Source organism: Streptomyces sp. NPDC048018 (assembly GCF_043202995.1).
Taxonomy (GTDB): domain Bacteria; phylum Actinomycetota; class Actinomycetes; order Streptomycetales; family Streptomycetaceae; genus Streptomyces.
This window is the reverse complement of sequence record NZ_JBIDBK010000009.1, coordinates 1-113422: the sequence shown is the minus strand read 5'-3', so window position 1 is coordinate 113422 and position 113422 is coordinate 1. Positions and strand designations below refer to the sequence as shown.

98 protein-coding genes, 2 tRNA genes and 1 riboswitch (1 of these 101 cut by a window edge) are annotated in these 113422 nt (G+C 72.7%); of the genes, 61 read left to right on the top strand and 39 right to left on the bottom strand.

What is annotated here, in order from left to right; all coding sequences use genetic code 11:
- The 8 genes from ACGF1Z_RS29355 to ACGF1Z_RS29320 form a co-directional block, all read left to right on the top strand.
- Positions 1-198, top strand: partial view of an ABC-F family ATP-binding cassette domain-containing protein gene (locus ACGF1Z_RS29355; RefSeq protein WP_393009035.1) — the 3' end only. Its footprint begins 1599 nt before the window's first position; the window shows 198 of its 1797 coding nt (coding positions 1600-1797); its start codon lies beyond the left edge, outside the window; it ends in the stop codon at positions 196-198.
- A 134-nt stretch (positions 199-332) separates the two neighbouring features.
- Positions 333-2177: a PQQ-binding-like beta-propeller repeat protein gene (locus ACGF1Z_RS29350; RefSeq protein WP_393009034.1), complete on the top strand. Its 1845-nt coding sequence runs from the start codon at positions 333-335 to the stop codon at positions 2175-2177.
- A 49-nt stretch (positions 2178-2226) separates the two neighbouring features.
- A complete protein-coding gene (locus ACGF1Z_RS29345; RefSeq protein ID WP_393009033.1) occupies positions 2227-4056 on the top strand; it encodes a PQQ-binding-like beta-propeller repeat protein in 1830 nt (609 codons plus the stop codon).
- 185 nt (positions 4057-4241) lie between these two features.
- The gene (locus tag ACGF1Z_RS29340) at positions 4242-4916 is read left to right on the top strand and encodes a LuxR C-terminal-related transcriptional regulator (protein ID WP_393009032.1); all 675 of its coding nucleotides are present in this window, start codon (positions 4242-4244) and stop codon (positions 4914-4916) included.
- Positions 4917-5192: 276 nt separating this feature from the next.
- Complete coding sequence (gene galT, locus ACGF1Z_RS29335) at positions 5193-6233, top strand: galactose-1-phosphate uridylyltransferase (protein WP_393009180.1); 1041 nt, start codon at positions 5193-5195, stop codon at positions 6231-6233.
- Positions 6230-7198 carry a UDP-glucose 4-epimerase GalE gene (gene galE, locus ACGF1Z_RS29330; protein WP_393009031.1) on the top strand — a complete coding sequence of 323 codons (969 nt, stop codon included), beginning with the start codon at positions 6230-6232 and terminating at the stop codon, positions 7196-7198. The genes galT and galE overlap by 4 nt, the downstream gene beginning before the upstream one ends.
- Complete coding sequence (gene galK / locus ACGF1Z_RS29325; RefSeq protein ID WP_393009030.1) at positions 7195-8352, top strand: galactokinase; 1158 nt, start codon at positions 7195-7197, stop codon at positions 8350-8352. The genes galE and galK overlap by 4 nt, the downstream gene beginning before the upstream one ends.
- A 227-nt stretch (positions 8353-8579) precedes the next feature.
- On the top strand, positions 8580-9305 hold the full coding sequence (locus ACGF1Z_RS29320) for a LuxR C-terminal-related transcriptional regulator (protein ID WP_393009029.1): 726 nt from the start codon (positions 8580-8582) through the stop codon (positions 9303-9305).
- Here ACGF1Z_RS29320 and ACGF1Z_RS29315 read toward each other — a convergent pair.
- Positions 9264-9761, bottom strand: coding sequence for a MarR family winged helix-turn-helix transcriptional regulator (locus tag ACGF1Z_RS29315; protein WP_393009028.1), 498 nt, complete (start codon positions 9759-9761; stop codon positions 9264-9266). The two genes, ACGF1Z_RS29320 and ACGF1Z_RS29315, sit on opposite strands and share 42 nt — an antisense overlap.
- 163 nt (positions 9762-9924) lie before the next feature.
- Here ACGF1Z_RS29315 and ACGF1Z_RS29310 point away from each other — a divergent pair, with 163 nt between their 5' ends.
- Both ACGF1Z_RS29310 and ACGF1Z_RS29305 read left to right on the top strand, forming a co-directional pair.
- Entirely contained in the window at positions 9925-10758 is an 834-nt protein-coding gene (locus ACGF1Z_RS29310; protein WP_393009027.1) for a trans-aconitate 2-methyltransferase, read from the top strand.
- Positions 10758-11102, top strand: a complete 345-nt coding sequence (locus ACGF1Z_RS29305) for a glyoxalase (protein WP_393009026.1) — start codon at positions 10758-10760, stop codon at positions 11100-11102. Before ACGF1Z_RS29310 ends, ACGF1Z_RS29305 begins: the two co-directional genes overlap by 1 nt.
- 45 nt (positions 11103-11147) lie before the next feature.
- Here the strand turns inward: ACGF1Z_RS29305 and ACGF1Z_RS29300 are convergent, their stop codons facing one another.
- Together ACGF1Z_RS29300 and ACGF1Z_RS29295 are read right to left on the bottom strand one after the other, a co-directional pair.
- Positions 11148-11825 (bottom strand): TetR/AcrR family transcriptional regulator, encoded by a 678-nt coding sequence (locus ACGF1Z_RS29300; RefSeq protein WP_393009179.1) that lies wholly within the window; start codon positions 11823-11825, stop codon positions 11148-11150.
- Positions 11825-12808: an acyl-CoA desaturase gene (locus ACGF1Z_RS29295; protein ID WP_393009025.1), complete on the bottom strand. Its 984-nt coding sequence runs from the start codon at positions 12806-12808 to the stop codon at positions 11825-11827. The genes ACGF1Z_RS29300 and ACGF1Z_RS29295 overlap by 1 nt, the downstream gene beginning before the upstream one ends.
- 236 nt (positions 12809-13044) lie before the next feature.
- On the opposite strand from ACGF1Z_RS29295, the gene ppc reads away from it, so the two are divergent.
- Entirely contained in the window at positions 13045-15774 is a 2730-nt protein-coding gene (gene ppc / locus ACGF1Z_RS29290) for a phosphoenolpyruvate carboxylase (RefSeq protein WP_393009024.1), read from the top strand.
- 99 nt (positions 15775-15873) lie between these two features.
- Here the strand turns inward: ppc and ACGF1Z_RS29285 are convergent, their stop codons facing one another.
- The 8 genes from ACGF1Z_RS29285 to ACGF1Z_RS29250 all read right to left on the bottom strand — a co-directional run bounded on the left by ACGF1Z_RS29285 (position 15874) and on the right by ACGF1Z_RS29250 (position 22553).
- Positions 15874-16629 (bottom strand): LPXTG cell wall anchor domain-containing protein, encoded by a 756-nt coding sequence (locus tag ACGF1Z_RS29285; protein ID WP_393009023.1) that lies wholly within the window; start codon positions 16627-16629, stop codon positions 15874-15876.
- A gap of 128 nt (positions 16630-16757) precedes the next feature.
- Positions 16758-17201: a hypothetical protein gene (locus tag ACGF1Z_RS29280; protein ID WP_393009022.1), complete on the bottom strand. Its 444-nt coding sequence runs from the start codon at positions 17199-17201 to the stop codon at positions 16758-16760.
- A 45-nt stretch (positions 17202-17246) separates the two neighbouring features.
- Complete coding sequence (gene pth, locus ACGF1Z_RS29275) at positions 17247-17843, bottom strand: aminoacyl-tRNA hydrolase (RefSeq protein ID WP_393009021.1); 597 nt, start codon at positions 17841-17843, stop codon at positions 17247-17249.
- Positions 17844-17945: 102 nt separating this feature from the next.
- On the bottom strand, positions 17946-18542 hold the full coding sequence (locus ACGF1Z_RS29270; protein ID WP_393009020.1) for a 50S ribosomal protein L25/general stress protein Ctc: 597 nt from the start codon (positions 18540-18542) through the stop codon (positions 17946-17948).
- A gap of 391 nt (positions 18543-18933) precedes the next feature.
- Positions 18934-19908, bottom strand: coding sequence for a ribose-phosphate diphosphokinase (locus ACGF1Z_RS29265; RefSeq protein ID WP_393009019.1), 975 nt, complete (start codon positions 19906-19908; stop codon positions 18934-18936).
- A 120-nt stretch (positions 19909-20028) separates the two neighbouring features.
- On the bottom strand, positions 20029-21474 hold the full coding sequence (gene glmU, locus ACGF1Z_RS29260; RefSeq protein ID WP_393009018.1) for a bifunctional UDP-N-acetylglucosamine diphosphorylase/glucosamine-1-phosphate N-acetyltransferase GlmU: 1446 nt from the start codon (positions 21472-21474) through the stop codon (positions 20029-20031).
- 110 nt (positions 21475-21584) lie between these two features.
- Positions 21585-21656, bottom strand: a tRNA-Gln gene (locus ACGF1Z_RS29255).
- Positions 21657-21680: 24 nt separating this feature from the next.
- On the bottom strand, positions 21681-22553 hold the full coding sequence (locus tag ACGF1Z_RS29250) for a hypothetical protein (protein WP_393009017.1): 873 nt from the start codon (positions 22551-22553) through the stop codon (positions 21681-21683).
- 152 nt (positions 22554-22705) lie between these two features.
- Between ACGF1Z_RS29250 and ACGF1Z_RS29245 the strand changes: the two genes are divergently transcribed.
- Positions 22706-24067, top strand: a complete 1362-nt coding sequence (locus ACGF1Z_RS29245) for a sensor histidine kinase (protein WP_393009016.1) — start codon at positions 22706-22708, stop codon at positions 24065-24067.
- Between the two features lie 12 nt (positions 24068-24079).
- Here the strand turns inward: ACGF1Z_RS29245 and ACGF1Z_RS29240 are convergent, their stop codons facing one another.
- Positions 24080-24580: an SUKH-3 domain-containing protein gene (locus ACGF1Z_RS29240; protein ID WP_393009015.1), complete on the bottom strand. Its 501-nt coding sequence runs from the start codon at positions 24578-24580 to the stop codon at positions 24080-24082.
- A gap of 7 nt (positions 24581-24587) precedes the next feature.
- A complete protein-coding gene (locus tag ACGF1Z_RS29235) occupies positions 24588-25112 on the bottom strand; it encodes a YwqJ-related putative deaminase (protein ID WP_393009014.1) in 525 nt (174 codons plus the stop codon).
- 281 nt (positions 25113-25393) lie between these two features.
- On the opposite strand from ACGF1Z_RS29235, the gene ACGF1Z_RS29230 reads away from it, so the two are divergent.
- The 3 genes from ACGF1Z_RS29230 to ACGF1Z_RS29220 all read left to right on the top strand — a co-directional run bounded on the left by ACGF1Z_RS29230 (position 25394) and on the right by ACGF1Z_RS29220 (position 30290).
- Positions 25394-26395: an SMI1/KNR4 family protein gene (locus ACGF1Z_RS29230; protein ID WP_393009013.1), complete on the top strand. Its 1002-nt coding sequence runs from the start codon at positions 25394-25396 to the stop codon at positions 26393-26395.
- Positions 26396-26402: 7 nt separating this feature from the next.
- A complete protein-coding gene (locus tag ACGF1Z_RS29225) occupies positions 26403-29165 on the top strand; it encodes an SUKH-4 family immunity protein (protein ID WP_393009012.1) in 2763 nt (920 codons plus the stop codon).
- Between the two features lie 132 nt (positions 29166-29297).
- On the top strand, positions 29298-30290 hold the full coding sequence (locus ACGF1Z_RS29220) for a cellulose-binding protein (protein ID WP_393009011.1): 993 nt from the start codon (positions 29298-29300) through the stop codon (positions 30288-30290).
- A gap of 264 nt (positions 30291-30554) precedes the next feature.
- On the opposite strand, the gene ACGF1Z_RS29215 is transcribed toward ACGF1Z_RS29220, so the two are convergent.
- On the bottom strand, positions 30555-32210 hold the full coding sequence (locus tag ACGF1Z_RS29215) for an MFS transporter (protein WP_393009178.1): 1656 nt from the start codon (positions 32208-32210) through the stop codon (positions 30555-30557).
- A gap of 399 nt (positions 32211-32609) precedes the next feature.
- Between ACGF1Z_RS29215 and ACGF1Z_RS29210 the strand changes: the two genes are divergently transcribed.
- From ACGF1Z_RS29210 to mfd, 3 genes are all read left to right on the top strand, one after another.
- Positions 32610-33398: an ABC transporter ATP-binding protein gene (locus ACGF1Z_RS29210; protein ID WP_393009010.1), complete on the top strand. Its 789-nt coding sequence runs from the start codon at positions 32610-32612 to the stop codon at positions 33396-33398.
- On the top strand, positions 33395-35968 hold the full coding sequence (locus ACGF1Z_RS29205; protein ID WP_393009009.1) for an ABC transporter permease: 2574 nt from the start codon (positions 33395-33397) through the stop codon (positions 35966-35968). Before ACGF1Z_RS29210 ends, ACGF1Z_RS29205 begins: the two co-directional genes overlap by 4 nt.
- Before the next feature lie 486 nt (positions 35969-36454).
- Positions 36455-40009: a transcription-repair coupling factor gene (gene mfd, locus ACGF1Z_RS29200; RefSeq protein WP_393009177.1), complete on the top strand. Its 3555-nt coding sequence runs from the start codon at positions 36455-36457 to the stop codon at positions 40007-40009.
- A gap of 496 nt (positions 40010-40505) precedes the next feature.
- On the opposite strand, the gene ACGF1Z_RS29195 is transcribed toward mfd, so the two are convergent.
- Positions 40506-41792: an SGNH/GDSL hydrolase family protein gene (locus ACGF1Z_RS29195; protein WP_393009008.1), complete on the bottom strand. Its 1287-nt coding sequence runs from the start codon at positions 41790-41792 to the stop codon at positions 40506-40508.
- Positions 41793-41905: 113 nt separating this feature from the next.
- A complete protein-coding gene (locus ACGF1Z_RS29190; protein WP_393009007.1) occupies positions 41906-42469 on the bottom strand; it encodes a TetR/AcrR family transcriptional regulator in 564 nt (187 codons plus the stop codon).
- A 137-nt stretch (positions 42470-42606) separates the two neighbouring features.
- On the opposite strand from ACGF1Z_RS29190, the gene ACGF1Z_RS29185 reads away from it, so the two are divergent.
- Both ACGF1Z_RS29185 and ACGF1Z_RS29180 read left to right on the top strand, forming a co-directional pair.
- On the top strand, positions 42607-43491 hold the full coding sequence (locus tag ACGF1Z_RS29185; protein ID WP_393009006.1) for a hypothetical protein: 885 nt from the start codon (positions 42607-42609) through the stop codon (positions 43489-43491).
- Positions 43492-43628: 137 nt separating this feature from the next.
- Positions 43629-44393, top strand: coding sequence for an N-acetyltransferase (locus ACGF1Z_RS29180; protein ID WP_393009005.1), 765 nt, complete (start codon positions 43629-43631; stop codon positions 44391-44393).
- Between the two features lie 127 nt (positions 44394-44520).
- Here ACGF1Z_RS29180 and ACGF1Z_RS29175 read toward each other — a convergent pair whose 3' ends face one another.
- Positions 44521-45288, bottom strand: a complete 768-nt coding sequence (locus tag ACGF1Z_RS29175) for a hypothetical protein (RefSeq protein ID WP_393009004.1) — start codon at positions 45286-45288, stop codon at positions 44521-44523.
- A 318-nt stretch (positions 45289-45606) separates the two neighbouring features.
- Here ACGF1Z_RS29175 and ACGF1Z_RS29170 point away from each other — a divergent pair, with 318 nt between their 5' ends.
- The 6 genes from ACGF1Z_RS29170 (at position 45607) to ACGF1Z_RS29145 (ending at position 52692) form a co-directional block, all read left to right on the top strand.
- A complete protein-coding gene (locus tag ACGF1Z_RS29170; RefSeq protein WP_393009003.1) occupies positions 45607-47715 on the top strand; it encodes an N-6 DNA methylase in 2109 nt (702 codons plus the stop codon).
- A 94-nt stretch (positions 47716-47809) separates the two neighbouring features.
- Positions 47810-48379, top strand: coding sequence for a hypothetical protein (locus tag ACGF1Z_RS29165; protein WP_393009002.1), 570 nt, complete (start codon positions 47810-47812; stop codon positions 48377-48379).
- Entirely contained in the window at positions 48376-49917 is a 1542-nt protein-coding gene (locus tag ACGF1Z_RS29160) for a protein kinase (protein ID WP_393009001.1), read from the top strand. Before ACGF1Z_RS29165 ends, ACGF1Z_RS29160 begins: the two co-directional genes overlap by 4 nt.
- A 123-nt stretch (positions 49918-50040) precedes the next feature.
- Positions 50041-50469, top strand: a complete 429-nt coding sequence (locus ACGF1Z_RS29155) for a hypothetical protein (RefSeq protein WP_393009000.1) — start codon at positions 50041-50043, stop codon at positions 50467-50469.
- 157 nt (positions 50470-50626) lie between these two features.
- Positions 50627-51154: a hypothetical protein gene (locus tag ACGF1Z_RS29150; RefSeq protein WP_393008999.1), complete on the top strand. Its 528-nt coding sequence runs from the start codon at positions 50627-50629 to the stop codon at positions 51152-51154.
- Positions 51155-51624: 470 nt separating this feature from the next.
- A complete protein-coding gene (locus tag ACGF1Z_RS29145; RefSeq protein WP_393008998.1) occupies positions 51625-52692 on the top strand; it encodes a helix-turn-helix domain-containing protein in 1068 nt (355 codons plus the stop codon).
- Between the two features lie 337 nt (positions 52693-53029).
- On the opposite strand, the gene ACGF1Z_RS29140 is transcribed toward ACGF1Z_RS29145, so the two are convergent.
- The 4 genes from ACGF1Z_RS29140 to ACGF1Z_RS29125 all read right to left on the bottom strand — a co-directional run bounded on the left by ACGF1Z_RS29140 (position 53030) and on the right by ACGF1Z_RS29125 (position 57876).
- Positions 53030-53608 (bottom strand): hypothetical protein, encoded by a 579-nt coding sequence (locus ACGF1Z_RS29140; protein ID WP_393008997.1) that lies wholly within the window; start codon positions 53606-53608, stop codon positions 53030-53032.
- A 389-nt stretch (positions 53609-53997) separates the two neighbouring features.
- On the bottom strand, positions 53998-54480 hold the full coding sequence (locus ACGF1Z_RS29135) for a carboxymuconolactone decarboxylase family protein (RefSeq protein ID WP_393008996.1): 483 nt from the start codon (positions 54478-54480) through the stop codon (positions 53998-54000).
- Positions 54481-54630: 150 nt separating this feature from the next.
- Complete coding sequence (locus tag ACGF1Z_RS29130) at positions 54631-55296, bottom strand: DUF4097 family beta strand repeat-containing protein (protein WP_393008995.1); 666 nt, start codon at positions 55294-55296, stop codon at positions 54631-54633.
- Positions 55297-55512: 216 nt separating this feature from the next.
- Positions 55513-57876 carry a YfhO family protein gene (locus tag ACGF1Z_RS29125; RefSeq protein WP_393008994.1) on the bottom strand — a complete coding sequence of 788 codons (2364 nt, stop codon included), beginning with the start codon at positions 57874-57876 and terminating at the stop codon, positions 55513-55515.
- A gap of 125 nt (positions 57877-58001) precedes the next feature.
- Between ACGF1Z_RS29125 and ACGF1Z_RS29120 the strand changes: the two genes are divergently transcribed.
- From ACGF1Z_RS29120 to ACGF1Z_RS29105, 4 genes are all read left to right on the top strand, one after another.
- Positions 58002-58976 carry a glycosyltransferase family 2 protein gene (locus tag ACGF1Z_RS29120; RefSeq protein WP_393008993.1) on the top strand — a complete coding sequence of 325 codons (975 nt, stop codon included), beginning with the start codon at positions 58002-58004 and terminating at the stop codon, positions 58974-58976.
- Positions 58973-59398, top strand: a complete 426-nt coding sequence (locus ACGF1Z_RS29115) for a GtrA family protein (RefSeq protein WP_393008992.1) — start codon at positions 58973-58975, stop codon at positions 59396-59398. Before ACGF1Z_RS29120 ends, ACGF1Z_RS29115 begins: the two co-directional genes overlap by 4 nt.
- A gap of 81 nt (positions 59399-59479) precedes the next feature.
- Positions 59480-60118, top strand: coding sequence for a SurA N-terminal domain-containing protein (locus tag ACGF1Z_RS29110; RefSeq protein WP_393008991.1), 639 nt, complete (start codon positions 59480-59482; stop codon positions 60116-60118).
- Positions 60119-60150: 32 nt separating this feature from the next.
- Positions 60151-61158 (top strand): nucleoside triphosphate pyrophosphohydrolase, encoded by a 1008-nt coding sequence (locus tag ACGF1Z_RS29105; RefSeq protein ID WP_393008990.1) that lies wholly within the window; start codon positions 60151-60153, stop codon positions 61156-61158.
- A gap of 88 nt (positions 61159-61246) precedes the next feature.
- On the opposite strand, the gene ACGF1Z_RS29100 is transcribed toward ACGF1Z_RS29105, so the two are convergent.
- The gene (locus tag ACGF1Z_RS29100) at positions 61247-62449 is read right to left on the bottom strand and encodes a globin domain-containing protein (RefSeq protein ID WP_393008989.1); all 1203 of its coding nucleotides are present in this window, start codon (positions 62447-62449) and stop codon (positions 61247-61249) included.
- 195 nt (positions 62450-62644) lie between these two features.
- Here ACGF1Z_RS29100 and ACGF1Z_RS29095 point away from each other — a divergent pair, with 195 nt between their 5' ends.
- The 10 genes from ACGF1Z_RS29095 (at position 62645) to ACGF1Z_RS29050 (ending at position 74376) form a co-directional block, all read left to right on the top strand.
- A complete protein-coding gene (locus tag ACGF1Z_RS29095; protein ID WP_393008988.1) occupies positions 62645-63913 on the top strand; it encodes a cytochrome P450 in 1269 nt (422 codons plus the stop codon).
- A gap of 115 nt (positions 63914-64028) precedes the next feature.
- Entirely contained in the window at positions 64029-65045 is a 1017-nt protein-coding gene (locus ACGF1Z_RS29090) for a transglycosylase family protein (protein WP_393008987.1), read from the top strand.
- A gap of 256 nt (positions 65046-65301) precedes the next feature.
- Positions 65302-65475: riboswitch (cyclic di-AMP (ydaO/yuaA leader) on the top strand.
- Positions 65476-65479: 4 nt separating this feature from the next.
- Positions 65480-66166 carry a transglycosylase family protein gene (locus ACGF1Z_RS29085; protein ID WP_393008986.1) on the top strand — a complete coding sequence of 229 codons (687 nt, stop codon included), beginning with the start codon at positions 65480-65482 and terminating at the stop codon, positions 66164-66166.
- A gap of 265 nt (positions 66167-66431) precedes the next feature.
- Positions 66432-67718 (top strand): phosphopyruvate hydratase, encoded by a 1287-nt coding sequence (gene eno, locus ACGF1Z_RS29080; protein ID WP_393008985.1) that lies wholly within the window; start codon positions 66432-66434, stop codon positions 67716-67718.
- 153 nt (positions 67719-67871) lie between these two features.
- A complete protein-coding gene (locus tag ACGF1Z_RS29075; RefSeq protein WP_393008984.1) occupies positions 67872-68342 on the top strand; it encodes a septum formation initiator family protein in 471 nt (156 codons plus the stop codon).
- Positions 68343-68379: 37 nt separating this feature from the next.
- Positions 68380-68919 (top strand): DUF501 domain-containing protein, encoded by a 540-nt coding sequence (locus ACGF1Z_RS29070; protein ID WP_393008983.1) that lies wholly within the window; start codon positions 68380-68382, stop codon positions 68917-68919.
- Positions 68916-69830: an exopolyphosphatase gene (locus ACGF1Z_RS29065; RefSeq protein WP_393008982.1), complete on the top strand. Its 915-nt coding sequence runs from the start codon at positions 68916-68918 to the stop codon at positions 69828-69830. Before ACGF1Z_RS29070 ends, ACGF1Z_RS29065 begins: the two co-directional genes overlap by 4 nt.
- A gap of 369 nt (positions 69831-70199) precedes the next feature.
- Entirely contained in the window at positions 70200-71579 is a 1380-nt protein-coding gene (locus ACGF1Z_RS29060; RefSeq protein ID WP_389753916.1) for an NAD(P)/FAD-dependent oxidoreductase, read from the top strand.
- A gap of 167 nt (positions 71580-71746) precedes the next feature.
- Positions 71747-73060 (top strand): class I SAM-dependent methyltransferase, encoded by a 1314-nt coding sequence (locus ACGF1Z_RS29055; protein WP_393008981.1) that lies wholly within the window; start codon positions 71747-71749, stop codon positions 73058-73060.
- 116 nt (positions 73061-73176) lie between these two features.
- Entirely contained in the window at positions 73177-74376 is a 1200-nt protein-coding gene (locus ACGF1Z_RS29050) for a phospholipase D-like domain-containing protein (protein WP_393008980.1), read from the top strand.
- Positions 74377-74443: 67 nt separating this feature from the next.
- Here ACGF1Z_RS29050 and ACGF1Z_RS29045 read toward each other — a convergent pair whose 3' ends face one another.
- Positions 74444-76972 carry an ABC transporter permease gene (locus tag ACGF1Z_RS29045; RefSeq protein WP_393008979.1) on the bottom strand — a complete coding sequence of 843 codons (2529 nt, stop codon included), beginning with the start codon at positions 76970-76972 and terminating at the stop codon, positions 74444-74446.
- A gap of 58 nt (positions 76973-77030) precedes the next feature.
- Positions 77031-77801 carry an ABC transporter ATP-binding protein gene (locus tag ACGF1Z_RS29040; protein WP_393008978.1) on the bottom strand — a complete coding sequence of 257 codons (771 nt, stop codon included), beginning with the start codon at positions 77799-77801 and terminating at the stop codon, positions 77031-77033.
- 432 nt (positions 77802-78233) lie between these two features.
- Here ACGF1Z_RS29040 and ACGF1Z_RS29035 point away from each other — a divergent pair.
- Positions 78234-78315: transfer RNA gene (locus ACGF1Z_RS29035), tRNA-Leu, on the top strand.
- 123 nt (positions 78316-78438) lie between these two features.
- Positions 78439-79338 carry a Bax inhibitor-1/YccA family protein gene (locus ACGF1Z_RS29030; protein ID WP_393008977.1) on the top strand — a complete coding sequence of 300 codons (900 nt, stop codon included), beginning with the start codon at positions 78439-78441 and terminating at the stop codon, positions 79336-79338.
- A gap of 70 nt (positions 79339-79408) precedes the next feature.
- On the opposite strand, the gene ACGF1Z_RS29025 is transcribed toward ACGF1Z_RS29030, so the two are convergent.
- Positions 79409-79969, bottom strand: a complete 561-nt coding sequence (locus ACGF1Z_RS29025; RefSeq protein WP_393008976.1) for a TetR/AcrR family transcriptional regulator — start codon at positions 79967-79969, stop codon at positions 79409-79411.
- Between the two features lie 92 nt (positions 79970-80061).
- Positions 80062-80292 (bottom strand): DUF4287 domain-containing protein, encoded by a 231-nt coding sequence (locus ACGF1Z_RS29020; protein ID WP_393008975.1) that lies wholly within the window; start codon positions 80290-80292, stop codon positions 80062-80064.
- A gap of 100 nt (positions 80293-80392) precedes the next feature.
- Here ACGF1Z_RS29020 and ACGF1Z_RS29015 point away from each other — a divergent pair, with 100 nt between their 5' ends.
- Positions 80393-80719 carry a hypothetical protein gene (locus ACGF1Z_RS29015; protein WP_393008974.1) on the top strand — a complete coding sequence of 109 codons (327 nt, stop codon included), beginning with the start codon at positions 80393-80395 and terminating at the stop codon, positions 80717-80719.
- A 25-nt stretch (positions 80720-80744) separates the two neighbouring features.
- On the opposite strand, the gene ACGF1Z_RS29010 is transcribed toward ACGF1Z_RS29015, so the two are convergent.
- The 3 genes from ACGF1Z_RS29010 to ACGF1Z_RS29000 all read right to left on the bottom strand — a co-directional run bounded on the left by ACGF1Z_RS29010 (position 80745) and on the right by ACGF1Z_RS29000 (position 84667).
- Positions 80745-81623, bottom strand: coding sequence for a hypothetical protein (locus tag ACGF1Z_RS29010; protein ID WP_393008973.1), 879 nt, complete (start codon positions 81621-81623; stop codon positions 80745-80747).
- A 321-nt stretch (positions 81624-81944) separates the two neighbouring features.
- Positions 81945-83165 carry an acetyl-CoA C-acetyltransferase gene (locus ACGF1Z_RS29005; RefSeq protein WP_393008972.1) on the bottom strand — a complete coding sequence of 407 codons (1221 nt, stop codon included), beginning with the start codon at positions 83163-83165 and terminating at the stop codon, positions 81945-81947.
- A gap of 473 nt (positions 83166-83638) precedes the next feature.
- On the bottom strand, positions 83639-84667 hold the full coding sequence (locus ACGF1Z_RS29000) for an SGNH/GDSL hydrolase family protein (protein WP_393008971.1): 1029 nt from the start codon (positions 84665-84667) through the stop codon (positions 83639-83641).
- A gap of 114 nt (positions 84668-84781) precedes the next feature.
- Between ACGF1Z_RS29000 and ACGF1Z_RS28995 the strand changes: the two genes are divergently transcribed.
- Positions 84782-86176 carry a cystathionine beta-synthase gene (locus tag ACGF1Z_RS28995; RefSeq protein ID WP_393008970.1) on the top strand — a complete coding sequence of 465 codons (1395 nt, stop codon included), beginning with the start codon at positions 84782-84784 and terminating at the stop codon, positions 86174-86176.
- Between the two features lie 350 nt (positions 86177-86526).
- Entirely contained in the window at positions 86527-87360 is an 834-nt protein-coding gene (locus ACGF1Z_RS28990) for a MurR/RpiR family transcriptional regulator (protein WP_393008969.1), read from the top strand.
- A 105-nt stretch (positions 87361-87465) separates the two neighbouring features.
- On the opposite strand, the gene ACGF1Z_RS28985 is transcribed toward ACGF1Z_RS28990, so the two are convergent.
- From ACGF1Z_RS28985 to ACGF1Z_RS28960, 6 genes are all read right to left on the bottom strand, one after another.
- Positions 87466-87837, bottom strand: a complete 372-nt coding sequence (locus ACGF1Z_RS28985) for a hypothetical protein (RefSeq protein WP_393008968.1) — start codon at positions 87835-87837, stop codon at positions 87466-87468.
- 37 nt (positions 87838-87874) lie between these two features.
- Complete coding sequence (locus ACGF1Z_RS28980) at positions 87875-88267, bottom strand: roadblock/LC7 domain-containing protein (RefSeq protein WP_376638462.1); 393 nt, start codon at positions 88265-88267, stop codon at positions 87875-87877.
- A gap of 41 nt (positions 88268-88308) precedes the next feature.
- A complete protein-coding gene (locus ACGF1Z_RS28975; protein ID WP_393008967.1) occupies positions 88309-89091 on the bottom strand; it encodes a transcriptional regulator in 783 nt (260 codons plus the stop codon).
- A complete protein-coding gene (locus tag ACGF1Z_RS28970; protein WP_393008966.1) occupies positions 89088-89498 on the bottom strand; it encodes a hypothetical protein in 411 nt (136 codons plus the stop codon). The genes ACGF1Z_RS28975 and ACGF1Z_RS28970 overlap by 4 nt, the downstream gene beginning before the upstream one ends.
- Positions 89499-89670: 172 nt before the next feature.
- Positions 89671-90150, bottom strand: a complete 480-nt coding sequence (locus ACGF1Z_RS28965; RefSeq protein ID WP_393008965.1) for an SRPBCC family protein — start codon at positions 90148-90150, stop codon at positions 89671-89673.
- Positions 90147-91529, bottom strand: coding sequence for a diaminopimelate decarboxylase (locus tag ACGF1Z_RS28960; RefSeq protein ID WP_393008964.1), 1383 nt, complete (start codon positions 91527-91529; stop codon positions 90147-90149). The genes ACGF1Z_RS28965 and ACGF1Z_RS28960 overlap by 4 nt, the downstream gene beginning before the upstream one ends.
- A gap of 111 nt (positions 91530-91640) precedes the next feature.
- Between ACGF1Z_RS28960 and hutU the strand changes: the two genes are divergently transcribed.
- From hutU to ACGF1Z_RS28935, 5 genes are read left to right on the top strand one after another with little or no spacing between them, the layout of a single operon-like run.
- Positions 91641-93317: a urocanate hydratase gene (hutU, locus tag ACGF1Z_RS28955; protein ID WP_393008963.1), complete on the top strand. Its 1677-nt coding sequence runs from the start codon at positions 91641-91643 to the stop codon at positions 93315-93317.
- Between the two features lie 17 nt (positions 93318-93334).
- The gene (locus ACGF1Z_RS28950) at positions 93335-94537 is read left to right on the top strand and encodes an allantoate amidohydrolase (RefSeq protein ID WP_393009176.1); all 1203 of its coding nucleotides are present in this window, start codon (positions 93335-93337) and stop codon (positions 94535-94537) included.
- Positions 94528-95865, top strand: a complete 1338-nt coding sequence (locus tag ACGF1Z_RS28945) for a formimidoylglutamate deiminase (protein ID WP_393008962.1) — start codon at positions 94528-94530, stop codon at positions 95863-95865. The genes ACGF1Z_RS28950 and ACGF1Z_RS28945 overlap by 10 nt, the downstream gene beginning before the upstream one ends.
- A 17-nt stretch (positions 95866-95882) precedes the next feature.
- Positions 95883-97130 carry an imidazolonepropionase gene (gene hutI / locus ACGF1Z_RS28940; RefSeq protein ID WP_393008961.1) on the top strand — a complete coding sequence of 416 codons (1248 nt, stop codon included), beginning with the start codon at positions 95883-95885 and terminating at the stop codon, positions 97128-97130.
- Between the two features lie 55 nt (positions 97131-97185).
- Positions 97186-97839: a hypothetical protein gene (locus ACGF1Z_RS28935; RefSeq protein WP_393008960.1), complete on the top strand. Its 654-nt coding sequence runs from the start codon at positions 97186-97188 to the stop codon at positions 97837-97839.
- Positions 97840-98140: 301 nt separating this feature from the next.
- Here ACGF1Z_RS28935 and ACGF1Z_RS28930 read toward each other — a convergent pair whose 3' ends face one another.
- On the bottom strand, positions 98141-98989 hold the full coding sequence (locus ACGF1Z_RS28930; protein ID WP_393008959.1) for an RNA polymerase sigma factor SigF: 849 nt from the start codon (positions 98987-98989) through the stop codon (positions 98141-98143).
- A 180-nt stretch (positions 98990-99169) separates the two neighbouring features.
- On the opposite strand from ACGF1Z_RS28930, the gene ACGF1Z_RS28925 reads away from it, so the two are divergent.
- The 6 genes from ACGF1Z_RS28925 to ACGF1Z_RS28900 all read left to right on the top strand — a co-directional run bounded on the left by ACGF1Z_RS28925 (position 99170) and on the right by ACGF1Z_RS28900 (position 104087).
- On the top strand, positions 99170-99535 hold the full coding sequence (locus ACGF1Z_RS28925) for an STAS domain-containing protein (RefSeq protein ID WP_393008958.1): 366 nt from the start codon (positions 99170-99172) through the stop codon (positions 99533-99535).
- Positions 99536-99622: 87 nt separating this feature from the next.
- On the top strand, positions 99623-100054 hold the full coding sequence (locus ACGF1Z_RS28920; RefSeq protein ID WP_393008957.1) for an ATP-binding protein: 432 nt from the start codon (positions 99623-99625) through the stop codon (positions 100052-100054).
- Positions 100055-100154: 100 nt separating this feature from the next.
- On the top strand, positions 100155-100865 hold the full coding sequence (locus tag ACGF1Z_RS28915) for a peptidase (RefSeq protein WP_393009175.1): 711 nt from the start codon (positions 100155-100157) through the stop codon (positions 100863-100865).
- 5 nt (positions 100866-100870) lie between these two features.
- Positions 100871-101686 (top strand): hypothetical protein, encoded by an 816-nt coding sequence (locus ACGF1Z_RS28910; protein WP_393008956.1) that lies wholly within the window; start codon positions 100871-100873, stop codon positions 101684-101686.
- The gene (locus ACGF1Z_RS28905; RefSeq protein ID WP_393008955.1) at positions 101683-102726 is read left to right on the top strand and encodes a hypothetical protein; all 1044 of its coding nucleotides are present in this window, start codon (positions 101683-101685) and stop codon (positions 102724-102726) included. The genes ACGF1Z_RS28910 and ACGF1Z_RS28905 overlap by 4 nt, the downstream gene beginning before the upstream one ends.
- Before the next feature lie 23 nt (positions 102727-102749).
- The gene (locus ACGF1Z_RS28900) at positions 102750-104087 is read left to right on the top strand and encodes a hypothetical protein (RefSeq protein ID WP_393009174.1); all 1338 of its coding nucleotides are present in this window, start codon (positions 102750-102752) and stop codon (positions 104085-104087) included.
- Positions 104088-104165: 78 nt separating this feature from the next.
- Here the strand turns inward: ACGF1Z_RS28900 and ACGF1Z_RS28895 are convergent, their stop codons facing one another.
- Positions 104166-105686: a peptide MFS transporter gene (locus tag ACGF1Z_RS28895; protein WP_393008954.1), complete on the bottom strand. Its 1521-nt coding sequence runs from the start codon at positions 105684-105686 to the stop codon at positions 104166-104168.
- 425 nt (positions 105687-106111) lie between these two features.
- Here ACGF1Z_RS28895 and ACGF1Z_RS28890 point away from each other — a divergent pair, with 425 nt between their 5' ends.
- Both ACGF1Z_RS28890 and ACGF1Z_RS28885 read left to right on the top strand, forming a co-directional pair.
- Positions 106112-106789: a response regulator transcription factor gene (locus tag ACGF1Z_RS28890; protein ID WP_393008953.1), complete on the top strand. Its 678-nt coding sequence runs from the start codon at positions 106112-106114 to the stop codon at positions 106787-106789.
- Between the two features lie 9 nt (positions 106790-106798).
- On the top strand, positions 106799-108070 hold the full coding sequence (locus ACGF1Z_RS28885; protein ID WP_393008952.1) for an ATP-binding protein: 1272 nt from the start codon (positions 106799-106801) through the stop codon (positions 108068-108070).
- 32 nt (positions 108071-108102) lie between these two features.
- Here ACGF1Z_RS28885 and ACGF1Z_RS28880 read toward each other — a convergent pair whose 3' ends face one another.
- The gene (locus ACGF1Z_RS28880) at positions 108103-108618 is read right to left on the bottom strand and encodes a GtrA family protein (RefSeq protein ID WP_393008951.1); all 516 of its coding nucleotides are present in this window, start codon (positions 108616-108618) and stop codon (positions 108103-108105) included.
- 186 nt (positions 108619-108804) lie between these two features.
- Here ACGF1Z_RS28880 and ACGF1Z_RS28875 point away from each other — a divergent pair, with 186 nt between their 5' ends.
- Genes ACGF1Z_RS28875 through ACGF1Z_RS28865 form a run of 3 tightly spaced genes read left to right on the top strand, consistent with a single transcriptional unit; the run spans position 108805 to position 111687 of the window.
- A complete protein-coding gene (locus ACGF1Z_RS28875) occupies positions 108805-109944 on the top strand; it encodes a 5-(carboxyamino)imidazole ribonucleotide synthase (protein ID WP_393008950.1) in 1140 nt (379 codons plus the stop codon).
- Between the two features lie 34 nt (positions 109945-109978).
- A complete protein-coding gene (gene purE / locus ACGF1Z_RS28870) occupies positions 109979-110476 on the top strand; it encodes a 5-(carboxyamino)imidazole ribonucleotide mutase (RefSeq protein ID WP_393009173.1) in 498 nt (165 codons plus the stop codon).
- A complete protein-coding gene (locus ACGF1Z_RS28865) occupies positions 110473-111687 on the top strand; it encodes a dipeptidase (protein WP_393008949.1) in 1215 nt (404 codons plus the stop codon). The genes purE and ACGF1Z_RS28865 overlap by 4 nt, the downstream gene beginning before the upstream one ends.
- A gap of 153 nt (positions 111688-111840) precedes the next feature.
- Here ACGF1Z_RS28865 and ACGF1Z_RS28860 read toward each other — a convergent pair whose 3' ends face one another.
- Entirely contained in the window at positions 111841-113178 is a 1338-nt protein-coding gene (locus ACGF1Z_RS28860) for a UDP-glucose dehydrogenase family protein (RefSeq protein ID WP_393008948.1), read from the bottom strand.
- Positions 113179-113422 lie beyond the last annotated feature (244 nt).

Here is a 113422-nt window from a genome sequence, read left to right as displayed (position 1 = left end):
GCCGCGAAGAAGGAACTGCAGAAGGTCGAGCGACAGCTCGACAAGCTCTCCGAGAAGGAGGCCAGGCTGCACGCCCAGATCGCCGACAACGCCACGGACTTCGAGAAGGTCGCGAAGCTGGACGCGGAGCTCAGGGGACTCGCCGGTGAACGCGAGGAGTTGGAGATGCGGTGGCTGGAACTGGCCGAGGACGCGTAGAGATGTCGTAGAGGACGCATAACGAGGGCATCACGGGCCGGTTCTCCCTTGGGTACAAGGGAGGGACCGGTCGCTTTTTCGCCATGCCGTGGGTGGTAGAAAGAAAACCCGCTCACATCAAGGGGGAAGCGCTGATGACCCAGCCGCCCAGCAACCAGCCGCCGGGGGGCTTCGGTGCTCCGGACCCGAACCCGAACGCGGGTCAGAACGTCCCGCCGGTGCCGCCGCAGGCCCCGCCCGTGCCGCCCCAGGCCCCTCCGGTCCCGCCCCAGGCGCCGCCGCAGGCCGCCCCGCAGCAGCCGCCGCAGGCCGCCCCGCCGGCCCAGCCCGGTCCCTACGGCTATCCGCAGCAGGCCCCGCAGCAGCCGGGCCCGTACGGCTATCCGCAGCAGGCGCCCGGCCCGTACGCCCAGCAGCCCGGACCCTACGGCCAGCAGCCGGGGCAGTACGGCCAGCAGCCCGGTCCGTACGGTCAGCAGAACCCTTACGGCGGTTACCCGACGGCGATGCAGCCGCCGCCCCCCACGGGCGGCGGCAAGAACCCCTTCAAGGGCAAGCCCGGCCTCGTCGTCGCCGCGGTCGCCGCCGCGCTGCTCGTGATCGGCGGCGGCACCTGGGCCGTCCTCGGCAGCGGTGACGAGAAGGACCCGGTCGCCCAGCCGACCAGCTCCGCCCCCACCGGTCCGAAGCCGACCGAGTCCGTCGACAAGGGCGACGGCAAGGGCGACGGCGACGAGGGCGGTCCCGAGGACCTCAACGCCGGCCGCAAGAGCGGCGAGGCGAAGATCAACTGGCTGCTCGCCAACAACACCGACCTGCCCAGGAACGGCGCCGACGTGTACGGCCCGTGGATCGTCGGCGACACGGTCGTCAAGGCCATGTACAAGGGCATCGACGGCTACAGCCTCGCCGACGGCTCCGCCAAGTGGCACATCGACGTTCCCTACGAGCTGTGCGCCGCCCCGCCGGCCCCGAACGCGGACGGCCTCATGGTCTTCGCCTACAAGGACACCGCGGGCGACAAGGCCAAGTGCCTGGAGATGCAGCAGGTCGACCTCAAGACCGGCAAGGCGGGCTGGAAGAAGTCCATCCCCAAGCCGACCGGCCTCTTCGCCTTCTCCGACAACACGCTCGCCATCAGCGGCAACACGGTGACGGCGTCCGGCTCCAGCTCCGCGTACGGCTTCTCGGTGGCCGACGGCAGGCAGCTCTTCACCTCGCCCACCAGCGGCTGCAAGCCCTACGCCTACGCGGGCGGCAGCAAGCTGATCGCCGCCTCCAAGTGCCCCTCGGGCGACGTGAGCAAGGAGTCGCACGCGGTCAGCGAGGTCGACCCGAACACCGGCAAGCCCAAGTGGACCTTCAAGCTGCAGACCAACTGGGAGGTGGACCGGATCTACTCGGTCGACCCGCTGGTCGTCTCCGCGACGCAGCGCGAGGAGAAGAAGTGGGCGATCTTCTCGCTCACGGCCGCCGGCAAGGAGCGCTCGCAGATCCAGGGCGGCAAGGACAAGTTCGCCCCGCGCTGCGGCGGCTCCTTCGTCGTCTTCGGCAAGAACCTCCAGGGCTGCACCGGGGTCGCCGCCGACCAGAACACCTTCTACATGGCGACCGACACCCAGTACGGCACGCCCAACGAGGTCGTCGCCTTCGACCTCAACACCGGCAAGGCCAAGTGGCGTTCCAAGGCGCCCGGTGAGCAGCAGATGAAGCCGCTGCGCATGGAGGGCTCCGAGGTGCTGGTCTACATCGAGCCCCGCTACGACACGGGCGGCGCGGTCGCGACCATCGCCCCCGCGGGCGGCGCCCCGAAGGTGCTCCTGCAGCACCAGGCGGCGGTCACCGACCTGGAGAGCTCCTTCTACAGCGCCGGTTACGCCTACTCCAACGGCACGTTCGTGATCGCGGCCGGCCGGGTCTCCGCCTCCAACGACAAGGCGGAGAAGGAGACCAAGACGATGATGGCCTACGGCAAGTGACGCCCCGCCCGTCCCGTCCGTCCACCGAACCCCCCGAGGAACCCACGTCATGACGCAGCCGCCACCGCCCAACCAGCCCCCGGGGCCGCCCCCGGGCGGTTTCGGCGCGCCGCAGGACCCCCCGCCGGGCGGGTTCGGCGCGCCGACGCCCCCGCCGCAGCAGCCGCCGGCCCAGCCGCCGTACGGCTATCCGCAGCAGCCCCAGCAGCAGCCGTACGGATACCCGCAGCAGGAGCAGCCGCCGGCCCAGCCGCCCTACGGCTACCCGACGCAGCCGCAGCAGGAGCAGCCCCCGCAGTACGGCTACCCGACGCAGCCGCAGCAGCCGGTCCAGCCGCCGTACGGCTACCCGACGCAGCCGCAGTACCCGCAGGTGCCGCAGCAGCCCGGGCCCGGTGCACCCGGCGGCAGGAAGCTGTCCGCCCAGCTGCAGATCGTCATCGCGGCGGCCGTGGCCGTCGTGCTGCTCGTCGGCGGCGGCCTCTGGTACGCCAACTCGGGCGGCGGTGACGAGGAGCCGAACGCGAAGGGCAGCTCCGGCGCCACCAGCGGCGGCAAGGACGGCGGTGCGGGCGGTCTCGGCGGGGGCGGCAAGGAGAAGGTTCCGGCCGACACCAACGCCAAGGCGGCCTTCCAGCTGCCGCTGCCGACCGTGCCGGACGTCACCGACGTATCCGGTTCGTGGATCACCGACAAGGCGTACGTGAAGACGGGCGTCAACTCGGTGGTCGGCTACGACCTGGACAAGGGCTCGCCCCTGTGGACCCTGCCGCTGACCGGCCAGGTCTGCGGCGCCTCGCGCCACATGACGGCCGACTTCAAGGTGCCGATCCTCTTCGAGGCCACCAAGCGGGTCGCGCCGCGCTTCTTCCAGCCGTGCACCGAGGTCGGCCTGCTCGACCTCGGCACCGGCAAGCTGGTGTGGCAGACCTCGATCACCGGCGGCACCGCCGGCGACAAGAAGGTGTCCTTCTCGGAGGTCACCCTGCACGGCCAGACCGTCGCGGCCGGCGGCCTCGACGGCGGCGCGGCCTTCGACCTGGCCAACGGCAACCCGCGCTGGAAGCCGCAGGCCAACGCCGGGGACTGCGAGGACCTGGGGTACGGCGGCGGCGAGGGCGGCCTCGTCGCGGTCCGCAAGTGCGGCTCGTACGACGACCCGACGGTCACCGTCCAGACCCTGAACCCGCTGAGCGGTCAGCCGGTCTCGCAGTACAGGATGCCCAAGGGCGTCGACTTCGCGGCGGTCGTGTCCACCAAGCCGCTGGTCGTGGCGGCGGACGTCAACGACGCCGCCGACGACGGCAGCGGCGTCTCGGACTTCTTCTCCATCGACGAGAAGACCGGGAAGCTGAAGGCGAAGATCACGGCGGACTCCAAGCGCTACGCGCCGCGCTGCCGCTCCACCAGGGTCGAGGGCTGCACCCAGGTCCTCGTCGGCAACGGACGGCTCTACCTGCCGACCGAGGAGCACGAGGGCAGCACCGGCGAGTACGGCGACGAGACCAACGAGATCGTCGCCTTCGACCTCGCCGACGGGCGGATGGTGCCGGAGAAGACGGACGCGGGCGACCGCTACACCCTGCTCCCGCTGCGCATGGACGGCGGCAACCTCATCGCGTACAAGTGGCCGCCCTACGACAAGGGCGGGCAGGTCGTCTCCATCGACGGCGGCACGATGAAGCCGACGCTGCTCATGGAGAACCCGTCGGACAAGGCGACCCGGACCGCCGAGACGAGCTTCAGCTCGATCGGCGCCGAGTTCCGCTACGGCGGCGGGCGCCTGTTCATCGCGGACACGCTCATCAGCAAGACCAAGGCCAGCACCTCCCTGTACGACAAGAAGTACCTGGCCGTGGCCTTCTCGACGGCCGGCTGACGTCGCGGCCGGCTCCCCGAGAGCCCTGGAAGGGGCCCCTCCGCTCACGGAGGGGCCCCTTCCGTGTGTTCCGGACGGGACCGGTCGCCGCGATTGGGGCAAAGCGGGGCGGGGGAGTGTGTAGCTTGCCGGGCAGCAGGGTGGCCGGGGACGGCCGGCCCGCGCAAGGGGATGGGGGAGGATCGATGGGCGTTCGGCTCATGGTGGTCGACGACCACCGACTGCACGCGGAGGCGCTGGCCTCGGCGCTGAAGCTGCGCGGGCACCGGGTGCTCGCCGCGGCCGCGCCGGTGGCCGGGGCCGCGGAGCTGGTGGTGAGCCGCGCACCGGAGGTCTGTCTGCTCGGTACCTCGGCGCCCGCCGAGCCGGGCACCTTCGACCCGGTCGTGCGGATCAAGCGGGAGCGGCCGCAGGTGGCGGTCGTGGTGCTGGGGCCGGTGCCCTCGCCGCGCGGTATCGCGGCGGCCTTCGCGGCCGGTGCCTCCGGGTACGTCCGGCACGACGAGCGGATCGAGGGGGTGGAGCGCGCGCTCGTGAAGGCGCGGGCGGGCGAGGCGGCGGTCGCGCCGCAGCTCATCCAGAGCGCCTTCGCCGAACTGCTGAACCCGGCGGCCCAGCCGGACGACGAGGCGCAGCGGCTGCTGCGGCTGCTGACGCCGCGGGAGGCGGAGGTCCTGGTCCGGGTGGCGGAGGGGGAGGGCACCCGGCTGATCGCCGCGGGGATGGCGATCGCGCCGAGCACGGCGCGCACGCACGTGCAGCGGGTGCTGATGAAGCTGGGGGTCGGCTCGCGCCTGGAGGCGGCGGCGCTGGCGGCCCGTACGGGACTTCTCGACCGCGTGCCCGTCCAGCGGGCGTAGAGGGGGCGGGTTGCGCCGGTCCGGGGCTCGTACGGGGTGGCCGTCCGTGGTGCCGGTTCCCCCGTGCCGGCCGGGCGGTCCCGCGCGGCGGCGGCCGCCGGGTGGTCTCCGCGCGGCGGCGGCCCGGGGCGGACCGGCGTGCCCGGGCGGGGCGGGGCGGGCCGGTGTGGTTCTTACGGGGGCGTGGCCGGGACAAGTGTTGCCATGGATGTTTGATTGTGCTTTTTTATGAGTGGTTATGTTTGATGGAGGCTGCTGGAGGCTGCCCGCGTGAACGTGAAGAAGACCGTCACCCGCCTCGCCGACGGGCGTGAGCTCCTCTACTTCGACGCGCACCCGGACCGTGTCCGCGACGCCGTCGACCGACGGTCCCTCGAACCCGTCACCGCCGCCTCCGAGATCCGCCACGACCCCCTCCTCGGCGAGGACGTCGCCATCGCCTCGCACCGGCAGGGGCGCACCTTCCACCCGCCGGCCGACACCTGCCCGCTGTGTCCCTCCGGCGAGACCTGGCAGAGCGAGATCCCAGCCGACGCCTACGAGGTCGTCGTCTTCGAGAACCGCTTCCCCTCGCTGTCCGGCGCCAACGGGCGCTGCGAGGTCGTCTGCTTCACCTCCGACCACCAGGCGTCCTTCGCCGACCTGGGAGAGGAGCGGGCCGCCCTGGTCCTCGCCGCCTGGACCGACCGCACCGCCGAACTCTCCGCCCGCCCCGGCGTCGAGCAGGTCTACTGCTTCGAGAACCGGGGCGCCGAGATCGGCGTCACCCTCGGCCACCCCCACGGGCAGATCTACGCCTTCCCCTTCACCACGCCCCGCACCGCCACCATGCTGCGCAACGCCGCCGCGCACCGCGCCCGCACCGGCCGCAACCTCTTCGACGACGTCCTGGAGCGGGAGCGGGGCGCCGAGCGGGTGGTGATCGCCGGGGAGCACTGGACCGCGTTCGTGCCCTTCGCCGCCCGCTGGCCGTACGAGGTGCACCTCTACCCGAACCGGCGCACGACGGCGCTCACCGGGCTCGACGCGGCCGCGCGCGACGAGTTCCCGCGCGTCTACCTGGAGCTCCTGCGCCGCTTCGACCGCCTCTTCGGGACCGGCCTGCCGCCCACGCCGTACATCGCCGCCTGGCACCAGGCGCCGGTCGCCCACCCCGCGCGCGAGGAGTTCGCGCTGCACCTGGAGCTTTTCACCGTCCGCCGGGCCTCTGGCAAGCTGAAGTACCTCGCGGGCACCGAATCCGGCATGGGCGCGTTCATGAACGACGTGTCGCCGGAGTCCGCGGCCGACAGACTCCGAGAGGTGGCAAGCAGTTGAGTAAGTACCTGGTGACGGGTGGGGCCGGCTATGTGGGCAGCACGGTCGCGGCCCACCTCCTGGAAGCGGGGCACGAGGTCACCGTCCTCGACGACCTCTCCACCGGATTCCGCGAGGGGGTCCCCGCCGGGGCCGCCTTCGTCGAGGGACGCATCCAGGACGCCGCGCGGTGGCTCGACGCCTCGTACGACGGTGTGCTGCACTTCGCCGCCTTCTCGCAGGTCGGCGAGTCCGTCGCCAAGCCCGAGAAGTACTGGGACAACAACGTCGGTGGCACCATGGCGCTCGTCGCGGCCATGCGCGAGGCCGGCGTGCGCAAGCTCGTCTTCTCGTCGACCGCCGCCACCTACGGCGAGCCGGAGAGCGTGCCGATCACCGAGTCCGCGCCGACCGCCCCGACCAACCCCTACGGCGCCACCAAGCTCGCGGTCGACCACATGATCTCCGGCGAGTGCGCCGCGCACGGCCTCGCCGCGGTCTCGCTGCGCTACTTCAACGTGGCCGGCGCCTACGGGGAGTGCGGCGAGCGACACGACCCCGAGTCGCACCTCATCCCGCTGGTGCTGCAGGTCGCGCTCGGCCGGCGCGACGCCATCAACGTCTACGGCGACGACTATCCGACGCCCGACGGCACCTGTGTGCGCGACTACATCCACGTCGCCGACCTCGCCGAGGCCCACCTGCGCGCGCTCGACGCGATGACCGCGGGCGAGCACCTGATCTGCAACCTGGGCAACGGCAACGGCTTCTCCGTGCGGGAGGTCGTCGAGACCGTCCGCAAGGTGACCGGCCACCCGGTGCCCGAGGTCATGGCCGCGCGCCGTGCCGGGGACCCGGCCGTGCTCGTCGCCTCCGCCGACGCCGCGCGCGAGCGGCTCGGCTGGACTCCGTCCCGCCCGGACCTGGCGGCCATCGTCGAGGACGCGTGGGCGTTCGCACGGAAGAAGGAGCGGGAAGAGGGATGACCGGTGTCGGGGCGGGCGTGGCGGACGGGTTCGGCGAACTGTACGGGGCGGCCCCCGAAGGGGCCTGGGCCGCTCCCGGGCGGGTCAACCTGATCGGTGAGTACACCGATTTCAACGAGGGTTTCGTGCTGCCGCTCGCCCTGCCCCACACGGCCGTGGCCGCCGTGTCCCGCCGGGACGACGGAGTGGTGCGGCTGCATTCCGCCGATGCCCGGGGCGGCGTCGTCCAGCTCGACGCCGCCGCCCTGGAGCCCGGCGCGGGGGGCGGCTGGGCCGCCTACCCGGCCGGGGTGGTGTGGGCGCTGCGGGCGGCCGGGCACGCGGTGACGGGCGCCGACGTGCACCTGGCGTCCACGGTGCCGACGGGGGCCGGGCTCTCGTCCTCCGCCGCCCTGGAGGTCGTCGTCGCCCTCGCCCTGAACGACCTGTTCGGGCTCGGGCTCTCCCGCTCCGAGCTCGCCCTGGTGGCCCAGCGGGCCGAGAACGCCTTCGTGGGGGTGCCGTGCGGGGTCATGGACCAGATGGCGTCCGCGTGCGCGGTCGAGGGGCACGCGCTCTTCCTGGACACGCGTGACCTCGCCTGCCGGCAGGTGCCGTTCGACCTCGCGGCCGAGGGCCTCTCCCTGCTCGTCGTCGACACCCGGGTCAAGCACGAGCTCGGCGACGGCGCGTACGCGGAGCGGCGCGCCGGGTGTGAGGCGGGTGCGCGGGCGCTCGGCGTGCGCGCGCTGCGCGACGTTCCGGCCGCGCAACTCGACGACGCCCTCGCGCGTTTGAGCGACGAAACGGTTCGTCGCTATGTGCGGCACGTCGTCTCCGACGACGACCGGGTGGAGCGGACCGTCGCGCTCCTCGACGCGGGGGACCCGCGCGCGGTCGGCGCCCTGCTGACCGAGGGGCACGCCTCGCTGCGGGACGATCTCCGGGTCTCCTGCGCGGAGTTGGACCTGGTCGTCGCGACCGCGGTGTCCGCCGGCGCCCTGGGGGCCCGGATGACCGGGGGCGGCTTCGGCGGCTCCGCCGTGGTGCTCGTCGAGGCGGACCGGGCCGGGGCGGTCACGGCGGCGGTGGAGAAGGCCTTCGCCGGCGCCGGGTTCGCCGCGCCGGCCGTCTTCCCGGCGGTGCCGTCGGCGGGGGCGCGCCGGCTGATCTGACGCCGCGCCCGGCGACTTCGGCGTTTTCGCCTCCCGGCTGTGGCGGCGCCCGTACTCTGGTGCGCAGCGCCGGTGGGGGCCGGTGCTGATTCAGGGGTATCGAGTGCCGTCGGGTACGGCGACCTGGGCGGGTGACTGTCATGGCACGGCGGCGGCCGTGCGGCCGACGGACCCGTCCCCGGCGTCGTGCCCGCACCGGCCCGTTCCTCGATCACTTGGGGGTGTCCGTGGCCCGCATCCGGGTTCTGGTGGTCGACGACCACCGTGTCTTCGCCGAGTCGCTCGCCGCTGCCCTGGCGGCGGAGCCCGACGTCGACGTGGCCGCCGCGGGAAGCGGTCCGGCCGCTCTGCGCTGTCTGGACCGGGCCGCGGCCGAGGGCCGCCGGTTCGACGTGATGCTGATCGACTCCGACCTGGGCGGCGCCGACGGCGTCGAGCTGGTGGGCGAGGTGCGCTCGGGGCGGCCCGGGGTGCGGGCCGTGGTGCTGGCGGAGAAGGACGACGCCCGCCGGGCGGCGCTCGCCCTGCAGGCCGGGGCCTGGGGGTGGGTGGCCAAGGACTGCTCGCTGCAGCGGCTGCTCGCGGTGGTGCGGGGCGTCCTGCGGGACGAGACGCATCTGCCGCCGGCCCTGCTGACGGGGGTCCTGCGGGAGCTGACCGAGGCGCGCCGGCACCGTACGGAGAGCGAGCAGCTCGTCGAGTCGCTGACGCCGCGCGAGCGGGAGGTGCTGCGCTGCATGGTGGCGGGCCTCGGCCGCAAGGCCGTCGCCGAGCGTCTGTTCCTGTCGCCGCACACCGTCCGCACGCACATGCAGAACGTCCTCGGGAAGCTCGGCGTGCACTCCACCCTGGCGGCGGTCGCGCTCGCGCGCCGGGCCGGGGTCGGGCCGGCCGACGAGCCCGGTCCCGCGCTAGCCGGGGATGTTGTCGAACGGGGCGGTCAGCCGGCGTAGCAGGGCCGCCAGCTCGCCGCGCTGGGTGTGCGACAGGCGGGCCAGGATCGCCCGCTCCTGGGCGAGCAGTCCGGCCAGGGCCTGGTCGGCGCGGTCGCGGCCCTCGGGGGTGAGCCGGACGAGGACCCCGCGGCGGTCGCTGGGGTCCGGGAGGCGTTCGACGAGGCCCTTCTTCGCGAGCCGGTCGATGCGGTTGGTCATGGTGCCCGAGGTGACCAGGGTCTGGGTGAGCAGCTGTCCGGGGGACAGCTGGTAGGGCGCTCCGGCGCGCCGGAGCGAGGTGAGGACGTCGAACTCCCAGGGCTCCAGCTGGTGCTCGGAGAAGGCGAGTCGACGGGCGCGGTCCAGGTGCCGGGCCAGGCGTGAGACACGGCTGAGCACCTCGAGCGGTTCCACGTCGAGGTCCGGGCGCTCTCGGCGCCATGCAGCGACCAGCCGGTCGACCTCGTCCTCCATGACGATCAGTGTAGAGGGTCTGTTGACATAAAGTCTCTTGTATTTGAGATTCTCGATGTCAAGTATCTCGATATCGAGATATAGTCTTCTTGACTATGGGGAAGGGACCGGGCCGGAACTCCGTTCCGCTTCGGCAACTCGTTCCAGCAAGGGGGCTTCGAACATGCATTCCGTGGACTCTGCCGCACCCACGTGGGACCCACAGCAGTACCTGCACCACTCCGGGCACCGCACGCGCCCGTTCCTCGACCTGCTCGCCCGAATACCGCAGCTGCCGAACCAGGCGCGTCCCGCCCGGGTCGCCGATCTCGGCTGCGGGCCCGGCAACGTCACCGCGCTCCTCGCCGACCGGTGGCCCGACGCCCACATCACCGGCTTCGACCTGTCTCCCGAGATGCTGGAGCGCGCGGAGAAGGACTGGGCCGGCACCACCGCGGGCGGCGGCTGGCTCGACTTCCGGCCGGCCGACGCGGCCCACTGGACCCCGGACGAGCCCTACGACCTGATCGTCTCCAACGCGGCCCTCCAGTGGGTGCCCAACCACCCGGAGTCCTTCGCGCTCTGGATCGACGGACTGCGGCCCGGCGGCACGTTCGCCTTCCAGGTGCCCGGCAACTTCACCTCGCCCAGCCACGCCCTGCTCGGGGAGCTGTGCGAGAGCCCCGAGTGGCGCGACCGGATCGGGGACCAGGGGCGCCGCTTCGTGCACATCCTGGGCCCGGCCGACTACCTGCAGCGGCTCTCCGACCTCGGCTGCGAGACCGACGTCTGGGAGACCACGTACCACCAGATGCTCGTGGGGGAGGACCCGGTCCTGGAGTGGGTCAAGGGCACCGCGCTGCGGCCCGTGCTCACCGCCCTGAGGGACGACCGGGCGGCCACCGAGGCCTTCCTCGACCAGTACCGGGAACGGCTGCGCGAGTTCTACCCGCCGGGGCCGCACGGCACCGCGTTCCCGTTCCGCCGGATCTTCGCCGTCGCCACGAAGGGCCTGTGATGTTACGAGCCGTCGACCACGTGCAGCCCGCCGCCGGGAGCGAGCCGCTGACCCGCGACCACCACGCGGGCGGGACCGGGGTCCCCGAACCCGTGCGCGCCGCGCGCTGCGGCCGCCGCCCCGCCGCCGGAGCCGCACGGCTCCCCCTGGGAGCGGAGGGCGACCTCGGGGGCGCCGGAAAGGCGCACCCGGGACGGCGCGTCCACCGGGCCGCCGACTACGCCGCCCGCCTGGAAAGACGAGGGACCGCCGGGGGCCGGGCCGACGAACCGCCGGGCCCCCGGCGCCCCGGCTCCGGGCATCCGGGCCGCGACCGGCCGGCGTTCCTGGAGCCCTGGGAATGATCCGGGGGCGGGGCGCCGTGCGGCGCCCCGCCCCCGGGGTGGGTCTCAGCTCTTGCGGTGCCCTATCAGCCGGGGCTTCTGCTCCAGACCGTCCAGGCCGTGCCAGGCCAGGTTCACCAGATGTGCCGCCACCTCGGCCTTCTTCGGCTTGCGCACGTCCAGCCACCACTGGCCCGTCAGCGCCACGCTGCCCACCAGCGCCTGCGCGTACAGCGGCGCCAGCTTCGGGTCGAAGCCGCGGGCCTTGAACTCCAGACCCAGGATGTCCTCCACCTGCGTGGCGATGTCGCTGATCAGCGACGCGAAGGTGCCCGTGGACTGCGCGACCGGCGAGTCGCGCACCAGGATGCGGAAACCGTCGGTGTAGCGCTCGATGTAGTCGAGAAGCGCGAACGCCGCCTGCTCCAGCAGCTCCCGCGGGTGGCCCGCGGTCAGCGCCCCGGTGACCATGTCCAGCAGCTGACGCATCTCCCGGTCCACCACGACCGCGTACAGGCCCTCCTTGCCGCCGAAGTGCTCGTACACCACCGGCTTGGAGACCCCTGCCTTCGCCGCGATCTCCTCGACCGAGGTGCCCTCGAAACCCTTCTCCGCGAAGAGCGTGCGACCGATGTCGAGGAGCTGTTCACGGCGCTCCGCGCCCGTCATCCTCACCCGACGGCCACGCCGGGGCTTCTGCTCGCTCGTGCTCGGGGAACTGCCGTCGATCGCCACATCCTCCATCATGCCGCGTCGGCGGCCGCGTCCTGGCGCCGGGCGTCGATCCGCTCCTGCGCCGGCCAGCGGACGTCGTACGCCCAGCCCAACTGCTCGAACCAGCGGATCAGCCGCGCGCTGGAGTCGACCTGGCCCCGAAGGACACCGTGCCGGGCCGAGGTCGGGTCCGCATGGTGCAGGTTGTGCCAGGACTCGCCGCAGGACAGCACCGCGAGCCACCACACGTTGCCCGAACGGTCCCGCGACCTGAAGGGGCGCTTGCCGACCGCGTGACAGATCGAGTTGATCGACCACGTGACGTGGTGCAGCAGGGCCACCCGCACCAGCGAGCCCCAGAAGAAGGCCGTGAACGCGCCCCACCACGACATCGTCACCAGACCGCCGACCACCGGCGGGATCGCCAGCGACACCACCGTCCACAGCACGAACTGCCGGGAGACCGCCCGGATCGCCGGGTCCTTGATCAGGTCCGGCGCGTACTTGTGCTGCGGCGTCTGCTCCTCGTCGAACATCCAGCCGATGTGCGCCCACCACAGGCCCTTCAGCAGGGCCGGGACCGTCTCGCCGAACCGCCACGGCGAATGCGGGTCGCCCTCCGCGTCGGAGAACTTGTGGTGCCTGCGGTGGTCCGCCACCCAGCGCACCACCGGCCCCTCCACGGCCAGCGAGCCCATCACCGCCAGCGCGATCCGCAGCGGACGCCTCGCCTTGAAGGAACCGTGCGTGAAGTAACGGTGGAAGCCGATCGTGATGCCGTGGCAGCCGATGAAGTACATCGCCGTCATCAGCCCCAGATCGAGCCAGCTCACCCCCCACCCCCAGGCCAGCGGCACCGCCGCGACCAGCGCGAGGAAGGGCACCGTGATGAACATCAGCAGCGTGATCTGCTCGATCGAACGCTTGTCGTCCCCGCCCAGCGTGGCGGAGGGAAGGGCCTGGGCGGTGGCGAGCACCTCGGACTCCGAGGTGACCTGGGGGCTTGTGGTCATGGATCTCCCCTGGGGGGTGAGGGATGGGGGCGCGTACGGAAGAAGGCCGTGGCTACGGTCCCGTAACCTACGGCGACGTAAGTATGGCAGCGCCGCCGCCCGCGGCAAGAGCGCCAAAGGCGGGGCGTTCGCCGTGCCGGAAAGACGGACACCTATCCTGGGTGCGTCGGACAGCGCGGTCCGCAAGCCTGCAGTACCCCTCCAGACGTGCTCAAACACTGCAAGGAGCCGCACCTGTGAGCAGTGCCGACCAGACCTCCACCGCCAGCGCCGAGCTGCGTTCCGACATCCGCCGACTGGGCGATCTCCTCGGCGAGACCCTCGTCCGCCAGGAGGGCCCGGAGCTCCTGGAACTCGTCGAGAAGGTCCGCCACCTCACCCGTGAGGACGGCGAGGCCGCCGCCGAGCTGCTGCGCGGAGTCGAACTCGAGACCGCCGGCCGGCTGGTACGAGCGTTCTCCACCTACTTCCACCTCGCCAACGTCACCGAACAGGTGCACCGAGGCCGCGAGATGCGCGAGAGGCGGGCCGCCGAAGGCGGTCTCCTCGCCCGCACCGCCGACATGCTCAAGGACGGCGACCCCGCCCACGTCCGCGAGACGATCAAGAACCTCAACGTACGGCCGGTCTTCACCGCCCACCCGACCGAGGCCGCGCGCCGCTCGGTGCTCAACAAGCTCCGCCGGATCGCCGTCCTCCTGGAGACCCCGGTCATCGAGGCCGACCGGCGCCGCCACGACCTGCGGCTCGCCGAGAACATCGACCTCATCTGGCAGACCGACGAACTGCGCGTCGTCCGGCCCGAGCCGGCCGACGAGGCCCGCAACGCCATCTACTACCTCGACGAGCTGCACGGCAACGCCGTCGGCGACGTCCTGGAGGACCTCGCCGCCGAGCTGGAGCGGGTCGGCTACGAGCTGCCCGCCGGCACCCGCCCGCTCACCTTCGGCACCTGGATCGGCGGCGACCGCGACGGCAACCCCAACGTCACCCCGCAGGTCACCTGGGACGTCCTGATCCTCCAGCACGAGCACGGCATCACCGACGCCCTCGAAGTCGTCGACTACCTGCGCGGACTGCTCTCCAACTCCATCCGCTACGCCGGCGCCACCGAGGAACTCCTGGAGTCCCTCCAGGCCGACCTGGAGCGGCTCCCCGAGATCAGCCCCCGCTACAAGCGCCTCAACGCCGAGGAGCCCTACCGGCTCAAGGTCACCTGCGTCCGGCAGAAGCTCCTCAACACCCGCGAGCGCCTCGCCAAGGGCACCCCGCACCAGGACGGACGCGACTACCTCGGCACCGCCGAACTGCTGCGCGACCTCACCCTGATCCAGACCTCGCTCCGCGAGCACCGCGGCGGCCTCTTCGCCGACGGCCGGATGGACCGCACCATCCGCACCCTCGCCGCCTTCGGCCTCCAGCTCGCCACCATGGACGTCCGCGAACACGCCGACGCCCACCACCACGCCCTCGGCCAGCTCTTCGACCGGCTCGGCGAGGAGTCCTGGCGCTACGCCGACATGCCGCGCGACTACCGGCAGAAGCTCCTCGCCAAGGAACTCCGCTCCCGCCGCCCGCTCGCGCCGACCCCCGCCCCGCTGGACGCCGCCGGCCAGAAGACCCTCGGCGTCTTCCGGACCGTCAAGCGGGCCCTGAAGGTCTTCGGACCCGAGGTCATCGAGTCGTACATCATCTCGATGTGCCAGGGCGCCGACGACGTCTTCGCCGCCACCGTCCTCGCCCGCGAGGCCGGCCTCCTCGACCTGCACGCCGGCTGGGCCGAGATCGGCATCGTGCCGCTCCTGGAGACCACCGACGAGCTCAGGGCCGCCGACGTCATCCTCAACGACATGCTGGCCGACCCCTCCTACCGGCGCCTCGTCTCGCTCCGCGGCGACGTCCAGGAGGTCATGCTCGGCTACTCCGACTCCTCGAAGTTCGGCGGCATCACCACCTCCCAGTGGGAGATCCACCGTGCCCAGCGCCGGCTCCGCGACGTCGCCCACCGCTACGGCGTCCGCCTGCGCCTCTTCCACGGCCGCGGCGGCACCGTCGGCCGCGGCGGCGGCCCCTCGCACGACGCGATCCTCGCCCAGCCCTGGGGCACCCTGGAGGGCGAGATCAAGGTGACCGAGCAGGGCGAGGTCATCTCCGACAAGTACCTGATCCCGTCCCTGGCCCGGGAGAACCTCGAACTGACCGTCGCGGCCACCCTGCAGGCCTCCGCCCTGCACACCGCGCCCCGCCAGTCCGACGAGGCCCTCGCCCGCTGGGACGCCGCCATGGACACCGTCTCCGACGCCGCCCACTCCGCCTACCGGCGCCTGGTCGAGGACCCCGACCTGCCCGCGTACTTCTTCGCCTCCACGCCGGTCGACCAGCTCGCCGACCTGCACCTGGGCTCGCGCCCCTCGCGCCGCCCCGACTCCGGCGCCGGGCTCGACGGCCTGCGCGCCATCCCGTGGGTGTTCGGCTGGACCCAGTCCCGCCAGATCGTCCCCGGCTGGTTCGGCGTCGGCTCCGGCCTCAAGGCACTGCGCGAAGCCGGCCTCGACGCCGTCCTCGGCGAGATGTACGAGCGCTGGGGCTTCTTCCGCAACTTCCTCTCCAACGTCGAGATGACACTGGCCAAGACCGACCTGCGGATCGCCCGCCACTACGTCGACACCCTCGTGCCCGACGAGCTCAAGCACGTCTTCGAGACCATCGAGGCCGAGCACCGGCTCACGGTCCAGGAGGTCCTGAAGGTGACCGGCGGCCAGGAGCTGCTCGACTCCAACCCGGCGCTCCAGCAGACCTTCGCCATCCGCGACGCCTACCTGGACCCGATCTCCTACCTCCAGGTCGCCCTGCTGCACCGTCAGCGGGCCGCCGCCGAACGCGGCGAGGAGGCCGACCCGCTGCTCTCCCGCGCGCTGCTGCTCACGGTGAACGGCGTCGCGGCGGGGCTGCGCAACACCGGCTGATCCCCCTCCGCGCGGATCGTGCACGCCTTCCGCGCGAACGACGGTGCCCCCGCCGGAGCCAGGCTCCGGCGGGGGCACCGTCGTCGTTCAGGCGCTGCGTCAGTGCTGCTGGGCCTTGCGGCGGCGCATCACCAGGAAGGCACCGGCACCCGCGAGCGCGACGGCCACGGCCGCCAGGATGCCGACGGGGGCGCTCGAACCGGTCTCGGCCAGGCCGCCCTCGGCGGACGGGGACGCGCTCGGCGTGGGCTGCCCCGCCGCGGAGCTCTCCGAGGCCGAGGCGGTGGGGGAGACCGACCCGCTCGGGGTGCCCGACGGCGTGCCGGACGGCGTGCCGGACGGGGTCCCGCTGGGCGTGCCGCTCGGGGTCCCGCTCGGGGTGCCCGAGGGGGTGCCGGACGGCGTGCCGGTGGGCGTGGGGGTGCTGCTCGCGGGGCAGGTGTGCGAGAGGTTGAACCAGCCCTGCCTGACCTCGGCGGAGACCTCGGCCTCGGCGGAGACCAGCTTGGCGCCGGGCGCGGAGCCGACATAGGCGTGCTTGTCGGACGGCGGACCGAAGTCCGTCACGACCTGCGTGCCGCCGGGCTCGAAGGTCACGGTCAGCTTGGTGAACACGGCGCTGTCACCCTTGCCGCTGCCGGGCAGGACGAAGTGCCAGCCGTCCTGGCCCGCCGGGATGTCACCACAGACCTTTTCCTTCTCGCCCGTCCACCCGGCGGCGGTCAGGGGGAGGTCCTTGGCCTGGTGCAGCGGAAGAGTGTGCGGGCCATCCGTGGCGGAAGCCGCCGGCGCCAGCGCGAGAGAGCCCGCAACGGCCGCGACGAGCGCGCCGGCGGATATGAGAGAACGTCGCATTGTCGTCCAACTGTGGGATGAGGGATGCCGTGGGGGATGGCGGTGGCAGCCTATCCGCCGCCCCAAGTCGCCCCTAAGCCAAGGGACGATAACGATTCGGCGGGATCACGCCACACTGTCCGAAATCGTCAAAGCGCGAAGAACGCACCCAGCAGAACCGCCGCCCCCGCCGCCGCGAACCCCCACGCCGTCCGCACCCACCGCAGCCCGCCACCCACCAGCGGCGCCGCCAGCAGCAGCGCACCGCCCAGCGGAAGCCACGCGTGCAGCCCACCGCCCCAGCCCGTACGGACCGCCTCCTCCGTACCCGGCTTCACCACCACCGGCAGCGTCTCGCCCTTCTCCGCCGCCACCGAATGCCCGATCGTCAGCGTGCGGTGCCCCGAGCCCGCCGAATCCGGCGTATAACGGCCGCTGCACGTCTCCTCGTTGCAGCCGGTCACCGTCAACGTGCCGTGCTCACGCCCCTTCGACAACAGAACATGCTGCGCCGTCTCCCAGGACGACCAGGCGCCCCCGACGAGAAGCAGCAGGACGACCAGGGCCACGGCGGCGTTACGGACGTGCGTCATGACCCGCGATCGTACAGTCGTACGGCAGACCCGCCAGGAGTCGCACTAGGAGTTGTACGCCGACTGCGCCCGCTCCAGGCCCTCCGTCACCAGACACTCCACCGCGTCCGCCGCCCGGTCCACGAAATAGTCGAGCTCCTTGCGCTCCGACGACGAGAAGTCCTTCAGCACGAAATCCGCCACCTGCATCCGCCCCGGCGGACGCCCGATACCGAACCGCAGCCGGTGGTACTCCGCACCCATCGCCTTCGTCATCGACTTCAGACCGTTGTGCCCGTTGTCGCCGCCCCCCACCTTCAGCCGCAGCACCCCGTAGTCGATGTCCAGCTCGTCATGGACCGCCACCACATGCGCCGTCGGCACCTTGTAGAAGTCACGCAACGCCGTCACCGGCCCGCCCGACAGATTCATGTACGACATCGGCTTCGCCAGCACCACCCGCCGGTTCGCCGGCCCCGGCGCACCCAGACGGCCCTCCACCACCTGCGCCTGCGCCTTCTGCGCCCGCTTGAACCTGCCGCCCATCCGCTCGGCCAGCAGATCCGCCACCATGAACCCCACGTTGTGCCGGTTGCCCGCGTACTCCGGACCCGGATTGCCGAGGCCGACGATCAGCCAGGGGGCGTTCGCCTCGTCCGTCATCTGCGTCTCGTCTCCTCGTCTCCACACGTGCTCAGGACAGAAAGAAACGGGGTGACGGGCCCGTGGGCCCGTCACCCCGTCACGTCAGGCAGAGCCTACGGCTCAGGCCTCGGCGCCCTCGGCGGCCTCGGTCTCGCCCTCGGCGGCCGGCTCCTCGGCCTGCGCGGCCAGGACCTGCAGGACGACGGCGTCGGCCTCGGTCACCAGGGTGATGCCCTTCGGCAGGGAGATGTCCTGCGCCAGGACGGAGGCACCGGCCTCCAGGCCCTCGACGGAGACCGTCACGGACTCCGGCAGGTGGGTGGCCTCGGCCTCGACCGAAAGGGTGTTCAGAACGTGCTCGAGCAGGTTGCCACCGGCGGCCAGCTCGCCCTCGGCGACGACCGGAACCTCGACGGTGACCTTCTCGCCACGCTTGACCAGGATCAGGTCGACGTGCTCCAGGAAGCCCTTCAGCGGGTCACGCTGGGCGGCCTTCGGGATGGCGAGCTCGGAGCCCTTGCCCTCGATCTCCAGCGCCAGCAGGACGTTCGGGGTACGCAGCGCCATGGCGGTGTCGTGGCCCGGGAGGGTCAGGTGGACCGGGTCCGTGCCGTGGCCGTAGAGCACGGCGGGGATCTGCGCGTCACGGCGGATCTTGCGGGCGGCACCCTTGCCGAACTCGGTACGGATCGACGCGGTGAGCTTGACCTCGGACATGTGCACTCCTCGTATGTGGTGACGATGGCGACTGTCACCCGGCCCCGACTGGCGTGGGCCTGCTACGAAGAGCGCGTCGATAACGGACCGCCGGCACCCGGTGCGTCCAGCACACGGGCACGGCCTCCCTCGCCGAGCAACCACGACAGTCTAGCCGGACCTCTCCGGCCCGCCCAAATGGATCAGTCCGCCCCGCCGCCCCACCCCCGCAGGACACGGGGGAGGGCCCGGCAGATCACGGGGAGGAGAGCCCGGCCGGACACGGGGAGGAGAGCCCGGCAGATCACGGGGAAGAGGACCCGGCAAGACACGGGGAACGGCCGCCAGACACGAAGGAGGGCCGCCTCCCCGAAGGGAAACGGCCCCACCCCACCGGCACACGGGCCCGGGCTCAGTGCTCCTCGAACAGGCTCGTCACCGAACCGTCCTCGAACACCTCACGCACCGCACGCGCGATCGTCGGCGCGATCGACAGCACCGTGATCTTGTCGAGCTCCAGCGAGCTCGGGTCCGGCAGCGTGTCCGTGAACACGAACTCGCTCACCTTCGAGTTCTTCAGCCGGTCCGCGGCCGGACCCGACAGGATGCCGTGCGTCGCCGTCACGATCACGTCCTCCGCACCGTGCGCGAACAACGCGTCCGCAGCCGCGCAGATCGTGCCCGCCGTGTCGACCATGTCGTCCACCAGGACACACACACGGCCCTTCACGTCACCGACGACCTCGTGGACCGTCACCTGATTGGCGACGTCCTTGTCACGACGCTTGTGCACGATCGCCAGCGGCGCGTCCAGACGGTCGCACCAGCGGTCCGCCACCCGCACCCGACCCGCGTCCGGAGACACGATCGTCAGCTTCGAACGGTCGACCTTCGCACCCACGTAGTCCGCCAGCACCGGCAGCGCCGACAGATGGTCCACCGGACCGTCGAAGAAGCCCTGGATCTGGTCCGTGTGCAGATCCACGGTCAGAATCCGGTCCGCACCCGCCGTCTTCAGCAGATCCGCGACCAGACGCGCCGAGATCGGCTCACGGCCACGGTGCTTCTTGTCCTGACGGGCATAGCCGTACGACGGAATGATCACGGTGATGCTCCGGGCCGACGCCCGCTTCAGAGCATCGAGCATGATCAACTGCTCCATGATCCACTTGTTGATCGGAGCCGTGTGGCTCTGGATCAGGAAGCAGTCCGCGCCACGAGCGGACTCCTGGAACCGAACGTAGATCTCACCGTTGGCGAAGTCGAACGCCTTGGTCGGAACGATCCCGACGCCCAGCTGGTGCGCGACCTCCTCGGCCAGCTCGGGGTGGGCGCGGCCGGAGAAGAGCATGAGCTTCTTCTCGCCGGTCGTCTTGATCCCGGTCACAGCACTGTCTCCTCGACGGTTTCTCTGGCCGCGAATCCCGCGCTCCCGTGCGCGCGTGCGAGCCAGCCGAATTTGTGTGCACGTATCACGGTACGCCGAGTTCGACGCACCCGTTTCCGGTCAGTCTTCGACAGCAGCCTTCCCGGACGCCGTCTGAGCAGCCTGCGCCGCGGCACTACCCGGCCGCTTACGAGCCACCCAACCCTCGATATTCCGCTGCTGGCCACGGGCGACGGCCAGAGCACCCGCCGGCACATCCTTCGTGATGACGGACCCCGCAGCCGTATAGGCACCGTCCCCGATGGTGACGGGAGCCACAAACATGTTGTCCGAACCCGTCTTGCAATGCGAACCCACCGTCGTGTGGTGCTTCGCCTCACCGTCGTAGTTCACGAAGACACTCGCCGCACCGATGTTCGTGTGATCACCGATCGTCGCATCACCCACATACGACAGATGGGGGACCTTCGTACCCTCACCGATCCGCGCGTTCTTCATCTCCACATACGTACCCGCCTTGGCCTTCGCACCCAGACGCGTCCCCGGACGCAGATACGCGTACGGCCCCACCGAAGCGCCCTCGCCCACCACGGCCGAATCCGCCACCGTGTTGTCCACCCGCGCCCCACGCCCCACCGTCGTGTCCGCAAGGCGACAATTCGGCCCCACGACCGCGTCCTCACCCAGATGCGTGGCACCCAGCAGCAACGTGTTCGGCAACACCGTCACATCCGGCTCGAACGTCACCGTCACATCCACGAACGTCGACGCCGGATCCACCACCGTCACACCCGCGAGCATCGCCCGCTCCAGCAGCCGCTCGTTCAACAGCGCACGAGCCTCCGCCAACTGCACCCGGTTGTTGATCCCCAGGATCTCCCGGTGATCCACCGCCACCGACGCACCCACCCGGTGCCCCGCCTCGCGAAGAATCGACAGCACATCGGTGAGGTACTCCTCACCCTGGCTGTTGTCCGTCCGCAGCTTGCCCAGCGCATCCGCCAGCAGCACCCCGTCGAACGCGAACACCCCGGAGTTGATCTCCCTGATCGCCCGCTGCGCGTCCGACGCGTCCTTGTGCTCCACGATCGCCGTCACCGCACCCGACGCGTCGCGCACGATCCGCCCGTAACCGGTCGCATCCGGCACCTCGGCCGTCAGCACCGTCACCGCGTTCCCGTCACCCACATGCGTGTCGGCCAGCGCCCTCAGCGTCTCCCCGGACAGCAGCGGAGTGTCGCCGCACACCACGACCACGGTCCCCTCCGGCGCCCGGCCCAGCTCACGCAACGCCATCCGCACCGCGTGCCCGGTCCCGTTCTGCTCCTCCTGCACCGCGGTCCGCGTCCCCGCGTAATGCGCGTCGAGGTGACCCTTCACCTGCTCCCGCGCATGCCCCACGACCACGACCAGGTCCTCGGGCTCCAGCTCGCGAGCGGCGGACACGACGTGCCCGACGAGCGAACGTCCGGCGATCTCGTGCAGGACCTTGGGGGTCTTCGACTTCATGCGGGTGCCCTCACCCGCTGCGAGGACGACGACGGCTGCCGGGCGGTTGGCGCTCACGGGAATGCCCTTCGGCTTCGGGTGGTGGACTTCCGAAGGATACCGGGGGGTGCCGGGCGGGCCATGAGTAAGGGTCCCGACCTGAGAGGTCGGGACCCTTCGCCACTCGGCTCCCCTGCCAGGACTCGAACCCGGACATAGGACTCCAAAGGTCCCAGTGCTGCCGATTACACCACAGGGGATAGCAAAGTCGACCAAATCGGACATTAGGTCGTGCTGATCGAATCGACGGCACCTACTATGCCGCACCACCAGCCCTCGATGCGACGGTAAAGCTCGGCGCCTTGGGAGACGCGGATGACGAGACACCCCCGATAGGCGGGGCCGACGTTCTTCCGGACCGTCTTCGGGTTGTGCGTCTTGATCGTGGTCTTCTGGAAGGCGCTCGGAGCGACGCCGACGAGATCGGCCCAGTAGTGCCGAGCCCCTTCGACGTCCGCCGTCGCGTGGATCATGACGCGGAACGCCAGGCGCTCCGGCTCGATCCGCAGGAGTCGCAGCCAGGCCAGGAAGAGCCGGATGACGCCTGGATCGCTGTTCACGAACTGGACGTCCTCCCGGCGGGAGTACGGCTTGTCCTTGGCGCCCTCCGCCCAGTAGAGCGCCGTGCCCGCAATCAGGAGTTCCCGCTCCGACAGCGCCCCGACCTCGTCGGCGGCGGCCTGCTTGGTGTGCCGCCGCCGTGCGTCGCGTACGGCCGATTCGTGCTCCCAGCGCTTCCGGGAGGCGAGCCTGGCCTGCTCTGACGGATCGCGCCGCTCCGGCTTGGGCAGGTCGCGGACCCACAGGGAGATCGAGCTCTTCGAGCAGCCCAGCTCGGCCTGGATCCGGTCGTAGGTCATTCCCTCCAGGCGCAGCTCACGGGCGCGGGCGCGGAGGTCGTCCTTGGCGCGGGGGCGCTTCGTCCACTCCGGGGCCGGCTCGCCCTCGACGAGGCGGTGGAGGAGGTCGTTGTTGTAGATCTTCAGGCGGTCGCGGATCTGACGGAGGCTGAGGCCTTCGCGGCGTAAGGCGACGGCCTGCGCGCGCAGGCCGTCGAAGTCGGCGTACCGGCTGGTCTCCGGTGTCTTGCGGGTCATGCGAACACCCTCGTTCGGAATCCGGACGTCCGTGTCGAAAACGCTGTCGATTCAACAGTTCGAGCGACTGCCGTCCGCGCCGGTTGACGGGCGGCGTCGGGGGCCCTGGAGGGGCGGGAAAATCGGTGGTGCTCGCCCGTAGGGTGGAGGGCATGACCGCAACGGGGGCAGACCAGGGCGAGGGGGCGCCGCGTACCTGGTGGTGGTGGGGAAGACGGCGCAGTGTGGTGCTGGATGTGACGCTGGCCGTCGTGTCCGCGCTGGAGTGCGGGCTGGAAGGGATCGGTTTCGCCGGGAAGGCGTCGGTTCCGGTGCCGGTGGGGGTGCTGTTCGGGCTGGCGGTGGGGTCCGTGCTGCTGGTCCGGCGGCGTTGGCCGATCACGGTCGTGCTGGTGTCGATCGCCGTCACGCCGGCCGAGATGGGCTTCCTGATGGGGATCGTGGGCCTGTACTCGCTGGCCGCGTCCGAGGTGCCCCGGCGGTTCACGGCCGCGCTGGCCGGTATGTCGACGGTCGCCGTGTACGTCGTGACGGTGGTGGGTCTGCGGCAGGACGTCGCGCAGGCGGACGCGGGGCAGCCGGACTTCGATCCGAGCGGCTGGTACGTGCCGGTCGTGTCGCTCTTCATGACCTTGGGGCTCAATGCCCCGCCGTTGCTGTTCGGCCTCTACATAGGGGCGCGTCGTCGGCTGATGGAGTCGTTGCGGGAGCGGGCGGACAGTCTGGAGCAGGAGCTGTCGTTGCTGGCGGACCGGGCGGAGCAGCGGGCGCAGTGGGCGCGGCAGGAGGAGCGGCGGCGGATCGCGCGGGAGATGCACGACGTGGTGGCGCACCGGGTGTCGTTGATGGTGGTGCATGCGGCGGCGTTGCAGGCGGTGGCGTTGAAGGATCCGCAGAAGGCGGTGCGGAACGCGGCGCTGGTGGGTGACATGGGCCGGCAGGCGTTGACGGAGTTGCGGGAGATGTTGGGGGTGTTGCGGGAGGAGGTGTCTCCTGCGGCTCCGTCGGTGGGTGCGGTGGGTGTGGCGGAGTCGTCCGTGGTGCCGTTGGCGGCGGTGGGCCGGGCGGCTGCGGCTGCGGCGGAGGCGGCGGCGGAGGGCGGGGCCGAGGAGGGTGGGCCTTGTCTGGGGGCGCTGGAGGCTCTGGTGGAGCAGTCGCGTGAGGCGGGTGCGGTGGTGGATTTCGTGGTCGTGGGTGAGGTCCGGGCGTACGGGGCCGATGTGGAGCGGACGGCGTACCGGGTGGTTCAGGAGGCGTTGACGAACGTCCACAAGCATGCGGCGGGTGCCAGGGTGGTGGTCCGTCTGGCGCATCGTGAGGCGGAGGTCGCGATGCAGGTGGAGAACGGTCCGTCGGACGCGGCGGCCGCGGATGCGCATCTGCCGAGCGGGGGGAACGGGCTGGTGGGGATGCGGGAGCGGGTGACGCGGTTGGGCGGGGTGTTCGTGTCGGGTCCGACGGACGCGGGGGGTTTCCGGGTGAGTGCGGTGCTGCCGGTGGTGTCGGTCTCGTAGCCGCGGGTGTGGTCAGGCCTGGGCGACGAGTCGGGTCGGTTGGGTGCCGGTGATCAGGGTGGCGAGGGCGGTGTCGATGTCGGGGCCGAGGAACCAGTCGCCGGTGTGGTCGATGCTGTAGACGCGGCCTTCGGCGTCCATGGCGAGGACGGCGCGTTGGGCGTCTTCTTCGCCTTCTTCTCCGAGGGGGGCGAGTTCGGTGTCGAGGGCGCGGCCGAGGTCGCCGAGGGTGCGGGCGAGGTGGAGGCCGGCGAGGGGGTCGAAGCGGAGGGTCGCGGGTGCTATCTGGCGTCCGTGGCCGGGGGCGGTGACGTGCAGGCCGCCGAATTCCGCCCAGGCTTCGACGACGGCGGGGAAGACGCTGTGGCGGTGTCCGGCGGGTGAGACGTGTGCGCGCAGGAGGTCGGCCCAGTGTTCGGCGAGCTGTATGTCCCAGCGGCCGGGTTGCCAGCCGGCCTCGCGGAGGGCGGCGTCGACGTTGACCGGGAAGCGGGTGCTGTTCAGGTCGGGCATGGGTGGTTCAGCCGTTCTGGGTGGCGGCGGTGGGGTCGACGGTGCGGACTCCGAAGTGCGCGAGCATGGCGGTGCAGGAGCGGCAGGGTGCGGCGTAGCTGCCGTGGAGCGGGTCTCCGTCCTCGCGGATGCGGCGTGCGGTGAGTTTGGCCTGTTTCAGGGAGCGGCGGGCCTCGCTGTGGGTGAGGGGTTTGCGCTGGGCGCGTTTGGAGCGGGCGTTCTCGGCGGCGGTGAGGTGCCGGGAGAGCAGGATGGCTTCGGGGCAGCGTCCGGTGAAGCGTTCGCGCTGGCCGCTGGTGAGGGTGTCGAGGAAGTCCTGGACGAGTGGGTGGAGGGTGGGTGGCAGGTCGCCGCGGGCGGCGGTGCAGGTGAGTGTCTCGCCGCGGACGGAGAGGGCCGCGCCGACGGTGGGCAGGATGCCGTCGCGGCGGTGGCGCAGTAAGGGGGCGCGGTGGGTGTCGGCGGCACTGCCCCAGGTGAGGCGTGGGTCACCCTGCGTGGGCGTTGGTGCTGGTGTGGTGCTTGCGTGCATGGTGCGGCTCTTCCCCTCCTGCAATCCCCCGAGTTGCGTGAACAGCCTGCCAAACGCGGTGCCCGATGGGGAAGCTGGGGCGCGGAAACGTGCTTTCGGTGTGTCGGAACCATGGCGTTGTTGTCATGCCGTCGTGACAGTTGGTGACGGGGGGCGGGGTGGCGGGGGTCGGCCGGGGCGGGCCGGGTCGGGGGCTTGTGGCAGCGCATAGGCTGTGCGGACCAGCAGCCAGTAGAAGCCACAGGCAGAAGCAGCCAGCAGCCACTCAGGGGGCAACCGCCATGACGACAGGTCGGCTCGGCCAGGACACCGCGCCGCCGAACGCGGCGTACGCCGGTCAGGTCGTGCACTTCCCGGATCCGGTCCGGGCCTCCCGTCATCCCCGAGGGGTGCGGGTGGACGAGCGCGGCTACCCGGATTTCTCTCCGTACGCGCGGGCGGCGGCGGAGATCGCCGATCCGCCGGAGGGTTTCGGCGTCGACGAACTGCGTCTGACGGACTACGTGTCGGCGAACGCGGCGCTGGCCGCGACGGGGCACGAGTTGTGGGACACGATTCCGCCGGTGGCGACGCCGCATGGCTGGACGTGGCATCACGTGGCGCATTCGCGGCGTCTGGAGCTGGTTCCGGTCGAGGTGAAGGCGCTGCTGCGGCATCACGGCGGGGTGGCGACGGCGCGTTCGGTGGATGCGTCGAAGCGGGGTACGCGGCCGCTGCAGGAGACCCGGCCGGTGCACTTCGGGTTGCCGAAGCGTGTGGTGTCGGTGTCGGAGCAGCAGGTGCAGGGTGTGGAGGAGGATCTGGGGTACCGCCTGCCGGGTGCGTACCGTTCCTTCCTGAAGGCGGCGGGTGGTGCCGCTCCGGTGGGCACGGCGCTGGACGCGGAGCTGGGGCTGCTGGTGGACCAGCCGTTCTTCACGCTGCGTGAGGAGGCGGGGGTCAACGACCTCGTCTATGTGAACAAGTGTCTGCGGGACCACCTGACGAAGGACTACCTCGGGGTGGCGTTCGTGCAGGGTGGTCTTCTCGCGGTGAAGGTGCGGGGCGCGGCGGTCGGGTCGGTGTGGTTCTGCGCGTACGACGACGCGCGGGACGGCGGCGAGGTGGCGGCGGGCTGGACGGTCGGCGAGCGGGTGGAGCGGTTGCTGCTGCCGTGCGGTGGGGACTTCGACGAGTTCCTGCAGCGTCTGGCGGGCAGTCCGCCGGAGCTGGAGACGGTGGCGAACCTGATGGTGGACGGCGGCTTCGCGCGTGCCGTGCCCGTGGTCCCGGTAGGGGAGTGATCTGGCTGTGGTGACGTTCGCGCAGGCGCAGGAGCGCGCCGAGGAGTGGATCAACGGCGATGTGCCGGCGTATCTGCACCGTGAGGTGCGGGTGCGGGAGTTCGGGCTCGGGTTCGTGGTGTGGGCGGAGGACCGGGAGGAGGCGCCGACCCCGGACGGGGACCGGCTGCGTCTGGTCATCGCCCGGGACAGCGGTGAGGCGACGTTGTGGCCGGGGTTGCCGGTGGGTGAGGTGATCCGCCGTTACGAGGAGGAGTACGGGGCTGCCGCCGAGCCGGCTGCGGCGGTTCCGGCGCAGGCGGCCCGGGTCGATCTGAATCAGACGTCGTTCCTGTTGAGTCCGCCGGAGTGGTTGCAGGAGGCGGCGGACAAGATCGGTCTTCCGCCGGTGGAGTCGAACGCGTCGCAGGCGTCGGCGTCGGCGTCGCAGGAGGGGGTGTCGGCGCCGCCGGCGCTCGCGGACGCGGGTGTTCCGGGGGCGGCGGATGGTGCCGGTTCCGGGGTGTCGGGCGGGTCCGGGTCGGCTGACGCGTCCGCTTCTGCGGGTGCGGCTTCCGGTGCCTCCGAGGCTTCGGGCGTCTCGGCGGCCTCCGACGCCTCCGCCTCCGAGGCCTCCGAGGCCTCCGACGCCTCGGCCGCCGAGGGGGCCGGTGCGTCCGGTGTGGCGGAGGGCTCGGCCGGGGTGTCTGCCCCGGGTGCCGTTCCGCCGGCGTCCGGCTCCGTGGACTTCGCCGTCCCCTCGACCCCGGCGACCCCGGCGACTCCTGCCACCCCGGCGGCTCCCGCGGCGCCGTCCGGTGAGGCGACGCCGTCCTCCGCTCCGGCCTCGGACCCGACCCCGCCCCCGGCCTACGAGCCCACCGCCGACGACGGTGTTCCGGCGCAGAGTCCCTGGGCGGACGCGAACGCGAGTGTCGGCGGGGCCGACGGTGCCGTGCCGCTGCCGGCGACCGTGTTCGCGCCGCCGCTCTCGGGTGCGGACGACGAGGACACGCCGCCGCCGTCGGTGGGGGCGGACGCGCCCACCGCGCTGATGAAGGGCGGGAGCGCGCTGCCCGCGACCGCCATCGCGCCGCGGCTGAACAACGACGGGACGTTCGGGCGGGGCGGTTCGCAGCCGACGCCTCCGCCGCCGGGCGTGCCGGCGTCGGCGGGTGACATCGCCGATGCCGCGACGAGCAAGGCGGCCACGCCGCCGCCCGCCGGGGGCTATGTGCGGACCCAGCTGGTGTCGCAGCTGCCCGACGGGCCGCCGGCGCCGCCCGGTCCTCCGGCGCCGCCCGCGCCCACACCGCCCGGCCCCCCGGCGCCCCCGTCGGCGACGCCTCCGCCGGCCGTGCACCAGGCCGCGACGATGCTGGCGCATCCGAGTCAGGGCGGGCCGGGCACTCCGCTGCCGCCTCCGCCTCCGCCGGGTGTGCCCGGTGGGGGTACGCCGGCCGGTGGTGTGGCGCACGCCGCGACGATGCTGGCGCATCCGAGTCAGGGCGGGCCGGGCACTCCGCTGCCGCCTCCGCCTCCGCCGGGTGTGCCCGGTGGGGGTACGCCGGCCGGTGGTGTGGCGCACGCCGCGACGATGCTCGCGCACCCGGGCCAGGGCGGTCCGGGGGCCCCGCCGCCCCCGCCTCCGCCGCCGGGCGTGCCGGGTGGCGGTACGCCGCCGGCCGGTGTGGCGCACGCGGCGACGATGCTGGCGCAGCCCGGTCCGGCCGGGCCGCCCCCGCCGCCGGGGCCGGTGCCCGCGCCCGTACCGGGGCAGGCGCCCGCGTACGGGTATCCGCAGCCGCAGCCGACGGGGCTGCCGACGGTCGGTCCCGGCTATCAGGCCGTGCTGCGTTACCGCGCGCCCGACGGTTCGGAGCAGCAGCTCATCCGCCGCTCGGCGCCGGGCACCCCGCACCCCGAGTGGCAGATCCTGCACGAGCTGCGCGCGATGAACGTGCCGCCGCAGCAGGTGCTGGAGCTGCACACGGAGCTGGAGTCCTGTGAGCTGCCGGGCGGTTACTGCGCGCGGATGATCCGGGAGACCTGGCCGCAGGCGCGGATCACCAACATCGCGCCGTACGGGCGGGATCACGCGGGCCGTCAGCAGGGGATGCGTCAACTGCTGACGCACCAGGGCGAGTTGCACCAGGTGGCGGACGGCCCGGCGCGGCCGGCGCCGGTGCGGGCGCCGCTGCCGCAGGTGCAGCCGGCGCCGCCGCTGCCGCCGGACGGGGTGGCGCAGGAGCTGGCCGGGGCCTTCGGGCCGGGCATCCTGCGCTTCGACCAGCGCGCGGTGTCCCGGCAGGGTGTGCCGGAACTGGTGGCGGTCACGCTGATGTGGGCGGGTCTGCCGGCGGACTTCGGGCCGTTCTTCTGGGCGCAGCCGGCGATGCCGGTGGTGCCGACGCTGGCGGAGCTCGCGGGGCAGCGGCAGGTGCAGCCGGCGCCGGACGCGAGTTCGTACCTGGTGCTGGGTTCGGACTTCGGCCGGGCGATCTGTGTGCAGTACGGGACGGCGAACATCGTGGCCGTGCCGGTGGAGGCGGGTCCGGGCGGGCAGTCGGTGCCGCCGCAGTTCGTGAACACCGGGCTGCCGGAGTTCGTGCGCTCTCTGGCGCTGCTCGGGCGCATGTGGCGGCTGCGGTTCGGGCTGAACCCGGAGCAGGCGGGGCGTTGGACGGCTGATTTCCAGGCGCAGTTGGCGATGCTGGACCCGGCCGCGCTGTCCTCGCCGGAGAACTGGTGGTCGGTGCTGCTGGAGCAGATGTGGGACGGTCTGCTGTAGCCGGAAGGGCTCGCTCCATCAGCACGATGTGACCAAAGGCGCTCGATGTGTGTTCACATCGGGCGCCTTTTGTCTGTTCGCATGGCGCATCCTTGATGTTTGAGGACATAAGGATACGAAGGGGCGTCAGGGATGAGTTTCTCCGTCGGGCGCGGGCGCGGATACCGCCCCGAGCAGGTCGACCGGCATCTCGCGGCGCTCACCGCGGAGCGCGACGCGGCGTGGCAACGGGCGGCCCGTCTGGAGGCCCTCGCCGCGGAGAGCGAGACCGAGGCGGCCCGGCTGCGCGAGGCGGTCGCCGGGCTCGCCCCGCAGCGCTACGAGTCCCTGGGTGAGGCCGCGCAGAAGATCCTCGCGCTGGCCGAGCAGGAGGACGACCGGCTTGTCCGCGCCGCCGAGGCGGAGGCGCAGGCCCTGACGGAGGCCGCCGGCGAGGCGGGCCGCGAGGCGGGGGAGGCGGCCCGGGCGTACGCGGAGGGCGTGCGGTCGGCGGCGGACGCGTCGGCCCGCAGCGTCCTGGCGGAGGCCACGGCGCGCGCCGAGGAGATCGCCACGATCGCGCGCCGCGACGCGGAAGGCGTCACCGAGGCGGCGCGCGCGTACCAGGAGGAGACCGAGCGGCGCGGGGCGGCGCTTCTCGACGGGCAGCGGGAGGAGCAGCGGACGGCCCGGGACGAGGCCGAACGCGCGGCGGCCACCGCGGAGGCCGCACTGGACGCCCGCCATCAGGAGCAGATCGCGGCGGCCGAGGCCCGGCTCGCGGAGGCCCGGCGGGCCCTGGCGCGGACCGAGGAGACGGCCCGGCACGGCCAGGAGGACGCGGAGGCCAGGGCGGCCGGGCTGCTCGCCGAGGCCCGCCTCACGCAGGAGCGGATCGAACGCGAGACGGACCGGGTGCGCCGCGAGCACGACGAGGCCCGGGACGAGATCCACTCCCACATGGAGCACATCCGTTCCTCCCTCGCCGCCCTCACCGGCCGCGTGACGGGCCAGGACCCCCAGCCCCCGGCACCCGCCGCGGGGGAGGACCCTTCCGGAGGCCCGGAGGAGCCGGAGCGGACCCCGGAACCCGGTACCCCCGGCACCCCCGGGGACCCGGGGAACCCCACCGGCCCGGACGCCTAGGCCAGGACGCCTGGGCCACCCGCCGCCGCCCCGGGGCCGTCCGGCCGGGCCGCCCGACCGGGCCGCCCGAACGTGCCTGCCGGCCGCCCGTGGTGCGCCCGCGTACGCCCCGAGACCGCCCGCCCGGGTCGCGCCCCGCCGCCGGCCGTGCGGCGTGGGCCGCGAGGCGCCCGAGCCGCGCGGGGGCTCCGCCTTCCCCCCGTCCGGGGTGCGCTCCGGCCGCCGGCCGGGCGGCGTGGGCTGCCGCCGGCCGTGCGGCGTCGCTCAGCTCGTGGCGTCGGCGGTCCGTTCCTCCTCCTGGTCCTGAGGGCCGTTCAGTTCCTTGAGGACCGGGAAGCGGCGCGGGGCGATCGTGAGGAGGACGACGAGGGCGAGGGCGGCGGCGCCGGCCGCGCCCAGGTAGACGTAGTCGACGGCCGCATCGACCGCGCGCCGCAGGTGGTCGGCGGCCGGTCCGGTCAGGGCGCCCGGTGTCTCCAGGGAGCGCACCAGCCCGTCCAGGTCGCCCCGGCCGTCGCCGACCCGCGCGGCCAGCACACCGTTGGCGATCGCGCCGAACAGCGCGGCGCCGACGCTCTGGCCGACCTGACGGACGAACAGCACCGACGCTGTCGTCGTGCCGCGCTCCTCGTACGGGACGGTCGACTGGACGCCGACGATCAGCGGCAGCTGGAAGAAGCCCAGCGCCCCGCCGAGCAGCAGCATCAGCAGGGCGGGCTGCCACGGTTCGCCCGGGAACGGCAGCAGCGGGAACGCCAGCAGGACCAGGAGCGCGAGGCCCATGCCGAGCACCGCCGTCTGCCGGAAGCCGATGCGGGTGTAGACCCGGTTGGAGAGAGCGGCCGTGACCGGCCAGCTCAGGGTCATCGCGGAGAGCACGAAACCGGCCGCGATCGGGCCGAGGCCGAGGACGGCCTGGGCGTACGTGGGCAGGAAGACGGTCGGCGCGACCATGAGCAGACCGAGCGCGCCGAGCGCCAGGTTGACGGCGGCGATGGTGCGGCGGCGCCACACCCAGCCGGGGATGATCGGCTCGGCTGCCCGCCGTTCGATGAGGACGGTGACACCGGCGAGCAGCGCCGCCCCGCCGAACAGGCCGAGCGACGGCGCCGAGAGCCAGGGCCAGGCGACGCCGCCCTGCACGAGTGCGGTCAGGAGGAGGGCTCCGGACGCGAACACCCCGAGAGCCCCCGCCCAGTCGACCGAGACCCGCCGGTACTTCGGCGCCCCGGCGCCGTCCGGGTCCGGCGGAGCGCCGGCCCCGCCCCGGGACGCTTCGGTCGAGTCCGGTACGGCGCCCGCCCCGCCCCGTGGCGCATCGGTCCGCTCCGCTACGGCGCCGCCCCCGTCCCCCGCCGTCCCCGCTCGCCCCGCCGTCCCCGCTCGCCCCGCCGTCCCCGCGCCGGGTTCGACCAGATAGCGCGCGATCAGCCACAGGGCGGCCGCTCCCACCGGGAGGTTGACCAGGAAGATCCAGCGCCAGTCCGCGTAGCCGGCGAGCAGGCCGCCCGCTGCCGGGCCCGCGACGGCGGAGGTGGCCCAGACCGAGGAGAGGCGGGCCTGGATGCGGGGGCGTTCCTTCAGGGGGTAGAGGTCGGCGGCGATCGTCTGGACGGTGCCCTGGAGGGCGCCGCCGCCGAGTCCCTGCACCACGCGGAAGGCGATGAGCGAGGCCATGTCCCAGGCCGAGGCGCACAGCACCGAGCCGGCGAGGAAGAGGATGATGCCCGCGAGCAGGACGGGCTTGCGGCCGAAGGTGTCACTGAGCTTTCCGTACACCGGCAGGGTCACGGTGACGGCGAGCAGATAGCCCGAGAACAGCCAGGAGAAGACCGACAGTCCGCCGAGGTCGCCGACGATCTGCGGGACGGCGGTGGAGACGATCGTGCCGTCGAGCGCGGCCAGGGCCATGCCCAGCATCAGCGCGGCGACGACCGGCCCGCGTCGCGTGACGTCCGCCGTGGGCGGCGCGGCCGCCCGTCCCGTGGTCGCCTCGGACACCGCCGGCCCCTCTCCCCGCCCCACGCCATGACGGATGCTTCGTACATCTAAGTGCGCCCGGGGCAGCCTCTCACCCGTCCCCGGGGTGGAGGAACCCCTAGGGGGCCCTCCCTCATACGGTCCAGGGACCGCTCGTCCCGACGGAGGACGAGACGGGGACCGGCCGTCCTTACCGTGGTCTTACGGATAACCCCAGGGTGAAGAGTGCGCCTGGCACCAGTGCCGAGCCCCCCGCCCTACGGCGAGACTCGAATGCGCCACCGCACCGCGTACCGGAACCAGGACGCCACCCTCCCTCTCATCCATAGGAGACATACCGTGACTTCGGCTGTGACCATCCCCAGGCACGGGGGTACGGGAGAGCGAACGGCCGTTGCCGCACGGGCGCGGCAGGTCGTCAAGGCGTACGGCTCCGGGGAGACCCGGGTCGTCGCGCTCGACCACGTCGACGTGGACATCGCCCGCGGGCGCTTCACCGCCATCATGGGGCCGTCCGGCTCCGGCAAGTCCACGCTCATGCACTGCCTCGCGGGGCTCGACACCGTCAGCGGCGGCCAGATCTTCCTCGACGAGACCGAGATCACCGGTCTGAAGGACAAGAAGCTCACCCGGCTCCGGCGCGACCGCATCGGGTTCATCTTCCAGGCCTTCAACCTGCTCCCCACGCTCAACGCGCTGGAGAACATCACGCTGCCCATGGACATCGCCGGCCGCAAGCCGGACGCCGCCTGGCTGCAGCGGGTCGTCGAGACCGTCGGCCTCGGCGAGCGCCTCGGGCACCGGCCCACCCAGCTGTCCGGCGGCCAGCAGCAGCGCGTCGCCGTGGCCCGCGCGCTCGCCGCCCGCCCCGAGATCATCTTCGGTGACGAGCCGACCGGAAACCTCGACTCCCGCGCCGGCGCCGAAGTCCTCGGCTTCCTGCGCCAGTCCGTCGACGAGCTCGGGCAGACCATCGTCATGGTCACGCACGACCCCGTCGCCGCGTCCTACGCCGACCGCGTCCTCTACCTCGCCGACGGCCGGATCGTCGACGAGATGCACGCGCCGACCGCCGACCAGGTCCTCGACCGCATGAAGGACTTCGACGCACGGGGGCGGACGTCATGACCGTCCTGAAGACCTCCCTGCGCAACTTCTTCGCGCACAAGGGCCGCATGGCGCTGTCCGCCGTGGCCGTCCTGCTCTCCGTCGCCTTCGTCAGCGGCACCCTGGTGTTCAGCGACACCATGAACACCACCTTCGACAAGCTCTTCGCCTCCACCGCCTCCGACGTCACCATCAGCCCCAAGGGCGCCACCGAGGACGACGACATCCCGCAGAACGGGCGCCCGGAGACGCTGCCCGCCGCGCTCGTCGACCAGGTCAAGGGCGTCGACGGCGTCAAGGCCGCCCAGGGGCAGGTCCTGTCCATGAGCGTCACGGTCGTCGACGCGCGGGACGAGAACGTCGGACCCACCTCCGGCGCGCCCACCATCGCCGCCAACTGGGCTGCCACCGAGCTGCGTTCGATGGAGATCGCCTCCGGTCACGAGCCGCGCGGTCCCACCGAGGTCATGGTCGACGGCGGCACCGCAGAGAAGCACCATCTGAAGATCGGTGACGAGCTGCGCACCATCGCCGTCACCGGCGACTTCACCGCCAGGATCTCCGGCATCGTGGACTTCAAGGTCACGAACCCCGGCGCCACCCTCGTCTACTTCGACACCGCCACCGCCCAGCGTGAACTCCTCGGCCGGGAAGGCCTGTTCACCCACGTCAACGTCGACGCCGCATCCGGTGTCGCCGACGACACGCTGAAGGCGGGCATCGCCGCGGAGATCGGCCCCGGCTACAAGCTGCAGACCGCCGCCGAGGCCGCCGACGCCGGCCGCGAGGACGTCGCCGGATTCCTGGACGTCATGAAGTACGCCATGCTGGGCTTCGCCGGCATCGCCTTCCTCGTCGGCATCTTCCTCATCGTCAACACCTTCTCCATGCTGGTCGCCCAGCGCACCCGCGAGATCGGCCTCATGCGGGCCATCGGGTCGAGCCGCCGCCAGATCAACCGCTCCGTCCTCGTCGAGGCGCTGCTGCTCGGCGTCGTCGGCTCGGTCGCCGGGGTCGCGGCCGGTGTCGGTCTCGCCGTCGGCCTGATGAAGATCATGGCGTCGGCCGGCATGCAGCTGTCCACGGGGGACCTCACCGTCCGCTGGACCACCCCCGTCGTCGGCCTCGTCCTCGGTGTCGTCGTCACCGTCGTCGCCGCCTTCGTGCCCGCCCGGCGGGCCGGCAAGGTCTCCCCGATGGCCGCCCTGCGCGACGCCGGCACCCCCGCCGACGCCAAGGCCGGCCTCGTGCGCGGCGCCGTCGGCCTGCTGCTGACCGCGGCCGGCGCCGGCGCGCTGTGGACCGCGACCCGGGCCGACGAGGCCGGCGCGGGCTCGCTGTGGCTCGGTCTCGGCGTCGTCCTCAGCCTCCTCGGCTTCGTCGTCGTCGGCCCGCTGCTCGCCGGGGCGGTCGTCCGGGTCCTCGGCCTCGTGGTCCTGCGGGTCTTCGGCCCCGTCGGCCGGATGGCCGAGCGCAACGCGCTGCGCAACCCGCGCCGTACGGGCGCCACCGGCGCCGCCCTGATGATCGGCCTCGCGCTGGTCGCCTGCCTGTCGGTGGTCGGCTCCTCGATGGTCGCCTCGGCGACCGAGGAACTCGACCGGTCGGTCGGTGCCGACTTCATCGTGCGGTCCACCAACGGACAGCCGGTCGTGCCGCAGGCCCAGGCCGCGATCGAGAAGGCCGCGGGCCTGGACCACGTCACCGAGTACAAGTGGGTCGAGGCCACCGTCACCGACCCGCACGGCAAGGCCGGGAAGACCGGTCTGGTCGCCGCCGACCCCTCCTACGCGAAGGACGTGCGCCGCGACACCACGGCGGGCTCCCTGCCGGACGCCTACGGGCCCGGGGCCATGTCGGTCGGCAGCGACTACGCGGCCGAGCACCGCGTCAAGGTCGGCGACCGCCTCACCGTCGCCTTCCAGGGCGGCCGGCCCGCCACGCTGCGGGTCGCGGCGATCACCTCCGACGCGAACAACATCGACAAGGGCGTGATGTACACGAACATCACGACGGCCGAGCGCTCCCTGCCGGTGGAGAAGATGCCCCGGAGCATGATCGTCTTCGCCACGGCGAAGGACGGCCAGGAGACCGCGGCCTACCAGGCCCTCAAGGACGCCCTGAAGCCGTACCCGCAGTACAAGGTCGCCGACCAGGCCGACTACAAGCAGGACCTGAAGGACCAGGTCGGCCAGCTCCTGAACATCGTCTACGGGCTGCTCGCCCTCGCGATCGTCGTCGCGATCCTGGGCGTCGTGAACACCCTCGCCCTCTCGGTCGTCGAGCGGACCCGCGAGATCGGCCTCATGCGCGCCATCGGCCTCTCGCGCCGGCAGCTGCGCCGCATGATCCGCCTGGAGTCCGTCGTCATCGCCCTCTTCGGCGCCCTCCTCGGCCTCGGCCTGGGCCTGGGCTGGGGCACCGCCGCCCAGAAGCTCCTCGCCCTGGAGGGCCTGGGCGTCCTGGAGATCCCCTGGCCGACGATCGTCGCGGTCTTCGCCGGATCGGCCTTCGTGGGCCTCTTCGCGGCCCTGATCCCGGCCTTCAGGGCGGGCCGCATGAACGTCCTGAACGCGATCGCGACGGACTAGTACGCGCCGCGTGCACGGGGGACGGGCGGGGCCCGGCGGAGCGATCCGCCGGGCCCGGCCCGTTGTCACAGGACGCGGCCGAGGGGGATCACCATGACCGTGACGGCGGCCTCGGTGATCTCGTAGATGACGCGGCACCGCCCCCCGTGCATACGTCCGAGGTCCCACGAGCCGTACGCGCAGGTCCCTGCGGGGCGCGGGTCGTGGGCGAGGAGGCCGGTGGCCGTGATGACCTGGCGCAGCCCGTCGGGGTCGTCCGGCAGGAACGGCGGGCGTGGGCGGTCCGGCGCACGAGGGAGCCGAACGGAGCGCGAGCCTCGGTGCGGGGCAACGCGGCACTCAGGTGCGGAACCGTACGGTCGGGGTGGCGTCGCGGCGGTCCCGCGAAAGGGTGGCTGTCACCGCGTCGTCGTAGGCTGGAAGCCCCGGCCCGTGAGACGTGTCGGGCCGTTCGCGTTGCCCACCTTCGCCGGGATGGACCCCTTCATGAGCCTGCACGGTCTGCTGGACGTCGTCGTCAAGGACGCCGCACTCACCGAGGCGGTCAAGGCCGCCACGGACGGCCATCGCCACCACGTCGACCTCGTCGGCCCCCCGGCGGCCCGCCCCTTCGCCGTGGCGGCCCTGGCCCGGGAGACGAGGCGCACGGTGCTCGCCGTCACCGCCACCGGACGCGAGGCCGAGGACCTGGCCGCCGCCCTGCGCTCGCTCCTCGACCCCGACAGGGTCGTCGAGTACCCGTCGTGGGAGACGCTCCCGCACGAGCGCCTCTCGCCGCGCTCCGACACCGTCGGCCGGCGCCTCGCCGTCCTCAGACGACTCGCGCACCCGCGGGACGACGACCCCGCGGCCGGGCCCGTCAGCGTCGTCGTCGCACCCATCCGCTCCGTGCTCCAGCCGCAGGTCAAGGGCCTCGGGGACCTGGAGCCGGTGGCCCTGCGCAGTGGACAGACGGCCGACCTGGGGGAGGTCGTGGCCGGTCTCGCGGCCGCCGCGTACTCCCGGGTCGAGCTCGTCGAGAAGCGCGGCGAGTTCGCCGTCCGCGGCGGCATCCTCGACGTCTTCCCGCCCACCGAGGAGCACCCGCTCCGGATCGAGTTCTGGGGCGACGACGTCGAGGAGATCCGCTACTTCAAGGTCGCCGACCAGCGGTCCCTGGAGGTCGCCGAGCACGGGCTGTGGGCGCCGCCCTGCCGCGAGCTGCTGCTGACCGACCAGGTGCGGGCACGGGCCGCCGCCCTCGCCGAGCGGCACCCGGAGCTCGGCGAACTCCTCGACAAGATCGCCGAGGGCATCGCGGTCGAGGGCATGGAGTCCCTCGCGCCGGTGCTCGTCGACGACATGGAACTGCTTCTCGACGTCCTGCCGAAGGGCTCGATGGCCGTGGTCTGCGACCCGGAGCGGGTCCGGACCCGGGCCGCCGACCTGGTGGCGACGAGCCAGGAGTTCCTGCAGGCCTCCTGGGCCGCCACCGCCGGCGGCGGCGTGGCACCGATCGACGTCGGCGCGGCCTCCCTGTGGGGGATCGCGGACGTACGGGACCGGGCGCGCGAGCTCGGCATGATGTGGTGGTCGGTGTCGCCGTTCGCCGCCGACGAGTCGGTGACGGAGAGCTTCGCCGACGACGCGGCGGGCGACACGCTCAAGCTGGGCATGCACGCACCGGAGTCGTATCGCGGCGACACCGCCCGCGCCCTCGCCGACACCAAGGGCTGGCTGGCCGACGGCTGGCGCACGGTGTTCGTGACGGAGGCGCACGGCCCGGCTTCCCGCACCGTCGAGGTCCTCGGCGGCGAGGGCATCGCGGCCCGTCTGGACGCCGATCTGACGGAGATCTCCCCGTCGGTCGTGCACGTGGCCTGCGGCGCGATCGAGTACGGCTTCGTCGAGCCGGCGCTGAAGCTCGCGGTGCTCACCGAGACCGACCTGTCGGGCCAGAAGGCCGCCGGCAAGGACGGCCAGCGGATGCCGGCCAAGCGCCGCAAGACGATCGACCCGCTGACCCTGGAGGCCGGCGACTACATCGTCCACGAGCAGCACGGGGTCGGCCGCTACATCGAGATGGTGCAGCGCACCGTGCAGGGCGCCACCCGCGAGTACCTGCTCGTCGAGTACGCCCCCGCCAAGCGCGGCCAGCCCGGTGACCGGCTCTACATCCCGACCGACCAGCTGGAGCAGGTCACCAAGTACGTGGGCGGCGAGGCCCCGACCCTGCACCGGCTGGGCGGCGCCGACTGGACGAAGACGAAGGCGCGCGCGAAGAAGGCGGTCAAGGAGATCGCCGCCGACCTGATCAAGCTGTACAGCGCCCGGATGGCGGCCCCCGGCCACGCCTTCGGCCCCGACACCCCCTGGCAGCGGGAGCTGGAGGACGCCTTCCCGTACGCGGAGACGCCCGACCAGCTGTCGACGATCGCCGAGGTGAAGGAGGACATGGAGAAGACGGTCCCCATGGACCGCCTGATCTGCGGCGACGTCGGCTACGGCAAGACCGAGATCGCGGTCCGGGCGGCCTTCAAGGCCGTCCAGGACGGCAAGCAGGTCGCCGTCCTGGTGCCGACGACGCTGCTGGTGCAGCAGCACTTCGGTACGTTCTCCGAGCGCTACGGCCAGTTCCCGGTGAACGTCCGCGCCCTGTCCCGTTTCCAGACGGACACCGAGGCGAAGGCGACGCTGGAGGGCCTGAAGGACGGCGCGGTCGACGTCGTCATCGGCACCCACCGCCTGTTCTCGTCCGAGACGAAGTTCAAGGACCTGGGCCTGGTCATCGTCGACGAGGAGCAGCGGTTCGGCGTCGAGCACAAGGAGCAGCTGAAGAAGCTGCGCGCCAACGTCGACGTCCTGACGATGTCCGCCACCCCGATCCCGCGGACCCTGGAGATGGCGGTCACCGGCATCCGCGAGATGTCGACGATCACCACGCCGCCGGAGGAGCGGCACCCGGTCCTCACCTTCGTCGGCCCGTACGAGGAGAAGCAGATCGGCGCGGCCATCCGCCGCGAACTGCTGCGCGAGGGCCAGGTCTTCTACATCCACAACCGTGTCGAGTCCATCGACCGGGCGGCGGCGCGGCTGCGCGAGATCGTCCCCGAGGCGCGCATCGCGACGGCCCACGGCCAGATGTCGGAGTCGGCGCTCGAACAGGTCGTCGTGGACTTCTGGGAGAAGAAGTTCGACGTGCTGGTCTCCACGACGATCGTCGAGTCGGGCATCGACATCTCCAACGCGAACACCCTGATCGTGGAGCGCGGCGACAACTTCGGCCTCTCGCAGCTCCACCAGCTGCGCGGCCGGGTGGGCCGTGGCCGCGAGCGGGGATACGCGTACTTCCTCTACCCGCCGGAGAAGCCGCTGACGGAGACGGCGCACGAGCGGCTCGCGACGATCGCCCAGCACACCGAGATGGGCGCGGGCATGTACGTGGCGATGAAGGACCTGGAGATCCGCGGGGCGGGCAATCTGCTCGGCGGCGAGCAGTCCGGTCACATCGCGGGCGTCGGCTTCGACCTCTACGTCCGCATGGTCGGCGAGGCCGTCGCGGACTACCGGGCCTCCCTGGAGGGCGGCGTGGAGGAGGAGCCGCCGCTGGAGGTCAAGATCGAGCTTCCGGTCGACGCGCACGTCCCCCACGACTACGCGCCCGGCGAGCGGCTGCGCCTCCAGGCCTACCGCGCCATCGCCTCCGCGAACTCGGAGGAGGACGTCAAGGCGGTGCGCGAGGAGCTCACGGACCGCTACGGCAAGCTGCCCGAACCGGTCGAGAACCTCCTCCTGGTGGCCGGCCTGCGGATGCTGGCCCGCGCCTGCGGCGTCGGGGAGATCGTCCTCCAGGGCCCCAACATCCGCTTCGCGCCGGTGGAGTTGCGCGAGTCCCAGGAGCTGCGCCTGAAGCGCCTCCACCCGCGCTCGGTCATCAAGCCGGCCGTCCACCAGATCCTGGTGCCCCGTCCGACGGCGGGGAAGATCGGCGGCAAGCCGGTGGTGGGCCGCGAACTGCTGGCGTGGACGGGCGAGTTCCTGGCGGAGATCCTCGGGTCCTGATCCGCCGCCCGCCTGCGGCCGCCCGCCGCCGGGGGACGGGTACACGGAGGCGTCCCCCGGCTGTCCGCCGCCGGGGGACGGGTAGGGGGAGGCGTCCCCCGGTGACGGGTGCCGGTTCGTCGGCGCGGTTCCGGCGCCGGGCCGGATCCGTGCCCGGGGGCGCGGTGGGGGCGCCGCACCGGCTCCCGGTGCCGGTCCCGTTCGGCTACGGCCCCCGGGTGCCGGTGCCGGTCCCGTTCGGCTACGGCCCCCGGGTGCCGGTGTCGGTCGCGTCCCGCTACGGCCCCCGGGTCTCGGTGCCGATCCCGTTCCGCTACGGCCCCCGGGTGCCGATCCCGTTCCGTTCCGTTCCGTTTCGGCCCGGCCCCCGGGCTCCCGCGGAACGAGGGCCGCACCCCCGCGGCCGGGTTCGGGCGCCGTACCCGCGTGCCCGGGTCGTGGGTCCGGCGCCCCGCGCGTCCGGGCCCGGCGCCTTGGTCGTGGGGGTGGCCGTCGGCTAGAGCTCGTCGAGGTCGAGGGCCTCGGCCATCGCCCGGTAGCCCGCGTCGCCCGGGTGGAGGTGGTCGCCGGAGTCGTAGGCCGGGAGGATGCGGTCGGGGTCGGCCGGGTCCGCGACCGCGCGGTCGAGGTCGACCACGGCGTCGTACGCGCCCGAGGTGCGGACCCACGCGTTGAAGGCCTCCCGCTTGGCCTCGTTCTCCGGGGTGTCGTAGAAGGAGCCCTTGATCGGCGTGAGGGTCGCGCCGACGACCTTCAGGCCGTGGGCGTGGGCCTGGCGGATGAGGCTGCGGTGGCCCTCGACGAGCCGGTTCACGGAGACCTCGGGGGTGGGACCGCCGGGGAAGGCGGGGCCGCTGCCGCCGATGTCGTTGATGCCCTCCAGGAGGATCACCGTCCCGACGCCCTTCTCCGTCAGCACGTCCTTGCGGAAGCGCACGACGCCCGCCTCGCCCGCCCAGGTGGTGTCGTTGGTGACCTGGTTGCCGCCGATGCCGTGGTTGAGGACCGCGCGCGGGCGGCCGGTGGCGGCGAGGCGCTCGGCGAGCTCGTCGGGGTAGCGGTTGTCGGCGTCGGCGGTGGAGCCGACGCCGTCGGTGATGGAGTCGCCGAAGGCGACGATGCCGTCCCGGCGGGCGGTCCGGGGGCCGCCGGAGACCTCGACGCCGGACAGGTAGTACCAGGAGCCGCTGGTCTCCGTGAACGCGGCGCCCGAGGCGTCGGCCCGGTGGTCGCCCGCCGCCCGGTAGCTGGTGGCGGAGGCCATGTGGTGGAAGGTGGCCGGGCCGGTCGGGGCGGCGAGGTAGAGGGTCACGGTGACCGACTCGAGCGCCGCGGTGCGGAACGGCACGCCGTCGCTGAGCAGGGTGCCGCCGGCCGGCACGGTGACCGCGCCGCGGCCGCCGAAGGTGAGCGCGCGGACCGAACCGGGCACCACCGCACCGCCCCCGGCGGTGCGGGCGACCGTCGCGCCCGTCACGCGCAGCGGGGTCGTGCCGTAGCGGTTGGTCAGTTCGACGCGTGCCCGGGTGCCGCCCGCGGTGACCCGCACGATCTGGCGGACGGTCTGGTCGGCGAAGCCCTCCGGCGCCCAGTTGGGGCCGAAGGGGGCGGTGGGCGCCTGTGGCGACGCGGCCCACGCGCCGTGCCAGGTGCCGGCGGCGGTCGCGGCGCCGGCCGCGGGCGCGCTGTCGGCCGTGGCGGCGGTGGCCGGGACGGTGGCGAGGGTCAGGGTGGCGAGCAGGGCGATGCCCGCTCGCCGGAGGGTGCTGGTACCGGTGGTCATGTCGCTGGTCGCTTCCCCGTTGTCGTCAGTGCGTACGACGGGGATCAAGGTCGTGTCTGCTTCAACTATTCCCGCTCTCGGCAGGGGAGTTGGCGGGGGGAGTTGGCGAGGCGTCAGCCGAACGTCAGGGCCGCGAGCGCGCGGAAGGCCTCGCCCGGGTCCCGGCCGGCCAGCGGGTCGTCCAGGTTGTGGGTGAGCAGCAGGGTCGCGAAGCCGTGCGCCAGGGACCAGGCGGCGATGCCCGCGGCGCGCGGGTCGGCGGTGCCGGCCGCGAGACCGGTGACGCCCGCGCGGAGTTCGGCGGAGGCGCGTTCCCTGGCGGCGATCAGGTCGGGGTCGTCGGGGTGGTGGAGGTTCGGCTGGAACATCACCTGGAAGTGCGCCGGGTGAGCGGCGGCGAAGCGTACGTAGCGCACGCCGCGCTCGCGCAGGTCGGGGGCGCCGGCGAGGGCCTCGGCGAGCAGGTCGTAGCCCTGGGCGGCGATCGCCGTGAGCAGCCCGGTGCGGTCCTTGAAGTGGTGCGCGGGGGCCGCGTGCGAGACGCCCGCGCGGCGGGCGAGGTCGCGCAGGCTCAGGGCGCCCGGTCCGTCGGTCGCGATGACGTCGAGGGCCGCGGAGAGGACGGCCTGGCGCAGGTCGCCGTGGTGGTAGGTGCGCCGGCTGGTGCCACTGGTCATGGCAGCAGCGTACGCGGAATCTAGGCATTGACAAGTTCGGGTCGTGAGAGCAATCTAGGCAATGACAAGATGAGCTGTGCGAGACCGAGGGGAGCGGGCCGCGGGCCCGTGGACCCGAGGAACCCAGGGAGGCAGTCATGACCGTGGAGACCCTGACCGTGGAGCCCGGCCGCGTGCGCCAGATGTGGCACCTGCTCGAACCCCTGCACTCCGTCACCTACTACGCCCCCGAGGCCTTCGACGAGGCCGCCGCCCTCGGCTACGACGTCGGGGAGCGCTGGCCGAGCTACTTCGCGTGGCGCGCCGCCGCCCTCGGGCCCGTGGGCGTCGAGCGGGTCGCCTCCGCCTTCTACACCTTCAGCCCCGCCAAGGTCGCCCGGTACGTCCCCGCCGCCTGGGCCGTCGCCGACCCCGCCGACGTGCTCGCCGCCCGGCTCCGCGCCGCCGACCGCGTCTACCGGACGCTCCTCGGCGACGAGGTCCTCGCGAGCCCCGGACTCGCCGAGGCCGCCGCCCTCGCCCGGCGGGCCGCCGGGGCCGCCGCGACCGGCGGGCGCCCGCTGGCCGCCGCCCACGCCGAGCTGCCCTGGTCCGAGGTGCCGCACCTGGCCCTCTGGCAGGCTGCCACGATCCTGCGGGAGCACCGCGGCGACGGGCACCTCGTCGCCCTCCTCGCCGCGGGGCTCGACCCCGTCGAGTCCCTGGTCTCCTTCGCCGCGGTCGGCGCCGCGGCCGAGGCCGTCTTCGCCGGCCGCGGCTGGACCGAGGGCGAGTGGTCCGCCGCCCGTGAGCGCCTCGCCGCCCGCGGCCTCGTGCACCCCGACGGCACCGCCACCGAGGCCGGCCGCGCCCTGCGCGGCGAGGTCGAACTCCGCACCGACGAGCTCGCCGCCGCCCCCTGGGCCGCCCTCGGCCCGGAGGCCACGGCCCGGCTCGCCGACCTGCTCGGCGGCCCGTGGCTGGCGATCATCGGCTCGGGGCTGCTGCCGAGCGAGAACACGCTGGGGATCGGCCGGATCTGAGGCGCCCCTGGCGCGGCGCCCCCGGCCCCGGCCCTGATCCCGGCCCTGGCCCCGGCCCTGGCCCTCACCCCGGCCCCGGCCCCGGCCCCGGGAAAACCGTTACGCCGCCCCCTCGGGCGCCCGTTAGCCTCCCCCTCATGGACCTGCACATCACGACTCTCGCCGAACGCCCCGAACTCGAGGGGCAGATGTGGAACATGAAGGACCTCTGGCCGGAGTTCATGATGTACGACCCGGTCGGCTGGGCCAACATGGGCCGCATCGTCGCCGAGTTCCCGGAGTACGTCCTCGTCGCCACCGACGGGAACGCCGAGGGGGCCTCCGGTGGCGCCGTCGTCGCCCGCGGCTTCAGCGTGCCCTTCCAGCTCCGGGCCGCCGGCCGCGGCGAGCTGCCGGCCACCGGCTGGGACCAGATCCTGCTCTGGGCGTTCTCCGACCTCCGGCACGGCCGCACGCCGGACACCGTCAGCGCGATCGAGATCACCGTCGCGACGAGCGCGCTCGGCAACGGCGTCTCGCACCGCATGCTGGCCGCGATGCGCGCCAACACCCGGCGCCTCGGCTTCGCCGAGCTGGTCGCCCCGGTGCGTCCCAACGGCAAGCACCTGGAGGCCGCGTCCTCCATCCACGAGTACGCGTTCCGCACCCGCGAGGCGGACGGCCTGCCGCACGACCCGTGGCTGCGCGTCCACGTGCGGGCGGGCGGCGTCGTGGAGAAGGTCGCCCCGGCGTCGATGACGGTGAGCGGGTCCGTCGAGCAGTGGCGCGCGTGGACCCGCCTGCCCTTCGACGCCGACGGCCCCGTCGAGGTCGAGGGCGCCCTGGTGCCGGTGCACTGCGAGGCCTCCCGGGGCTACGCGGTCTACGTCGAGCCGAACGTCTGGGTCCGCCACGCCGTCTGAGCCCGGCCCCGCTCCGCCCCGACACGCGAGAAGGCGTGAAGGCCACCCCCCTCCGGAGGCCTTCACGCCTTTCGCCCTGTCGGATGCCGGCCGGCCCGTCCGTCCCCCGTACGGACGGGCCGGACCGTCAGCCGAGGCTCTTCTCGTCCACGACGTCCTTCTTCGCCGGAGCCTTCGCCACGACCGGCCTGTCGAAGTCGGACAGGGCGATCGTGCCGGGCTCCCTGCCGCCGGTCGTGACGACCTTCAGCAGATACGGCTTGCCCTCCGTGGCCACGTAGAACGTGCTCTTCTCGCCGCCCAGCGTCTGCCGCAGCACCAGCGCCCTGCGGCCGTCGAGCGTGGTCTCCTCGCCCTGCACCGTGCCCCTGCTCGTCTGCTCGAAGTCGGCGAGCAGCGCCTTCAGGTCGCAGAGGTCGAGCATGTCCTTGGCGTCCGGGTCCTTGGCGTCCGTCTTCATCCAGCGGCCCTTGAGCTCCTTGAGCACGGCCTTCTGGACGTCCGGCGACTCGCCCTTCACCTGCTCCTTCAGGAGCGCCTCGTCGAAGCGGAGGTAGACGGCCTTGTCGGCCGGGCGGACCAGCTCGGCCGTGCCCGTCGCGCCGATCGCCATCGTCCCCGTGCACTGCCCCTGAAGATCCGTCGACACGGAGGACTTCATCGGCCCGTCGGTGGTCCTGACGTCGATGGCCAGGTGGAGCGACGTGGCCGTCTTCGTCGTGTCGACCGCCTTGTCGAGGATCTGGGGCCCGCTCAGGCCGCCGAAGGGGCCGGCGGGTGCGGCGGCGTCGTTCGTGCCGCCGGAGAAGGGACCGCAGGCGGTCGCGCCGAGCGCGACGGCGGAGCAGAGGGACGCGGCGAGAGCGGCGCGGCGGAGGCGGGCGGTGGCGGGCATGGTGGGTTCTCCGAGGGGGGTCGGGCGTACGGGGTGCGCGGGACGGGGCGGGACGGGGCGGGACGGACGGGGGCGGGACGGGACGGGACGGGGCGGGACGGGGTCGCGGGGATGCGGCGGGAGGGCACGGGCGCCCGGGAGTCGCGAGGTCCACGACATGCGTGTGTCCTCCCGGACGGTCAGTCCGTCCGTCGCGATGGGTCAATGACAACAGAGAGTGTGAACCGAGTCAACATGGTTCACGTGTGATGGGTCGGCTCACGCTGTGAAGCGGTGACGGTGGCGTTCGTCAGTAAGATCTGCGGCACACACACGGCAATGAGGGAGTTGGGGCAGGTGCCCGACAGCGCAGCTGAGGTGACCGCCGCGGGCATCGCCCGTCTCGCGGGGGTCGGCCGGGCGGCCGTGAGCAACTGGCGCCGCCGGCACGCCGACTTCCCCAAGCCGGTCGGCGGCACCGAGACCAGCCCGTCCTTCGCCCTCGCCGAGGTCGAGGCCTGGTTGCGCGACCAGGGCAAGCTCGCCGAGGTCCCGCTCGCGGAGCGGGTCTGGCAGCAGGTCGCCGGCCATCCCGCCGGCGCCGCCACCGCCCTCGCCCACGCGGGCGGCGTCCTCCTCCTCGTACGGGACCGGGCGGCGGCCTGGCCCGCGCTCGCGGGCGCGCCCGACGACCGGCTCGCCGAGCTGCTGCCGGTGCCCCTGGAGGAGACGCTGACGGAGCGCTTCGGCGCGGAGCGGGCCGTCCGCACGCCCACCGCCCGGGCACTCGGCCCCTCCGTCCCGCTGCTGCGCGGGGTCGCCGAGCTCGCGGCCGGGACGAGCCCCCGCGAGGCCTTCGACTTCCTGCTGGGCCGGCACCTCGACGCCAACCCGCGCCAGTACACGCTCACCCCGCCCGGCCCCGCCGCCCTCATGGCCGCCCTGGCGGGACCCGCGGCCACCGTCCTCGACCCGGCCTGCGGCACCGGCTCCCTCCTGCGCGCGGCAGCGCCCGGGGACACCCCCACCGCCCTCTACGGACAGGACACCGACCCCGACCTCGCCGCGCTCACCGCCCTGCGTCTCGCGCTCGGCACCGACGCCGCCGTCGACGTCCGCGTCCTGTCCGGCGACAGCCTGCGCGCCGACGCCTTCCCGGCCCTCGCCGCCGACGCCGTGCTGTGCCACCCGCCGTTCAACGAGCGCAACTGGGGCCACGACGAACTCGCCTACGACCCGCGCTGGGAGTACGGCTTCCCCGCCCGCACGGAGTCCGAGCTGGCCTGGGTGCAGCACTGCCTCGCCCGGCTGCGCCCCGGCGGCACCGCCGTCCTCCTCATGCCGCCCGCCGCCGTCTCCCGCCGCTCCGGCCGCCGCATCCGCGCCGACCTGCTGCGCCGCGGCGCCCTGCGGGCCGTCGTCGCCCTGCCGGCCGGCGCGGCGCCCCCGTACGGCATCCCGCTGCACCTGTGGGTGCTGCGCAGGCCCGTCCCCGGCGAACGCCCGCCGGCCGAACTGCTGCTCGTCGACACGGCGCCCGAGACCGTGGCGGTGACCGGCGGCGGCCGCGACCGGCTCGACTGGCCGGCCGTCGAGAGTGCCGTCCTGGCCGCCTGGCGGGCCTTCGACCGGGACGGCGCGATCGACGAGACGCCCGGTGGGAGCAGGGCCGTGCCGGTCGTCGAACTGCTCGACGACGACGTGGACCTGGCCCCCGCCCGGCACCTTCCGCCGCCCGCCGCCGCCGAGGGCGCCGCGCAGCTGGCCGGGGTGCGCACGCGTCTCACGGAGACCCTGCGCCGCACCCGCGAGCTGACCCCGCCGCCCGCCGCCGACACCGGCGCCGTCCCCGGCACCGTGCGCTGGCCGGCGACGACCGTCGGCGAACTGGCCCGGGCCGGCGCCCTCACGCTGCGCGCCGGCGGTACGGGCACGGCGGGCGCCCACCCCGGCTCCGGCCCGGTCGCCGTCCTCACCGACACCGACGTGCTGGCCGGCCAGGCGCCCTCCGGCACGCTTCCGGAGGCCCCGGCCGGCGCTCCGGCCGAGCCGCCGGTGCTGCTCGCCGCCGGCGACGTGGTCGTCCCGGTCCTCGGCGGCGGCGCGGTCGCGCGGGTCGTCGACGCGGCGACGGCGGGCGCCGCCCTCGGCCGGAACGTGCATCTGCTGCGCCCGGACCCGGCGGCCCTCGACCCCTGGTTCCTGGCCGGGTTCCTGCGCGCCACCGCCAACAAGCGCCAGGCCAGCTCGTACGCCTCCACCGCGACCCGGCTCGACGTCCGCCGCCTCCAGCTGCCGCGGCTGCCGCTCGCCGAACAGCGGCGCTACGGTGCCCGGTTCCGCGCCCTGGCGGAGTTCGAGGAGGCGCTCCGCCTCGCGGGGCGGCTCGGCGAGCAGCTGGTGCAGGGGATGTACGACGGCCTGGCGGACGGCACCGTGGAGCCCTGAAGGTCTCGGTCCGGAGAAGCCTGAGGTGACTGTCGCGGTCGGTGTATACGCTCATCCCCGACAGAACCGTCACAGGACCGATCCGGGAGCAGCAATGTACGGCCACGGCTACCCCCAGCCCACGCCACCGCCGCGCGGCGTCCCGGCGAACGTCATCGTGCTGAGGGTGGTCTTCGCGGTGCTCCCGCTGCTCAGCTGCGGGCTCCTGACCTGGGTGACGGCGCTGCGCATCGGTCTGCTGACCCGCCGGGTGGCCGACTGGATCCTGCTCGCCGTCTCCGTGGCGGTCGTGATCGCCGGCATCGTCCTGATGCCGGACGACCCGGAGACGACCCAGGCCGACTGGGCCGTGGGGCTCGTCCTGGTGAACGCGGCCGCCTTCACGGCGTACTTCCTGGTGGTGGACATCCGTCACGACCGCACGGCGATCCGCGGGCAGGCGTCTCCGCCGTACAACCCGTACGCGCCGACGGTGCCGCAGCAGCCCGCCTACGGCTACCCGCCGCAGCCGCAGCCGCAGCCGCAGCCCCAGCCCCAGCCCCAGCCGCGGCAGGTCGCGCCGCAGCAGCCGCCGGTGGCCAGTCCCCGCATCGACCAGGTCCGCGCCGAGCTCGACGAACTCAGCCACCTGCTCCGCAAGGACCCGCGGGAAGGCGGGCAGTGAACGGCCGTGTCATCGGCGGTCGTTACGAGCTCTCCACGCTCATCGGGCAGGGCGGCATGGGCCAGGTCTGGACCGCCTACGACGGCCGGCTCGACCGGAGGGTGGCCGTCAAGCTGCTCAGCCCCGCCACCATCAGCGGACCGGCCACGGCCGCGGAGGAGCTCAGGCGCCGCTTCGTGCGCGAGTGCCGGGTGACCGCGCAGGTCGACCACCCCGGCCTCGTCACCGTCCACGACGCGGGCAGCGACGGCGACGAGCTGTATCTGGTCATGCAGTACGTGGAGGGCGCCGACCTCGCCGACCACCTGGCCGAGCAGGACCCGTACCCGTGGGCGTGGGCGGTGTCCGTCGCCGCCCAGCTGTGCGCCGTGCTCGCGGCCGTGCACGCGGTGCCGATCGTGCACCGGGACCTCAAGCCGCGCAACGTGATGGTCCGCCCCGACGGCACCGTCACCGTGCTCGACCTGGGCATCGCGTCCGTCCTCGACACCGACACCGACACCACCCGCCTCACCCACACCGGTTCGCCCATCGGCACCCCCGCGTACATGGCGCCCGAGCAGGCCATGGGCGGCGCCGTCGGCCCGTACACGGACCTGTACGCGCTGGGCGTGCTGCTGCACGAACTCCTCAGCGGGAACGTGCCGTTCGCGGGCTCCACGGCGCTCGGCGTGCTGCACCGGCATCTGTACGAGCCGCCCGTCCCGGTCCGCCGGCTGCGCCCCGAGGTGCCCGAGGCCCTCGAAGCGCTCGTGCTGCGGCTGCTCGCGAAGGACCCGCAGGCGCGCCCGTCGGGCGCGCAGGAGGTGTACGAGGCGCTGCTGCCGCTCCTGCCGCCGCGCGGCGCGCCGGGCCCCTCGGGACCGCTCGACCCGACGCGTTCGTTCCGCCGCCCGCACGCGCCCTGGCCCGACCGGGCGGTGCAGGTCGTCGCGGCGCCCCCTCCGCCGGCGTACGCGCCGGCGAAGCCGGACGTGGCGGCGGCCGTCGACGAGGTGAAGCGGCTGCTCGCCGAGGGCTCGATCACCCAGGCCGTGGACATCCTCGGCGGCATCCTCCCGGCCGCCGCCGCCGAGCACGGCGAGCACTCGCCGGTCGTCCGCATCCTGCGCAAGCAGTACGCGACGACGCTGCTGGACGACGGCCAGTACCGCCGCGCCCTGCCGGAGCTGCGCCGCCTCGCCGAGGACCGGGCGGCGGAGGCGGGCCCGGCCGACCCGCAGACCCTGCAGTTCCGCTACGACGTGGCGCTGTGCCTGGAGCAGCTGGGCGACCCGGCGGCCGCGCTCACCGAGTACCGCGCGCTCCTGCCGTACTACGCGCAGGGCGGCGCGGACCCGGACCGCCGGTCCCGCTTCTTCGACATCCGCCACCGGATCGGCCTGTTGCTGCTGGCACGGGGGGACCATGCGGCGGGACAGGGCGAATTGAGCGCGCTCCTCTTCGACGTGGAGCGGGAATACGGCCCGTACCACCCGCTTGCGGGTGATTTGCGGCGGGCCGTGGAGCGTCAGCGGCAGATGGGGCGCGGGTTCTGACGGGTCGGCAGGATCACGAGTCCGTACCGGAATAGCCAATGGAACACGTGAGTCCGGAATGTGCTGATGTGTCCTGTGTAACGTGCGCGTTCGATCATGTCCACGTCGCGCAAGGATTCCCGCATGGCCACGCCTCCGCAGCAGCACGCCGACCCCTTCGCCGCCACCCCTGGTGCCCCGGCGCCGGCCCCCGAGCCCCAGAAGCAGGGCGGCTTCATGAAGAAGCTCGGCGGCGTACTGCTCCTCCTCGTGCTGGTCGCGGTCGTCGCCGTGGTCAAGTTCGGTGTGGGCTTCGGATTCGACTTCCTGGCGGGCAAGACCCCGGTTCACGCCGAGGTCGGCGACTGCCTCACCATCACCGGCCCGGACAGTGCCCCGAAGGTCGACACCGCGGACTGCTCCTCGGGCAAGGCGAAGCTCTTCAAGGTCGCTCAGCTGCACGAAGGCACCTTCGACCTGGACAAGTGCGACGAGACCAAGTACACGGCCCTGGCTCAGCAGTACGGCCCGGACAAGTTCGTTCTCTGCGTCCAAGAGGTCGCGGCGAAGTAACCCGCCCGCATACGGGGGAGGGGCCGGCCCGCTGGGGCCGGCCCCTTTCCGTGTGTCCGGGGGCGGTCCGGAGGTCCTCGCGGCACGGCCCCGCGTCTCCGGGTGCCCGACGCCTGGCTAGACTTCTCGGCTCCCTGCTCCTCAGGAGGTCGTCCGCGTGTTATCCATACGGGTGTTGGCCGGTGCCGCGTCTGCCCTGGTGATCCTTGCCCTGTCCGGCTGCTCCGCCTCCTGGGGCTGCACCGACACCACGGCGGAGCGCGGTGAGGCGGGCGTCCGAGTACGTGTCGTCGACCCGTCCGGGCGGCCGACCGGCGTCACCGCAGAGGTCGCCGGCTGGAGCCTGGAGCCCCACCCGCAGGTGCCCGCCCAGGGGGACCAGGTCCACTTCCGGTACCGCTTCGACGGCTCCGACGGAAGCTCCGCCCCCGCGGTGGACGTCTGCGCGGTCGACGAGGAGCGCGTGGCGCTGATGTGCCAGACGCTGGCCTCGTCCGAGGCGTTCGGACCGCGGGGCGCTCTCACGGGCGACGGCTGGCTCTCCGTCGCACAGCCCGCGCGGGTCGCGGGAGTGCTCCTGCTCCCCAACGACCTCTCCTACGGGCGGCGGACCTGCGAGCAGGACCTCAAGGACGGCGGAGGGATCCATCCCCCCGCACCGGCCGGAGTCGGGGACCGCCTGTAGGCCTCCGCCCGGCGCCCGGGGCGTGATCGGCCGGGATCCGGTGGCCCCCGGCGGGAGGAGGGCCGGATCGTGGACGAGCGCGGTCCGGTGTGTCGGGCGATCCAAAGAACAAGTACCGGGGGAAAGAACCCACCCCCCCCTCCAGCCTCCCCGGCGGCAACACGTGTGCGACCGTCACCCACATGAGGGAATTGACCCAACTGGGCTGGATTCGCGCCCTGTTGCCTGGCATATGCTCGCGGCGACCCGACAAACGAATCGGCCCCCGGCCGGGACTAGCGATCCCGATCGAGGGCCTGACCAACGAGGAAGACAGACCTTCCCTGATGGATACCCCACACCCTAGCGGGCGCCGTCACGCCGTGCCCGCGACTCCCGGGACTGCCACCCGATCCGGTGTCACTCACGCGAAAATCAGGCAGACCCGCGACTTCTCGGTCATTGACAACGGCCTGCTCCAGAACCGGCGCATGTCGCTCGTCGCCAGGGGCCTCTCGTCCTACATCCAGTCGCTCCCCGAGGGGGCCGACGTCTCCATCCGCGCCCTCGCCGCCACGTGCCCCGAGGGCGAGGTCCGCATCGCCGCCGCCCTCCGGGAGATCGAGGAGTTCGGCTACCTGGACCGCACGAGGGTACGGCTCCCCAACGGCCAGGTGATCACCTGTACGAGGTCCTACAACCACCCGGACGCGCGGTGGGCGGCCAGGCCGTCCGAGCCGGAGCCTGCGCCGGAGCCGGGCCCGGCTCCTGCTCCGCCCCTGGCGCCGGAGCCGTGGCCGGAGCCGGACCCGTGGCAGGGCGTGGACCTGTGGCAGGGCCCGGAACTCCAGTGGGAGCGCGCCCTGGTCCGGCAGCCGGAGCCGGAGCCGGAGCCGGAGCCTGCGCCGGAGCCGGACCTGGCCGTGGACATGGACCCGTACCCGTGGGCGGAGCATGACCCGCAGCCGGACCCCTGCGTGGACCGGGACCCGGACACGGCCCCGGAGAGGGACACGGACCCCGACAGCGCTCCCGCCCGGCAACTTGAGCCGGAGCCGGAGCCGGAGCCGGAGCCGGAACCCGACCCCGACCCCGTACCGCCGTCGGGCGGTGGTGCCCCCGCGCCCCTGCGGGGGCGCGCGGGGGAGGCGGCGCCGCGCCCGAGGTCGGTGCGCCCGTTCCGGGCGAACGCCGCCCCGGCGCCGCCGCCCACGGGCCCCGCCGCCGAACTGCTCCTCGGCTTACGCGCCGCCGAACCGCGCCTGGTGCTCTCCGCGCGGGACGTCCACCGCCTCGCGCCCCACGTGGACGCGTGGTTCGCCCGCGGCTGCACTCCCGACGCCGTACGCCGCACCCTCACCGCGTGCCTGCCCGACGGCCTGAGACACCCGGCCGGCCTGCTCGCCCACCGCCTGACGGAGCTGCTCCCGCCGCCCCTTCCGGCCCGACCCGCGGCCCCGGACCCCTTCCAGACGTGCGAGGACTGCGACCACGCGTTCCGGGCGCCGGAACCGGGCCGGTGCCGCCCCTGCCGCACCCGCACGGCGAGCGCCGCCTAGCCTCGCGCTTTCATGGCTGCTGCTCGTACCCGGTGGCCGGGATGACACGGCCCGACGGCCGGGGTTCACACCCACTGGTTGATCGCCGCGACGTGAACGGCCGCCCCGAAACGCACGGCGAGCTTGTCGTATCTGGTCGCAACAGCCCGGTGCTGCTTGAGGCGGCTGATCCCGCACTCCACCGCGTGACGCGCCTTGTAGTCCTGCCGGTCGAAAGCCGGCGGGCGGCCACCGGAGGATCCGAGGCGCTTGCGGTTGCGGATCTGGTCGGCCGGCTCCGGGATCGTGCACCGGATCCGCCGTACGGGGACCGCCGTCCGGGCGCGGCGGGCCTCGCCTAATGCGGCGAGAAGAGCACGACGACGAAACCCACCGCGAGGAGGATGACGGCGGGTACGACGACGAGGCCGAGCACGGTGGGAGTCAGCAGGTCCCGGACCTGCCTCGAAGGTCGGATGCGTGCGGCCTGGTCCGTGCTCAGCTCCCACCACGCGACGACCTGCTGGAACTGTTCCTCGAAGTCGGGGGCGGGATACGTGTCGCTGCGGTAGAGCCCGGGCAGCGAACGACGTCGGCCGCCCTCCACGAACATGCGGACCGCGTAGGTCGACCCGTACGTGCCCTTGGTCTCGCGCACGTCGATCCACCGGATCTCGCGCCAGGGGTAGGTGCGGCCTCGTCCGAGGCCCCAGCAGATGGTGATGCCGTCGGCTCCGACCCGGCTCCAGCTCCGCAGCGACAGGAGGATCACCGGCACGACGAGAGCGATGATCCCGCCCGTCAGCAAGGAGAACGCCGGCGGACGGAGTTGGACGAACGCGGCGACCCCCTCGACGCTCACGGCGACGACTGCCAGCACCACGAGCGACTTCTGCGGACGGAGGCGCTCCCTCGCCCGGAAGCTCAGTTCGATCATGCCTGGCTCTGCGCTTCCCGCGGACTCACGACCATGCCCGATCCCCCTGCCCATGCCATGAAAGAGACCCGTTCTCGCGACTCGGAATGCCCCCCCATGGTCGGAGAACCGACGGACTCACGACCATGCCGGGTTCCGGCAGAATCCGACCGGTGTTCCCTGCCGTCGGCCGACGGCCTTGACGCCTTCCACGAACGCGGACCAGGCGGTGGCCTCGAAGGTCCCGGTGCCGCCCGTATCCGCAGCCGGGTGTGCGGACTGTGACGGGCTCGCCGCGCGGCGGCGGGAGGCGCGGTCGCGGTACGACGGGAGGGCGGAGACCGACGCGAACGTGCTCCTCCGGCGGCATCTCGCGGAGGAGCACGGGGGGTGAGCGGGGTGGTGGGCGTTCAGGCGTGCATCGCGGCCGCCTGGCCCGCCACGTAGTCGCCCGCCGGCACCTGGAGCATGACGTTCAGGCGGTTGAAGGCGTTGATCAGGGCGATCAGCGAGGTGAGGGCGAGGAGCTGGTCGTCGTCGTAGTGCTTGGTCGCGTTCTCCCAGACCTCGTCCGGGACGCCGTAGCCGTCGGCGAGGCGGGTGCCGTGCTCGGCCAGCGCGAGGGCCGCGCGCTCGGGCTCGGTGAAGACCTTGGCCTCGCGCCAGGCGGCCACCAGCGCGAGCCGGACGGCGGTCTCACCGGCCGCGACGGCCTCCTTGGTGTGCATGTCCAGGCAGCCGGCGCAGCCGTTGATCTGGCTGGCGCGGATCTTCACCAGCTCCTGGGTGGACAGCGGCACCCCGGCCTCCTCGACGACCCTGCCCGCCGCCACGAGGTGCTTGACGAGCTTGGCGGAGACCGGGCTGCCGAAGATGTTGAGACGCGGTTCCATGAGGGGCTCCTCTTCCGTTTCCTGTGTTGTCGCCGGCGCCTTGCCGAGCGGCTTCAACCCTGGGACGAGACGGCCCGCCGGGCTGTGACACGGCCGGACGTGACCCGCGTCACGTCCGGCCGCGGCGGGGGAGCGGCGTCGCAGCGCGGGTCACAGGCTGCGGGCGGTGATGTCGCCGTTGGAGGTCGTCGCGCGGATGTCGAGCGCGGGGGCGCCGTCGTTGCGGAGGGCGTTGCCGACCCGGCCGTAGGCGGTGCCTGCGTCGAGGGTGGCCGAGACGCCGGCGGCGGCGCCGACCGTGATGTCACCGGACTGCGTGCTCAGGACGAGCGTGCCGCGGACGGCCTCGGCGATCCGGATGGCGCCGCGCTGGGTGCTGATCTCCGCGGGGCCGTCCAGCCGGCCGACCTCCACGTCGCCGTCGGTGGCGGTGAGGCGGAGGCTCGCGGTCTCGTCGAGGGCGATCCGGCGGTAGGCGCCCTCGAAGGTGACGTCGCCGAGGCGCCCCTCGGTGCGCAGTTCGGCCGCGGCGGCCCTGCCCTCGACGCGGGAGCCGGCGGGCAGTTCGACGACGACCTCGACGGAGCCGGTGTCGCCCAGGATCCGGTTCTCCGCCGCGGGGCTCTCGATGCGCAGGACGCCGTCGGCGAAGGTGACCGCGATGCGTTCGGCGGCCTTGGCGTCGCGGCTCTTGGCGGGGTCGGCGGGCAGGACCTCGACGGTGGTGTCGGAGCGGTCGGCGGCGTGGAGGCGGACGCGCCCTGCGGGGATCTCGACGACGGCGGTGACGGGGGCGGCGGTGGCGAACTTCAGCATGATGCTTCTCCTCGGTGTGCAGCGCGGGCCCGTGCGGCCCGTCGTTTCTGACATGGGAAACGCTACGTTGCGTTCGAGGGATGGGCAACAAGCTTGTTGCGTCAACTGACCATAGTCGCAGTTCAGGTGGCACAAATCGTTGCGTCGGATGGGAATCTAACGCAACGCCCGAGGGGTGGCGCACCCCCCTTCCATTGCAATGGAGGGGGGTGAACGCTACGTCCGCGCCGCCGGGACGAGCGGCTCGGCACCGGCGGTGCCGTCCGGGGGCGGCCGGCCTTCCGGGGCGCCCGGCCGGCGGCGCCACCGGAGCAGCGCCGGCCACGCCACGAGCACGAGCAGCGCCGCCGCGCCCGCCCCGAGGCCCGCCCGGAGCCCCGGCGGCCGGAAGGCGCACTCGACCTCGCGCTGACCGGCCGTCACCGGGGCCGCCACCAGACCGCCGTACGAGGCCGCCGCGCGCCCGTCGCAGCGCCAGCCCGCGATGGCGGGGGAGGAGAGGACGAGCGTGCCGGGGCCGCGGGGGCGCAGAGTGGCGCGGAAACCGGTGTCCGTCACCGCGACCGACGCCGGGGCCGTGGCCCGCAGGGCGGCCACGGCGGCCCGCAGCCGGGTGTGGTCCAGGCAGGCGAGCTCCGCCCCCGCCGGGACCTCCGGGCGCAGGCCCGGCACCTTCTGGACGCCCAGGGAGGTGACCGTGGCGCGCCACTTCGGCAGCTGCCCCCGCAGCCTCACCGTGCGGTCGCCCAGCCGGGCCCGGCCGGTGACGTCGGGGGCCGAGAGGAAGACCTCGGTGCCGACCCGGCAGGCGCCGTCCGCCGCCGGAGGCTCGTACACCCGGGCGCCCAGGAGGAGTTCCTGGTTGCGGAAGGGGGAGCGGCCGTAGACGGGGGCCGGGCCCGGCGGGCGCAGCGTCACGAGCGGCAGGGCTGGGCCGGTACGGACCACCGCGCCGTCGCGCCAGCGCGCGCCGACGGCGAAGAGGGCGTCGGTGACGGGGTTGTCCAGGCTCTGGAGATTGCGCCCGCGCGAGGTCCAGCCGACGCCGAGCGCGGCCATGGTGCGGGTCAGGACGTCGGGAGTGAGGCTGCTGTAGTAGGAGCCGCCCTGGGTGCCGAGCATCATCGGCTCGTTGCCGGTCCTCTGGGTGCGGCCGGAGTCCGTGCGGTAGGCGGGCCAGCCGTCGGCCCCGGCGAGCGCGGCGGTCCGGCGGGTGTCGGCCGCGCTCCACGCGGGGTAGTCGTCCAGCCGGGCGAGGCGTTCCTTGTCGCCCCAGGCGGTCGTCGCCGAGGCCTGGGCCACCAGGACCGCGGCCAGGAGCAGGGCGGCCGGCCGCCCGCGCCGTACGGACGGGGCCACGACCACGACGGCGAGGCCCGCCGCGAACAGACCCCAGCCCCAGGGCGTCGCCTCGGCGCTGCCGAGCGCGGCGAGGGCCGGCAGCCCGACCACCGCCGCGCCGCCCAGCAGGGAGCGCCGGTCCGGCAGACCGTCGGCGATCGCCGCCCAGGCCGCGAGGACGAGCACGCCGGTCAGGACGAAGGTCTGCCGGTACGGGCTGCCGTTGGGCGTCGCGAAGCAGTGCCACACCAGATGGGTCGGGCCCCACTGGAGGGAGAGCGCGACGCCCGCCACCACGGCCGGCCACAGCCACCGGCGGCGGAAGAGCAGCGAGGCCGCGAGCACCGGGACCGCGGTGAAGACGAACAGGGCCGGGGTGGAGAAGCCGTATGTGGCGGGCATCAGCCGGGCCGCCAGGTCCGCGCCGTCCGCCGCCGTGAAGTCGCGCACGACCCCCGGGAACGCCTGCCGGGTGCCGAGGAGGACGGGTAGCAGCACCGGAGCGGCCAGGCCCACGCCGACGAGGACCGTCAGCGCGCCCCGGAGCAGCACCCGCCACCGCGGGGCCGTCACCAGCAGCACGAGTGCGGCGCCCAGCGTCGCCATGTACGCGGTGTAGAAGTTGGCGGTCCAGCACACGGCGACGACCAGCGGCCCGAGCAGCGGGCGGCGCCCCTCCCGTACCCACACGCCCACCAGGCAGAGCAGCGGGAAGGCGATGAGGCCGTCCATCCACATCGGGTTGTAGACGGCCTCCAGGACCGCCCAGCCGCACAGCCCGTACGCCGCGCCGAGCAGCCCCGCACCCCACCACACGCCCGGCCGCATCCGCGTCAGCGTGAACGCCATCGCGGCGGCCGCGGCCGCCATCTTCAGGAGGGTGACCGCGTAGAGCGCGTACGCCAGGTCCGCGCGCGGGGCGAGGGCCACGAGCGGGGCGAAGGGGCTGCTCAGATAGGTGCCCAGGTCGGGCAGGAAGCTGGTGCCCCAGCCCGACTGCCAGTTCAGCAGCAGCCCGCCGTCGGCCCGGCCGTGCAGCAGGTCCCACAGGCGCGCGTGGAAGGGCAGGTACTCGTTGCCCAGGTCATTGACGCTGCGCCGGTGCGAGCCGAAGGGAAACGTGTCGGCGACGGCGTCGCCCGCGCACACGGCGAGGACGGTGAGCATCCCGGCCAGCGCCGGCGGGCGGCCCGCACCGGCCGCCGCCCACCCGTTCTTCCCGATCTTCCGGATCTTCATCGTGGAACGAATATGGCAGTGACAATGCCGAAATCCGCCCCCGGGCCGGGCAGTTCATTCAATGGTCGTCTGATGGTCACCGGTGGAATCCGACGGGGACATCCGCACCGGTTGTCGTGTCGTGCGTGCTGCTCTCGATCGTGGTCCCGTGCTTCAACGAAGAAGAGATCATCGGTCGCTTCCACGACCATGTGACGAAGGAACTCTCCCGTTTCGAGGGAGAATTCGAGATCGTCTACGTGGACGACGGAAGCCGTGACCGAACGCTGCCCCTCCTGCAGGGGATCGCCGATGCCGATCCCCGGGCGCGCTACGTCTCCTTCAGCCGCAACTTCGGCAAGGAGGCCGCCATGCTGGCCGGCCTCCGGCACGCGCTGGGCGACGCCGTCGTCATCATGGACGCCGACCTCCAGCACCCGCCGGAGCTCGTGCACCGCATGGTGGCGCTGCACGCGGAGGGATACGACCAGGTCATCGCCCGGCGCACCCGCACCGGCGACCGGGTCACCCGCACGGTGACGGCCCGCGCGTACTACTGGGCGATCAACCGGCTCGTGGACGTCGAGCTGGTCGACGGCGTCGGCGACTTCCGGCTCCTCTCCCGCCGGACCGTCGACTCGGTTCTGGAACTGACCGAATACAACCGCTTCTCCAAGGGCCTCTTCGCCTGGGTCGGATTCCGGACGACGACTTTCGCGTACGAGAACGTGGTGCGTGAGCAGGGGCGTTCCACATGGACGTTCGGAAAGCTGCTCAACTACGGTCTCGACGGCCTTCTCTCCTTCAACAACAAGCCCCTGCGCGCCGCCGTCTATCTCGGAATGGCGCTCGTCGCGGTGGCTTTCGCCTACGCCGCCTGGATCGTCGGTGTCGCCCTGGTGAACGGCGTGGACACACCCGGCTATGTCACCCTGCTCGTGACGGTCACGGCCCTCGCCGGGGTCCAGATGGTGATGCTCGGACTGGTCGGCGAGTACGTCGGCCGCATCTACTACGAGGTGAAGCGGCGCCCGCACTACCTGGTGCAGGCCACCAACGCGACCGTCCCCGGACAGCGCCGCGACGCCGCCGCACACGACGAGGAGCTCCTCCGGCGATGACCCGATCCGCCGTGGCCTGGCAGGTGGTGCGCTTCGGCCTGGTCGGCGCCGTCAACACCGGTACGTACTACGGGCTCTACCTGCTCCTGGGGCTCCGGCTGCCGTACCTCGCCGCGCACGTCCTGGCCTTCGCGCTGTCCATGGTGGGCTCGTTCTTCCTCACCTCGTACTTCACCTACCGCACCCGCCCGACCTGGCGGAAGTTCCTGCTCTTCCCGCTGACCAACGCGGCGAACTTCGTCATCACCACCGCCGGCGTCTACGTCCTCGTCGACCTGCTCGGCGTGGACAGCACCTTCGCGCCGCTGATCGCCGCGGCCGCCGCGATCCCCGTCACCTTCGTGCTCTCCCGGACGATCATGCTGGGACCCGACACCACCCGAACACGTGAGTCGTTGACCGAAACAGTCGCCTCCAAGTAGTGGCCCGGGCCACGGCGACTGCCTAACATCGATCACCGCACGGTCGTCCCACTGACGCACGACCCACGCCGGGAGGCTCCTTTGCACCGCCGCACTGCGCTCTCCGTCTCCGCCGCCGCGTTCCTCGCCGCGGCCCCGCTGCTCACCGCCTGTGGCAGTGACGCCCACCCGGGAGCGGCGGCCGTCGTCGGCGGCCGGCGGATCGAGGTGTCCAGCCTCCAGGCCCAGGTCGAGGACGTGCGCGCCGCGCAGCAGGCCTCGCCGCAGGCCGCGACCCTCATCCGGGAGACCGGCGACCTCAGCCGGCAGAAACTGCACGACATGATCTTCGACCGGGTGGTCGACAAGGTCGCCGAGGACAACGGGGTCACCGCGAGCCGCGGGGAGATCCAGCAGGCCCGCGGCGAGTTCGCCCGCCAGAGCGGCGGCGAGGAGCAGATGGCGGCCGTGCTGCTCCAGCAGCGGGGCGTGGCGCCCGGCCGGATCGACGACGTCGCCCGCCGGGCCGTGCTCATGAACAAGATCGCCGAGAAGCTGGGCGCCACCGACACCCCCGAGGGCCAGAAGAAGCTCACGGAGGCCTTCAGCCGGGCCTCCAAGGACCTGCGGATCGACGTGAACCCGCGCTACGGCAGCTGGGACAACGACAAGATCACCCTCGCCGCCTACTCCGCGCCGTGGGTGCGCCAGATCAGCAAGGCCCCGGCGGCGGGCGCCTGAGGGGCCCTTCCCCGACGACGTAGGGTCGAGGGGTGAACACCGACACCTCCGGCACCGACACCCCCGGCGCTCCCGGCACCGAGACCGCCGGCCGCATCGTCCTGCTCACCGCCAGCCACCGGGTGGCTCCGGGCCTGCTGTCCTGGCCGGCCTGGCAGACGCTGCACGGGGCGGACCGGGTGCTGTGCGGCGACGCCGACCACCCGCAGCTGCCGTACCTGCGGGAGGCCGGGGTCGCCGTCGAGCTCCTCACACCCTCCGCGCCGGAGCTCGTCGAGGCCTGCGCGGGTGGCCGGACGGTCGTCGTGCTGCCGTCGGGCGAGGGGGACCGGGCGCTGACCGACGGGCTCGCGCGGATGGCCGGCTCGGGCCGGGCCGTCATGCCCGACCTGGAGCTGCTGCCCGGCTCGTACGACCTGCCGGGGGCCCGGCTGCTCGACCTCGTCCAGGTCATGGACCGGATCCGGCGCGAGTGCCCCTGGTCCTCGCGGCAGACCCACCAGGGCCTCGCGAAGTACGGCATCGAGGAGGCGTACGAGCTCGTCGAGGCCATCGAGGACGGCGACCGGGAGGCGCTCCGCGAGGAGCTGGGCGACGTGCTGCTCCAGGTCGTGTTCCACGCACGGATCGCCCAGGAGGACGCGGAGGAGCCGTTCTCGGTGGACGACGTGGCCGGGACGATCGTGGAGAAGCTGATCCACCGCCACCCGCACGTCTTCGGGGACGCGACGGCGACGACGCCGGAAGAGGTCAAGGAGCACTGGCTGCGGACGAAGGCCGTCGAGAAGCAGCGGGAGTCCGTCACCGACGGGGTGCCGCTCGGTCAGCCGGGGCTCGCCCTCGCGGCGAAGCTCGCGAGCCGCGTGCGGACCGCCGGGCTCGGCGTGGCGCCGCCCTCGGGCGACGGCATCGGCTACGAACTGCTCGCCCTGGCCGTACGGGCGGAGGCCGCCGGGGTGGACCCGGAGGCCGCGCTGCGGGCGGCGGGCCGGCTCTACCGCGACGCCATCCGCGCGGCGGAGGGCGTGGAGACGGCGTAGCGCCCGACCGGCGGGGGCGGGACGGAAGAGGACGGCGTTCCCCCGGGGCGGGCGGGCGTGAGGACGGCTCCCGGGGCTGACCCGGGCCTCAGGGCCGGCGGGCCTCGGGGTCGTGCCAGTGGACCTGCGGCGGCTCGATCAGCCACTCGGCGCGGCTGCCGGGACGGGTGGTGGAGGGGCTCACGGCCGGCAGGCGGTCGTGGAAGACCCGGTCCGGGTCGGTGCCCAGCTCCGCCAGCTCCTCGGCGACCTCGGTGAGGAAGGCCGGCGGGCCGGCGAGGTAGACGTCGTGGGCGGGCCAGTTGACGCAGGCCCGCAGTGCCTGGACGAGCCGCTCGGTGGCCTGGTCGCGGGGGCGGCACGGGGCCGCGGTGATGTAGGTGACGTGCAGGCCGGGTATCGCCTCGCGGAGCCGCTCGGCGTCGGCCCGCCCGTACAGGTACTCCTTGGCGCGGGCCACCACGAACAGGCGCCCCTCCAGCCGTGGTTCGTCCTGCGCGGCCTCTTCGAGCAGCGCCCGGACCGTCGCCCAGCCGGTGCCGCCGGCGATGTAGGTGCGCGGTTTGCCGGGCGGGGTGCGGGCGGTGACCGCGCCACCCGGGCTGCTGAGCCGCAGCGTCTCGCCCACCCGCAGGCGGTCGGTGAGCGCGGTGCTCATCAGCCCGCCCTCGATCCGGCTGACGTGGAGGTCGAGTGTGCCGTCGGCCCGCGGCGCGTTGGCGAGGGAGTACGTGCGCCAGATCCGGGGGACGTGCAGCGAGCTGACGCTCACGTACTGCCCGGCGAGGTACGGGTAGGGCTGCCGGGGCCGCAGGGTCAGCAGGGTCAGGTCCTCGCCGTGGCGTTCGTGGCGGACGACGTCGGCGTCCCACCAGGCGGGGAGGCCCGCCGCCGCGGCCTCCTCGGCCCCGGCCGCCATCAGGTCGGCGACCCGCCCGTACGCCTCGGCCCACGCCTTCTCCGCCTCCACGGTCCAGGCGGCGCCGGCGGCGTGCGCGAAGGCGGCGAGCAGGCTGGTCCCGACCGCGCTGTAGAGCGCGGGTGTGGCCAGGAACTTGCGGTGGTCGCGGCCCAGCCGCCCGAGGTAGCCGGCGAGCCCGGGATCCTCCAGGTGGGTCACCACATGGGTGAGCGCGGCGAAGAGCCGGTCCCGCTGGGCGCCCATCTCCTGCGGGAACAGCTCGCGGACGCCCGGGTTGTGCCAGAAGAGGTGGGAGTAGAAGAACGTGGCCGCGTGCTCGGCCCGTCTCTCGACGACCGCGAACGTGTTTCTGAGCAACTCGGCATCCACGCGGTGAATCTAAGCCACGCAGCGTCACCGCATATGCGGATCGCGTACGGACATGTCACCTCACGCGGCGGAGCGCCCGCGTGCCCCGGGCGGGCCGGCACGCGGAGGGGCTCCGGGCGCGGCTCGGAGGAGGAGCCCGGCCGCGTAGCGCCGGCCCGGCGTGAGCGCCCGCCCGTCCCCTTGTACGGTCGGGGAGTGAGTGCCACCCCGTCTTCCGTCCCGCCCGGCCCCGAGCTCTTCACCTGGGAGTTCGCCACCGACCCGTACCCGGCGTACGCCTGGCTGCGCGAGCACGCGCCCGTGCACCGCGCGAAGCTGCCCAGCGGGGTCGAGGCCTGGCTGGTGACCCGGTACGCCGACGCCCGGCAGGCGCTGGCGGACCAGCGGCTGTCGAAGAACCCCGCGCACCACGACGAGCCGGCGCACGCCAAGGGCAAGACCGGCATTCCGGGCGAGCGCAAGGCCGAGCTGATGACGCATCTGCTCAACATCGACCCGCCGGACCACACCCGGCTGCGCCGGCTCGTGTCGAAGGCGTTCACGCCGCGCCGGGTGGCGGAGTTCGCTCCGCGCGTGCAGGAGCTGACCGACCGGCTCATCGACGGCTTCGCCGAGCGGGGCGAGGCGGACCTCATCCACGAGTTCGCCTTCCCGCTGCCCATCTACGCCATCTGCGACCTGCTCGGGGTGCCGGCCGAGGACCAGGACGACTTCCGGGACTGGGCCGGAATGATGATCCGGCACGGCGGCGGGCCGCGGGGCGGCGTCGCGCGCTCGGTGAAGAAGATGCGCGGCTACCTCGCGGAGCTCATCCACAAGAAGAGGGAGGAGCCGGGGGACGATCTGATCTCCGGGCTCATCAAGGCCTCGGACCACGGGGAGCACCTCACCGAGAACGAGGCCGCCGCCATGGCCTTCATCCTCCTCTTCGCCGGCTTCGAGACGACCGTCAACCTGATCGGCAACGGGGTGTACGCGCTGCTGCGCCACCCCGGGCAGCGCGCGCGGCTCCAGGAGTCGCTGGCCGCGGGGGAGACGGGGCTCCTGGAGACCGGTGTCGAGGAGCTGCTGCGCTACGACGGGCCCGTCGAGCTGGCGACCTGGCGGTTCGCCACGGAGCCGCTGACCATCGGCGGGCAGGAGATCCCGGCCGGCGACCCGGTCCTGGTGGTCCTCGCCGCCGCGGACCGGGACCCGGCGCGGTTCGACGAGCCGGACACCCTGGATCTGGCGCGGCGCGACAATCAGCACCTCGGCTACGGCCACGGCATCCATTACTGCCTGGGCGCGCCGCTGGCCCGCCTGGAGGGACAGACGGCGCTCGCCACGCTGCTGACTCGCTTGCCGGACCTGCGACTTGGGGTCGATCCGGAGGAACTGCGGTGGCGCGGCGGGCTCATCATGCGTGGCCTACGCACCCTTCCGGTGGAGTTCACGCCTTCCCACAAAGGGACGCATAACTGACGGCCCGTCAAAAATGTGATCTTCGCGTGATCTCCGCTGCATCGACTTGTGACTCACGTTCGAATGCCGCTACGTTCACCCGCAGTCTCAGCAGTCACGCGAAAGGGCACTCCGCATGCGCTCCGGGAACGGACGTCACCGCAGACCCCGCCAGGCTCCCGCACTCGTCGTCGCGGCGGGAGTCACCGGCTCGGCCATGGCGCTGCCTCTGCTCGCCACCGGCTCGGCCTCCGCCGCCGACGCGACGACATGGGACCGGGTCGCCGAGTGCGAGTCCGGCGGCGCCTGGAGCGCCAACTTCGGCAACGGGCTCTACGGCGGCCTGCAGTTCTCCCAGGAGAGCTGGGAGCGGCACGGCGGCCTGGCCTACGCGCCGAGCGCCGACCTCGCGAGCCGTGCCCAGCAGATCGCCGTCGCCGACCGGGCGCTCGCCGCGGGCGACACCCAGTGGGCCACCTGCGCGCCGATCGCCGGCCTGAAGAACGACGGCAAGGCGCCCGCGGTGGACCCGGGCCCGGGCGTGACGCCCAGGAAGCCGACGGGTCCCGTCCCCGAGTCCAACCGCACCGACGGCCTGCCCGCCGGCTCCGGCCAGGAGAGCGGGAAGCCCTCCACGGCCCCCACCGCGCCCACGGCCCCCGCCACCTCGGCGACCCCCGCGACCCCCACCGCTCCCGCGCCCTCGACGCCCGGGACCTCCACCTCTCCCGCGACGCCCGGTACGTCCGTGACGCCCGGTACGCCCGATGTGTCCACGACGCCGGTCGCCCCCGGTACGCCCGGCGCGACCGCGCCCGGCACCGGCAAGCACCGGGGTGACGCCGCGCCAGAACAGCCGGGCAACTCGGACACCTCCACCGATTCCGGGCGACACGCCGCTCCGGGTGGCGAGGCGACGGGTGGCGTGACCGACGGTAAGGCGAAGGGCGATTCGGACACCACGGGCAAGCCGGATGAATACACCGTTCAGCCGGGTGACAGTCTGTCGGGCATTGCGGAGGAGAACGGGCTCACGGGCGGCTGGAGCGCCCTCTATGGCGCCAACAAGAAGACCGTCGGCTCCGACCCCGACCTCATCCTTCCTGGTCAGAGCCTTGAGCTCGACCTCGGACTGACGGAATCCCAGCAGTAGTTCGGGCTGAATGTCCGTTCTGTCTCAGTGAGACATGAGTCTCTCTTCCCGAACGGGCGTGTCACGTCCGCAAACTTTGCTCGAATCGCCCCTCACCTGCGCAAACACCTCCTGACGGTGTGCAAGTAGGGGCGATTTTTCCGTCTTGAGGGTCTTTGAACTTCCCCCGGCTCTATGTCTACGGTCGTGACCGCTCGCCACCGCGGGCCCCGCCGACCGGCACGCCGAATCCTGCCGCCGGACGGAGGGAACAGTCGTCGCGCAAGCGCCGAAGGCAGGACCGGGGGACCCAAGGTAAGTGCCGGCCCCGGCCGTTGAGACAGACGGCCGACGACCGGCTTGGGGTGAAGTCGCGTGCAAGGTCACGCGGCCGGGCAACTCACTCGCCCGAACCCGACAGCTCACCTCGTAGGCGTCGGTGAGGGAGAACTTCCATGCTGCTTTCCGGCAAGGGCAAACACCGTCGTGCCGCCAAGGCCACCCGCATCGTCGCGCTGGCCGGTGTCGCCGGCGTCGCCGTCGCGGCCCCGCTGATGACCGCCGGCACGGCCTCGGCCGCCACCGCCTCCGAGTGGGACGCCGTCGCCCAGTGCGAGTCCGGCGGCAACTGGTCCATCAACACCGGCAACGGCTTCTACGGCGGCCTGCAGTTCTCGGCCTCCACCTGGGCCGCGTACGGCGGCACCGCCTACGCCCCGAGCGCCGACCAGGCCTCCAAGTCCCAGCAGATCGCCGTCGCCGAGAAGGTCCTCGCAGGCCAGGGCAAGGGCGCGTGGCCGAGCTGCGGCGTGGGCCTGTCCGGCGCCTCGTACGACGGCGGTTCGGCCGAGGCGGCCCCGAAGCCCGCCGCGTCGAAGCGCTCCACCGAGCAGCCGGCGACCCGCAGCGAGCAGCGCCAGGCGCCGAAGAAGAGCGAGTCCAAGAAGACCGTCACCACCCCGACCGGCAAGAAGGTCAAGAAGGGCGACGGCGAGTACAAGGTCGTCACCGGTGACACCCTCAGCAAGATCGCCCAGGCGCACGGCGTCAAGGGCGGCTGGGAGAAGCTCTTCCAGCTGAACAAGGGCGTCGTCGAGAACGCCGACCTGATCTACCCGGGCCAGCAGCTCCACCTCAAGTGAGCCTGCCGACCCTCCCGCGGTGATGACCACCCCGGCCCGGAGTGCCCTTCCCCCGTGCGCTCCGGGCCGGGGTTTCTCCGCTCCCTGCGGTTACCCTCCAGTAGATCTGGGGTCTTTCCTCCCCGGATGCATGCCCTTGGGTCCTTTTTCGTCCCAGGGGGCGGGCGCCCGGCCGGCTGGAGCCCCCGAGCCGGTTAGGCTCTTGCCGCAAGGCGAACGAGACCTTGCCGCATGCGTCACAACCAGCGTCACATCCCAGAAGGAGATGCTCGTGCCGTCCATCGACGTCGTCGTAGCCCGGGAAATCCTGGACTCCCGAGGCAACCCCACGGTCGAGGTCGAGGTCGGCCTCGACGACGGCAGCACCGGCCGTGCTGCCGTTCCGTCCGGTGCCTCCACCGGTGCGTTCGAGGCCCTCGAGCTCCGCGACGGTGACCCCAACCGTTACCAGGGCAAGGGCGTGGAGAAGGCCGTTCTCGCCGTCATCGAGCAGATCGGCCCCGAGCTGGTCGGCTACGACGCCACCGAGCAGCGCCTGATCGACCAGGCGATGTTCGACCTGGACGCCACCCCGGACAAGTCCTCGCTCGGCGCCAACGCCATCCTCGGCGTCTCCCTCGCCGTCGCGCACGCCGCCTCCGAGGCCTCGGACCTGCCGCTCTTCCGCTACCTCGGCGGCCCGAACGCGCACCTGCTGCCCGTTCCGATGATGAACATCCTGAACGGCGGCTCGCACGCCGACTCCAACGTGGACATCCAGGAGTTCATGATCGCCCCGATCGGCGCGGAGTCCTTCTCCGAGGCCCTCCGCTGGGGCACCGAGGTCTACCACACCCTCAAGTCCGTCCTGAAGACCAAGGGCCTGTCCACCGGTCTCGGCGACGAGGGCGGCTTCGCCCCGAACCTCGGCTCCAACCGCGAGGCCCTCGACCTCATCGTCGAGGCCATCAAGCAGGCCGGCTACGTCCCCGGCAAGGACATCGCGCTCGCGCTCGACTGCGCCGCCTCCGAGTTCTACAAGGACGGCAAGTACGAGTTCGAGGGCAAGGCCCGCTCGGCCGCCGAGATGACCGAGTACTACGAGGAGCTCGTCTCCGCGTACCCGCTCGTCTCCATCGAGGACCCGCTGTTCGAGGACGACTGGGCCGGCTGGAAGGTCATCACCGACAAGCTCGGCGCCAAGGTGCAGCTCGTCGGCGACGACCTCTTCGTCACCAACCCGGAGCGCCTCGCCCGCGGCATCGAGGAGGGCTCGGCGAACGCCCTGCTCGTCAAGGTCAACCAGATCGGCTCGCTGACCGAGACCCTCGACGCCGTCGAGCTCGCCCAGCGCAGCGGCTTCAAGTGCATGATGTCCCACCGCTCCGGCGAGACCGAGGACGTCACCATCGCCGACCTCGCCGTCGCCACCAACTGCGGCCAGATCAAGACCGGCGCCCCGGCCCGCTCCGAGCGCGTCGCCAAGTACAACCAGCTCCTGCGCATCGAGGAGATCCTCGACGACGCCGCGGTCTACGCCGGCCGCAGCGCCTTCCCGCGCTTCAAGGGCTGACCTGCCCCGTCGCCGTAGCCGCGGACTCTGCCTCCGGAGAACTGAACAGGACGCAAAGGCGCAGCGAAGCGAAGCGTCCCCGCACCCGGTCCCGTACCGTGTGCGGGGACGTCCGCATGACCAGGACCCACGAGTGACGGGGAGGCGCACGACATGGCCGTGAAGGACCGGGACCGGTTCTCGACCGCGACCCGGATCAGGCTGCTCGGCGAGCAGACCGCCGCCCGTGTCTACCGCTCCCAGACCCGCCGTCAGGCGCGCCGTTCCCGGCTCACCGGCCGCGCGGCCTTCCTGGCCCTCGTCGTCTGCTCGCTCGTGGTGGCACTCGCCTATCCGATGCGGCAGTACGTCTCCCAGCAGGGGGAGATCGCCGACCAGGAGCGCAAGGCCGCCGAGGCCGCCCGCCGGGTCGAGGACCTGCGGGACGAGAAGGCCCGCCTCCAGGACCCGGCCTACGTCCGCCGGCTGGCCCGCGAGCACCTCCACTACGTGATGCCCGGCGAGACCGGCTTCACCGTGAACGACCCCGACGCGGAGCACCGGCCCCGCACCGACCAGGGCGCGACGGACCGCCCCTGGTACGACAACCTGTGGGACGGCGTGGACCGCGCCGACCGCCCGTAGACGTCGCAACCCGCCACGAGACCCGAGCAAGGCAGACATGGAAACGCCCCCTCCGCAGACCGAACGCACCGAGCCCACCGACGCGGACGTCGCCGCGTTCGAGGCCCAGCTCGGCCGGCCGCCCCGCGGCCTGCGTGCCATCGCGCACCGCTGCCCGTGCGGCAACCCGGACGTCGTCGAGACCGCGCCCCGGCTCCCCGACGGCACGCCGTTCCCGACCACGTACTACCTGACCTGCCCGCGCGCCGCCTCCGCCATCGGCACCCTGGAGGCGAACGGGGTCATGAAGGAGATGCAGGCCCGGCTCGCGACCGACCCGGAGCTGGCCGCCGCCTACCGGGCCGCGCACGAGGACTACCTCGCGCGCCGCGACGCCATCGAGGTCCTGGAGGGCTTCCCGAGCGCCGGCGGCATGCCGGACCGGGTCAAGTGCCTGCACGTGCTCGTCGGGCACTCGCTCGTGGCGGGCCCGGGCGTGAACCCGTTCGGCGACGAGGCCCTCGCGATGCTGCCCGAGTGGTGGGCGAAGGGCCCCTGCGTGACCCCCTGCGCGGACAAGGACGAGGAGCAGAAGTGACCCGGGTCGCCGGAATCGACTGCGGTACGAACTCCATCCGCCTCCTCGTCGCCGACGTGCACCCGGAGACGGGCGAGCTGATCGAGCTGGACCGGCGGATGACCATCGTCCGGCTCGGCCAGGGCGTCGACCGGACCGGCCGGCTCGCGCCCGAGGCGCTGGAGCGGACCTTCGCCGCCTGCCGCGACTACGCGGCGGTCATCGAGGAGTTCGGTGCCGAGAAGGTGCGCTTCGTCGCCACCTCCGCCTCCCGCGACGCCGAGAACCGGGACGACTTCGTGCGCGGGGTCGTCGAGATCCTCGGCGTCGAGCCCGAGGTCATCACCGGCGACCAGGAGGCCGAGTTCTCCTTCACGGGAGCCACCGGCGAGCTGCGGGGCGACGACCGGCGGCTCGTGGTGGACATCGGCGGCGGCTCGACCGAGTTCGTGGTCGGCAACCGGCACGTCGAGGCGGCCCGGTCCGTCGACATCGGCTGTGTGCGCCTGACCGAGCGGCACGTCCGGCACGACCCGCCGACCGCCGGGGAGATCGCCGCGATCCGCGCCGACGTGCGGGCCGCGCTGGACCTGGCCGCCGAGACGGTGCCGCTCACCGGGGCCGCGACCCTGGTCGGCCTGGCCGGCTCGGTCACCACGGTCGCCGCCGTCGCGCTGGGGCTCCAGGAGTACGACTCCACGAAGATCCACCACTCCCGGATCTCCCGTGCGCAGGTCGACGCGGTGGCGGACCGGCTGCTGGCCTCCACGCACGACGAGCGCGCGGCGATCGCGGTCATCCACCCCGGCCGGGTGGACGTGATCATCGCCGGCGCGCTGGTCCTGGTGGAGGTCATGGAACGGACCGGGGCCGCCGAGGTCGTCGTCAGCGAGCACGACATCCTCGATGGGATCGCCCTATCCGTGGCATAGCGGGCAGCTATCGCCCCCGCCCATGACCACATGGCGAGAAAGTTCGTGAAGTTCTTCACAAGAGAAAGGGCCCTGATGGCGCCCGAGGAAGGTCATTGGGCCCTCCGAGGGGCTCCTCAGGGCCCTTTCGCAGGTGTGGAGGCCACTTCGCTCGATGTTTCCATCGTGTGAACGCACCCCTTGGTCCGGCGTTAAGGAAGGCTCTCCGGGCCAGTTCACAAGGGGTGAACAACGTCCACCGCCACGCCCTGGTTCCTTTGCTGGGCCATGACCTGGGTCACGTGGGCGGCGGAGTGTAGCAGAGGTATCCGAGGACCTTGTGAAGGGGCGCACGAGCAACCCCCCTGGAGGGGGTGGATACTCGATGGCATGAGCACCACGGAGCGTCCCAGGATCCTCGTAGTAGGCGGTGGGTACGTAGGCCTGTACGCAGCTCGGCGCATCCTCAAGAAGATGCGCTTCGGCGAGGCGACCGTCACGGTCGTCGACCCGCGGTCGTACATGACCTACCAGCCCTTCCTCCCCGAAGCCGCCGCCGGCAGCATCTCGCCGCGCCACGTCGTCGTCCCGCTGCGACGCGTCGTGCGTGGAGCCGAGGTGCTCACCGGTCGGGTCACCACCATCGACCAGGACCGCAAGGTCGCCACGATCGCGCCGCTCGTCGGCGAGGCGTACGAGCTGCCGTTCGACTACCTGGTCATTGCGATGGGTGCCGTCTCCCGGACCTTCCCGATCCCCGGCCTCGCCGAGCAGGGCATCGGCATGAAGGGCATCGAGGAGGCCATCGGCCTGCGCAACCACGTCCTCGAGCAGCTCGACAAGGCCGACTCGACCACCGACGAGGAGGTCCGCCGCAAGGCGCTGACCTTCGTCTTCGTGGGCGGCGGCTTCGCCGGTGCGGAGACCATCGGCGAGGTCGAGGACATGGCCCGCGACGCGGCGAAGTACTACCAGAACGTGAAGCGCGAGGACATGCGCTTCGTGCTGGTCGACGCCGCCGACAAGATCCTTCCCGAGGTCGGCCCCAAGCTCGGCCAGTACGGCAAGGAGCACCTCGAGAGCCGCGGCATCGAGATCTACCTCCAGACCTCGATGGACTCCTGCGTCGACGGCCACGTCGTGCTGAAGAACGGCCTCGAGGTCGACTCCAACACGATCGTGTGGACCGCCGGTGTGAAGCCGAACCCGGCGCTCGCCCGCTTCGGTCTGCCGCTCGGCCCCCGCGGCCACGTGGACTGCAACGAGAAGCTCCAGGTCAACGGCCTCGACTACGTGTGGGCCGCGGGCGACAACGCCCAGGTCCCGGACATGGCCTCGCGCCGTGCCGGTGTCGAGAACGCCTGGTGCCCGCCGAACGCCCAGCACGCGCTGCGCCAGGCCAAGGTCCTCGGCGACAACGTGGTGTCCGGCATGCGCGGCTTCCCGCAGAAGGAGTACGCGCACTCCAACAAGGGTGCCGTCGCGGGTCTCGGTCTGCACAAGGGCGTCGCGATGATCGTCCTGGGCAAGACGAAGATCAAGCTCAAGGGCCGTCTCGCCTGGTACATGCACCGTGGCTACCACGGCATGGCGATGCCGACCTGGAACCGCAAGATCCGCATCTTCGCCGACTGGACCCTGGGCATGTTCCTCAAGCGTGAGGTCGTCTCCCTGGGGGCCATGGAGACGCCGCGCGAGGAGTTCTACGAGGCGGCCAAGCCCGCCCCCGCGCCGGCCGCCCCGGCTCAGGAGAAGGCCAAGGCCTCCTGAGGCCCCAGCCCCAGCAGTAACCCGCAAGGGCCGTCCGCCATCCGTGGTGCGGACGGCCCTTCGGGTTTTTCCCGGCGTTTACGCATGGGAGGGATGGGTTCGCCTACGGACGGTGTTCTCCTGGTGACAAGCATGTCTGGGGCACGAGATCACGGAGGTGTTGCACCATGGCCGACGCCGCGTCGCGGCTGACCGCACTCGCCGAGGACGTGCTGGGAGCGAAGCTCCCCGTGCGCCTGCGGGCGTGGGACGGCAGCGAATCCGGTCCTGCGGGCGGCCCCGTCCTGATCGTCCGAGACCGCCGGGCGCTGCGCCGGCTGCTGTGGAAGCCGGGCGAGCTGGGCCTGGCCCGGGCCTGGGTGTCCGGGGAGATCGATGTCGAGGGCGACCTCTACACGGTCCTGGACCGGCTCTCCGGGTTCATCTGGGAGCGGGACGAGGAGTCGCGCGGCGCCCTGGAGCTGGTGCGCGACCCGAGGGTGCGCGCGGCGGCCGGGGCGTTGCTGAAGCTGGCCGGCCCCTTCCCGCCGCCGAAGCCGCCCGTGGAGGAGATGCGCGGGCGCAGCGGCGCGTCGCACAGCAGGCGGCGGGACAAGCAGGCGATCAGTCACCACTACGACGTGGGCAACGACTTCTACGAGCTGGTGCTCGGCCCGTCGATGGTCTACTCGTGCGCGTACTGGACGGACGGCGGCACGCTGGAGGAGGCCCAGCGCGACAAGCTGGACCTGATCGCCCGCAAGCTGGCCCTGAAGGAGGGCGACCGGCTGCTCGACGTGGGCTGCGGCTGGGGCTCGATGGCGATCCACGCGGCGCGCGAGTACGGCGCCCGGGTCGTGGGGGTGACGCTCTCGCGGGAGCAGGCCGCGTTCGCCCGCAAGCGGATCGCCGAGGAGGGGCTGACCGACCGGGTCGAGATCCGGGTCCAGGACTACCGGGACGTCCCGGACGGGCCGTACGACGCGATCTCGTCGATCGGCATGGCCGAGCACGTGGGCGCCGTGAAGTACCGGGAGTACGCGGACACGCTGTACGGGCTGCTGAAGCCGGGCGGGCGGCTGCTGAACCACCAGATCTCCCGCCGCCCGGAGCCCGACGAGGAGCGGTACCGGGTGGACCCCTTCATCGACGCCTACGTGTTCCCGGACGGTGAACTGGCACCGATGGGGCGGACGCTGACGACCCTTGAGGACGCGGGATTCGAGGTCCGGGACGTCGAGGCGATCCGTGAGCACTACGCGCTGACGCTGCGTCGCTGGGTGGCGAACCTGGAGGCGGAGTGGGACAGTGCGGTCCGGTTCACCTCGCCCGCGCGGGCGAGGATCTGGCGCCTGTACATGGCGGCCTCGGCCGTCTCCTTCGAGCGCAACCGGATCGGGGTGAACCAGTTCCTGGCGGTGCGGACGCGGGCCGGGGGCGCCTCGGGGCTTCCCCTGCGGTCGCGGGTGTGGAATGAGTCCGAGGGTGCCCAAGGGCGCTGATACGTTCGGAAGTTCAGGCTCCGGGTAGGCGGGGTGCCGGTGAGAACCGGCACCCCGCTTCCTTTGCCGTCCGCTTTGTCATGTATGCGTCGATTCGTTCGACCCGAGGGGGAACCGTGCACCGTCCCACCCGTCTGTTGCTCACCCTGGCCGCCGCCTTCGGCCTGCTCGCCGTCCCGTCGCCGGCGGGCGCCGCCGACGCCCCGGTCACCACCACCGCCACCTTCAACGACCCGGCGGGCGACGCCGCCGCCCAGGACCGCATCCGGGCCCACGTCATCGACCTCATCGGCCGGGCGCCGGCCGGCTCCACCATCACCGCCGGGCTCTACACCTTCACCGAGGACTCCGTCACCGACGCCCTCGGTGCCGCGAAGGCCCGCGGCGTGAACGTCCGGGTGATCGTCGACCACACCTCCGTCACCATGGCCGGAGGCGAGTACGACCGCCTCGCCGCGCGGCTCGGCACCGACCGCTCCCAGGGTTCCTGGGTCCTCGCCTGTCCCGCGGGCCGCGGATGCATCGGCTCCCGGCAGCTGCCCGGCGACACCGACGGCGCCATCAACCACAACAAGTTCTGGCTGTTCTCCAGCACCGGCGGCGCGAGCGACGTCGTCGTGCAGACCTCGGCCAACATGACCGGCGTCCAGCGCACCGACCTGTTCAACAACGCCGTCACCATCGTCGACAGCGGCCTCTACGGCATCTACCAGGACTACTTCGCCGACCTGCTGGCCTACGGCACCTCCGCCACCGGCCTGAGCCACTACTACCGGACGCCGGGCAGCGGCCCGTACAAGGCGTACTTCTTCCCCCGCAAGGAGGCCGCGGGCACCACCTACGACAACGACGCCTCCACCGACACGGTCAAGCTGATCCTGGACAACGTCGGCTGTGCGGGCGGCACCCAGATCCGGATGGCCGCCAACCTCTTCACCCGTGACGAGGTCGCGAGCAAGCTCGTCGCCCTGAAGAACGCCGGCTGCTCGGTCACCCTCGCCCACGACGGCTACCCCGGCTCCCTCGGTACGGGCGTCGAGTCGATCATCTCGGGCAGGCTCACCCAGCGCGTCGAGTGCTACGAGGACCGGGGCACGGGCGTCGCCAAGGCGGGCCTGCACTCCAAGTACCTGCTGGTCGAGGGCACGTACGACGGCGTGGCCGGCCGGAAGCTCCTCTGGACCGGCAGCCACAACTACACCTACCCGGCGCTGCGGGCCAACGACGAGACCCTGCTGAAGATCGACAACGCGGCGCTCTACGACCAGTTCAAGGCCAACCACCAGTACCTGATGGCGTACTGCGCGGGCAGCTGACCCGTACCCGCGAACGCCGAAGGGCCGGGTTCCCGCGGGAACCCGGCCCTTCGCGTCGTACCGAGCCCTACTCGGCCTTGATCGCCTGCAGCATGTTCAGCCTCGCCGCGCTGCGCGCCGGCCACAGGGAGGCCAGGACGCCGACCAGACCGGCGAGAAGCAGGAAGATCCCGATCCGGCCCCACGGCAGGACCAGCGCGTAGTGCGGCAGGCTGTCCCGCAGCGTCTCGCCGATCGCCCAGCCCAGGAAGGAGCCGAGGGCGATGCCGACCACCGCGCCGAACAGCGAGATGACCACGGCCTCCAGACGGACCATCCGCTTCACCCGGCGCCGGTCGAGACCGATCGCCCGCAGCATGCCGATCTCCTGCTGGCGCTCGAAGACCGACATCGCCAGCGTGTTGACGACACCGAGCACCGCGATGATCAGGGCCATCGCGAGCAGGCCGTACATGATGTTCAGCATCATGTTGATGATGCCGCCGAACTGGTCGCGGATGTCCTTCTGGTCCATCACGCTCATGGCCGGGTTGTCACCGAGCGACGTCGTCACGGCCTTCTCGGCCGCGGCCGACGGGCCGCCGTCCATCTTCACGAAGATCTGCGGGATGTACGGCTTGGGGTCGTGAGCGGTGAGGATCTTCGCGTCCAGGACGAGCGGCGAGACGAACTCGCTGTCCTCGAAGATCGCGCCGACCGTCAACCGCCCCTTCTTCTTGTCGCCGTACTCCACCGGCAGGGTCGAGCCGATCTTCCAGCCCCGCTTGTCGGCCGTCTTGTCGGCGACCGCCACCCGGCCGTCGGCGAGCGAGCCGAGCGAGCCGTCGATCACCTTGAGGTTCAGCACCTTCTCCACGTCGCCCGGAGTGACACCGGAGACGGACGCGAAGTCGCCCTTCACCTCGACCCAGCCGGCCTGCTGCGGGGAGACCGCGGTGGCGCCGGGGGTCTTGCGCACCGCGTCCAGGGCGGCCTGGTTCAGGCCTTCGCCGCTGGCCATGGAGATCATGTAGTCGGCCTTGATCTGGTCCGTCGTCATCCGGTCCACGGCCGAGCCGACCGTGGCGCCGAGCACCGAGAGGCCGGTGACCAGGGTGAGTCCGATGGCGAGCGCGGAGGCCGTGGCGCCGGTGCGGCGCGGGTTGCGGACCGCGTTCTGGCCGGCCAGCGAGCCGGCCACGCCGAAGGCCCTGAGGACCGGGCGGGCGAGCGCGATCACCGGACGGGCCAGCAGCGGAATCAGGATGATCACGCCGATGAGCGCGAGGAAGGCGCCCAGGCCGATCATCATCCGGCCGCTGTCGCCGCCGGTGGAGGCGCCGCCGGCGATGGCCAGCAGACCGAGGCCGGTGACGATGCCGCCGATGATGTTGCGGGTCACCAGGGACTTGGTGGTGGCCACCGCGTGGACGCTGTTCATGGCGGCGACCGGCGGGATCTTCGCCGCGCGGAAGCCGGGCAGCAGCGCGGCCACCATGGTGACCACGATGCCGACGACGAGCGCCGCGACCAGCGGGGAGGCACCGATGATCAGGTCACCGGCCGGGACCTTCAGACCGAAGGCGTTCATGCCGGAGCGCAGGCCCGCGGCGAGTCCGATGCCCAGCACGAAGCCGATCGCGGAGGCGACGAGACCGACCAGGCCGGCCTCGGCCAGCACCGAGCGGGTGATCTGGCTTCGGGAGGCGCCGACGGCGCGCATCAGGGCGAGTTCCTTGGTGCGCTGGGCGATCAGCATGGTGAAGGTGTTGGAGATGAGGAAGACGCCGACGAACAGCGCGATGGCGGCGAAGGCCAGCAGCATCGTGCTGAGGTTGCTCAGCCCGCTCTCGATGTCCTCGGCCTGCTGGTCGGCGAGCGCCTGACCGGTCTGCGCCTCGGCCGTGTCGCCGACGATCGGCTCGACCGCGGCGAGGATCTTCCCGGCGTCGGCGCCGGGCTTGCCGGTGACGTTCACGTCCTGGAAGTGGCCGGGGCGCAGGAAGAGCCTCTGGGCGACGTCGGTGTCGAAGAGGACGAGGCTGCCGCCGGCGTTGACGGCGCCGTCCTCGGTGGTGAAGACGCCGGTGAGCGTGTAGGTCTCGACGGGGCCGTTGGTGGCGACGCGGACCTGGTCGCCGACCTCGTAACCGCCCTTGTCGGCGGTCTCCCGGTCGAGCGCGATCTCGTCGTCCTTCACCGGTCCGTTCCCGGAGGTGAAGGAGTACGCGGAGTCCTTGCCGTTTCGGCCGGGGGCGAAGTTGGTGCCCTTGTTGGACCAGCCGGCGCCGATCAGCTTGCCGTCCTTGTCCGGCACGCCGGCGAAGCCGTTGACGCGGCCGGTCGCGGAGGCGACGCCGTCGATCGCGGCGATCTTCTGCCGGGTCTGCTCGGACAGGCCGGGCAGCGCGTTCGGGTCCTTGCCGTCGGGCCTGGCCGAGACGGCGACGGCGATGTCGTCGTAGCTCTTGGCGGACTGGTTGCGGAAGGCGTTGGAGAGGGTGTCGGTGAAGACCAGGGTGCCGGACACGAAGGCCACGCCGAGCATCACGGCGAGCACGGTCATCAGCAGCCTGGCCTTGTGCGCGAGCACGTTGCGCAGGGCGGTACGGAGCATGGGGTGTCCTGAACGGAAGGGGGGACGGGAAGGACGGGTGCGGCCCTGGGGCCGGGGCTCAGCTCGTGCGGCCCTTGGCGTCGAAGGCCTTCATGCGGTCGAGCACGCCGTCCGCCGTCGGGTGGAGCATCTCGTCGACGATCCGTCCGTCCGCGAGGAAGATGACCCGGTCGGCGTAGGACGCGGCGACCGGGTCGTGGGTCACCATCACCACCGTCTGGCCGAGCTCGCGCACCGAGTTGCGCAGGAAGCCGAGGACCTCGGCACCGGAGCGCGAGTCGAGGTTTCCGGTCGGCTCGTCACCGAAGATGATCTCGGGCCGGGAGGCCAGTGCGCGGGCCACGGCCACCCGCTGCTGCTGGCCGCCGGAGAGCTGCGAGGGGCGGTGGCCGAGCCGGCCGGAGAGGCCGATCATGTCGATGACCCCCTGCACCCACTGCTTGTCGGGCTTGCGGCCGGCGATGTCCATCGGCAGCGTGATGTTCTCCAGTGCCGTCAGCGTCGGCAGCAGGTTGAACGCCTGGAAGATGAAGCCGATCTTGTCCCGGCGCAGCTGGGTGAGCTGCTTGTCCTTCAGGGTGCCGAGCTCGGTGTCGCCGATCCGGACGGAGCCGGAGGAGAAGGAGTCGAGGCCGGCGACGCAGTGCATGAGGGTCGACTTGCCGGAGCCGGAGGGGCCCATGATGGCGGTGAACTCGCCCTGCCTGAAGTCCACGGTCACCCGGTCCAGAGCGACCACCTGGGTCTCGCCCTGTCCGTAGACCTTCGAGAGGTCGGTGGCGCGGGCGGCCACCGCGGTGGCGCGGGGCACGGTGGGGGTGGTGGTCACGACGGCGACTCCTGTCACTGCGACTGTTCGGGAACCACTCCATCGTGTCGAGCGTTGGGGCGCGGGACGTCCGTCCACGTGCCCGTTCCCGAGGCAGTCTCGAGTCGGACCACCGGGGTGCGCCCTCATCCTGAGGTATGACGCCGACCCTGAGGCGCCGCCCCCGTCCGGGCGTGCCCGGGATGTGCCGGAGACGTGGGGGTGCTGTGCGGGCGAGGTGACACAGTGTGGTGGGACGAGGCGGCGAGTTTTCGTCAATCCGGGGGCCTCGCCCCTGCCGCCGCGACCCCTGTCACACTTCGTCAGAGGGCTCCCCACCTGCACTGACGCACCCTCAGGTGTCAATAAAATAAGACAACATCGGGCGGCCGTTCCGCTGAACGGGCGACGGGCCCCGATAGGCTCGTGTGCCGACGCGGAGCTTCGCGCCACGCCCGGATGGTGGAATGCAGACACGGCGAGCTTAAACCTCGCTGGCCTTCGGGCCGTACCGGTTCGAATCCGGTTCCGGGCACCTCCTCGCCACGTCACTCCTCGACACGATCGTATAAAGATCCTCCCCGAGCACGAGGGAGTTCCTTTTGCCTTCGCATTACTCTTGACGCAAGGCCGCGCAGTGCGGCCATGGAGGAGTGAGATGAGGAGCAGCAACCCGGTCTTCTCGCGACGGGGGTTCAGCCGCGACAACGGCTACGCCGGCTTCAACGCGCAGCAGCCGCAGGCCGGGGGCCCCGCCGTCGGAACCAACCCCTACGCCACCGGAACCCCGCACGCCGAGGGCGCGGCGAACCCGTACGCGACCAACCCCTACGCGCCGCAGGACACCCTGGGCGCGCCGCAGCAGGCCCGCGGCAACGTCATGACCATCGACGACGTCGTCAGCCGCACGGCGATGACGCTCGGCACGGTCGTGCTCACCGCCGTCCTGGCCTGGCTGCTGCTGCCGGTCGACCCGGCGAACCTGGGCAAGTCCTACGGCATCGGCATCGGCGCGGGCCTCGTGGCCCTGGTCCTGTCGCTCGTCCAGTCGTTCAAGCGCAAGCCGTCGCCGGCGCTGATCCTCGGCTACGCGGCCTTCGAGGGCGTCTTCCTCGGCGTGATCTCCGCCGCCGTGTCGACGTACGTCGCCGACGGTGTGGTCCCCCAGGCGGTGCTCGGCACGATGGCGGTCTTCGCCGGCGTGCTGATCGCCTACAAGATGCGCTGGATCCGCGTCACCCGCCGCTTCTACGGCTTCGTGATGGCGGCCGCGATCGGCTTCGTCCTGCTGATGGCGGTCAACCTGCTCTTCGCCGTCTTCGGCGGCGGTGACGGCCTCGGCTTCCGCAGCGGCGGCCTCGGCATCCTGTTCGGCGTCATCGGCATCATCCTGGGCGCCTGCTTCCTGGCCCTCGACTTCAAGCAGGTCGAGGACGGCATCACCTACGGCGCTCCGCGCGAGGAGTCCTGGCTGGCGGCCTTCGGCCTCACCATGACCCTGGTGTGGATCTACATGGAGTTCCTGCGCCTGCTGTCGATCCTCCAGGGCGACGACTGACGCACCGTGTGACCCGCGAAGGGCCCGTCCGGCATCCGCCGGGCGGGCCCTTCCGCCTTTCCCCGGGCGCCTATGCCACGGAGGCGTCGAGCAGCACCCTGGCGGCGTCCTTGGCCTGCGTGGCGGGCTCCGAGCCGCCCTGGATGCCCGCGACGGCCATGGCGCCGTTCGCGAGCAGGGCCAGTTGGTCGGCGAGCGCGGGCGGGGCGTTCATGGCGGAGGTCTGCTCCGCGAAGTAGTCCCGCAGGGCCTGCTTGTGCCCGCGGGCGATCTCCGCGATGTCGGGCGAGATGCCGCCCATCTCGCCGAAGGTGTTGATGAAGGCGCAGCCCCGGAAGCCGGGCTCGGCGAACCGGTCGCCGAGGTAGTCGAAGACCGCCAGCGCCCGCTGGTAGGGGCTGGTGGCGTGGGTGGCGCCGTGGGCCGCGATCGCGTCTCGGACGGCGCCGTCACGGCGCTTGAGGACCGCCCAGACCAGATGGTCCTTGGAGGGATAGAGCTGGTACAGGCGTTTCAGCGAGACGCCGGACGCGCTGCGGAGGGAGTCCATCCCGACCGCCTGGACACCCTTCTCGTCGAACAGGGCCTCGGCCGTCTCCAGCAGCTTCAGCTCGGCGGTTTCGGCGTCCATGACCGGTCACCCCTCGCAGAGAACCATCGTTCTCCCACTCTAGGCCGGGTCCGTCGGACCGGCCGGGCGGGAGAACGACGGCTCCCGGTCCGTCAGAGCATGCGGCGGGCCGCCCGGCGGAGGTCGTACTCGTGGATGATCGCCTTGGCGTGGCCGTAGGCGAGACCGTGCTCGCCGCGCAGCCAGCTGACCATCTCGTCGAAGCGGATGAGGGAGGGGCCGTCCTCGACGGCCTTCAGCCAGTCGGCGATCTCACGACCGGTGCAGTGCGGGATGCGGGCGAGCAGATTGCGATGGGTCTCTTCGGAGAAGGTGTGGGACATCGGCGCCTCCGGACGCGTTGTGCCGTGTGCTCCTTCACGCCACCGTGCCCCAGTGTTCGCCCGTTGGCAATGGTCCCCGGACGGCGCGTAGGGTCGCGGGGTGCGCGATACGAGTGAACTGACCACCGCCGCAGAGCGGTTCGCCGACCGGCTGCGGGCCGCCCCGCACAGCCGGCTCCAGCGCGGCGCCGCCGCCGAAGGGCTCGCGCTGGCAAGGGAGTTGGCCGTCCGGGCGCAGCGACTGGAGTTCCCGGACCGGGAGCCGCGGACCATGCCGGACGCGGGGGTCTTCGTGGTCGCCGACCAACTGGCGGTCGCCGCCGCGGATCTGGCCGAAACATTGCGAACGGCCCCGGACGCCCCCGAGGGGGAGCTGGACGAGGCCGTGGGACTGGTGCGGGCCGCGGAGGCCCGCGCGGGGCTCTAGCGCGCCCCGGGCGCGCCGAGCGGGCCTACAGGCTGGCGATCACGCGGTCGGCGAGGATGTACACGTTGTCCTCCGCCGCGTCGCCGCACGAGAAGGTCAGGGCGTAGGCGCCGGAGACGCCCGAGCCGCCGAGCAGGACCGGGGCCTGACCGGCCCGCAGCGCCTCGGCGAGACGTTCGGCCGTCTCGCGGTGCCCGGGGGTCATGCACAGCGTGGTGCCGTCGGCGAAGACGTACACGTCGAGCGTGCCCAGCGGGCCGGGGCGGACGTCCGTCAGGGCCGTGCGCGTGTCGGCGAGCTCCTCCAGGCGCGACACCGTGCGCTCGTGGTCGGTGACGACGGGCGTACGGACCGGCACGAAGTCGGGGTGCGAGGGGTGGCGACGACGGGCCGCGGCCAGCTCCGGGGAGTCCTCCGGATACTCGGGGAACTCCTCCAGCTCCGCGAAGGCGTCGAAGGGATCCGGCGCGTCCTGGGCGTCCCGGCCCTCACGGCCGTCGAGCGCGGCGGCCTCCGCCTCCATCGCCTCCAGCGCCATCGCCTCCAGGCCCACGAAGTCGGCCTGGCGCGGCACGTAGTACGGACCCTCCTCGGCCGGACCGGCCAGACCGCCGAGCAGCGACGGGGCGTCCGCGGCGTCCCGGGCCTCCTGCGCGGCCCAGAAGGCGCGCGCCTCGGCCAGCTCCCGCTCGCGCTCCTCGGCCAGGGCCTCGGCGACCGCGGCCCGTATCTCGGCGGCCGGCGTCTGACGGGCGGCCGGCACGGACAGGCCCCGCGCCGAGGCGAGTTCGCCACGCAGCGCGGTGACCTGCTTACGGAGAGCGTGGGCCGAGTGCAGGGCGGCGGCACCCACGGCCGTGGCAGCGGCCGTGGTCACCAGCAGGGCAAGAGACAGTGCGCTCACTGACGTACTCCCGATTCCGAGTCGATCCCCCGACTTCCTACATCAGCTTGTCCTGGGGTGTCGCCACCTGTCAGTGCATTACGTCACGAAATGGACAGGTATTTGTGCCTGGTGTTTAGTCCCGTTGTGCCTGTGACCTGGGAAAACGACTCTCCCCCGGGATGTATGTCACATCCTGGGGGAGATTCGGTCACGGCTTGGACGCGGGGTGGTTGACGGGCACTCTCCGTGGAGAGCGTGTGATCACCCTGCGAGCAGGGGCCCGTTCCACGGGCAATCCCTGCCCTCCACGGTTGGGCGACCCCTACCCTCCGCTCAGGCTCAGCTCAGCCGCTCGATGACCATGGCCATGCCCTGGCCGCCGCCGACGCACATGGTCTCCAGGCCGAACTGCTTGTCGTGGAACTGGAGGCTGTTGATCAGGGTGCCGGTGATGCGGGCGCCCGTCATGCCGAAGGGGTGGCCGACGGCGATGGCGCCGCCGTTGACGTTGACCTTGTCCAGGTCGAAGCCCAGGTCGCGGTAGGACGGGATGACCTGCGCGGCGAAGGCCTCGTTGATCTCGACCAGGTCGATGTCGCTCGTGGTCAGGCCGGCCCGCTGCATGGCCTGCTTCGACGCCTCGACCGGGCCGAGGCCCATGATCTCGGGCGAGAGGCCGGAGACACCGGTGGAGACGATCCGGGCCAGCGGGGTCAGGCCCAGCTCGCGCGCCTTCGTGTCGGACATGATCACGAGCGCGGCTGCGCCGTCGTTCAGCGGGCAGCAGTTGCCGGCGGTGACCAGGCCGTCGGGGCGGAAGACCGGCTTGAGGCCGGAGACGCCCTCCAGGGTGACGCCGGCGCGCGGGCCGTCGTCCGTGGAGACGACCGTGCCGTCCGGGAGCGTCACCGGGGTGATCTCGCGCTCCCAGAAGCCGTTCTTGATGGCCTGCTCGGCGAGGTTCTGCGAGCGCACGCCGAACTCGTCCATGTCCTGGCGCGTGACGCCCTTCCAGCGCGCCAGGTTCTCGGCGGTCTGGCCCATGGCGATGTACGCGTCGGGGACGACGCCGTCCTCGCGCGGGTCGTGCCAGGTGGAGCCCTCGGACGCGGCGACGGCGGCGGTACGGGCCTCGGCTTCGGCGAAGAACGGGTTGTGCGTGTCGGGCAGCGAGTCGGAGTTGCCCTTCACGAAGCGCGACACCATCTCGACACCGGCCGAGATGAAGACGTCACCCTCGCCCGCCTTGATCGCGTGCAGCGCCATGCGGGAGGTCTGCAGCGAGGAGGAGCAGTAGCGGGTCACGGTGCAGCCGGGGAGGTGGTCCATGCCCATCTGCACGGCGACGATGCGCCCCAGGTTGTTGCCCTGCTCGCCGCCGGGCAGGCCGCAGCCGAGCATCAGGTCGTCGATGTCGCGCGGGTCCAGCTCGGGGACCTTGGCGAGGGCGGCCTGGATGATCGTGGCGGTCAGGTCGTCGGGACGCAGGTCCTTCAGGGAGCCCTTGAAGGCCCGGCCGATCGGAGAGCGGGCGGTCGAGACGATGACGGCTTCGGGCATCACGGCTCCAGGAGGGTCTGGGTGGGCGGACTCAAAGGGAAGTTACCTGCACGTACCGCGCGTGGTCACCGGGGACGGACTGTGATGCGGGCCTCTTTTCTAAGCGCCCGCTCAGTCGGTGCTCCCCACACCCAGTGTCCCGCGCCGCGGCCGCGGCGGGGAGGGGCCCGGGGCCGCGGCGCGGGGCGGGGCGGCGGGCCCTTCGTGGGCGCCGGGGCTCGTGCGCGCCGGGGCTCGTGGGCGCACGGGCTTCGGGGAGCGGCCGTGGGGCCGGGGGGCGTCGCTGCGCGGCGTGCCCCGTGGGGCGGTCCGGGCGGCGTCCGGGCGGGAGGGCTCCTGGGGGCCTCGTACGGGGAGCCTGGGCCCGGCAGGGGCTTGCGTCCCGTGTGCCCACCCGTCCCGCCCCAGCGGGACGACTGCCCACACGGGGGTCACGGGGGCGGGGTGGGCGGGCCAGGTCCGGGCGGGGGTGGTCAGGGTTCGTGGGTGAGGGGGGCGTGGCGGTCGTCCGCGGGGTGCGGGGTGCCGGCCGCTTCGGACGGCAGCGGCAGCCGGCGCCGGCGGCGGTGCTTCAGGAGGGCCCAGGGCGCGCGGGCGCCCGTGACCTCCGTGCCGCCCTCCTTGACCGCCTCGGCCGCCGCCTTGGCCACCGGCAGCATGTCCTCGTGCCGGTCCACGTCGATCCGGTCGGCCTCGGGCCAGACCCCGAGCGCGGCGCACACCGTCGGCAGGAGCGCCATCGCCGCCGTCGCGTAACCCTCCGCCGAGGGGTGGAAGTTGTCGACGCCGAACATCTCGCGCGGGTTCGCCGCGAACTCCGGGCCGAGCAGGTCGCCCAGCGACACCGTCCGCCCGCCCTGCTCGACGACCACGATGGTCTGTGCCGCCGCCAGCTGCCGGGAGGCCCGCCGGGCCAGCCAGCGCAGCGGCTGGTAGACCGGCTCGATCGTGCCGAGGTCGGGGCAGGTGCCGACGACCACCTCGGCCCCCGCGGTGCGCAGCCGCCGTACGGCCGCGGCCAGGCAGCGGACGGACTGGGTGGCGGGCAGCCGGTGGGTGACGTCGTTCGCGCCGATCATGATCACGCAGACGTCCGGCGCCCCGGACGGTGCGGCGAGCAGGAGCGACACCTGGCGCTCCAGGTCGTCGGAGCAGGCCCCCGACAGGGCCACGTTCCGCAGGTCCACGGGGCGCTCGGCCACCGCCGCCAGCCCGGAGGCCAGCAGGGCGCCGGGGGTCTGGCCGGTGCGGCGCACCCCCTGGCCGGCCGCGGTGGAATCACCCAGAAGGGCGAGCCGCAGCGGGGTGCCGGACTCGTAGGACCGCCCGTAGCGCCCGTCCGCGCCGGGCGGCAGCGGGGCGACCCCGCCCCCGACCGCTCTCTTGGCCAGCTGCACCTCGGCCAGGAGGACCCCCACGGCCGCCACGCCGAGCAGGCCGATGCTCCCGCCGCCGTACGCCGCACCCGCCGCGATCCGCCGTGCCACCCTCGCTCCGGACATCGAGGCCGTCACCTCCTTCAAGCCGTCTCTCGTGTAACTGCCCCGTAACCGGCTCCGCCTACGCATTCCACGGAATACGCTGGCTGCACCATTACGGAGACCCCGGAGATTACGGTGCAATTCCACGACTCGATGATCAGCCTCGTCGGCAACACCCCGCTGGTGAAGCTCAACAACGTCACCACCGGCATTCAGGCGACCGTCCTGGCCAAGGTCGAGTACTTCAACCCCGGCGGCTCGGTCAAGGACCGCATCGCCCTGCGCATGATCGAAGCGGCCGAGGAGAGCGGCGCGCTCAAGCCCGGCGGCACCATCGTCGAGCCCACGTCCGGCAACACCGGCGTCGGCCTGGCGATCGTGGCCCAGCAGAAGGGCTACAAGTGCATCTTCGTCTGCCCCGACAAGGTGTCCACGGACAAGATCAACGTCCTGCGCGCCTACGGTGCCGAGGTCGTCGTCTGCCCCACGGCCGTCGACCCGGAGCACCCCGACTCCTACTACAACGTCTCGGACCGCCTGGTCCGTGAGACGCCCGGAGCCTGGAAGCCCGACCAGTACTCGAACCCGAACAACCCGCGCTCGCACTACGAGACCACCGGTCCGGAGCTGTGGGACCAGACGGACGGGAAGATCACCCACTTCGTCGCGGGCGTCGGTACCGGCGGGACGATCTCGGGCACCGGCAGGTACCTGAAGGAGGTCAGCGGCGGCAAGGTCCAGATCGTCGGCGCCGACCCGGAGGGCTCGGTCTACTCGGGCGGCTCGGGCCGGCCGTACCTCGTCGAGGGTGTCGGTGAGGACTTCTGGCCCACCGCCTACGACGCCTCGGTCACCGACCGGATCGTCGCGGTCTCGGACAAGGACTCCTTCCAGATGACCCGCCGCCTCGCCAAGGAGGAGGGCCTGCTCGTGGGCGGCTCCTGCGGCATGGCGGTCGTCGCGGCCCTGGAGGTCGCGCGTGAGCTCGGCCCCGACGACGTCGTGGTCGTGCTGCTGCCGGACTCCGGCCGCGGCTACCTGTCGAAGATCTTCAACGACGAGTGGATGGCGGACTACGGCTTCCTGGAGGACACCACCTCCGCCACGGTCGCCGACGTGCTCGGCCACAAGTCGCACGGCCTGCCCTCGCTCGTCCACATGCACCCGGACGAGACCGTCGGCCAGGCCATCGAGGTGCTGCGCGAGTACGGCGTCTCGCAGATGCCCGTCGTCAAGCCCGGCGCCGGTCACCCGGACGTCATGGCCGCCGAGGTCGTCGGCTCGGTCGTCGAGCGGGAGCTCCTGAGCGCCCTCTTCACGCAGAAGGCGTCCCTGGGGGACCCGCTGGAGGACCACATGTCCGGCCCGCTGCCGCAGGTCGGCTCGGGTGAGCCGGTCGCCGACCTGATGACGGCGCTCGGCGAGGCCGACGCGGCGATCGTCCTGGTCGAGGGCAAGCCGACCGATGTGGTGAGCCGTCAGGACCTGCTCACCTTCCTGGCCGCCAACGGCGGTACGAAGCACCACTGACGCCGAGGCGTCCGCTGCCGGGCGGCCGCGGGTGCGCGTTCGCGCAAACGGTACGAGCGCGACACGTACCCGCAGCACCCGCTTAACAAGGCTCCGGCAGAGTCGTTCCCGTCGGCGTCACGGACCTCCGGAGCGGCTCCCGGACCTCCAGGCACGACGCGGACGCGGACCGGCCCTGACCCGGGCCCGTGTCCCACGCGGGGACCGCCGTCGTCCCGCCCCCCGGCAACGGGGGTGCGGCGGTCCCCGCGTCATCCCACCCCTCGGCCCCTCCGGCGCCCTCCCTTGCCTGTCTGCATATGTTCATGCAGAGTTCCAGGTGGATGAATAGGCGGAGGAAGGGGGACGGCATGAGCGACAGCCCGGCCGGACGACTGCAGGCGCTCTTCGAGGGGCACCGGCTGACGCCGACCCAGCGCCGGATCGCGCACTGCATGGTGCGGCGGGCCGCCGACGTCCCGTTCCTGTCCAGCGTCGAGCTGGCCGAGCTCGCCGGTGTCAGCCAGCCCTCCGTCACCCGTTTCGCCGTCGCCCTCGGCTTCGACGGCTACCCGGCGCTGCGCAGGCACCTGCGCGAGAGCGTGCCCGTGGCCGCCGAGGAGCGCGCCGAGCACAACGAGTACCAGCAGGCCGTGCTCGGGGAGATCGAGAACCTGCAGCACCTCGCCGAGCTGCTCGCCGACCCCTCGCCCGTCGAGCGGGCCGGCCGGCTGCTCGCGGCCTCACGGCCGCTGCCCGTGCTCGGACTGCGGGCCGCCTCCTCGCAGGCCAGGGGCTTCGCGTACTTCGCCGGCAAGGTCCACCCGGACGTCCGGCTGCTCGACGAGGGCGGCTCGATGCTCGACGACCGCCTCGACGCGGCCGTGCGGGCCGGGGCGACGGCGCTGCTGTGCTTCGCGCTGCCCCGGCACCCGCGCGAGGTCGTCGACGCCCTGGCGTACGCCCGCACGGCCGGTCTCGCGGTGGTGACCGTCGCGGAGTCCGCGTTCGCGCCCGTCGCCGCCCACAGCGACCTGCTCATCCCGGCCGCCGTCGGCACCGGTCTCGCCTTCGACACCGCGTGCGCGCCGATGCTGCTCGGCCGGGTGCTCCTGGAGGCGATGGCGGACGAGCTGCCCGACGCACAGGCCCGTCTGGAGGAGTTCGACGTGAAGGCGGCGGCGCGCGGCCTGTTCGTCGACTAGGTGAGCCCGAGGCTCCCCCTGGGGCCGTGCCCGGTCCGACGGGACCCCGCGGGCCCCGGGGGCGGGTCGTGCGGGTCATGCCGGGCTCGCGGCGGCCGGCACGTCCTAGACGTCCAGCTCCGCCTCGATCTTCTTCAGCTGGTGGCGGGCCATCGCCAGGTTGGCGCGCCCCTTGTCGAGGGCCAGGTACAGGAAGAGGCCGCTGCCGCCGCGGGTCTTGAGCAGGCGGATCAGGTGGTACTGGGTGCCGAGGGTGATGAGGATGTCCTCGATCTCCTCGTTGAGGCCCAGCATCTCCATCGTGCGGACCTTGGCACGGACCACGTCGGTGTTCCCGGCCGCCGCCATGTTCAGATCGAGCTCCTTGCCGCCGCCGATGGTGCCGAGGGCCATGCCGCTCGTGTAGTCGACGAGGGCGGCGCCGATCGCGCCTTCGATCTGGGCCGCTTCCTTGAGGGAGGTCTCGGTGTTCGCCATGGTTCTTCCTTCGTGTGAGTGGAGGTGAGGGGGGCGGTCAGTTCAGGTCTCTGCGTTCCAGGGCGACGTCCACGAGCTCGCCTATCCGCGCGCTGGACCGGCGGGCCTCGAGGTGGAGCCGGCCGACGTTGATCCGGGGTTCGGCGAGCAGGGTGAGGACGGCCGAGCCGCCCGCCGCGTACGTCGCCACATAGCCGTGCTCGCCGCGGACCAGGAGTTCGCGGAAGCCGCCCTGTCCGGTCGTGTCGGCGAGCCGCTGCCCGACGCCGAGCGCGGCGGCGGTCAGCGCCGCCACGCTCTCCGCCTCGCCGTCCACGGCGTCCTGGGCGAGCACCAGGCCGTCGGCGCTGGCCGCGAGGGCGCCGGTGAGCTGCGGCAGCCGGGCCCGCAGGCGTCTCAGCTCGACGAGCACCTCGGCTTCTGCGGTCATCATTTGTCTCCTCTCGGCGCGCAGGCGCAGGGCACGCCTCATCACAGAGCTGCCTCCAGGGCGTCACGAAGCCGGCGGAGCAGGGCGATGTCGGGGTCGGGGGTGGCGACCTCGCCGACCCACCCGGGGACGGCGGGCGGGTCCGGCGGGGGAGCTTCGTACGGGGTCTCGACCAGGCCCGCCGCGGCCAGTCGCCGTACGTCGAGCAGGGTGTGGAAGGCGGGCCGGCCGAGCATCCGGGCGATGTCCGCCGGGGTGCGGACGCCGTCGGCCGCGGCGAGCAGGGCCCGCTGGCGGGCGCCCACCGGCTGTCCCGGGGCGGCGCGGCGGGGCACGACGGGCGCGGTGTCGACGGCCGGGTAGGGCCAGACGGAGTCGAGGAGTTCGCGGCGGCGCAGGGTCTCGCGCTCGACGGCCCCGGTGTCGACCGGCCGCACCGCGCCGAACCAGTGCCCCACCCCGTAGCGGAAGCGGGTCGGGCCGCTGGCGGGCCCGAGGGCGAAGAAGGCCGCGTCGAAGACGGCGCCGAGGTGGCATATCTCCAGTTCGCCGTCGTGCAGCCGGCCGCTGTCGACGAGGAAGCGGCCGACGGCGCCGCGTGCTCCGGCCCGGTCCACGGCCTCGTCCCAGCCCTCGCGGGGCAGTCGCCCGCCCGCGGTGAGCAGCACGTCGACGCCGGGGGAGCTGGGGCTCTCGGCGTGCACCACCCGGCCGTCGACGAGGTAGAGCGTGCCGTGGTCGCGGAGCAGGGCGCCGGTGGCCTTCTCGGCGGCGAGGCGGGTGAGCATCGGCGACACGGTGGTGGCCGTGGCGGTGGCGGTCATCCGAGCACCAGCCTTTCGGCGAGGTCGCCGAGTCTCATGCGGGCGAGGGCGAGGTTGCCGGTGCTCCGGTCGAGCCAGACGTGGAGGAAGACGCTGCTGTCGAAGGCGGTCTCGACGAAACGGATCACGTGGTAGCCGGCGCGGGTGCTGACGATCAGGTCCTCGACGGGCGGGACGGTGTCCTCGGGCGCGGTGTCCGCCGGGCCGGCCCCGGGGCCGGCGGGCGACTCGAACTCGGCCGCGGCGCGCGCCAGTTCGGCGCTCTCGGCGGCTGTGGTCTCGTGGTCGCCGACCGGGGACTCGCCCGCCGACCCGAGGGCCAGACCGCTGGTCCAGTCGACCAGCCAGGCCCCGCGTGCCCCTGGCAGGCTCATGGCCTCCAGCAGACACTCGTCGATTCCGGGCACGCGTGATCCCCTCCCGATGCGGCGTGCGGACGTACGGCAGTAACGGTGACGCTACTCAACGTCCTGATCGACCGCGGGAGTTCCGGCATTTTCCAAGGGAATTTGTCAGAGGCTGATCGGCCCTTGGCCGGGAGGTGATCGCCGGCGCTCCGAGCGGACGCCCCAAACCCCCTCAGACCCGGCTCTCGACCGCCCGCGCGATCTCGTCCAGGTCCTTGCCGAGGGCCCGGGCCACCGCCCGGGCGCCGAAGCGGCCGATCAGCCGGGCGGCGAGGCCGGGGGTGCGGTCGTGGGCGGGCCGGGCGGTGAAGGTCATCCGCAGGGTGGTCGCCGTGGCGGAGACCGCGGGGCCGTCGGGCAGGAGGTCGATCTCGGAGACGTAGTGCATGCCGTGCGAGTCGGCCACCGTGACATAGCGCTCGGGCGGCTCGCAGACGGTCACGGTCATCTCCTCGGTGGCCTCCCGGCCCATCATCCGCCGGGTCTCGCGCCAGCGGGTGCCCACCGCGAAGCCTCCCTCGGTGAGCACCTCGACCTTCTCGACGCCGCTGAGCACCCGCGGCATGTCCGGCAGGTCGGTGATCGACTCCCAGACGCGCCCGGGGGAGGCGTTGACCCGGCGCTCGACGACGACGGAGGTGCGGTGTGTCATGGCTCCATGGGAGCACCGGACGCGGGCTCCCGCAGGGGCGGACGGAGCAGTGCGTCGGGCCGCGCGCCGCCGGATTCGGCCACGATCTCGTCGAGGGTCTGGGTGCGGCGGACCGTCGCGAAGTCCACGCCTCCGTCGTCCGTCGGGGTGAAACCGTGGACGGCCGGGCGGGGCAGGCTGTTGTACGCGTAGTGGTGCGCGAAGTAGTACGCGCCGGTGTCCGGCACCGCGACGACGTCTCCGGGCCGCAGCAGCGGCAGCGCCCGGCCGGTGGCGAGCAGGTCCCCGGCGAAGCAGGCCGGCCCGGCCACGTCCTGCACCACCTCGCCGCCCGTCCGGGGCCGGCCCTCGGCGTCGTAGGCGAGGATCCGCAGCGGCCAGGACTCGGGGGCGTAGACGGTGCGGGTGGCGACCTGTACGCCCGCGTGGGTGACGGCGATGGGGCGCCCGCCGGAGGTCTTGGTGTACTCCACGCGGGCCAGGACCGTGCCGTGCTTGGCGAGCAGGGAGCGTCCGAACTCGGTGACGAGGGCGTACCGCCCGTCGAGCAGCCCGGGGACGGTCGCGGCCAGCAGCCGGGCGTACTCGGCGTGGTCCGGGGTCTCCTCGTCGGAGGCGAAGTTCACCGGGAGGCCGCCGCCGATGTCGAGGGTGTCGATCTGCTGCCGGCCGGCCTTGGCGTTGATCTCCTCGGCGAGCGCGTACACGGAGCCGACGCCCTCGGCCATCAGGGCGAGCGGGACGCCCTGCGAGCCGGTGTGGGTGTGCAGCCGGGTGAGCCAGGGCCGGTCGAGGCAGGCCTGGACGACGGCCTCCCGCGCGCCCTCGTCGCGCAGGGCCACGCCGAACTTGGAGGTGGCGGTGGCCGTCGAGAGCGCCCCGATGGAACCTGCTCCGACCTGCGGGTTCACCCGGATCCCCAGGGGTGACGCGGTGGGGGCGGAGGCGACCAGCGCGTCGAGCCGGCCGAGCTCCTGGAGGTTGTCGGCGTTGACGGCGATCCCGAGGGCGAGGGCCTGGCGCAGCTCGGCCGGGGTCTTGGCGGGCGAGTCGAGGACCGTGCGGGTCGGCGGCACGCCGGCCGCCCGGGCCAGGGCCAGCTCGCCGGGGCCGGCCACCTCCATGCCCAGTCCCGCCTCGTGCAGCAGGCGCAGGACGGGGACGAGCGGGCAGGCCTTCACGGCGAAGGCGTGCAGCACGGGGGCGTCGGTGACGGCGGCGAACGCGCTGGTCAGCGCGGCCGCCGAGGCGCGGATGCCGTCGGTGTCGAGGAGGCCGACGACGGGTTCGGCGGGGGAGAGGAGTCCTTGCTCGACGGCGGCGCGGACGGCCCGGTCGCGAGCGAGCCGGCGACGGTCCGCGGGGGCGGGGGAAGTCATGGGTCCATCGCACCACCCGGTGGGGCGGGCCCGCAGCTGTTGACTAAGACTATTCATCAGTCCAGGATGTGAATACCTGAATGAATAACCGAGCATCGAGGAGGCCCCGCCATGTCAGGACCCCGACCCGTCCGAGCCCCGCGCGGTACGGAACTGAGCGCCCTGGGATGGCAGCAGGAGGCCGCCCTCCGCATGCTCCAGAACAACCTGGACCCCGAGGTCGCCGAGCACCCCGACAAGCTCGTCGTCTACGGCGGCACCGGCAAGGCCGCCCGTGACTGGCGCTCCTTCGACGCCATGGTCCGCACCCTGCGCACCCTCAAGCAGGACGAGACCATGCTGGTCCAGTCGGGCCGCCCGGTCGGCGTCATGCAGACCCACGAGTGGGCCCCGCGCGTCCTCATCGCCAACTCCAACCTGGTCGGCGACTGGGCCAACTGGGAGGAGTTCCGGCGCCTGGAACAGCTCGGCCTCACCATGTACGGCCAGATGACCGCCGGCTCCTGGATCTACATCGGCACCCAGGGCATCCTCCAGGGCACCTACGAGACCTTCGCCGCCGTCGCCGCGAAGAAGTTCAACGGGACCCTGGCCGGCACCATCACCCTCACCGCCGGCCTCGGCGGCATGGGCGGCGCCCAGCCGCTCGCCGTCACCATGAACGACGGCGTCGCGATCTGCATCGACTGCGACCCGCGCGCCATCGAGCGCCGCATCGAGCACCGCTACCTGGACGTGAAGGCCGACGACCTGGCCCACGCGCTCCAGCTCGCCACCGAGGCCCGCGACGCCCGCCGGCCGCTCTCCATCGGCCTGCTGGGCAACGCCGCCGAACTGCTCCCGCAGATGCTCGCCGAGGGCGCCCCGATCGACATCGTGACGGACCAGACCTCCGCCCACGACCCGCTGTCCTACCTGCCGGTCGGCGTCGCCTTCGAGGACATGGCCGACGCCGCCGCCAAGGACCCGGCCGGCTTCACCGGGCGCGCCCGCGAGTCCATGGCCCGCCACGTCGAGGCCATGGTCGGCTTCATGGACGCCGGCGCCGAGGTCTTCGACTACGGCAACTCCATCCGCGGCGAGGCCCAGCTGGCCGGCTACGACCGCGCCTTCGCCTTCCCCGGCTTCGTCCCCGCGTACATCCGCCCGCTGTTCTGCGAGGGCAAGGGCCCGTTCCGCTGGGCCGCCCTCTCCGGCGAGGCCTCCGACATCCACAAGACCGACAAGGCGATCCTCGACCTCTTCCCGGAGAACGAGTCGCTGCACCGCTGGATCAAGATGGCCGGCGAGCGCGTCCACTTCCAGGGCCTGCCCGCCCGCATCTGCTGGCTCGGCCAGGGCGAGCGCGACAAGGCCGGCGACATGTTCAACGACATGGTCGGCAACGGCACGCTCGCCGCGCCCCTCGCCATCGGCCGCGACCACCTGGACTGCGGCTCCGTGGCCTCCCCGTACCGCGAGACCGAGGCCATGCTCGACGGCTCCGACGCCATCGCCGACTGGCCGCTCCTCAACGCCATGGTGAACGTCGCCTCCGGCGCCTCCTGGGTCTCGATCCACCACGGCGGCGGCGTCGGCATGGGCCGCTCCATCCACGCCGGCCAGGTCACCGTCGCCGACGGCACGGCGCTCGCCGGCGAGAAGATCCGCCGCGTGCTCACCAACGACCCCGGCATGGGCGTCATCCGCCACGTCGACGCCGGCTACGACATCGCCGAGCGGGTCGCCGACGAGCGCGGCGTGCGCGTCCCGATGCGCGAGGGCGGCACCGAGGAAGGCCCGGCGTGAGCCAGTCCTTCCACGCCATGTGGACGTCGTTGCGGCCGATCGGCCGCAACGACGCCTCCGGCGGATACCGCCGCTACGCCTGGACCGGCGCCGACGCCGACTGCCGCCTGTGGTTCCGCATGCAGGCGGAGGCCCGGCGGCTCGACGTCGAGACCGACCGCAACGGCAACCAGTGGGCCTGGCTCGGCGACCCGGCCGCCGGTGACGCCGTCGTCACCGGCTCCCACCTGGACTCCGTGCCCGACGGCGGCGCCTTCGACGGCCCGCTCGGCGTCGTGTCCGCCTTCGCCGCCCTCGACGAACTCCGCGCCCGCGGCGTCTCGTTCACGCGGCCCCTCGCCATCGTCAACTTCGGCGACGAGGAGGGCGCCCGCTTCGGGCTCGCCTGCGTCGGCTCCCGGCTCACCTCCGGCCAGCTGACCAAGGAGAAGGCCTTCGAGCTGCGCGACGCCGACGGGATCAGCCTCCCGCAGGCGATGGAGGCCGCCGGCCACGACCCCGAGGCCATCGGCCACGACCCCGAGCGCCTGAGCCGCATCGGCGCCTTCGTCGAACTGCACGTGGAGCAGGGCCGCGCCCTGGACCTGTCCGGGGACCCCGTCGGCATCGCCTCCGCGATCTGGCCGCACGGCCGCTGGCGGTACGACTTCCACGGGGAGGCCAACCACGCGGGCACCACCCGGCTCGTCGACCGCCGCGACCCGATGCTGCCGTACGCGGAGACCGTCCTCTCCGCCCGGCGCGAGGCCGAACTCGCGGGCGCCGTCGCCACCTTCGGCAAGATCGCCGTCGAGCCCAACGGCGTCAACGCCATCCCGTCGCTCGTCCGCGGCTGGCTCGACGCCCGCGCCGCCGACCAGGACTCCCTGGACACCGTCGTCGCCGGCATCGAGGCCGCGGCCCGCGCGCACGCCGTCCGCCAGGGCGTCGACCTCGCGGTCGTCCGGGAGTCGTTCACGCCGGTCGTCGAGTTCGGGCACGCCCTGCGCGACGAGATGAGCCGCCTCCTCGGCGAGGCGACCGGGGACAAGGTCCCGGTGCTCGGCACCGGAGCGGGACACGACGCGGGCATTCTGTCCGCCTCCGTTCCGACCGCCATGCTGTTCGTGCGCAACCCCACGGGCGTCTCGCACTCCCCGGCCGAGTTCGCGGCCGAGGACGACTGCGTGGCCGGCGTCCGCGCCCTCGCCGACGTACTGGAAGGACTGGCGTGCAGGTGACCACCTACTGGCTGGAGCACGCCTGGCTCGACACCCACGTCGAGCCGGGGGTGCTGCTCGACGTGGCCGACGGCCGCATCACCGCGGTACGGACGGGGGCCGGCACGCCCCCGCCCGGCGCCGTCGTCCTGCGCGGCTTCACGCTGCCGGGCCTCGCCAACGCCCACTCGCACGCCTTCCACCGAGCCCTGCGCGGCACCGTCCAGGTCGGCTCCGGCACCTTCTGGACCTGGCGCGAGGTCATGTACTCCGTCGCCCAGCGGCTCACGCCCGACAGCTACTTCGCGCTGGCCCGCGCGGTGTACGCGGAGATGGCGCTCGCCGGCATCACCTCCGTCGGCGAGTTCCACTACCTGCACCACGCGCCCGGCGGCACCCCGTACGCCGACCCCAACGCCATGGGCGAGGCCCTGATCGCGGCCGCCGCCGAGGCCGGCATCCGCATCACCCTCCTCGACACCGCCTACCTCTCCGCCGGCTTCGGCGCCGCCCCCGAGCCGCACCAGCTCCGCTTCTCCGACGGCACGGCGGACGCCTGGGCCGAGCGGGCGTCGGCGCTCAAGGAGCGGGAGGGCGTCCGGATCGGCGCCGCGATCCACTCCGTACGCGCCGTCCCGGCGGACCAGCTGTCCACGGTGGCCCGGTGGGCGCAGGACCGGCAGGCCCCGCTCCACGTCCACCTCTCCGAGCAGACCGCCGAGAACGACGCCTGCCTGGCGGCCCACGGCCGGACCCCCACCCAGCTCCTCGCCGACCACGGCGTCCTCGGGGCGCGCACCGTGGGTGTCCACAACACGCACCTGACGGACCCGGACATCGCGCTCATCGGCGGTTCCGCGACCGGCACCTGCATGTGCCCCACCACCGAACGCGACCTCGCCGACGGCATCGGCCCGGCCGTCGCCCTCCAGCGTGCGGGCTCACCGCTCTCGCTGGGCAGCGACAGCCACGCCGTCATCGACCTCCTGGAGGAGGCGCGGGCGATGGAGCTCGACGAGCGCCTGCGCACCCGCACCCGCGGCCACTGGACGGCCGGCGCGCTGCTGCGGGCGGCGACGGCGGACGGTCACGCGGCGCTGGGCTGGCAGGACGCGGGCGTCCTGGCGGCGGGCGCGCTCGCCGACTTCACGACGATCGCCCTGGACTCCGTCAGGACGGCCGGGCCGCTGCCGCGTCTGGCAGCAGAGACGGCGGTATTCGCAGCGTCGGCCGCGGACGTGCGGCACACGGTCGTGGGCGGCCGTCACGTCGTCCGGGACGGGGCCCACCGGTCCGTCCCGGACGTGGCACAGGCCCTCGCGGACTCGATCGCCGCCCTGCGCGGCTGAAGGAGACACCTCGCATCATGGACACGAGCCCCGCGGCGACGAACAACCCGGCGCCGACCTCCGCGCCCACGAGCGCGAACAGCCCCGTGGCGACCGCCGCCACGGCCATCGTCAACATCGCCAGCCTCGTCACCAACGATCCCTCCCTCGGTGATGGAACCCCCCTGGGCCTGATCCAGGACGCGGCCGTCGTCATCGAAGGCGACCGTGTCGTCTGGGTCGGTGAATCCAGCAAAGCACCCGCCACCGACAACCGGGTCGACGCGGCGGGCCGTGCGGTGATCCCCGGCTTCGTCGACTCCCACTCCCACCTCGTCTTCGCGGGCGACCGCACGGCCGAGTTCAACGCCCGCATGTCCGGCCAGCCCTACAAGGCCGGCGGCATCCGCACCACCGTCGCCGCCACCCGCGCCGCCACGGACGCCGAACTCTCCGCGAACGTCGCCCGTTTCATGCGGGAGGCCCTCCGGCAGGGCACCACCACCTTCGAGACCAAGTCCGGCTACGGCCTGACGGTCGAGGACGAGGCCCGCGCGCTCCGCATCGCCGCCGAGCACACCGACGAGGTCACCTACCTCGGTGCCCACATCGTCTCCCCCGACCACGCCGACGACCCGGCCGCGTACGTGGACCTGGTCACCGGCGCCATGCTGGACGCCTGCGCCCCGTACGCGCGATGGGTCGACGTCTTCTGCGAGAAGGGCGCCTTCGACGGCGACCAGGCCCGCGCGATCCTCACCGCGGGCAAGGCGAAGGGGCTGCACCCCCGCGTGCACGCCAACCAGCTGTCGTACGGCCCCGGCGTGCAGCTCGCGGTCGAGCTGGACGCGGCGAGCGCCGACCACTGCACGCACCTGACGGACGCGGACGTGGACGCGCTCGCCTCGGGCGCGACGGTCGCCACGCTCCTGCCCGGCGCGGAGTTCTCCACCCGGGCGGAATGGCCGGACGCCCGCCGTCTGCTCGACGCGGGCGTCACCGTGGCGCTGTCGACGGACTGCAACCCCGGCTCCTCCTTCACCTCCTCCGTCCCCTTCTGCATCGCGCTCGCCGTCCGCGACATGCGGATGACCCCGGACGAGGCCCTCTGGTCCGCCACGGCCGGCGGCGCGGCCGCCCTGCGCCGCACCGACGTCGGCCGTCTCACCGTCGGCGCCCGCGCCGACCTCGCGCTCCTCGACGCCCCGTCCCACGTCCACCTGGCCTACCGGCCGGGCGTGCCGCTGGTCTCGGAGGTCTGGCGCGCGGGCGTGCGCACGGTCTGACACGCCGCCGGACGCGCCGTCCGGCGGGTCCGGCCGCTGTGCGAGGGTGACGCGCATGGAGAACTCCCGGACCTGGGCGGTCCACCGGACCACCGACGCCGGTGAGGCCCTCGCGGCGGCGGGACGCCTCTGCGCCCTCTTCGCCGAACTCCGCCCCGAGGTGAGCCTCGGGGCGGAGCTGCGCACGGTCGGGGACGTGCGACGGATGGCCGAGGTGCTGCCCGAAGGGCTGTACGACCACCTGGAACCGCGCACCGACCCGGAGACGGGCGAATGGCGGTGCTTCGACGCCGATCCGGCCGCCACGAGCGACGAGGACCTCGCCGGGGAGCTGCCGCTCGACGTGACGGCCGAGGCGGCCTCCGGCACGGTCGAGACGCGCTTCGTGGCGGCGCTCGGGGAGGGACAGGCGTGGATCGACTGGCAGGGCGTGTGGCCCGACCCGGGGGAGCGCGAGCCGGCCGGCTGGTGGAGCGACGACGGGGTCCAGGTGGTCTTCCACGGGGAGCGCGCCGAGCGCTCCGCGTGGACCGCGCGTCACACCGTCTTGGTCCACGTCTCCACCCGGGGCGACGTGTCCCGCGCGAGCCGCCTCGCCGCCCGCCTGGGAGAGGCGCTGGACGGCGCGTGGGAGAGCCGCCAGGGGGAGCGGGACGGGGGCGTGGCCTTCGGGGGTGCCGGGCGCCCGGCACCCGGGTGCACGGCATGAGCGACGTCACCGGCGCACGCGGCGCCCGGCACACGCGTCCAGCGCGTGAGCGACGTCACCAGGGCGTGCGACGCGGCACACGCGCCCACGACGTGAGCCACGTCACCAGGGCGCGTGGCCGGCGGTCCCGCCGGTCGCCCGCCGTCGCCGGGCGGCGGGCACGGGGTGCGCCCCCGCCTCCGCGTGGTCGCGGTGCCGGGGGCGGGTGCGGGCCGGTCCGCAGGGCTCGTAAGGGTCGGCGGACCGCGCGGGGCGCCGGCTCACCCGTACGGTCGTCGGCGCCCCGCGGGCCGGTACGGACTCACTCGTCGATCGTCAGACCCTTGCGCAGCCGGGTCAGCGTGCGGGCGAGGAGACGCGAGACGTGCATCTGCGAGATGCCGAGCTCCTCGCCGATCTCCGACTGGGTGAGGCCGGCGGTGAAGCGGAGCGACAGGATGCGGCGGTCGCGGGCCGGGAGCGAGGCGATCATCGGCTTCAGCGACTCGATGTACTCGATGCCCTCGATGCCGTGGTCCTCGTAGCCGAGCCGGTCGGCGAGCGTGGCGCCGTCGGTGTCGAGCTCGTCCGGCGGCGCGTCGAGGGAGCTGGCGGTGTAGGCGTTGGCCGCGGCCATGCCCTCGACGACCTCGTCGGTCCTGATGCCCAGGGCGTGGGCGAGTTCCTCGACCGTGGGGGCGCGGTCCAGGCGCTGGGAGAGCTCGTCGCCGGCCTTGGCGAGGTCGATGCGGAGTTCCTGGAGCCTGCGCGGGACGTGCACCGACCACGAGGTGTCGCGGAAGAAGCGCTTGATCTCGCCGATGATCGTCGGCATCGCGAAGGTGGGGAACTCGACGCCGCGGGACAGTTCGAAGCGGTCGATCGCCTTGATCAGGCCGATGGTGCCGACCTGGACGATGTCCTCCATGGGTTCGCTGCGGGTGCGGAACCGCGAGGCGGCGAACTTGACCAGGGCCAGGTTGAGTTCGATCAGGGTGTTGCGGACGTAGGCGTACTCGTGAGTGCCCTCCTCCAGGTCGCCCAGGCGGGCGAAGAGGGTCTTCGACAGGGCGCGCGCGTCCTGCGGCGCGAGCTCGTCGACGGGCGGGATGCGCGGGAGTTCCGCGAGTTCCGTGGCCGCGAGGTCCGGTACGTCGAGCCGGGGGGACATGGTCTCCTCCATCATTGTCTCGCTACGGTTTGCGGCGCCTCCGAAGCCCGCCAAGTGGAATGTGTTCTTCTAGGCCTACCGGTTCAACCCCGATGGTTGCAAGTGGCAATTGTCCGGTTCATTCCTTTTGTGATGGAGCTCGTGTGCGGTGAACGGCGGTGCGCTTGTATGGTTCGTCGCATGTACCGCCAGCACATCGGCAGCGCACCCGGGCGGTTCCGGGTCGAGGTCCGCACCGTGGGGGCGAGCGAGGTGCTCACCCCGGTGGGTGAGCTCGATCACCACACCGCTGAACTGTTGCGTGCGCCACTCGACCACGCGCTCGACGAGGGCCGGACACGTCTCGTACTCGACTGCTCACAGCTCGAGTTCTGCGACTCCACCGGACTCAACGTCCTGCTCGGAGCCCGGCTCAGGGCCGACGCCGCGGGCGGCGGGGTCCATCTGGCCGCGATGCGGCCGGTGGTGGCCCGGGTCTTCGAGATCACCGGAGCGGACGCCGTGTTCACCCTCCACGACTCGCTCGACTCGGCCCTCCCGGGCTGAACGCCCCCGGCCGGGCCCGGTGTCCGGGCTCCCGGCCAGACTCTGTGTCCTGAACTCGTCAATCGGTTGAATCGGTGAGGTGAAGCGTTGAAGGAGACCACCTCCGGCGAACCCGAGGTCCGCACCATCGCCCTCGGGGCGGCCAGTGGCACCGTCCCGCTCGCCCGCGACTTCACCCGGCAGGCGCTCTACGACTGGGGCTGGCTGCCCGCCGCCACGGCGGACCGGCGCGCCGCCGCCGAGGACGTCCTGCTCGTGGTCTCCGAGCTCGTCACCAACGCCTGCCTGCACGCCGAGGGCCCCGAGAGCCTGCGCGTGCTGCGTCTCGCCGAGGTGCTGCGCCTGGAGGTCGCCGACCGCGGCAGCGGCCAGCCCGCCCCCCGCACCCCGCACCGCGCCGGACGGCCGGGCGGGCACGGCATGTTCATCGTCCAGCGGCTCTGCCGCGCCTGGGGCATCGAACGTGTCCCCGGCGCCCCCGGCAAGACGGTCTGGGCCGAGCTCGCCGCACCCGCGTAGGACTTTCACACCCCTCTCTCTTCCCTCTGCAGGGCCTCCGGCGTACCTTGACGGCCAATCTGATAGACCGTCAGTAACGTCGCGGTGAGGGGTGCTCGAGGTGCCGTACCGGAGGAGAACAGCCTGTGCGCTGACGGCGGCGGTGGCGGCGGGCTCCGCCGTCCTGCTCTCCGCGCCCGCCGCGCAGGCCGAGGTCGTCGACGTCAACTACGCCTGCGAGACGAAGATCGGCCCCAAGAGCGCCGTCTCGCCCGTCGACATCCAGGCCGTCAGGAGCGGCAGCGCGTACACGATCACGATGTCCTTCGAGAAGGGCGTCTCCGACAGTCCGGTCGACCTGCCCAAGGGCGTCATGACGCCGCGCGCCGAGCTCGTCCTCGGCGGGGCGGACAGCGGCCGGGTCCAGGTCAAGGGCGTGCCGAACGCGGCCCTCATCCCGGCCGACACCCCCATCAGGATCGGTCGGCTCACCGGCACGTACACGCCGCGGAAGAGCGGCCGGGTCACCTTCACGGCCGGCACCCTCACCGTCCACGCCCTCGGCATGGACGCCGCCGTCTGCAAGCCCACGAACAGCCCCAAGGCCGCCCTCGAACTGGACGTGACGGCGGCGGGCGGCTCCGGCGGCCCGTCGGGCGGTACGGGCTCGGGCGGCTCGTCGGGCGGTACGGGCTCGGGCGGCGAACTGCCCAGGACCGGCCCGCTCGACTCGGCGACCGCGCTCGGCACCCTCGGCGGCACCGTCCTGCTGGCCGGCACGGCCGGGGTGCTCTGGCTCACCCGGCGCACCGCACGGCCCACGGCACGCTGATGCGGATGGCACGGGCCGCGGCCGCCGCCCTGCTCGCGGTGGCCGGGACGGCCGGGCCCGGGGCCGCCGCCGCGGCGGCGCGGACGGCTCCGGCACCGGCCCGTACCGCGCCCGCCCCCGCCGGGTGGAGCGCCGCGCCCGCCGCCGGGCGGCCGTACGTGTACCTGGAGGGCGCCGCCGGCAGCGTGCTGCAGGACACGCTGTCCGTGACCAACCCCGGCGCCCGTCCCCTCACCGTGCGGCTCAGCGGCGAGGGCGCGCCCATCGCCTTCGCCGTGCGCACCGTGACCGTGCCCGCCCGCACGCGGGCGGACGTGCCCTTCGCCGTCACCGTGACCGCCGACACCCCGCCCGGGGACCATCGGTGCTCCGTACGGGCCGGAGCCGCCGGACACGAGACGGTCGTCCCGCTGCACCTGCGGGTCAGCGGTCCGCGGCTCGCCGCGCTCACTGTCGAGGACGTCCGCGTCGAGCCCTCCGGCACCCTGCGCTACACCCTGGTCAACCGCGGCAACACCGTCCTCGCCCCGCGCCTCGCCGTACGCGCCGAGGGCCTGCTCGGCACCCTCCTCGACCGCCCCGAGCGCCCGCTTCCGCTCGTCCTCCGCCCCGGCGAGCGCGCCGCCCGCACCGAACCCTGGCCCGATCCGCCCGCGCTCGACTCGGTCACCGTGCGGCTGACCGCCGGCGCCCCGGGCGCCGCCCCCGCGAGCGCCCGGGCGGACGCCGCCTTCGCCTCGCCCACGGGCGTCGGCGCCCTGGCGGCCGTCCTGCTCGCGGCGGCGGGCACGGCCACGTACGCGATACGGAGGAGACGATGACGTACCTGCGTACGGCGGCGGGCGCGCTGCTCGCCGCACTGCTGCTCGCCGCGCTGCCGGCCACCGCCACCGCCACCGCCGCCGAGCGGCCCGGGGTGGCGCTCTCGCAGAGCCAGGGCGGCAAGGGCGGCGAGATCACCGTCAGCGGCTCCGGCTGGAAGCCGGGAGCCCTGCTCATGCTGCTGGTCTGCGGCCAGGCCACGCCCGCGCAGGGCGTCGTCGGCGGCACCAACTCCTGCGCCAACACCGACGGTCGTGCCGCCACGGTCGACGCGAAGGGCGCCTTCAGCCGGAGACTGCCGGTCGCCGAGCCGCCCAGCCCCTGCCCCTGCGTGGTCCACGTCGCCGGGGTCACCGGCCAACAGGACGTCGTGGACGTGGCGTTCACGGTGGCCGGGCATCCGACCGCCCCGCTGCCCGAGCCCTCGGGGCGCGGCGCGCTGCGGGTGCTGACCTCCGCCCGGCTCGAAGGCTCCAGCGGTGTCCTCGTCTGGTTCGGCGCTCCGGCCCGCCGCGAGGTCGTCGTCACCCTCGGCAACCTGGGCCGGACGGCGGTCAGGGACCCCGTCTTCGAGGTCGGCACCAGCCACGGGGTGTTCTCGCCGCAGTACGAGGAACGGCAGTGGCGCGGCACCGTCGAGCCCGGCCGCAAGGCCGTGGTGAGGCTGCCCGTCGAGCTGACCGCGGGCGCCCACGGCGACTACCAGGTGTCCGTGCGGTACGGCGGGCAGGTGATCATCGAGCAGCCCTGGGGCGTCGGGCGCCCGTGGGGCGTGACCCTCTTCTGGCTGCTGCTCGCGGTCGTCGTCCCCGCCGCCCTGTTCCGCCTCGGCATGGCGGTCGTCGACCGGGTCCGCCCGCCCGGCCGGCGCCGGATCAGGCAGAGCGCGGCCGGCCGGCCGCGTCCCGCGCGCCGCGCCCCCGGCCCCGTGTCCGCACCGGCGGCCGGTGCCGGCGACGAACCGACCGCGGTCCTGCCGTGGTTCACCCCCGACTCCGCACCGTCAGAGAACAGCCCGACGACGAAGGGACAGTCGTGAGCCCGACACGCACGACACGGAGGATCAGCGCGGCGGGTGTCGCCCTGATGCTCGGCGGCGCGGGGGTCCTGCTGGCCGCCGGCCCCGCCACGGCGGCGGAGGTCTCGTACAAGACCGAGTGCATCCCGCCCTCCATCTCCGGCCTCCCGCCGGTGCAGGGCACCACCAGGGTGCAGATCACCGCGCCCGCCGAGGCCAGGGTCGGCGACGAGGTGGAGGTGGTCTGGAAGACGGTCGAGGCCGCCTCGAAGAACCCCGACATCCTCGACCTCGACAAGGACACGGTGAAGCCGACCGGCGTCATCACGCTCGGCGGCGCCGCGAGCGGCACGCTGGCCGTGGAGGGTCCGCGGCAGAACCCGCCCATCAAGAAGAACAGCCCGATGGTCCTGCCGGACATGAAGGGCCGGCTCAAGCTGGACAAGGCGGGCGAGATCACGCTGACGCCCGGCAAGTACACGATCAACGTCTCCAAGCCGATGTCGACGGACACCAAGTGCTCGCCGAAGGAGACGGTCGCGGTCGGCGCCACGATCAAGGTGACGGACGGCGGCGGCTCCGGCTCCTCCGGCGGCACCACCACGTCCGGCGGTTCGACGACCTCGGGCGGTTCGACCACCTCGGGCGGTTCGACCACGTCCGGCGGTACGACGACCTCCGGCGGCTCCAGTACGTCAGGCGGCACCACCGCCTCCGGCGGCGGCACGGCCGGCGGCACCTCCGGAGGGGGCGGCGGCCAGACCGACTTCCCCGGCAAGGAGGTCGCGGTGAACTTCGCCTGCCAGGCGCCCGGCCCCGACTCGATCACCTCCAAGGTGACCGTCAACGCCAGGAGGAGCGGAGGTTCCTACAGCCTGACCGTCAAGACCGCCAAGGGCGTCATGAACAGCCCGGCCGCCCTCCCCAAGGGCGCGCTCAAGCCGTCCATGGCCGTACGGATCGGCGGTGCCGACAGCGGTACGGTCACGGTCACCGGCGCCCCCAACCCGGCTCCGCTGGAGGCCGGCAAGCCGGTGGACCTGAGCGACATGACCGGCACCTACAAGCCCGGCGCGAGCGGCAAGGCCACGCTCAGCCCGGGGAAGCTGACCATCAGCGTCTCGCTGGGCGGCTCGCCCATCGTGATCCCCTGCGAGGTCAAGGGCGCGGTGCAGGCCTCGCTGACCCTCGACACCGAGAAGCAGGCCGGCGGCGCCGCCGGGGGCGGCAGCGGCGCCCCGGGCGGTTCGGGGGGCGAACTCCCCCAGACCGGCGCCGGTGACGACGGGGCCCTGCGCGCCCTCGCCCTGGTCGCGGGCACCGCGATCCTGCTCGGCGGCGCGGTGTTCACCTTCACTCCGTGGGCCCGGCTCCGCCGCTGACGCCCCCGGAGAACGGAACGGCGGAGGCCGTCGCACCGAACCCGGTGCGACGGCCTCCGCCTCGTGTGTGCGGGCGCGTCAGTGGACGCTGCCCATCAGCGCCTGGACCTTCTTGCGGTAGCTCCAGACGGCGACTCCCGCGAGGGCGGCCGCGGCCGCCTGGAAGGCGATGACCCCCGTCCCGTTCAGGTCCACGCCGGCCAGCGAGAGCAGACCCGTGGTGCAGTCGCCGGCGGTGACGGCGAGGAACCAGACGCCCATCATCTGGGAGGCGTACTTCTGCGGGGCCATCTTCGTGGTGACGGAGAGGCCGACCGGGGAGAGGCACAGCTCGCCGATGGTCTGGATCATGTAGATCGAGACGAGCCACATCGGGGAGACCTTGGTGCCGTCGGCCGCCATGTTCATCGGGACGATGAAGACGAAGAAGGACGCGCCGACCAGGACCAGGCCCATCGCGAACTTCACGACGGTGTTGGGCTCCTGGTTCTTCCGGGCCAGCCACAGCCACAGCCAGGCGAAGACCGGGGCCAGCGCCATGACGAACAGCGGGTTCAGCGACTGGTACCAGGTGGCCGGGAAGCCGAGGCCCATGACGCTGTCGGCGGTCTTGTCGTCGGCGAACAGCGACAGGGTCGAGCCACCCTGGTCGTAGATCATCCAGAAGACGGCGGCGGCGACGAAGAACCAGATGTACGCGGACATCTTCGACTGCTCGGTCCTGTCGAGGTCCTTGTCGCGCTTGATGCGGACCAGGACGGCGACCGGGATGATCAGGCCGGCGAGGGTGATCGGGACCAGGGCCCAGTTCAGGGTGTACATGCCGAGGCCGATGACGACGCCGTAGAAGACGGCGGCCACGACCAGCACCAGGCAGACCTTGACCAGGACGCTCTTGCGCTCGGCGGCGCTGAGCGGGTTCGGGACCAGGTTGCTCCGCGGGCTGAGGTTCCTGGTGCCGACGAGGAACTGCAGCAGGCCGACGCCCATGCCGACCGCGGCGAGCGCGAAGCCGAGGTGCCAGTTGACCTTCTCGCCGACGGTGCCGACGACGAACGGCGCGACGAAGGCACCCAGGTTGATGCCGATGTAGAAGAGCGTGAAGCCACCGTCACGGCGCGGGTCGTCCGGGCCGTCGTAGAGGTGGCCGACCATCGTCGAGATGTTGGCCTTGAGCAGGCCGGAACCGGCGGCGACGAGCGCCAGACCGACGAAGAACATCGCCTGGCCCGGGATGGCGAGCGAGGCGTGACCGGCCATGATCACGAAGCCGGCGATGGTGACCGTCTTGCGGGCGCCCCAGACACGGTCGCCGAACCAGCCGCCGGGCATGGCCATGAGGTAGACCATCGACACGTACACGGAGTAGATCGCCGTGGCCGTGGCGGCCGTCATGGCCAGGCCGCCGCCCTGGCTGCCCGTGGCGGCGTCGGCGCCGCCCGAGACCAGGTAGAGGACCAGAAGGGCCCGCATGCCGTAGTAGGAGAAGCGCTCCCACATCTCGGTCATGAAGAGGGTGGCCAGGCCGCGGGGGTGGCCGAAGAACGTCTTCTCGGAACCGGGGGCTCCGGTAGAAGCCGTCGTCAGGCTGGACGCCATGTCGATCCTTGCTCTGTCGGGACGCGCGCTTCGTGAGCGGGGTGCGCCCGGTGGGGGAGGCCGGCACCGTCGGGACGCGGTCGCGCCCCTCCGGGATCCACGCCCTGGCGCGTCTTCGCGCCGCAGGACCCGGCCCACAGGTCGTTCACTGTCCTCAAGGCCGCCGAGACCGCCTTGTGCAGAAAAGAGACCCTTGGCTCACCAACACGGCCAAAGGTCCCCGATTACCGCTACAGAACTCTCGACACCATACGACACGACAGTGCCCGATTAGGAAGGACTTGAGAGATGGATCACAGGTGACGTTGGAACCGATCTCCCCCATTCGAAGGTCATGAGGAGATTACGCGCCAAGATCCGGAGGTGCCGCCGCCGCCCTGTGGATCACGCCCCGGCCCGTCGTCCGTGCGGACTACCATCACCTCATGACCCGTGTGCTGCTCGCCGAGGACGATGCCTCCATCTCGGAACCGCTGGCCCGTGCCCTGCGGCGGGAGGGGTACGAGGTCGAGGTCAGGGAGGACGGTCCGACCGCCCTCGACGCCGGTCTCCAGGGCGGAGTCGACCTGGTCGTGCTCGACCTGGGACTGCCCGGGATGGACGGCCTGGAGGTCGCCCGCCGGCTGCGCGCCGACGGCCACACGGTGCCGATCCTGGTGCTCACCGCCCGCGCCGACGAGGTCGACACGGTCGTGGGTCTGGACGCCGGCGCCGACGACTACGTCACCAAGCCCTTCCGCCTCGCCGAGCTGCTCGCCCGCGTCCGGGCCCTGCTGCGGCGCGGCGCCACCGAACCCACCGCCGCGCCCACCACGCACGGCGTGCGGATCGACGTCGAGTCGCACCGCGCCTGGATGGGCGACGAGGAGCTCCAGCTCACCGCGAAGGAGTTCGACCTCCTGCGGGTCCTGGTCCGGGACGCCGGCCGGGTGGTCACCCGTGACCAGCTGATGCGCGAGGTCTGGGACACCACCTGGTGGTCCTCGACCAAGACCCTCGACATGCACATCTCCTGGCTCCGCAAGAAGCTCGGCGACGACGCGGCGAACCCCCGCTACATCGCCACCGTCCGTGGCGTGGGCTTCCGCTTCGAGAAGAGTTAGGTCCGGTCCGTGCGTCGCCGCCTGATCAACTCCACGCTCGCCGTGGTGCTCGTCGTCATCGCCGTCTTCGGCGGTTCGCTCGTGATCGTCGAGACCCGGACGGCCTCCAGCAGCGCCCGGGAGAGCGTGGACTCGGAGGCCCTGCGGATCGTGTCCATCGTGGACAGCCGGCTGATCGGCGGCGAGCCGGTGAACCCGGCGATCCTGGCCGACCAGAGCGGCGCCAAGCGCTACGCGCGCGTCCAGATCCCCGGCCGCGACCCCATCGAGATCGGCACCCGCCCCTCCGGCAGCGTCATCCGGGGCCTCGCCGAGGGCGAGCGCGGCGAGACCGTGATCGTGGAGGAGGCCCGCTCGGTCGTCATGGCCGAGGTGGGGCGCACCCTGCTGATCATCGCGGGAGTGGCGCTGCTGTGCGTGGTGGCCGCCGTGCTGCTCGCCGTACGGGCGGCGAACAAGCTGTCCTCGCCGCTCACCGACCTCGCCGAGACCGCCGAGCGGCTCGGCTCCGGCGACCCGCGCCCCCGGCACAAGCGCTACGGGGTGCCCGAGCTCGACCGGGTCGCGGACGTGCTGGACGCCTCCGCCGAGCGCATCGCCCGGATGCTCACCGCCGAGCGCCGGCTCGCCGCCGACGCCTCCCACCAGCTGCGTACGCCCCTCACCGCGCTCTCCATGCGCCTGGAGGAGGTCGCCGTGGCCGGGGATCTCGACACGGTCCGGGAGGAGGCGACGATCGCCCTGACGCAGGTCGAGCGGCTCACCGACGTGGTCGAGCGGCTGCTGACGAACTCACGCGACCCGCGGACGGGCTCCGCGGTCGCCTTCGACCTCGACGAGGTCATCAAGCAGCAGCTCGCCGAGTGGCGGCCGGCCTACCGCAGCGCGGGCCGGGCCATCGTGCACTCGGGGAAGCAGGGCATGCGGGCCGTCGGCACCCCGGGCGCGGTCGCCCAGGTGCTGGCCGCCCTGATCGAGAACTCGCTCATGCACGGCGGCGGGACGGTCGCCCTGCGCACCCGCGTCACCGGCAACCAGTCCGTGATCGAGGTGACCGACGAGGGCCCCGGCGTGCCCGCCGACCTGGGGGCGCGGATCTTCGAGAGGGCGGTCAGCGGCCGCAGCTCCACGGGAATCGGCCTGGCGGTCGCACGGGACCTCGCGGAGGCGGACGGCGGCCGTCTGGAGCTGCTCCAGCAGCAGCCGCCGGTGTTCGCGCTGTTCCTGAGCCGTGAGGTCAGGAGCCGTACGGAGAGCGAGGCGGAGCGTCCGGTCCGCTAGGCCTTGTCCTCCGGACCGGGCCGGGGGCGGGCTCAGACCCGGTCGGGCTGCCGGCGGGTGGGCTGGCGCGGGGCCTTCTCCAGGAACGATTCCGCGGTCTGCACGGCCTCTTTCGCCGGCAGCGCGCGGAAGACCCAGGTGCGGTAGGACCAGAAGCGGAACAGGGTCGCGACGCCGATGCCGAAGAACTTGAAGAAGTTGCTCTGCAGGGGGGTGTCCCAGCCGAAGCCGTACGTCGCCGTGTAGAGCACGCCGTTCTCGATCACCATGCCGACGATGCTGAACAGCAGGAACAGGACGAGTTCCTTGGTGCGGCCCGACTTGTCGCGGTCGCGGTACGTGAAGTAGCGGAACCCCACGTAGTTGAAGGCGATCGCCACGACGGTGGCGATGATGCCGGCCCGCACCACCGGAAGGTCGGTGACGTGGCGGACCACGTTGAAGACGAGCAGGTTCACCAGGACGCCGAGTCCGCCCACCGCGCCGAACTTGGCGACCTCGCGGACGAGCCGGTCCACTCGCATGCGCAGCGCGCCGGGTTCACTCATCGTGATCGGTCTGTCCCGTCCGTTTCGGAGGTGTTCCGCAGACGCCCGGACGACGTCGACCCAGCCATGCTAACCACCCCTCCTGGCACCCGCCCCTGATGTTCGCGATCCGTGTGCGAGCCCACCCGGACTGTGACAAGACACAGCCGGACGAGGGTCCGGAACTTGTGCGGATACCCTAAGAGGGTGACGTTCCCGGTAGTCGGCATGGTCGGTGGCGGTCAGCTCGCCCGTATGACCCACGAGGCGGGCATCCCCCTCGGCATCAAGTTCAAGCTGCTCAGTGACACCCCGCAGGACTCGGCGGCCCAGGTGGTCAGCGACGTCGTCATCGGCGACTATCGCGACCTGGACACGCTGCGTGACTTCGCGCGCGGCTGCGACGTGATCACCTTCGATCACGAGCACGTGCCCGCGGAGCACCTGGCGGCCCTGGAGGCGGACGGCGTCGTCGTCCGGCCCGGCCGCAGAGCCCTCGCGCACGCCCAGGACAAGGGGGTGATGCGGGCGCGGCTCGACGAGATCGGCGTGCCCAGCCCGCGGCACCGCCTGGTGGCCGACCCGGCCGACGCGGCGGCCTTCGCCGCGGAGGGCGACGGCTTCCCGATCATCCTGAAGACCGTGCGCGGCGGCTACGACGGCAAGGGTGTCTGGTTCGTGCGCTCGGAGGCGGACGCCCACGACGCCTTCAAGGCCGGCGTGGCGGTCCTCGCAGAGGAGAAGGTCGACTTCGCGCGCGAGCTCGCCGCCAACATCGTCCGCTCCCCGCACGGCCAGGCCGTCGCGTATCCGGTGGTCGAGTCCCGGCAGGTCGACGGGGTCTGCGACACCGTGATCGCGCCCGCGCCCGACCTGGACGACGAGCTGGCCGGCCGGGCGCAGGAGCTGGCCCTGCGGATCGCCAAGGAGCTCGACGTCGTCGGCCACCTGGCCGTGGAGCTCTTCGAGACCCGCGACGGCCGGATCCTCGTCAACGAGCTCGCCATGCGCCCGCACAACTCCGGCCACTGGACCCAGGACGGCGCGGTCACCTCGCAGTTCGCCAACCACGTCCGGGCCGTGCTGGACCTGCCGCTCGGCGATCCGCGGCCGCGCGCGAAGTGGACCGTCATGTGCAATGTTCTGGGAGGCGATTTCCCGGACATGTATCAGGCGTACCTGCACTGCATGGCCCGCGACCCGCAGCTCAAGATCCACATGTACGGCAAGGACGTGAAGCCCGGCCGCAAGGTCGGCCACGTCAACACCTACGGCGACGACCTGGACGAGGTGCTGGAGCGCGCCCGCCATGCCGCCGACTACCTGCGAGGAACGATCGTTGAGTAATCCGCCCGCTGCGCACCCGCTCGTCGGCATCGTCATGGGGTCCGACTCGGACTGGCCCGTCATGGAGGCCGCGGCCCAGGCCCTGGACGAGTTCGAGATCGCGTACGAGGTCGACGTCGTCTCCGCGCACCGCATGCCGCGCGAGATGATCGCGTACGGCGAGGAGGCCGCCGGCCGCGGTCTCAAGGCGATCATCGCGGGTGCCGGCGGCGCCGCCCACCTGCCGGGCATGCTCGCCTCGGTCACCCCGCTGCCGGTCATCGGCGTGCCGGTGCCGCTGAAGTACCTCGACGGCATGGACTCCCTGCTCTCGATCGTGCAGATGCCGGCCGGTGTTCCGGTCGCCACGGTGTCGGTGGCCGGCGCGCGCAACGCGGGCCTGCTCGCGGCCCGCATCCTCGCCGCGCACGACCCCGAACTGCTCGGCCGGATGAAGGAGTTCCAGCGGGAGCTCAACGACCAGGCCACCGAGAAGGGCAAGCGGCTGCGGCAGAAGGTCGAGGGCTCGGGCGCCTTCGGGTTCGCCCGGTGAGCACCGCGGCCGACCGCCTGGCGGAGGCGCGCGAGCTGCTCGCCTCCGCCCCCGTCGTCGACGGCCACAACGACCTGCCCTGGGCGCTGCGCGAGCACTGCGGCTACGACCTCGACCGGCTCGACATCGCGGGCGACCAGCGCGGCGCGCTCCACACCGACCTCGCCCGGCTGCGGGCCGGCGGCGTCGGCGCCCAGTTCTGGTCCGTGTACGTGCCCGGCCGGCTGGCCGGCGACCACGCGGTGAGCGCCACCCTGGAGCAGATCGACGTCGTCGACCAGCTGCTCGACCGGTACGCGGCCGACCTCGCGCCCGCGCTGACCGCCGACGACATGGAGAGGGCCCGCAAGGAGGGCCGGATCGCCTCCCTCAAGGGCGCCGAGGGCGGGCACTCGATCGACAACTCCCTCGCCACCCTGCGCGCTCTGCACGCCCTGGGCGTGCGGTACATGACGCTCACCCACAACGAGAACAACGACTGGGCCGACTCGGCGACCGACGAGCCCCGGCACGGCGGACTGAGCGCCTTCGGCCGCGAGGTCGTCCGCGAGATGAACCGCTGCGGCATGCTCGTCGACCTCTCGCACGTGGCCGCGACGACCATGCGGGACGCGCTGGACACCACGGCCGCGCCGGTGGTCTTCTCGCACTCCTCGTCCCGGGCGGTCTGCGACCACCCGCGGAACATCCCGGACGACGTCCTGGAGCGGCTGCCCGCGAACGGCGGCGTGGCGATGGCGACCTTCGTGCCGAAGTTCGTCCTGCCGGCGGCCGTCGACTGGACGGCCCGCGCCGACGAGAACATGCGCGCCCACGGCCTGCACCACCTCGCCACCACCCCCGAGGCCATGGCGGTCCACCGTGCCTTCGAGGCGGAGAACCCGCGCCCGGTCGCGACGGCGGCCACGGTCGCCGATCACCTCGACCACATGCGCGAGGTGGCCGGCATCGACCACATCGGCATCGGCGGCGACTACGACGGCACCGCGTTCACCCCGGACGGCCTCGACGACGTCGCCGGCTACCCGAACCTGATCGCGGAGCTCCTCACCCGTGGCTGGTCGGCCGCCGACCTGGCGAAGCTGACCTGGTCCAACGCGGTCCGGGTGCTGCGGGACGCGGAGGCGGTCGCGCGCGAGCAGCGTGCGCTGCGGGGCCCGTCGGTCGCGACGCTCGCGTCCTTCGACGCCCAGGCGGCGCAAGGCCGGTGACCGGGTGACGCGAGGGGCTCGCCACGGCGGGCCCCTTCCCGGTGCGCCCGGACGGTCTGCCGCCCGGGCCCGGACCGGCCGGGCGGGAACGGCGCGGGGCCCGGTCCGTACCTCAGGGGTACGGACCGGGCCCCGCGTGCGGTCGGCGGCGGGTCAGGCCCGCGGGCGCCCCATCGCGCGGTAGGTCCAGCCGGCCTCGCGCCAGCGGACCGCGTCGAGGGCGTTGCGGCCGTCGAGGATCACGGGGGAGGAGGCCACCCGGGCCAGCTCCGCCGGGTCGAGCGCGTCGCGGAACTCGCGCCACTCGGTCAGGTGCAGCACCACGTCCGCGCCGCGCACCGCGTCCAGGGCCGTCGGCGCGTAAGCGAGCGTCGGGAAGAGCCGGCGGGCGTTCTCCATGCCCTTGGGGTCGTAGACGGTGACCTGGCCGCCCTGGAGGTGGATCTGGCCGGCCACGTTCAGCGCGGGCGAGTCGCGGACGTCGTCCGAGTCCGGCTTGAAGGTCGCGCCGAGGACCGCCACCCGCTTGCCGAGGAAGCCCCCGCCCAGGGCCTCGCGCGCCATCTCGACCATGGACGCACGGCGCCGCATGTTGATGGAGTCGATCTCGCGCAGGAAGGTCAGTGCCTGGTCGGCGCCCAGCTCGCCGGCCCGCGCCATGAAGGCCCGGATGTCCTTGGGCAGGCAGCCGCCGCCGAAGCCGATGCCGGCCCGCAGGAACTTGTTGCCGATCCGCTCGTCGTGCCCGATCGCCTCCGCCAGCTTGGCGACGTCGCCGCCGGCGGCCTCGCACACCTCGGCCATCGCGTTGATGAAGGAGATCTTCGTGGCGAGGAAGGAGTTCGCGGAGGTCTTCACCAGTTCGGCGGTCGGGTAGTCGGTCACCACGAACGGCGAGCCCTCGGCCACCGGCACCGCGTACACCTCGCGCAGCAGCTTCTCGGCCCGGTCCCCGCGCGTGCCCTCGGGCACGCCGACCACGACCCGGTCGGGGCGCAGGGTGTCCTGGACGGCGAAGCCCTCGCGCAGGAACTCCGGGTTCCAGGCCAGGTCGACGCCCTCGGGCAGCACGCCGGCGAGCCGCTCGGCCGAGCCGACCGGCACGGTCGACTTGCCGACCACCAGGGCCCCCGGCCGGACGACCGTGGCGAGGGAGGCGAAGGCGGCGTCGACGTAGGACATGTCGCAGGCGTACTCGCCGTGCTTCTGCGGGGTGTTCACGCAGACGAAGTGGACGTCGCCGAAGGCGCCGACCTCCGCCCAGGAGGTCGTGAACCGCAGGCGCCCGCTGGAGCCCTCGATCCCCTCGACGTGCCGGGCGAGCAGTTCCTCCAGGCCCGGCTCGTACATGGGGACGCGCCCGCCGGAGAGCATCTCGATCTTCTCGGGGACGACGTCGAGCCCGAGGACCTCGAAGCCCAGTTCCGCCATGGCCGCGGCGTGCGTGGCGCCGAGGTAGCCGGTGCCGATCACGGTGATCTTCAGGGCCATGCGGTCTCCAGTGAGGAGTCGAGGTCGGGCGAATGCCTGCCCGAGCATAGTCGGGGCCTGGATCGGGGCCCGTTCTCGCCCTACCATTTGGGTTACTTAACGGTAGTTAGCAAGCGTGGGAGTGAATGAGCGTGGCGGGTTCTGCCGATTTCGACCTGTATCGCCTGTCGGAGGAGCACGAGATGCTCCGTGAGACGGTCCGCGCGCTGGCGGAGGCGAAGATCACGCCGTTCGCCGCGGCGGT

What these genes read in the sequence shown, in the direction of transcription:
- ACGF1Z_RS29350 (WP_393009034.1), top strand. Translation starts at nt 333, where the DNA reads ATGACCCAGCCGCCCAGCAACCAGCCGCCGGGGGGCTTCGGTGCTCCG.
- ACGF1Z_RS29345 (WP_393009033.1), top strand. Translation starts at nt 2,227, where the DNA reads ATGACGCAGCCGCCACCGCCCAACCAGCCCCCGGGGCCGCCCCCGGGC.
- ACGF1Z_RS29340 (WP_393009032.1), top strand. Translation starts at nt 4,242, where the DNA reads ATGGGCGTTCGGCTCATGGTGGTCGACGACCACCGACTGCACGCGGAG.
- galK (WP_393009030.1), top strand. Translation starts at nt 7,195, where the DNA reads ATGACCGGTGTCGGGGCGGGCGTGGCGGACGGGTTCGGCGAACTGTAC.
- ACGF1Z_RS29315 (WP_393009028.1), bottom strand. Translation starts at nt 9,761, where the DNA reads ATGGAGGACGAGGTCGACCGGCTGGTCGCTGCATGGCGCCGAGAGCGC.
- ACGF1Z_RS29310 (WP_393009027.1), top strand. Translation starts at nt 9,925, where the DNA reads ATGCATTCCGTGGACTCTGCCGCACCCACGTGGGACCCACAGCAGTAC.
- ACGF1Z_RS29305 (WP_393009026.1), top strand. Translation starts at nt 10,758, where the DNA reads ATGTTACGAGCCGTCGACCACGTGCAGCCCGCCGCCGGGAGCGAGCCG.
- ACGF1Z_RS29300 (WP_393009179.1), bottom strand. Translation starts at nt 11,825, where the DNA reads ATGGAGGATGTGGCGATCGACGGCAGTTCCCCGAGCACGAGCGAGCAG.
- ACGF1Z_RS29295 (WP_393009025.1), bottom strand. Translation starts at nt 12,808, where the DNA reads ATGACCACAAGCCCCCAGGTCACCTCGGAGTCCGAGGTGCTCGCCACC.
- ACGF1Z_RS29285 (WP_393009023.1), bottom strand. Translation starts at nt 16,629, where the DNA reads ATGCGACGTTCTCTCATATCCGCCGGCGCGCTCGTCGCGGCCGTTGCG.
- ACGF1Z_RS29280 (WP_393009022.1), bottom strand. Translation starts at nt 17,201, where the DNA reads ATGACGCACGTCCGTAACGCCGCCGTGGCCCTGGTCGTCCTGCTGCTT.
- pth (WP_393009021.1), bottom strand. Translation starts at nt 17,843, where the DNA reads ATGACGGACGAGGCGAACGCCCCCTGGCTGATCGTCGGCCTCGGCAAT.
- ACGF1Z_RS29270 (WP_393009020.1), bottom strand. Translation starts at nt 18,542, where the DNA reads ATGTCCGAGGTCAAGCTCACCGCGTCGATCCGTACCGAGTTCGGCAAG.
- ACGF1Z_RS29250 (WP_393009017.1), bottom strand. Translation starts at nt 22,553, where the DNA reads ATGACCCGCAAGACACCGGAGACCAGCCGGTACGCCGACTTCGACGGC.
- ACGF1Z_RS29245 (WP_393009016.1), top strand. Translation starts at nt 22,706, where the DNA reads ATGACCGCAACGGGGGCAGACCAGGGCGAGGGGGCGCCGCGTACCTGG.
- ACGF1Z_RS29240 (WP_393009015.1), bottom strand. Translation starts at nt 24,580, where the DNA reads ATGCCCGACCTGAACAGCACCCGCTTCCCGGTCAACGTCGACGCCGCC.
- ACGF1Z_RS29235 (WP_393009014.1), bottom strand. Translation starts at nt 25,112, where the DNA reads ATGCACGCAAGCACCACACCAGCACCAACGCCCACGCAGGGTGACCCA.
- ACGF1Z_RS29230 (WP_393009013.1), top strand. Translation starts at nt 25,394, where the DNA reads ATGACGACAGGTCGGCTCGGCCAGGACACCGCGCCGCCGAACGCGGCG.
- ACGF1Z_RS29220 (WP_393009011.1), top strand. Translation starts at nt 29,298, where the DNA reads ATGAGTTTCTCCGTCGGGCGCGGGCGCGGATACCGCCCCGAGCAGGTC.
- ACGF1Z_RS29215 (WP_393009178.1), bottom strand. Translation starts at nt 32,210, where the DNA reads ATGCTGGGCATGGCCCTGGCCGCGCTCGACGGCACGATCGTCTCCACC.
- ACGF1Z_RS29205 (WP_393009009.1), top strand. Translation starts at nt 33,395, where the DNA reads ATGACCGTCCTGAAGACCTCCCTGCGCAACTTCTTCGCGCACAAGGGC.
- mfd (WP_393009177.1), top strand. Translation starts at nt 36,455, where the DNA reads ATGAGCCTGCACGGTCTGCTGGACGTCGTCGTCAAGGACGCCGCACTC.
- ACGF1Z_RS29195 (WP_393009008.1), bottom strand. Translation starts at nt 41,792, where the DNA reads ATGACCACCGGTACCAGCACCCTCCGGCGAGCGGGCATCGCCCTGCTC.
- ACGF1Z_RS29190 (WP_393009007.1), bottom strand. Translation starts at nt 42,469, where the DNA reads ATGACCAGTGGCACCAGCCGGCGCACCTACCACCACGGCGACCTGCGC.
- ACGF1Z_RS29185 (WP_393009006.1), top strand. Translation starts at nt 42,607, where the DNA reads ATGACCGTGGAGACCCTGACCGTGGAGCCCGGCCGCGTGCGCCAGATG.
- ACGF1Z_RS29180 (WP_393009005.1), top strand. Translation starts at nt 43,629, where the DNA reads ATGGACCTGCACATCACGACTCTCGCCGAACGCCCCGAACTCGAGGGG.
- ACGF1Z_RS29175 (WP_393009004.1), bottom strand. Translation starts at nt 45,288, where the DNA reads ATGCCCGCCACCGCCCGCCTCCGCCGCGCCGCTCTCGCCGCGTCCCTC.
- ACGF1Z_RS29170 (WP_393009003.1), top strand. Translation starts at nt 45,607, where the DNA reads ATGAGGGAGTTGGGGCAGGTGCCCGACAGCGCAGCTGAGGTGACCGCC.
- ACGF1Z_RS29165 (WP_393009002.1), top strand. Translation starts at nt 47,810, where the DNA reads ATGTACGGCCACGGCTACCCCCAGCCCACGCCACCGCCGCGCGGCGTC.
- ACGF1Z_RS29155 (WP_393009000.1), top strand. Translation starts at nt 50,041, where the DNA reads ATGGCCACGCCTCCGCAGCAGCACGCCGACCCCTTCGCCGCCACCCCT.
- ACGF1Z_RS29145 (WP_393008998.1), top strand. Translation starts at nt 51,625, where the DNA reads ATGTCGCTCGTCGCCAGGGGCCTCTCGTCCTACATCCAGTCGCTCCCC.
- ACGF1Z_RS29140 (WP_393008997.1), bottom strand. Translation starts at nt 53,608, where the DNA reads ATGATCGAACTGAGCTTCCGGGCGAGGGAGCGCCTCCGTCCGCAGAAG.
- ACGF1Z_RS29135 (WP_393008996.1), bottom strand. Translation starts at nt 54,480, where the DNA reads ATGGAACCGCGTCTCAACATCTTCGGCAGCCCGGTCTCCGCCAAGCTC.
- ACGF1Z_RS29130 (WP_393008995.1), bottom strand. Translation starts at nt 55,296, where the DNA reads ATGCTGAAGTTCGCCACCGCCGCCCCCGTCACCGCCGTCGTCGAGATC.
- ACGF1Z_RS29125 (WP_393008994.1), bottom strand. Translation starts at nt 57,876, where the DNA reads ATGAAGATCCGGAAGATCGGGAAGAACGGGTGGGCGGCGGCCGGTGCG.
- ACGF1Z_RS29115 (WP_393008992.1), top strand. Translation starts at nt 58,973, where the DNA reads ATGACCCGATCCGCCGTGGCCTGGCAGGTGGTGCGCTTCGGCCTGGTC.
- ACGF1Z_RS29090 (WP_393008987.1), top strand. Translation starts at nt 64,029, where the DNA reads ATGCGCTCCGGGAACGGACGTCACCGCAGACCCCGCCAGGCTCCCGCA.
- ACGF1Z_RS29085 (WP_393008986.1), top strand. Translation starts at nt 65,480, where the DNA reads ATGCTGCTTTCCGGCAAGGGCAAACACCGTCGTGCCGCCAAGGCCACC.
- eno (WP_393008985.1), top strand. Translation starts at nt 66,432, where the DNA reads ATGCTCGTGCCGTCCATCGACGTCGTCGTAGCCCGGGAAATCCTGGAC.
- ACGF1Z_RS29075 (WP_393008984.1), top strand. Translation starts at nt 67,872, where the DNA reads ATGGCCGTGAAGGACCGGGACCGGTTCTCGACCGCGACCCGGATCAGG.
- ACGF1Z_RS29070 (WP_393008983.1), top strand. Translation starts at nt 68,380, where the DNA reads ATGGAAACGCCCCCTCCGCAGACCGAACGCACCGAGCCCACCGACGCG.
- ACGF1Z_RS29060 (WP_389753916.1), top strand. Translation starts at nt 70,200, where the DNA reads ATGAGCACCACGGAGCGTCCCAGGATCCTCGTAGTAGGCGGTGGGTAC.
- ACGF1Z_RS29055 (WP_393008981.1), top strand. Translation starts at nt 71,747, where the DNA reads ATGGCCGACGCCGCGTCGCGGCTGACCGCACTCGCCGAGGACGTGCTG.
- ACGF1Z_RS29045 (WP_393008979.1), bottom strand. Translation starts at nt 76,972, where the DNA reads ATGCTCCGTACCGCCCTGCGCAACGTGCTCGCGCACAAGGCCAGGCTG.
- ACGF1Z_RS29030 (WP_393008977.1), top strand. Translation starts at nt 78,439, where the DNA reads ATGAGGAGCAGCAACCCGGTCTTCTCGCGACGGGGGTTCAGCCGCGAC.
- ACGF1Z_RS29025 (WP_393008976.1), bottom strand. Translation starts at nt 79,969, where the DNA reads ATGGACGCCGAAACCGCCGAGCTGAAGCTGCTGGAGACGGCCGAGGCC.
- ACGF1Z_RS29020 (WP_393008975.1), bottom strand. Translation starts at nt 80,292, where the DNA reads ATGTCCCACACCTTCTCCGAAGAGACCCATCGCAATCTGCTCGCCCGC.
- ACGF1Z_RS29005 (WP_393008972.1), bottom strand. Translation starts at nt 83,165, where the DNA reads ATGCCCGAAGCCGTCATCGTCTCGACCGCCCGCTCTCCGATCGGCCGG.
- ACGF1Z_RS29000 (WP_393008971.1), bottom strand. Translation starts at nt 84,667, where the DNA reads ATGTCCGGAGCGAGGGTGGCACGGCGGATCGCGGCGGGTGCGGCGTAC.
- ACGF1Z_RS28990 (WP_393008969.1), top strand. Translation starts at nt 86,527, where the DNA reads ATGAGCGACAGCCCGGCCGGACGACTGCAGGCGCTCTTCGAGGGGCAC.
- ACGF1Z_RS28985 (WP_393008968.1), bottom strand. Translation starts at nt 87,837, where the DNA reads ATGGCGAACACCGAGACCTCCCTCAAGGAAGCGGCCCAGATCGAAGGC.
- ACGF1Z_RS28980 (WP_376638462.1), bottom strand. Translation starts at nt 88,267, where the DNA reads ATGACCGCAGAAGCCGAGGTGCTCGTCGAGCTGAGACGCCTGCGGGCC.
- ACGF1Z_RS28975 (WP_393008967.1), bottom strand. Translation starts at nt 89,091, where the DNA reads ATGACCGCCACCGCCACGGCCACCACCGTGTCGCCGATGCTCACCCGC.
- ACGF1Z_RS28965 (WP_393008965.1), bottom strand. Translation starts at nt 90,150, where the DNA reads ATGACACACCGCACCTCCGTCGTCGTCGAGCGCCGGGTCAACGCCTCC.
- ACGF1Z_RS28960 (WP_393008964.1), bottom strand. Translation starts at nt 91,529, where the DNA reads ATGACTTCCCCCGCCCCCGCGGACCGTCGCCGGCTCGCTCGCGACCGG.
- hutU (WP_393008963.1), top strand. Translation starts at nt 91,641, where the DNA reads ATGTCAGGACCCCGACCCGTCCGAGCCCCGCGCGGTACGGAACTGAGC.
- ACGF1Z_RS28950 (WP_393009176.1), top strand. Translation starts at nt 93,335, where the DNA reads ATGTGGACGTCGTTGCGGCCGATCGGCCGCAACGACGCCTCCGGCGGA.
- hutI (WP_393008961.1), top strand. Translation starts at nt 95,883, where the DNA reads ATGGACACGAGCCCCGCGGCGACGAACAACCCGGCGCCGACCTCCGCG.
- ACGF1Z_RS28935 (WP_393008960.1), top strand. Translation starts at nt 97,186, where the DNA reads ATGGAGAACTCCCGGACCTGGGCGGTCCACCGGACCACCGACGCCGGT.
- ACGF1Z_RS28930 (WP_393008959.1), bottom strand. Translation starts at nt 98,989, where the DNA reads ATGTCCCCCCGGCTCGACGTACCGGACCTCGCGGCCACGGAACTCGCG.
- ACGF1Z_RS28925 (WP_393008958.1), top strand. Translation starts at nt 99,170, where the DNA reads ATGTACCGCCAGCACATCGGCAGCGCACCCGGGCGGTTCCGGGTCGAG.
- ACGF1Z_RS28910 (WP_393008956.1), top strand. Translation starts at nt 100,871, where the DNA reads ATGGCACGGGCCGCGGCCGCCGCCCTGCTCGCGGTGGCCGGGACGGCC.
- ACGF1Z_RS28905 (WP_393008955.1), top strand. Translation starts at nt 101,683, where the DNA reads ATGACGTACCTGCGTACGGCGGCGGGCGCGCTGCTCGCCGCACTGCTG.
- ACGF1Z_RS28895 (WP_393008954.1), bottom strand. Translation starts at nt 105,686, where the DNA reads ATGGCGTCCAGCCTGACGACGGCTTCTACCGGAGCCCCCGGTTCCGAG.
- ACGF1Z_RS28890 (WP_393008953.1), top strand. Translation starts at nt 106,112, where the DNA reads ATGACCCGTGTGCTGCTCGCCGAGGACGATGCCTCCATCTCGGAACCG.
- ACGF1Z_RS28880 (WP_393008951.1), bottom strand. Translation starts at nt 108,618, where the DNA reads ATGAGTGAACCCGGCGCGCTGCGCATGCGAGTGGACCGGCTCGTCCGC.
- purE (WP_393009173.1), top strand. Translation starts at nt 109,979, where the DNA reads ATGGGGTCCGACTCGGACTGGCCCGTCATGGAGGCCGCGGCCCAGGCC.
- ACGF1Z_RS28860 (WP_393008948.1), bottom strand. Translation starts at nt 113,178, where the DNA reads ATGGCCCTGAAGATCACCGTGATCGGCACCGGCTACCTCGGCGCCACG.